Genomic DNA, 82,646 nt, shown 5'->3' with positions numbered 1-82,646 from the left:
AGGCGCCGTGCAGGGCGATGAAGCTCCACAACCCACCTAGCTGACACCAGCGGGTGAAGTTCCATTGGGCTTCGGGTCCCCAGAGGAACAACAGCGAATGTCCCATGCTGTCTGGGGGGCTGGAGACGGCAACGGTGAGGAAGTTGCAGCCTTCTAGGTAGGAGGATGCTAGTCCGTGGGTGTACCAGGAGGTGACAAAGGTGGTGCCGGTGAGCCAGCCACCCAGTGCCAGGAAGGCGCAGGGGAATAGCAGGATGCCGGACCAGCCGACGAAAACGAAGCGATCGCGCTTTAACCAGTCGTCGAGGACGTCGAACCATCCGCGACTTGCTGGGGCGCGTCCGACTGCAATAGTCATTTCAAACCCTCTTGCTTTGTTAAATCTGCAAGCTTTCTCAGTAAGTTAACATAAATATATATTACCGAGTTACCAAAATTAGTAAAGTATCCTAAATCAAGTTATCAGTCGCGGCATCTTGCCAAAGCTGGGTCTAGTTTTTGGTGTATCGTAGTCTTCTAAGGTAACAGAACAACTGAGAGTTATGACCGCAGAAACAATTTCTAGTAGCGATCGTGTACTCCGCCAACAGGTTTTAGGTTCTCGCCGCTTGAGCAACTACTTTTGGGCAACCGTTGTCTCCTTAGGCGCTACCGGCTTTGTACTCGCTGGACTTTCCAGCTACTTGCACAAAAATCTGTTGCCGTTTGCCGATCCCACCCAACTGATTTTTGTCCCCCAAGGCTTGGTGATGGGGCTTTATGGCACGGCTGGTATCCTCTTGGCACTGTACCTCTGGATGATGATCTTTCTGGATGTGGGTGGTGGTTACAACGAATTCAACAAGGAAACCGGCTTTGTGAAAATCTTCCGCTGGGGCTTTCCAGGGAAAAACCGCCAGATTGAAATCAGCAGCCGGACTGAAGATGTCCAATCTGTCCGGGTGGAAATCCAAGAAGGTTTAAATCCAAAACGCGCCCTCTATCTGCGGATCAAAGGTCGCAGAGACATTCCCCTGACGCGAGTTGGGCAACCCCTGTCTTTGTCAGAACTGGAAAATCAAGGCGCTGCATTAGCCCGCTTTTTGGCAGTTCCTCTGGAAGGGCTTTAAATTGTCAGTGTAATTATGAGATGATGGGAAACTCGCACTTGAGAGTCAAACTCTAAATGCAGATCAAGTTAAGATACTGGTTCGTGTCTGTAATAGCCATCGGTGCATTGCTAATCGGGGGATGCACCACAACTCCACAGGCTACCTCTTCCCAAGCATCTCCAACCTCGCCAGCAAATGAAGCTACTGCTTTCGTTACCACTCAAGCAAGCAATCCTCAAATCGCTAATTTACCTCGGCTGGAAGGCAAGGCAACGGTAGTAATGACGGTCAAAGGATCGCCGATTACGATTGAAGTCGATGGAACCGATGCCCCCATCACAGCGGGTAATTTTGTCGATTTGGTTCAACGGGGCGTTTACGATGGATTGGTATTTCATCGTGTGGTCAGAGAACCGCAACCGTTTGTGGTTCAAGGTGGCGATCCCCAAGGGAAAGACCCGAATTTCCCGGTAGGAGAACTGGGAACTGGTAGTTTTATCGATGCAACAGGTCAGCCTCGTTACATCCCCCTGGAAATTAAGCCCCAAGGTGCAGAAAGTCCGGTCTACAGCAAAACCCTCAAAACCGCTGGCGTTTCTGCGCCGCCGGTTTTGCAGCACAAGCGGGGTGCGGTAGCGATGGCGCGATCGCAATTCCCAGACTCGGCTTCTGCCCAATTTTACTTTGCCTTGGCAGATCTACAGTTCCTAGATGGCAACTATGCCGTGTTTGGCTACGTTACCCAAGGCATGGATGTAGTTGATAAAATTCAGCAAGGCGATCGGATCGAATCCGCTAAAGTTACCTCTGGCGCAGATAATCTCAAAAAAAGCTAATGGCTAATGGCTAATGGCTAATGGCTGGGGAAAAATTAGCCATTAGCTATTAATAACTAGCTAATTACCGTGGAAGTTTTTGTTACTGGAATTGGTATGATTTCAGCTTTGGGTAGGTTGGACTCAAGCTGGAAAAATTTATTAGCATCTAAGTCGGCGATTAAAGTGCATCAACCTTTTCCAGAATTAGAAGCACTTCCCCTGGCGTTAATTGATCGGAAACCCACAAATTTAAAAATCCTCGTCGATCTAGTAGTAAAAGATGCGCTGCAAGATGCTGGTTTAGTTCCACCTTTACCAGATTGTGGAGTAGCAATTGGGTCGAGTCGCAGTCAGCAGGCATCTTGGGAAAAGCTCGCCATAGCCTCATATTTAGAGGATGCAGAGTATCCCCATACTCGTTCCCAGGCTCAGCCTGGGAACCAGTCTATAGCCTCATATTTACAGGATGCTCTGCATCCCGATTCTCGTTCCCAGGCTGATCCTGGGAACCAGTCTATAGCCTCATATTTAGAGGATGCAGAGCATCCCCATACTCGTTCCCAGGCTGAGCCTGGGAACGAGTCTAACAAGGCTCTGCCTTGGTTGCTACAAGATTGGTTAGAAACGCTACCCCATATGGGAGCGATCGCCGCCGCCCGTCAAATTGGTTCCACAGCACCCGTATTAGCCCCAATGGCAGCTTGTGCCACCGGAATTTGGGCGCTGGCGCAAGGTTTTGAACTGATCCAAACTGGGCAATGTCAGCGGGTAATTGCCGGTGCGGTAGAAGCACCGATTACACCCCTAACCTTAGCTGGATTCGAGCAAATGGGTGCATTAGCCAAAACAGGCTGTTATCCGTTTGACCGATATCGGGAAGGATTGGTATTGGGCGAAGGGGCGGCAGTATTCGTACTCGAATCCGCCGAATTAGCGAACCGACGCGGCGCATCTATCTATGGAGAGATTTTGGGATTTGGTTTAACGGCGGATGCCTATCATATCAGCGCGCCGGAACCAGGGGGGAGGAGTGCGATCGCCGCCGTCAAACAATGTCTAGAACGCAGCCATCTTTCTTTTGGTGATATTGATTACATCCATACCCACGGCACCAGCACCCAACTCAACGACCAAAACGAAGCCAATCTGATTCGGTATTTATTTCCCCAAGGCGTTCCTGTGAGTTCTACCAAAGGCTCTACAGGTCATACTTTAGGAGCATCTGGAGCCTTGGGAGTCGCTTTTTGTTTGATGGGCTTGAAGTATCAAATATTACCACCTTGTGTGGGATTAAACGAACCAGAATTTGATTTAGATTTGGTCAAAGTACCGCGTCGAGGAAACATTAGACAGATACTTTGTTTTAGTTTTGGATTCGGGGGTCAAAATGCAGTAATAGCATTGGGTTAATCGTTTGATGGGGGCGGGTTTATAACAATTGTCGATTATGGCATAGATAGTCGGTAAAACCCGCCCCTACATAACTGATATCGTTGGGTCAATTAGCAATTAGCAATTAGCAATTAGCAAGAAAGGCCGATCATTCCGATGCAACCGGATTTGATATGATTCACTGACGTGGAAACTGCTGGACTCTGACAATTTCAAAGGTTGAAAATACGGAACCATAAGAGCGAATTTGATTATTAGAAACTGAAGAGCGACTGGGAATTCTGCTAATAGATTGCCTGGTGAGATTTAACACCTCAAAATATACTTCTCCAGCAGCAGAACAATCAAAAATAATTTCAAAAGGGGATGTAAAGCCTTTGTATTCTCCGCCAAAGTCGGTATCTTTACAAGGATCTAGAGATAAAAGCTGATAGTCTTTTTGAGAATCTAATACCGCATAGCCAGTCCAAGCATCTAAACCGTTAGAAGAAACATCTACTCTAGCAATTAAGTACCGACTATCGGGAGAAAAAGCTACTGGATTAACGATATAAAAACCATTGAATCGCCGCTCAAATCCCAGGTCAGAGAGATTTTTTGTTAAAATAGTCTCACTTTCGATGACTAATTCACCAGCGGGGGTTTCTAGTTTATAGGGGTCGCATTTTATAGAACCGACACCGCCTCTACGACTGGTATTTTGACCAACTCTTCTGATAACTCCATTAAAATAAATAGAAGTTTTGCCATCTGGGGATCTGAGTCTTTGAGAGCGATAGTTAACTTCAGTAGAACCTCGGCATTCACCGTTCAATCTGCTGAGAGTTTCTATGCTGAAATTCTTGAACGACAATTGATCTTGCGCTAAAACTGCAACCGCAGAAACAGCGCCTAAAATGGCAAAAATTGCTGGGATCTTAAGAAGCGATCGCACCCCAATTAACCCTTTCCTCATTCCTTGCACCCATCTAGCGAATCGTCAATTTAAACGTATATCCGGGACTGCTTAACCTGTAAGGCTGTGCAATAATAACTCGATAGTCGCCCGTGGATGCGGCATTAAAATAACCATCTTGCGGGTCTGCAAAAATTTTCCCATCTGGCTGTACGAAAGAGAACCCAGAAAGCCCTTGCTCTTCGTTCTCATCAACAGGCGTACCTTCCCAAACTACATCCATAATAATTTCTTGACCTTGGCGGGCGCGAAAAATATACGTATCTTTATTACCAGGCGTCACCGTACCTTTAATAATTGTTGAGAAACGCCCTTGTTCAAACTGTACCCGCTGAGTCACTCCAGTTTGTAACTGCGCTGAAACTGGCAGGAAGGAACTAGCAGCGAAGACTGCTAAACTGATACCGAAATAAATAAGCGATCGCCTTTTCATCACTTTTCCTTTGCTCGTCCCAGAAACCGGGTTTCTTGGAAGAAACCCGGTTTTTCTCCCGAATTATAAGGCTACAGCACGACGTTCTAATGGTAATTCAAACCGCGATCCTGGAGTTGGTTCAATCACCCGCGTCTTCAGATTATTCTGTTCCAAGGTTGATTGAAATTCCGCCGCACTTCCCACAGCGCGAAGGATTTTGATCAGCAATCCCTCAAACTCCACATCTCCCCCAGCAGCAGTGGGTAACATAACTTGGGGTTGCAACCATTGTGCCACTTCTAAAGCACTCTTCGTTCCTTTAATAAAAGGTCCTACAATCGGCAGCACCAAGTCAATAATAGGTGTAATCACCACATCGACTGGTGCAAATTGTTTCAGCGATGGAGAATGATACCCGTGAGGTTCGTAATACAGAGTCAAACCGCTTTCCAATTCTTTGAGCAGATAACCATTTTCCAACACAGTCGGGCCAATAGGAGAGCCGGGAACAGCTTTAATTTCCAAACTTTGACTAAAGGTGAAACTCTCCCCGTGAGCCAGTGAGGTTATGCTGGTATAACCCAACTCCTGCACAACTTTTGCCGCATTGGGAGAACCCACGACGGGGATATTGCGGTCAAGTTGCTTCAGCGTCGGCGGGTGTGCGTGGTCTTCCAAACCTTGAGACAGCAGAATCAGGTCAATATTATCCGGGATGGGACGTTCTGTGCGTCGCGAACCTTTGAACAACCAGTCAATATTACCAAAAACTAACGGCCCCACCAGCCAGGGGTCAAGCAGGATGCGTTTCCCACCCATTTCAATCAGCCAGCTATTGCTGTCCAAGTAAGTCAGGTACATAGTGGTTATGAATATGACGCCTGCCTTTATTGTAGGCATTTGTTACGATATGTTAACGGTTTATGAAACTCGCCGCACTGCTCAAACATCGTCGCACCATTCGGGTCATCGGCTTCGACGATGCGCCGTTTAAGCGCAAAAAAGGCAGCCAAGTCCATATTACAGGAATTGTTTGTGCGGGGACGAGGTTTGAGGGGATGGTGTGGGGAAAAATCCGTCAAGATGGTTGGAATGGGACGGATACAATTTGCAAATTGCTGATCGGCGGTAAATTTTTGCCGCAATTACATTTAGTTTTGCTCGATGGTATTGGTTTTGGTGGTTTAAATATTATCGACTTACCAAAGCTTTCAGAAAGACTTGAATTACCCTGCGTTGCAGTTATGCGTCGTCCCCCTGCTTTAAAAGATATGGAAGAAGCGATGCGCCGTCTACCAAATCCGGAAAAGCGTTTAAAGCTGTTGCAAAGGGCGGGGGAAATACATGCCTTCCCGCCGTTTTATTTTCAAGTCTGCGGTGAAAGTCCAGAGGTAATTGCAGAAGTGTTAAAAAAGCTGACCGACTGCGGGAATGTTCCCGAAGCGCTACGACTTGCACATTTAATTGGTGCGGCGGTAATGAAGGGGGAAAGCGGACGATCTGCTTGACTTATTAGTAGGGTGCTCTCTTCCAGCAGAGTACGGCACCATCTCACTAAGTTTCTAACCCTCTTGTACCATCCAACCGGGATCGAGAAACCCGGTTTTTTAGAAAAACCGGGTTTCTTGGGGTAAGTTTCTAACCCTCTTGTACCATCCACACCAGGAATGCCAAAATTTGTTCAACTGGGGGAAGGGGGTAATCCCTCAAGTCAATTGTAACTGTCGTGCCTTCTAGCTTGAGAAAACGCCATTGAGTGCCGCTGCTGATGCAGCCATAAATTGCAGCAATGGGTTGATTTTTTGCCTGATTAAATCGTTGTGCTGCCACCATTTCAGCAACGCAATGACCATACCCCATTTTTAGCTCGGCTTTTTTCGCTTCTACGATTACCGCAACCGGAGTTTGAATTGCAATGATTTGTGGAGAACGGCTAATCAAAAAATCAACAACCCCATTCAGTCCCACAGTTTCATCAACGTTAAAATCTTCCCCAGAAAACACAGAAATTTGCTGATTGAGTATGCGCCTGACTTCTACTAATACTGGGTAAATAATACCTTCAGAACGAGCTTTTTCACTCCCAGCAGCTACTAGAGGCAAGGTGTCTTCCAAGTATCCTGCCAAAATAGCAGAAGGGGAGATAGGAGCAACCTCTGGAAAAAATCGGTTTTCTATAATGCTGAGACTGAAAGCTTCAAGCGCCTTACTAATCGTTGTGAATTCGCTGTAAGACATAGGCAGCCTCGGAATCAATCAACAATCCCTATTCAAATTATATCTGATTTGGTTATGTCAGAGCGCCATAAGTTTGTAGTAAGCACTTAAGTGCTTACTACAAGCGAGGCACTATTTGTAGCAATTTGTTAGATAAATGGTATAAACCTGCTCTCTAATACCCTATTGGCTATTGGTTCTAACTGTCAGCACTTGCGGCGGCGTTGAATCGGGTGGATAAATAAAATCTAACTGTACAGAACGGCGAGTTTGTGGTAAAATTACTATGGTTTCCAACGGTTCTAAAACTTGTCCCGTGCGATGCCATAAATGTACGTAGCGAGTGTTTATCTGTCCCTTGTCTCTAGTGTAGCGCAACCGCACACTCCCTCGAAAAAATGGGAAATCTAGCGATGGTTTTCGGAAGCGCAAACCCCCTTGACTTAATTTATCTTCTTTCACAGGCGTTTCCAAAGTTAAAGTAACAGTTTGGGGTTGATTTGTGGGGTTATAAAGTGGCAAAATAATGTTATATTCAACAGCATAATTCCCGTGGGCTTCGTAGGCTGTATCCGGATAGCGTACTAGCATGGGTGCAGTTTGAATTTGACTTGTACCTAAGCGCCCACCCCGCAGGGTATTAATGGCATAAGAAATGGCTTTTCCGGGTTGAGGAATTGTCAGATTGTTCGAGTTAGTAGAATCGCTTAATACTGCCTTCCAAACCGAACCTTGCGCCACCCCAGCAACGCGACCATAAATTAATTGTCCCCCAATTTGTTGGGGAGGGGTAGGAGTTTTATCGCGGGGGAGGGCTAAACTTGCGGTATTGAGTAAAGATATCCATTCTTCTAGTGTAGGTGCGCGTTCAGTTCCAGCGGTATTTTTCTTAGCAAATGCGGCTAAATTGGCTGCATAAATTTTACCATTACTTTGCAACCGCATCAAAGTAGACCGACCATTTAAATACCTGGCTGCATTCCGCACGGGCATGGGATGATTTAATAACATCCGGTATTGTCCAGGTGGGATAATTAAGCGGGAGGGAAACTCAGTTTGTCGCTTGTTTTGGAGGATGTCTAGGGATATGCGATCGCCAGGTCCAGCATAAACCGTATTATCTGGATTTTCCACATAATTTGGCAACAGAATATAAGGTGCATCTTGTGTGAGAGAAGTCGCCGCTTGTAAAACTTCTACCGTTACAGATTGAGAACCGGGATTATGCAAAATAATTCCCAGATAAAACGTCTGCAAATCCTTGGGATTAATCGTTTGGTGGTGGGCGAATATATCAAAGCGTCCAGAAAAAGGAAAGTTGAGATGTGCTTGAGGAACTGCTTTTCCAGATGGGGGAAAGGTAGAGAGTAAAATTCCTTCTGCTTTCAACCATTCTGGACTGTTGCTGTTAAACATTGGAATTGCATCCAGTTTACCCGGTAAAGCGCGAACTTCCCCCTGTTGGACGATGATTTCGGGGGATGAGTTGTTTTGATATTTTGCTAGGTTGAAAGTGCCGATAATTAAGATAATGGGGAGGAGGAATAGAAATAAGATAGTCGGTTGTTTGCTTGATAACATATTTATTGTTTATGTAACAAACTAAATATAGCCGAACGAGTGAACTCGCGACTACACAAACTAAGCCGAACGAGTCAACTCGCGGCTAGACAAAATCAGCCGAACGAGTCAACTCGCGGCTATACAAAATCAGCCGAACGAGTGAACTCGCGGCTACACAAACGAAGCCTGCCTTCGCAGGCTAAGAAAAGTCCGCGTAGGCGGACTTTGTTTGTGTAGCCGCGCCTTTAGGCGTTAGGCTGCGGGGTGGCGGCGTTAACCATCAATCAGCTGATTTCCCAGTCGGAGATGAGGGATTTTTGTTGATGATGAGTTGCTTGGTTTCGGATATAATTAGCTATCTGATCGATATTCCGGTGACTGACTGTAAATGCACCGTAACCACCTTGCCATTTGAAAAATTGTCCGGGTTTAATTTCATGGGTAATTAGGTGAGATGAACTGCCTTTGGCTTTGCCGATTAGTTCAGATACGGTTAAGGTGGGCGGAAAATCGGTGAGTAAGTGAACGTGATCTGCGACGCCGCCAATGGCAATTACCGTGCATCCTAATTGACGGCATTGACTAATAATTGCGGCATAAATGACTTCTTGAATGTCTGGCGTGACTAGGGGCAATCTATCCCAAGTTCCCCAGACAAAATGCAGGTACAATTGTGTAAAATTTCTGTGCATTTTGTCCTCTTGTTAAAATACCCTCACCCTGAAGGGTGGGGCTACACAAACTAAGCCCGCCTTCGCGGGCTGTGAGTGTTTTAGCCTGCGAAGGCAGGCTTTGTTTGTGTAGCCGCGAGTTTACTCGTTCGGGCTATTTTGCGTTGGTGAGAAAACCCAAAGCGGAAAGCCCTTTATTGTATTTTGCGAAAGTTTTGCTCGCGATAGCACCCGCAATCTTACTGATCTAAACACCCAGCCCGCGAAGGCGTTGCTCTGTTTGTGTAGCCGCGCCTTCAGGCGGAAGGCGCTCATTCGGCACAACAAAGAGCGATCGCATATTTATAATTAAAAACAACTGTGGGTTGGGTTTCGCTGTTGCAATAACCCAACCTAGTAGGAATTAGCGTTGGCTTTATTCACCTTAACCCAACCTACTTATTTTTCTTAAAGCTACTTAAGGCTGCCTCAGTCATAATCAGCTTCAATTAGAGATACCAAAAGGTTGCCCGTCTTCTTGTTCCCATTTTCTAGAACGATCCAAATCAAGCCATTGTAAAAAGGCATTGCTACCTTGTACAATAGTTTCTGCGGCTGTCACCCAAAAACTTAATTTTTTTCCTAAAACTAACTGCTCAACTACCGTGCGTTACACTCCATATTTCAACAACTCTTGTGCAAGAACCTTAGATCCTATTTCCATTAGCTTGGATAAGTTCTGCTCCTCAATCCAACTTTGGTTGGCAAAAGCTCTTCGGCTATCCTGCGCTGTTAGCAACATCCCATCTCGGAGCAAGCTACCAACTCGTTCTTTTTGAAGTTCGATAAAAAGAGATGACAGAATATTTGTTTTAAGAGTAGCATTATCACCGCTAGGAAATTTCGATAATACTGAATCAGCTAAAACTGCCATTACGAAAGTTGCTTGGTTATATCTCATGGATCCTTCGCTATTTTTAGTGAAAATCAAGCGTCCTCCACGTGGAATAGCTATGTTTCTAATTTCAGTCTTTTTCGCTCTACCGAATGCATTTCTCAAATCCAAAATACCATATCCTTCAGTAGCTAGTCTGAAAAGCCTGTTCACTCCTTCTACTGGGAAAGCGTATAAGTTAGTAGCAGGATTTCTAAATCCTTCAATTCCTCTAACTTCAATCAATTTATTGCGTGAATCATATACCTCAATTACACCATCAGCATAACCCAAGTTATACACATCAAAGCTGTATACTAATGTTCCATCATCTAGTGTTATAGCATTGGGTTTATCAAGAAAGAAGCCATAGCCATCTGCTAGCCGACTAGGACTTTTTTCAGCGGGTGGAACAGTAACCCCACGAATTGATTGTGCATTAGCAGCTACCAGAAGCGATCGCCCCGCCGCCGTCTGTTGTCCAGAATTAGGCGATCTTTCTGCCGTACTCTGTTCATTTCGAGAAGGCGATCGCTCCGTCGCTACATACTGGTTATACCTTTCCAAACATCCTATCACGCCTATTGGTGAACCCTGGTAGCATTCTAAGCCAGCATTCGGCCCGCAGCCGCGCCTTGTAGCTTGACAAAGACGCAGTAAAGTATCTGGGCCAACGATACCATCTACTGCCAGCACTGACATCGCTTCAATATAACGATAATCCTGTTGAAACCTTTTTACAGCTTGCTCTACTTTTGAGTCAAAACGATTGGTAGTTCTACCTTCGTAATAGCCAGCCACTCGTAAGTCTTCAACCAAATTCTCAATTAGAGTCCCAGAGTCCCCTAGCCTGAAACAATACCGACTTATATCTCTATTACTGCTAGACTGGCATGTTGAATAGCTCCCAGATGAACTTGGTCGCCGCGTCGCCGTCTGTTGTCCAGAATTAGGCGATCGCGCTATGGTATTCCGAGAAGTGGCAGTAGCAATATCATAAATTGGAGACTCATTTGCCATTGAACGAGCAACTTGAATCAACTCATTTGGAGATCAGATCCAAGAGGGAGATGAAATCATAAAAAATGTTCTGTCTTGAACCCACTGTATTGTATACCAGCCATCTCCCAATGTAGAATGGTAAGCTTGCACATTTCTTTGTAAATTGACAGATGTAGCATATTGTCTAAACCGTTGATTAAACTCCTGATAGCCTTGTGATGAAAGGGTACTTGAATAGATTGAAAGTGGTACGCAGTTTATTGCATATCCTCTACCACCAGGTTGAAAATCCCGCTCACATCCAACATATTTAATTGTCAGGGAAAAGCTTTCACGATCTGCTCTAAATTCGGGTTCTACACCTGCCAACCTATTAGACCTATGTAATGATGTAGGCAGATTACTTGGCAAACGAAACACCAAATTTCTAGGAAGTTGATTTTGAATATCCCTAATAATTGGTCTAAAGATGGGTGCTGGAGCCGCAGTTGCAGATTGCGGTCTAGTGGATAACCCAGTAACTAAAGCACTCAGGCTCACCATGAAACTAAGTAGCGATCGCGCCTTCATTTCCGTCTCCGCATTTTCGCTAACCCAATTTTTACCCAACTAAGTAGTCATCCGAAACCGTAAATCTCCGTATCTTCAGGCTATTCAGTATTGTCGAATCGAGATAAAACCGCGATCGCACCCGTAATAACACGCAGACAACCGCAAAGCCTGCGAAGGCAGGCTTCGTTTGTGTAGCCGCGAGTTCACTCGTTCGGCTCATTCGGTACAACAACAAGCGATCGCACTCATCCACACTCCCCCAATCCCGAAGTGCAAAAGCGATCCCACTGTCACAGTTGCTCACAATTCTGTTAGTTTCAGGCATTCTCTAAATCGGATAAAAGTTCATCTTCTGTTAAATCGATCATCGCAACTCCATAACGATGTAAATTCAACAAGAAAGTTACTCGATCTGTCCCTACCAATGCAGCAGCCATACCCGAAGATAAGCGTTTCATTTCAAACAATTTGACCGCCATCGCCCATTTAGCTTCTTGCTCAAATTGTTCTCTTGTCTGTTGCAAAGCATCGGGAAATGTCTCTGGGTATTCGATTTTGAGTTAGTTTTTAGCATTTAACGGTTTCCAGCAGTCTGCTAGGTTGCGCTCTGACTAGATTCTATCCTCTGCTGCCTGCGATCGCACTACCATAACAATTAGTAATTCCTGTCTAACCCACTCCCATCATGACTCTCACCGAACAAATTCTTTCCCAACTCCCCGGCAATGTCTTAGCACAACTGCGCCGCGTCGATACTTTGTGGAAAACCCTCAAAGAAAACACCGCACCCATCCCCAACGTAGTCAAAAAAAATCCCACACCCTTGGGAGAAGTAGATTTTGATGTTGTCATCTGCGGCGGCACTTTAGGAATATTAATCGGCGCAGCATTAGCGAAACGAGGTTGGCGAGTTGCTTTAGTTGAACGAGGAATCTTGCGCGGGAGAGATCAAGAATGGAATATCTCGCGCCAAGAATTAGAAACATTTGTCGAATTGGGACTGCTTTCAGCAGCAGAATTGGAAAAAGCGATCGCCACCGAATACAACCCCGCCCGCATCGGCTTTTTTGGCAGTTCCGAGATGTGGGTAAGAGACGTTCTCAACATCGGCGTCGATCCAGTTTATCTTCTAGAAAACCTCAAAACAAAATTCCTCGAAGCGGGGGGCAAGCTATTGGAAAAAACCCCCTTTGACAGCGCCATTATCCACCCGGATGGCATATCCATAGAAGTCTTAGAGAAACCGGGTTTCTGTATAAACCGCGTTACAATCCCAGGATAACACCATATCGCCACTAAGTTTTAGATTTATTAGCGAGTAGTATTGGATAATCTAACTAACAGTTCTTCATCAGATAATTGAGGTAACTGTTGCAACAACAGTGTAAATTCGGCAGAAGGTAAAGCGGATATTGGCTCTAAAAAAGCCGTTAAAATTGCGTCTAATTCACCAAAGCGCACTCCCAGGAAGTTTTCTATTATCGAGCGCTGTCCTTCTTGTCTGTTTTCTTGTCTACCTTGTTGAATTCCTTGCTGAATCTTTAGGCTAAACGAATCCCACTTGATACAATAACCGGGTTTCTATGAAGGCTGCTCGTGTCGCCCACCCCACAAAACCCCAAAAAATCTTGTGGGGTGGGACGTATTGCCCGCCCCAAATATTTTTGGCAACAGCTCTAATAAAAAAAGGGGAGATAACCTTTTTTTATCTCCCCATCTTTCTATTTATTTCTCACAACAATTGGCAAATTTTCTTACTTGCCAAGTTCAACTTTGGGTGGAGAAGTACGCGCACGTTTGATAATCGGTTTGGGCTTGGAATTCGCCACTTCTTCTTCTGGCATGTAGTCTTCTGACCGCATCCAGGCGGGACGGGTTTGATCGTAAGCCATTTGCAATGCAGCAGCTGCGATCGCATGTACCTCATACTCCTCTGCTAATTGAGCCACTAGCGGTAGGAAAGATGCCATGCGTTCCCCAACTAAAGCTTCCCGCACTTGTTGTTGCAGTTTCTCTAATTGGCGCGCTTCAATTTGCGATCGTGTCGGTATCGACCGCACGATCAAGTTTTGCCGCACGTGGCGTTCAATTAACCGCAACTTGCGCCGATCGAATGGTTCAATGATCGAAATTGCCGTTCCTGTGCGTCCGGCGCGTCCTGTCCGTCCGATGCGGTGGACGTAGTTTTCTACGCTATCGGGTAAGTCGTAGTTTATCACGTGGCTGAGATGATCCACATCCAACCCCCGCGCGGCGATATCGGTAGCAACTATCATCCGTACTTGCTTGTTGCGGAACCGCATTAACAAACGTTCCCGCGCTTGTTGGTTGAGGTCGCCGTGGTATTCATCTACACCCCAGCCAGCTGCTTGCAATTGGTTGGTCAGTTCGGCGGCGGCGCGGCGCGTGCGGACGAAAATAATCGCCGATTCTGGGTCTTCCAGTTCTAAAATAGGCTGCAAGGCACGGGCTTTCGTCCAGCCACGGGGAATTGTGTAAGCCACCTGATTGATTTGTTTGGGTGCAGCTTTCGGCTGTTCTACCGAAACTGTAATCGGCGAGCGCAAGAATTTCGCCACTAATTCCCGAATCACTGGCGGCATTGTCGCCGAGAAAAACGCGGTTTGCCGTTCGGTGGGAACTTGCTTGAGGATTTTTTCCACATCGTCGATAAAGCCCATGCTCAGCATTTCATCGGCTTCATCTAATACCAACCAGCTTACCGCGTTTAGTTTAAGCTCTCCCCGTTCCATCAGGTCGATGATTCGTCCCGGCGTTCCCACAACGATGTGAACGCCTTGTTTGAGGCGACGGGTTTGGCGCTCGATTGCTTGACCGCCGTATACTGGCAGAATCCACAAGTTACGATCGATATTAAAATCGCGAATCGCCTGACAAACTTGCACCGCTAATTCGCGGGTTGGTGTTAGAATCAAGGCTTGGACTTCAGTCCGATTTACATCAATCCGTTCCAAAATCGGCAACGAAAACGCTGCCGTTTTCCCTGTTCCTGTTTGCGACTGACCGACCACATCCCGACCTGCCAGCAATTGAGGGATTGCTTGCGCTTGGATTTGTGTGGGCGTTGTCAGTCCATTTTTTTCGAGATGCTCAGCACGTGCTTCCGAGATCCCTAAGTTCTTGAAGGTTAGAGTCATTGAATCCTTTTTAGTTGTTAGTTGTAAGTTGTCAGTTGTGTAGGGGCGGGTTTTACCAATTATTTATGCAATAATCGACAATTTATCTAAACCTGCCCCAGTCAGTTGCGATCTAGCGATGGGCGAACAGCAATCGGCGATTAAGCGATCGCCCATCACCGATTACCCATTACCAATCACCGCTAACCCATGACTGTTCCGTAGAGGTCGTAAAAATCGGCGTCTGTGATTTCCACTCGCGCCATTGACCCCAAACGGGCGTCACCCCGAACGTAAACAAGGCCATCCACTTCTGGAGAAAATCGGGCGCTTCGACCGATTAATTCCCCAGTTTCTGGATTTTCCTGTTCGATCAGAACATCCACGTACTTGCCCACTTCGGCTTGATTTTTCTTTAATGAAATGGGCTGCTGAACGCGCATCAGTCTATCCCGACGCTCATCCATTACTGATTGGGATAATTGATTCGGCAAATTATAGGCTGGGGTTCCTTCTTCCGGGGAGAAGGTGAAAACACCTACATGGTCGAACTCGTGGCGCTCGACAAACTCTACCAGGTGTTCAAAGTGTTCGTCCGTCTCCCCTGGAAACCCGACGATAAATGTTGTTCGCAGAGTCGCCTGTGGTAGCGCTGTTTTTATCCTTTCTATAATTCTATCATTTACTTGCCCTTGCCAGGGACGATTCATCCCACGCAATATTTCTGGATGGGCGTGCTGCAAGGGTAAATCCAGGTAAGGTAAAACGTTAGGTACTTCCTGAATTGCCCGGATTACGTCGGGTGTGAGGCCAGTTGGATAGGCGTAGTGCATCCGTATCCAAGGTATATCGACTTTACCCAAGGCGCGCAACAGTTCGGCTAGTTGCGGTTTTCCGTACAAGTCCAAGCCGTAGTTAGTCGTAATTTGAGAAATTAAGATAATTTCTTTAACGCCTTCGGATGCTAGTTGCTCCGCTTCTGCGACGATGGATTCGATTGAGCGCGAGCGCTGATTCCCCCGTAAATGCGGAATAATACAGAACGCGCAGCGGTAATCGCACCCTTCGGCAATTCGCAGGTAAGCGACTGCCTCCGGGGTAGTACGATAGCGCGGCGTGGTTTCATCCGCTATATACCTAGGTTCCGCAGAAACTTCTTGGACTCGTTCTCCCGTTTCGGCTCGTTGAATTACTTCTACGATTTTGTTATAATCAGCACTTCCAACCACCGCAACCGCTTCGGGTATTTCTTCCAGCAGTTGCGCTTGGAAGTGTTGTGCCATGCAGCCTGCGATCACGATCTTTTTGTTGGCTTCTGCCAGTTCTACCAGTGTTCGGACGGATTCTTCCCGCGCCGCCTGGATAAAGCTGCAAGTGTTTACAATAACGTAGTCGGCTAATTCTTCATTAGAATCTACCTGGTATCCTGCTTCAACAAGCAGACCCAGCATATGTTCGGTATCGATGCGGTTCTTTTCGCAACCTAAATGGGATATAGCAATTGTTGGCTTCGAGGTTTTGGTATCGGGCATTAGCAAATCAAAACTAGGCAGTCAGGTCGTGTGGGATACATGACACCAGCGCCTGAATACAGCTTTTGCCAACCACTTCGCAGAGCCTGCGGTTCGGGATCGGCAACTGAAAAGCTAGTTGCTTGCGGCAACGCGCCCTCTCTAAATTGCACCGATGTCATTATTACTGAATCGTAGCGCAAAATTAACAATCTAAACATATCTAAACAATTTTTTTTGTCATTGGTGATGGGGAGATGAGGAGGCGGGGACGCTCCCGACGCGGTGACTCTCCTGACGCGGTGACGCTCCTGACGCGAGGACGTGGGGACGCGGGACAATCTTCAATCAACCTCGACCCGTCCCCGCGTCTCTCCGTCGCCGCGTCTTCTTTCCCTGCCCCTCTCAGTTAAGATAGGTAAAGAAAATTTCTGCGGATATGGGAATAAAGCCGCGCACGATTGGATAATTTATGATATAATAGTAAATTTGGCAGATAAAGTTGGAGAAGTTTTTAGTGAATAGCTCCAACCTGACCTGTATTCTAAATAGTTGATTTTGTTATAGGGTCCGAATTGAAAACCCGTGGATTTGAACCAGATATTCAAAACACCGAACCCGATTATTGGTGTCGTACATTTATTGCCGCTACCCACGTCGTGCCGTTGGGGAGGTAGTCTCAAAGCAGCGATCGCGCGCGCGGAACAGGAGGCGACGGCCTTGGCATCTGGCGGCGTAGACGGCATTATGGTAGAAAATTTTTTCGACGCGCCGTTTGCGAAAAGTCAGGTAGACCCAGCAGTCGTCAGCGCCATGACGCTGATCGTCCAGCGGATCGCGAATTTGGTAACCCTGCCATTGGGGGTCAACGTACTGCGAAACGACGCACGCAGCGCGATGGCGATCGCCAGCTGCGTCGATGCCCAATTTATCCGCGTTAATGTCCTGACGGGCGTCATGGCAACGGATCAAGGGTTAATTGAAGGCGAAGCGGATAAACTGCTGCGGTATCGCCGCGAATTGGGCAGCGATGTCAAAATACTGGCAGATGTGCTGGTAAAACACGCTAGACCCTTGAGCGCCCCCAATCTGACAGTAGCAGTCACTGATACGATCGAGCGGGGTTTAGCCGATGGGATTATTTTATCCGGCTGGGCAACGGGCAGCCCGCCCAGTTTGGAAGATCTCGAACTCGCAAGTGCAGCAGCAAACGGTGTGCCAGTATTTATCGGCAGCGGCGCTAGCTGGGAAAATATTGCTACCCTAATGCAAGCAGCAGATGGCGCTATTGTTTCCAGTTCGCTAAAACGCCACGGAAAGCGAGATCAACCAATAGATCCAATTCGCGTCAGCCAATTTGTAGAAGCCGCACGCCGGTGTATCGCCGCCAAAGAAAAGCCGGAGTCGGTAAGCGGGGTTAAACTACATTCCTGAAGAGATTTCTTTGCTGTAAACTACCCGACGCTGACCGCAATGGCGGTACAGCGCGGGCTTTCAGCAGCCCTCAAAACAACATCCTGCAAAAAACAGGACATTATTTCGGAACCTCCGGGATGGTTTACGAGCATCCCCAAAGCAGCAATATTTTTTGCCCCGTTCACATCAGCATCGCCCATCCAGCCACAAGCTAAATTCAGGCACTCAAATTTTTTACCGTGACGGTTGCCAATCACTTTGCAGCCATGACAAGTTTTCGAGGTATGGTTCAGCCAAGCTTGGAACCTTCGTTCACTTCCACTCAACCGTTTCAGGACTTGCCGACATCTACGCCGACTAGACCTTGTGCCTTTGGACGCTTGGCGCTGCAACGAAGCCCGAACCCGACTATATCTATCTCGAACCTGGGTTATCTCCTTGCCACTAAACTTCTCTCCCTCACTAGTAACAGCAATATCGGTACGTCCCAAGTCTACCCCAAGCACATCCTCAGTCTCAGGAATGGCAGGTGGCGCAGACTCCAACTGAATTTGCAGATAGAAACTACCGTCAAAGCGCTTTGCCAGTGTTGCCGATTTGGGATTTTGCCCCGCCAGCAAGTGTTTCTGGTAATTACCGATATGCAGTTTAAATTTCTCTCTGCCCTTTAGCATCGTCAGGCTAACTACCCAATCAGATTCCCGAAAAGTGAAAGTGCGGCTGTCGTAAGTTGCGCTGGTTGGAGCAAATCCTTTAACAGGCTTACCCTTCTGTTTTGCGGTCTTACGATTGGCACAAACCCGACGAATCGCGTGAATCGTCATCTGAGCAGACAAGCCAGAATGCGCTCTTGCTTCCTTGTAAATCAAGGACTGAACCGCAATCTGATTAGTCAGCTTTTCTGGTGTGTGAGAGTTCACATACTCACAGCATTTTGCAAAAGCAGAAAGTACCGCATCAAGCTTTTCAACCTGTTGCGGCAACACTTCCAACTTGCAAGAAACCGTGAGGACTTGGGACATTTTCAATATTTGAATATTCTTGCTTCGATTATAGCGTATTTGGCAGCTTTCGGGGCATCGAACCCCTCCTGGTGCGCTGCCCATTCCTCCCGGCACTCACGTTTCAGGTAGAGTGCGGGACTCCTGCTGTTCTAGTTGAGTCGCCGATTTGAGAAACCCGGTTTTTTGGAAAAACCGGGTTTCTTATGCTAGAACTAGACACCAGGCTGCATAGGTCAAAATGGGATAGTCACCCAGAATCTAAAATCTGAAATCTGAAATCTAAAATCTAAAATTCCATTATGATTCGCAGACGTCCTACTCCCTGGATTCATCGCTGGTCGCGGCCTATAATTGGAGCGCTCGCAGGCTTAGGTGCCCTCAACACGTTTTATCTGACTCTGATCGAGTTGGGGATACTAAAAGAAGCGGCATTTTGCCCCACCAGCGGCATTATCAACTGTAACGCCGTTCTGCTGTCGAATTATGCCAAACTGTTTGGCGTGCCGCTATCGCTGTTTGGGTTCTTGGCTTACATAACGATGATGGTAGCGGCTTTAGTGCCGTTGCGGATCGATCCGCAAGAAAATAAACAGTTACGCTCCCAGCTGGAAAATTGGACTTGGCTGCTGTTGTTTGCGGGTGCGATCGCAATGGTCGTTTTCAGCGGCTATCTTCTCTATCTCATGGCGTTTCAGATCAAGGCATTTTGTATTTATTGCCTTGCTTCTGTCGTTTTTTCCATCAGCCTTTTAATCCTCACATTAGTCGGTCGCAGTTGGGAAGACATTGGACAGCTATTTTTTATCGGCATAATTGTCGGTTTGGTGGCGCTGATCGGTTCCTTGGGTGCCTATGCTACCGCTAGTACCCCCCATACTGGAACTGGTGCAAGTGCCGGACTAACTAGCCCACCCATTACTACCACATCCGGCCCCGCAGAACTTGCCCTAGCGCGTCATCTAAAACAAATAGGTGCTAAAGAATACGGCGCTTATTGGTGTCCCCACTGCTTCGAGCAAAAAGTACTGTTTGGCAAACAAGCCGCAGAAGAACTAAATTACATCGAATGCGACCCCAAAGGCAAAAATGGTCGCCCAGATCTGTGCCAAGCTGCTAATATCACCGGCTATCCAACTTGGGAAATTAACGGTCAGTTGTATTCTGGGGTGCAAACTTTAGAAAAACTCGCCGAAATATCTGGATATACAGGCGCGCGCAACTTCCAAAATTCACTGCCAGGACGTTAATTTTTTGTATCTAGGGGCGGGTTTTACCAACCATTTTGCCATCAGCGACAGTTAATTTAAACCCGCCCCCATTGCGTGTAGGGGCGGGTTTTACCAGTTACAGCGGGAACCGCTGTAATGCGGTACAATTTAATCAATCCTCAACAATTAAAAAATTGCTGTGTAATTTGCTGCTACTGTACCTCATAACAGCGTGAACCTCTGTAAGTAGGCCAGATCGAGTAAGTTGTAAGTTTCTCCCCAAGTCCGCAATACTCGGTCGGCGTCTGGTAACGACAATTCAACTGTTTGATCTGGCTGTAAATTTAGCAGCGTTTATGATTCCAACTGTTGATTGAGCATCTCTTGCCAAATGCTTCAGTATTTGTAATTCTACATCGATTGCTCTACCTATTTTGTATAGTTTTATCTTTTGATTCTTTTATTCATAATACTTCGCCTCTTACAGAAGAGGGTTAATTAAGTTTATCTGTAAAAATTCCCACTACAACTACAGTAGTGGGAATTTTGAGGATTTAGCTTTTTACTATCTAGCTGGACTTAAGCCAGAAGAACCTAGAAACCGGGTTTCCAGCTGCGATCTCTAGTTCTAAAGCGACGATTTTTCATAGAAACCCGGTTTCTTTGCCATAGTCCCGATCTAGCTGGAAGTGCGACGGGCAAGCGGCGGGTGGATAATTTTTTCCATTACCCATTACCCTCGTGACCCAGGCGGTCGCCTGGGAATGCCATTACCCATTACCGATAGACACCGTTATTAATCCGATCGTCTCCTTCGACCAAGGATGTCTCGACATCAGTGACGGTAAATTCATCCAAGTTGGCTTGCAGCAGTTGTTTTTGGCGATCGCTGAGTCCGGGAATGTCCAGCACGTCTTCTACCTTTTCGTAGGGAGCATTTTCGACAATTTTCTTCGCCAGGTTGGGGAACATCCCTGGCAGCTTCCTAAAGGCTCGCACGTTCGTGTTGTTCAAGTCGATTTTGTAGCCCATCTCGCCTAACTTTTCGTCCACCTTGTTCCGCAGTACCTCGGCTGCTAAAACCGGGTTTGGGCGAAATGCGATATCGGTCAAAGACGCTGCCATTGCCGCTTGGGTTTGACCCAGCCATCCCAGGCATCCTACGACCAAAGCTGCTATTGTTAACAAACGTAACAATCCTTTCATAAATCAGTACCTCCCTCAAAGATGGGTTTTTTGCCCACACACAGCATGTATCAAAGATTATTATGCGGTTTTTGCAGCTCCTATTATTAAAGCTCCGTTTGCGAACTTTTGCACCGTACATCCCGGTTTTACGGGTTCGTTCTCAGTCAGCTGCAGGAGCGGCAGCAAAACTGGGTCAGGACAGGGGCACGCGAGGCCAGAAACCCGGTTTTTTCGCCGATTTATCCCTGTCAAACCCAGGATTTTTGCTAAAAACCGGGTTTCTTGGCCTAAATCCTATGGGTGTGTTCAGCGGATTACCGCTTTGCCCATGCTCGATTATTCCAGACAGAGGGTTTGGGATCAAGCCTGTGGCCTGGCTCAAGAAGCCCATTTTACTGAAGTTGCCTTTGCCATAGAGCCTCCAGATCCACAAAAGTTCCGGCATAGGTGACGGTCGGGCTATCGTAGCCTTTCAGATGCACCGTGTGTTGCTGGAAACCAGCTTGCTCTATCCCCAAAGGCAAGAGATATTCGTAAGTTGCTTCGCCGAAAGCGACATCGAGGCGCAGTTCTTTGGTAGAGGATTCTAAGCGAAAGGCAGCATTCACCGTATCGCCCAGAGCGGTGTAATCTGGGCGATCCCCACTGCCGGTATTGCCTACCATGGCATACCCTGTATTGATCCCCGCTCCTATTCGCAACGGGAAGGGTAAGGGGTATTGCATATTAAGCTCGCGAGTCATTTTATACAGATCGTTCAACGCCCCACACACCTGAGCGATCTCGCTGGTAGTGACTTTTTGGCTGCCATGAAACCAAACTGCCATCACCGCATCGCCGATATATTTGTCCACCCAGCTGCCGTATTTGCGAATAATGCTGCCGGAATGACGAAACCAGGTGCCGATGACTTCTGAGAGGATCTTTTCATCGAGTTGCCTGGTTAAAACGGTAAAGTCGCGAATGTCAACCACCATGACCGAGATTAGACGGCGCACGTGTAACGCAGAAGTCGCCGTTAAATCGTCTGAGATCAAGTTACCAGTCGAGAAAGGCTGGTGCATCCCGCCAGGGCAGAAAAACTCCAGTTCGGTCTGACCGAACGTGAGGCGATCGCCGTGTCGTAACGTTACGGGTACGCTGACTCGTCGTCCGTTGACAAACGAGCCGTTACGACTGCCGAGATCGATTAAATAAAATTCTCCCGTTTCCATACACTGCAACATGGCATGGTTCCGAGAAATCCAGCGGTCTGTGATTACGAAGTTGTTGTCATCACTCCGACCAATAGTCCAGCAATGACTACCCACTAATGGCAGGTAGCGATTTCCGGATTCGGTCCGCAGTAACAGATAAGGAGTGGAAGTGGGTTGCAATGTCACCACCGACTGAAAAGCCACCTAGAGCCAGCCAGAGTTTTTAACCTTGTTTGACAATCTCGGCTACAGCCGAGGGATTTTTGGGGTTGCGCGTCACCTTTTGGCCAACAGATAACGAGTCTTCGACCAGATTGGTAATGCTCGCCCATTCCTTTTAGATTCCCGCGTGCCCTCAAGTACTCGTTCGAGTCTAACCTGCAAAAGGGATGCCTGCTTAGCCAAGATCGCTTACCACAGTTCCCGAGCGCTGTCTTTTCCAGAAAATAGCACTTCAGGCACTCGAGCTGCTGGGAATACAGGCAAGGTGAACTGCTCGCTTAGGCGGCTCTTGCAGCCAGCCAAAACAGGCTATCCACCATAATTGTACTCAAGACTGCTCCACTGAACGCCCACCAGTGTAACTGCCCGCAGCGCAACGGTAAAGTCCCCACAATTAGGAGAATTACAGCCAGTGCTGCTGCTGATGCGATCCCCCAGGGTGTCTGGACTTGTGCCAGCGCTTGTTGCAATATCGGTGTCGCTAATTCCGGTTCTACCCGCATCAACTGCCGCCAAAAAGGAATCAAATCCACTATGTAAAAATACAGATCCGTCACCGCCGTGCCAAACAAGGAACCGATATAAAACCAATTTCCCATCTGCCCCCAACGACGACTCAAGCATACTAAAGCAAAGGGTAATCCGATCGCCTCCACCGGCAAGTGAATTAAAGGTTCCCAGCGCCACCAACCCCAATAAATCGACCCAGCTAACCAACTCCAAGTGAAACCCACCAGTAAATCTCCCCAGAGATGGGTTTCCTTGCGCCTCCACAGCGCCACAGCCAGACCTAACCAGCCAATTGTTAAAACCAAACTCAACCACGGCAGCAGCCGTACTAAGGGCGCTTGGATAAATACCGGCACTGAAACTAGAAAAGACGCCGCCGCGAAGGTTAACCAGGCTTTCTTCGAGCCAATCCGCCACCGGGTGGTAGATTTGCTCGCCTTTGGCGGCGTTGAAGCAATCGCGGTTGGAACGGGGGTGTAGGCAGACAAGGTATTGTTTAACAACGTATTTTTAATTTTTGTTACTTTAGTTAATTTTATGTAATATATCACTAAAATTATCCCCCAGGGGGGCATTGTTAATCTTATCGTAGTTGGACGAGACTGTCATGGGGCAGGTGAGCGGGTGAGCGGGTGAGCAGGGGAGATGGGGAGAATCTACATTCAAATGCCCCTAGACCTCTGCTCCATCTGCCCATCTGCCCCCCTGCCCCCCTGCCCACCTGCCCACCTGCCCGATTGGCAAAAACACTATGGCTTTATCAAGAAATCAACTACTGACATTCACAAGTATGGGAGTGACTAGCGCCATTCTGGCGTTGCCCATAAAAGCTATTAGCACGCAACTGGCACAGGCGACTGCACCGGCGTCAGTCGCGGGTGATGTGGCTCAGGTAAATATATTTCAGGCAATTATTTTAGGGGCAGTGCAGGGATTGACCGAGTTTTTGCCCATCAGCAGCACGGCGCATTTAAAAGTCGTGCCGGTAGCATTGGGGTGGGGAGATCCGGGAGTTGCTTTTACAGCAGTAATTCAGCTGGGGAGCATCGCCGCCGTGCTGTGGTACTTCTGGCGGGATATCACGAATATTACCGTGGGAGCGATCGCGGCAATTTCCCGCCAGGATTATCAAGATAACGACTTCCGCATGGCAGTGGGAATTGCTCTGGGAACCATACCCATTGTCTTTTTTGGACTGCTGATTAAGAAATTTATTCCCGATTTTGATAACTCGCCCCTCCGGAGTATGGGAGCGATCGCAACTGCTTCGATTGTCATGTCCCTGTTGCTGGGAGTAGCAGAAAAAGTCGGAACTCGCAAGCGCGATTTTAACAAGTTAGGCGTCAAAGATGGCGTTTTAATGGGGTTAGCCCAGGCAATGGCGTTAATTCCCGGCGTTTCTCGTTCCGGTTCAACCCTCACCGCTGGATTATTTATGAGTTTGAAGCGAGAAACAGCGGCGAGGTTCTCATTTTTACTCGGAATTCCAGCAATAACACTAGCTGGGTTGGTAGAGTTTAAAGGTGTGCTAGAAACAGGATTTGCGGGTATCGGACCCATTCCCCTGCTATTCGGGGTAATTTCAGCGGCAGTATTTTCCTATCTTTCCATCGCGTGGTTGTTACGTTTTTTACAAACCAAGAGTACGTTTGTGTTTATCGCGTACCGATTGGTGTTTGGGGTGGTAATTTTGGCAGCGCTCGCCGCTGGATTGTTGCAAAATATCTGATAGGCGGTTAATTGTTCATCGCTACAGGTAATAGCAATGAACAATTAACAATTAGCAATGAGCAATTAGCAATGAGCGAGACTGCAATTCGTCCAGCTTTAATTACCAGGGTGCTGCCCAATTCTATCGGTGCTGAGATTGGGTTTGAAGTCGGCGATCGCTTAGTTGCCATCAACGGCAAAAAACCCCGCGATCTGATCGATTATAAATTCCTATGTTCCGATGAAATACTGGAATTGGAAGTATTAGACGCTGCTGGCAAAACCCATAAAATTGAAATCGAAAAAGACTGGGACGACGATTTAGGGATAGAATTTGAAACCGCCCTCTTCGACGGTTTAATTCAGTGTAATAACCGCTGTCCGTTTTGCTTCATCGATCAACAACCACCAGGGAAACGAGAATCTCTCTATCTTAAGGATGATGACTATCGCCTCAGTTTCCTTTATGGGTCTTACTTAACCTTAACTAATCTTACCCAAAGAGAATGGGAACGCATCGCACAAATGCGCCTATCCCCCCTCTACGTATCCGTTCACGCAACGGAACCAGAAATACGCATTCGCCTGCTAAAAAATCCCCGCGCTGGACAAATTTTAGAGCAGATAAAGTGGTTTCAAGAAAAGCGTTTGCAAATTCACGCCCAAGTAGTTGTTTGTCCCGGCATTAACGACGGCATACATCTAGAAAGAACCTTACTAGATTTAGCCAAATTTCACACAGGTGATGTACCGGCAATAGCATCTGTAGCAGTAGTTCCAGTAGGGTTAACTCGCTTTCGCCCGTCAGAAGACGAATTAAAGCCAGTAACTCCCGAAAAAGCCCAAGAAGTTATTGCCCAAGTACAACAAATTCAAGCCTTATTGCAACAAGAAAGAAATATACCAACTGCAAAACCTAGACATAAAAGTAAACTGCTGAATCCAAACCCAAAAACTCAAAATCAAACATCCCAGTGTATTTGGTTAGCAGACGAATGGTTTTTAATCGCCAAACAGGAATTGCCCCCCGAATCTCACTACGAAACTTATCCCCAAATAGACAACGGCGTCGGTTCAATTCGCCTATTTTTGAGACAGTTTGAAGAGGCTGCAAAACGCCTGCCAAACCAAGTTTCCCCGCCGCGAAGATTGACATGGGTAGTCGGTAATGCGGTTGAATTGGCATTTCAACCGATTCTGCAACGACTTAATGGAGTAGAAGGATTAGAAGTAAATATGGTCGCCCTTTGTAGCGACTATTGGGGACAGCAAATAACCGTCACTGGTTTGTTGACAGGAAAGGATTTGTTAGCTGGTTTACAAGGGCAAGAATTAGGGGATGCAATTTTGTTACCTTCCCTGATGCTGAAGCATGGAGATTCTCGCTTTTTAGATGATATGACGGTTGAAGAACTTGCCGATAAATTGGGGATAAAAATTGTGCCGGTAAGTGGGGTTAAAGGGTTGATTGATGCGTGTAGAAACCTCTCCCCCTAGCCCCCTCTCCTGCAAGGAGAGGGGGGACAAGAGCAATTAATTGCTTGTTTGCTTGTTTCCAGGCTCAGCCTGGAAACAAAGTAACCGGAGGCTCTGCCTCCCTAAGAAAAAAGGCAATTAGCAATTAGCAATTAGCCAATTTAAACGATTTCTAATTCTAAGTTTTGGTTTTGTAAGATGTTATAAGTGTCGTGGTCGATGATATTTGTATCGCTGAGTTCTAGGTTGTAGAAATCCACAAATTCACCATCGAAATAAGGGCCAGCGTGCCAGGTTCCTACTTCTAATTTAATAAAACAATTGCCAGGAATCCTAAAAGCGGATATTTCTTCTAATTTAGGTGCGGGTGCTTCACTTGGTGGGGCAACTGCCATTAACCATTCTTTGCCTTCGAGGGAACCTAAACATTGAGTGCATTTGACGTGGCGAGTAATTTTGTGAAATTTACGCCCTCTTTCGGTAAGACGCATGATGTAGAAGCGCGGAATACCGTTGTTGAGTACCAATTGAGCATCAGTTGAATCGTAGTGTTTTCCGTCGGATGAGGCGTATATAACTTGACCGTAAGGTTGAAAGTTTTCTGGCGAGATTAACTGGGCGGGCAATTGTTTGAGTAATTTGGTTTCGCTCATGGGGTGACTCCTGTTTTGTGTTTAATTTTCTAAGATTGCTTTCAAACTGGTGAGCCATTGATGGCAAGGTTCATCAATCGGCGCAATCTCTCTACGTCTTTGCGCCAGCGATTCGGTATAAGCCGTAATCCATGCGCTTGCTAGTTCTTTCTCTGTTATTAAGCTATCTCCTATACCTCGCTCAAATTGCTTTTTAACCCAATTTATAAAAGTTAATATTTCTATATAAATCCCCAACTCATCTTCTATTTCTTGACATCTCGCTAAAATTTCTTCTAGTCGATCTGGTTCCACACTCGTAACAAAGCCAGCAATCGCAACAGTTGGGTTTGCTATAAGTTTATCTGCTAGTTCTTCCAGTTCATCTCGTAAGTAAGATTTGCCATATTTTGCGTCCCATGATTCAACAATTTGTTGTGCTGACAATAACTCAATATCGCCTACATTGCCATGTTTTTTATTTGCCGATCTCATCTGAGAAAGAGGCTTTAAGACTCCCTCAGCCAGAATTTGACAGTCTTGCATGGCTTGCATCAGACTATGCATAGCGATTTCCATAATTCTGGCAGCATAATCAGATTCATTTATATGTCTCTCTATGAGCGCGGTGATGCGTTCCTGATTAACAGGTTGATTTGAATTTAAAAATTGCTGTAAGTTTGCTATTGTTTGTGCAGCTAATGCTTTAAATTCATTGGCTCGATTCCAAAGTTGTGACAGCAAGTAATTCAAGGCTGATTCAGGCAATATCTCATTATTTTCAATCGACTCTACAATCCTTAGCCATTCTTGACGAGCGCCTCTAATATTAGCTTTATAGACGGGTGTATAAGGATAATTTTCTGCTAAACTGCGCGTCATCATAAATCCATCTGCGTTCAGTCTCAGCAAATCATATTTACGCAAAACAGGCGTTATATACTGTTTATCCAAAGAGCGCATTGATATACCATCTTGCCATGAAAAGTCTCTTCTACCTACGCTGCCTTTATGTAACCTTATGCTTTGGGTGGGTTCGATTGCTTTTACACATAATTGCAGAACTGTTAAACCTATCAACGCCCTTCCCACTTCGCTGGTTACTGACTCCACAAGTTTATTGAGAGTATCTAGATTAATTTGACTAAGGCGTGAGAAGTCAAGTTCTGCTAAATTGTCTCTACATCTAATAATTTGTTGTTCGAGATAACCCTTAGAGAGTTCTCCAGCTATTTTTTGATATTTAAGTTTAGCAGACTGACTCATGCCACCTTCTAAGAAAACCTGTATAGTTCCATCAGGCAGCACCAGTTCACTCCTAGTTCTGAATACTCGTAGATGCAACTCACTCATCACCTTCTCCTAAATGTTTACGGAGTTGAACACTTCTGGGTGTTAGGGTTGGAAATGCATAGGGTATTAAATACTCACCTTTGGAAATTTGAGGATTTGTATTGTGGTTTCTGACTTCGTAACCCATGCTGCGTAAATATTTTAGGTGAGCAAATACCTGATCTACCTTAATTCCCCATAACTGCGATATTTCTTGAGCTTGTAGTTGCTTGGCAACTCCTATACCTCTAACCACACATTGCACTATGCGCCAGATTGGGGAAACTTTTAATGTGGGCTGAAAAGTTAGTATTCCGCTAATCCGAGGATTGTACTGATAATAACCAGAAAGCTGAACTAAGTCAGCTTTCCCTGTAAGATTGATCAGTTTTTCTTCAAAGGCTTTCCACAATGCTGTAAAGATTAGCAAATCTAGATCGCTAGCGCACAACCTGACCTTATTAGTTCCTAAACCCCAATCTTCATGACCCCAAGATGGGATGATGTCAATAACATATTGATTTTCGCTGTTAGATAAACCTTTGTGAGCTTCTATTATCCAGCAAGACTGCTTCAGAATGTACTTAAGATTAACTTTCAGACTATGAGGAACTTCTTGTTCATTCCAAGCAAAGTCTGTAGATAAAAACCTTACAGACTCTTCTTGGATGGTATAGTTAGCTGATGACTTTGAAGTGAATTTTTCTGTCTTTTGTAAGTGCGCGATCGCATCGAGTGCCTTTTGAGCATATACCTCTGTCAACTTGCGTTTGCGCTGTCTAAATCCTAGTTGCTTATTTGGTTGCAAGTAATACATCGGAAAGGGTAGCGCCATACCCAGGATCTGATCCAAAATACTGAGAGCTAAAATTCGACCCAACTGTGGGGGTACGGAATTGCCAATCTGTTCAATACAAACTTGGTGATTCCCCACAATCTCATAAGTATCGGGAATCGTTTGCAACCGTTTGAGTTCTGCAATCGTAAATCGCCGGTTCTCCCAGCTAAAAGGCCCTGTGTATTGCCCTCCCTGTGCTTTAATAGTCCTTACTGGCGTTTCGGGATCGGCTTTGTAGAGAAAATCAGAAAACTTCGATCGCCAGCTAAATACTGGGTTGGGGTGACCCATTTCTTTTGTGTAAAAACTGTAATTTAATCCGGGCGGTATTTGTTTAAGTAAGTGTCCGTATCTGCCACCAATCCCTTCCTCGATATCTGATGTATCAATACCTTCAACAGCCTCTCCTGCTGAATAAAAAGGTTCGCAATCGGGAGAATCAGGGCCATGAGTGGGAGAGGGAAATAAATAACTTCCTTCTCGAATTCCCACAATAAATAACCGTTCTCTATGCTGCGGTACTCCATAATCTGCTGCATCAAGAATGCGAGAATAAATTGTGTATCCTGCTTGTTTAAAAGCATTTTGAATTTGTTGCCAAGCTTCCCCTTTTTGCGCTCCAGTGATTCCGTAAACGTTCTCAAACAAAAATCCTTTTGGTTGCAGCGTTTTGATTAAGCGGACATACTCTTGAAACAGAGTACCGCGAGAATCGCTAATTCCAGCCACGCCAGATGCTCTACGACCAGCGGCAGAAAAGGTTTGGCAAGGAGGGCCACCGATAATAAAATCTATTGCTAAATCCGGACTCGGAAAAAATTCTCGAATATCGATGCAAGTTGGTTGGGAATTTTCTAGCCATTTTCCTGGTATTGAGTTTCTTTCTAGTGTCTGCACGTACTTGGCTTCAATCTCAACCATCTGAACAATATCAAAGCCAGCATTATGAAAAGCGATATCTAGTCCTCCACCACCAGAGAACAAACTCAAGGTTCTAATTGGAGAATGACCTTTTTCGGCGAGCCATCTGCGGAGAGATAAGCCAAATTGATCGGGCCAAGCTGGACAAGGTTTGACACCAAGAGACTGTAACATTTCCTGAAACCAAACAACTTTATTTGGCTCGGTATCAGGTAGCTTCAAAGGTAGAGACAATTGTATTCCGGTCATGCTTAATTGCAACTAGCGAAGAAGAAACATTTTTTCATTTTGGATAATTTTATCAGATGCGTTAGCGAACCTATCCGTTGGCGAAGCCTTTCCGAAGGAAATAGGAATCGCACCCTCTCCACCCCATTCTACCAATAAAGCGCGATCGCTCACCTTCGCCATTGATTCAGCCAGCGTACTTGTCCCACCCAGTCAGCAGCTTGCGTCTCTGATAACAAACGATCCAAAGCAGAAATTAACTCAGAAAGTGTCCAACTATTTTGGGCAGCCAGGATAATACCGCCATGTTTGGAATAAAGTTCAGCTAATACTAAAAAATCGCGAATATTGAAAGTAAAAATACACCGTCCTTGAGCTGTTGCCCCTAACAACTGCATCTCATCGCTGGCATCCAAGGGCATCCAATCAGTTGGCGTGCGAGTGACATCGTGACCGCGAGAAACTAAAGCTTGATGCAGCGCTTTAATAGATGTATCGGCATCCAGGTGCAACTTTGGACTAGACATTCGCTGCTTCCAAAGTTTGCTCAGATGCGATCGCTTCGTCTATTTCCACTTTATGCTCGGCATAAAATGCCAGCGCTTCATTCACTTGTTTCTCATTAATGCCATATTCAAGAGCAATTTGATTGGGCGATAAACCCCATTTTTGGGCAGCAACTGCAACAACTTGCACCCGCAAACGAGTTCCCCGCAACACTGGTACTAACTGACCGCTAGCACCGCGATAATATGTAATCTCAGGAAACCTCGCTTGATCGAGTTGCTGGCTTAATTGACCTACTTTTTCCGCTACAGCCCACAGAATAAACTCATCTATAGAAATGCCTTGCTGCGTGGCATATTCTTGTACTTTTTGCTTTAACTGAATCGGTAAATTTAAGGAATAGCCTGCCATTTCTGTTTAACCTGCCAATATCCAGGTACACAAACCTAGAAACCGGGTTTCTTACTGCTATCTCTGGTGACAAAGCGACTATTTTTCATAGAAACCCGGTTTCTTTGCGTCAGTCCTGATCTTATGGTATATCGTCTCCCATTTAAAAAGCCCGCGCAGGCGGGCTTCGTTTGTGTAGCCCCAGGTTTCAACCTGGGGGATTGGGGAATTGGGTAATTGATGTATTGATGCGGGCGATTATGGGTGACCAGGGGCTCGAACCCTGAACCAATAGATTAAGAGTCTACTGCTCTACCATTGAGCTAGTCACCCGCTGCGGATCGCTATCATAACAGATTTCGCTTGAGCTAAGATACAATCCAACATATTTTCTTAAACTCTCCAACTCACAGGCTGATGGTTCGACGCCCAAACCCTGTCCCCACAAGCTAAAAACTTCCGCTCCTTGATGATTTCGTACAGGTTAACATCCCTCTCCAATAGACAAGCATGACCGCTATGGGGCAGCACCACCATTTCAGCATTGGGTAAAACCTTGACAAGATGCTCAGCTTCTGATATTGAAGGCAACAACCGATCCGCAGCACCCGCAAGCACCAGCACGGGTTGGTTGATGCGACGCAATTGGCGATCGCTAACATCGAATTCCTTCAATAAAGATAACCGCCAGACGGCGGTTTTCTGGGGAACCATTTGTACGGCGTCCATCAGCGCTTGGCGATCGCGCGGTGCTATCCTTTCCAAATTGGCTAATACCGGCAACCCGATCAACGAACCGAAGTGATAAAAGCATTCCGGGACAATACGAGTCAGGGGGATGCCAAAATACATCCAAGGGCGACGACTGATAGAAGACGCTGGATTAACCAGAATCACCCGTTCAAACAGCTGAGGCGCGCGGATTGCCACCTTGATTGCCAAGCAAGCCCCAAACGACTCGCCGCATAGATAAACTGACCTTTGGGGGTCTTTTCCGACTTCGGTTTGAATCAAGGCAATTACTTGGTCTGCCAGTACATCCCAGCTTGTCAAGTCATCCGGCGGAATTGCCAAACAGCGGATATCAAAACCTTTTTCTAAACCGGCGGTTTGCGATCGCAGCAACTGACCCGTACCATCCATTCCTGGTAAAAAAACGAACAGGGGATAATCTGGTTTGAGGGATTTGGGCGTCAGGAAGCAGGGATGACTTTTAATCTCTGGCATCGTTCAATTTTGGATTTTGGATGAAAGGATTTTCGCTTAATAGCATCCTTGATCAAGCAGTTGACCAATTTCAGTCTGACAATGTTGGGTGATTTGTGCAACGACTGCTTTCGCCTGTTTGCCCTGGTATTTTTCTCGCTCTTGCTGAGTTATCCAACAAGGGCGACCAATCAGCACGTTGACGCGCCGATATATTACCAGAGGATGCCATCCGGGTTGGTCGAATAAGGGTTCTGAGGGGTCAAACAAACTCAACAGCTTCAGGGGAAATGCGGAATTGACGGTTTCTTCCATTGAAGCGATCGCTACCGGCAAAATCGCCAAATTCCGTACAGGCGATCGCAACGCTAAATGAGCAAATCCCTTGTGGAACTTCTGCATTTGGTTTGCTTGAGTTAATTTCACCATCGGTTTTCCACCCTCCGGAAACACCCCGACCATTTGCTGCGCCTGCAACAGTTGAGTCGCCTGGGTAAAAAACCGCTGCTGTCCTTGTCCCGGTTCATCTAAGGGAAAGCACCCCAAGCGCGCCACAAATTCCCGCAAAATCGGCACCTGACTCATGTAGTGATGGCAAGCAAAACGAATCGGTTGCCCTACAGATGCCATCAGTACCGGCGCATCCATAAAGCTGCGGTGATTGCTCACCACCAGCACCGCAGAAGCTTCCGGGATGCGATCCTGATGGTGGAGAAACAACCGCGTGCCGGTAGCAGCGAGAAACGATTGAGAAATCAGCAGTGGACTATAAGAATACATGGGTTGACAACATCAACAGCAAAAGTTTTTGCAAACATACCTAAACTTTTGTTAACTTTAACCGACTTCACTTGACAAATACCCCTAGATAGAGACACTTTTCCTTTTTGGATCCACCGAAGGTGCAACCAGGGTTATATTGTAGCGATCGCAGCGGATGTAAATTCCAGGCCGCGATTTATTTTCAATTTTTTCAACGGTTGGGCAGCCGTCGCCGGGAGTTTAAATAGTATATTTTTATACCTAAATTTCATAGCATGAGATGCAGCAAATTAAAAGAATAAGCAATAAAATAAGGGAATGATGACACTCATGTATGATTAAAAACAGTTTCGCCTGTTCGATTTTCATTTGTCCATGAATTATACAGATAACAATAAAAACGCATTTGCTCTGACAACGCCTCTATACTACGTAAACGATTTACCCCATATTGGCAGCGCTTATACAACGATCGCAGCGGATGTAGTGGCGCGGTTTCAAAGACTGCAAGGGCGCGATGTGCTGTTAATTACCGGAACTGACGAACACGGGTTAAAAATTCAACAGGCGGCGCAAGGGCGGGGACTCACACCCCAGCAACACTGCGATGAAATTGCCGCCGGGTTTGAGGCTTTGTGGCCTAAGCTCAATATTCAGTATGACCGTTTTAGCCGCACCACGGCTGCTCGCCATCACAATATTGTGAAAGAATTTTTTGGGCGCGTATGGGATCGGGAGGATATTTACTTAGGGCAGCAAAAAGGCTTCTACTGCGTCGCCTGCGAAGAGTTTAAAGAAGAACGGGAACTTTTGCCAGAAGGATTTTGCCCCCTCCACCCAAATAAAAAAACTGAATGGCGGGACGAGCAAAATTACTTCTTCCGACTTTCTAAGTACCAAACCCAACTGGAAAAACTATATCAAGAGCGTCCCGACTTTCTGCAACCAGAAAGCCGCCGCAATGAAGTATTGAACTTTATTAGCCAAGGGCTGCAAGATTTTTCCATTTCGCGGGTAAACTTTGATTGGGGTTTCCCCGTGCCGGTTGACCCCAACCATATCCTTTATGTCTGGTTTGACGCTTTATTGGGTTACGTGACTGCTTTACTCGATCCGGAGGATGAACCAACTCTGGAAAATGCTTTATCTAAATGGTGGCCGATCAATTTACACCTGATCGGTAAAGATATTTTACGCTTCCATGCCCTCTACTGGCCTGCCATGCTCATGTCTGCGGGTTTGCCATTGCCCGGTGGAGTCTTTGTTCATGGCTTTTTGACCAAAGATGGACGCAAGATGAGCAAAAGTTTGGGTAACACCATCGATCCGGTGGCGTTGGTTAACCGCTATGGTGCTGATGCGGTGCGTTATTACTTCATCAAAGAAATTGAATTTGGTCGGGACGGAGATTTTAACGAAACTCGGTTTGTTGATATACTCAATGCCGACTTAGCCGACAATTTGGGAAATTTGCTCAATCGGACTTTATCAATGACCCACAAATATTGCGGCGGAAAGGTTCCCAACCTCTCTGGTGATGATATTCCGGCAGAAAATGGGTTAAAAGCGATGGGAATAACGTTGGGAGAGCAAGTGGCGCAAGCATACGAAGCACTTGCGTTCAGCGACGCCACAGCAGCCATTTTAGCCCTACTTCGTGCCGGGAACAAGTATATCGACGAGCAAGCGCCCTGGACGCTTTACAAGCAAAAACAGCAAGCAGCAGTCGAGCAAGTATTGTACTCGGTTCTAGAATCGGTGCGGCTGGCAGCATATCTCCTGTCGCCCATCGTACCCAATATCGCCCATGACATTTATCAACAATTAAGTTTCGATATCAACTTTAATGACAAAACGCAAATAGCTGTTGCAGCCAGCTTCGCTACCCATGCTAAATGGGGTATATTAACTGGCGGTCAGATATTAAACAAACCCCGCCCCGTGTTTGGGCGTCTGGAACTAGCACCAACAGGTGAGTAATCTGATTCAAGTCCCTACCATCGGCAGATGCTGAAAATGCACCAATCGATAGGATTAATTGATTGATTTGATAAAAAACGAGGAATAACAACTATGTTGAATAATTTGGAAAGAGACTCGGTATTCACGCCAGAACAGGTGTTGGAAAATCGAGGGCGCGTCGCCATTTTTATCGATGGCTCGAATTTATTTTATGCCGCCCTGCAACTTGGCATAGAAATCGATTATACAAAGTTGCTGGTTCGCTTAACTGCCGGATCGCGACTGCTGCGTTCGTTTTTCTATACGGGTGTTGACCGCACTAATGAAAAGCAACAGGGTTTTTTATTGTGGATGCGGCGCAACGGGTATAGAGTAATTGCCAAAGATTTGGTGCAATTACCCGATGGTTCCAAAAAAGCCAATTTGGATGTAGAAATTGCCGTGGATATGATGGCTTTGGTCGGGTCATACGATACGGCTGTTTTGGTTAGCGGCGATGGCGATCTTGCCTATGCAGTCGATGCGGTTAGCTATCGCGGCGTCCGCGTCGAAGTGGTAAGTTTGCGCTCGATGACCAGCGATAGTTTGATCAACGTATCAGACCGCTATATTGACCTGGAACAGATTAAGGATGATATCCAAAAAACTCCCCGTCATGGCGGCTATACCTATCGCCCCCTGTCTGGAATTGGCTTGATGGATGACCACAAAGATAGCGACTATAAAGAATGAAAAATCGAGGTTAAAAAATGAAGGATGAAGCAGGAAAGTTAAATTTATACTTTCTTCTTCATGCTTCAAACTGTCGGTTTTTTATCATAAAAATACTCTCAGCGGCTATCAAATAAATTTATTTTTTATTGGGAATTGGGAATTGGTAATTGCCCCTACAGGTCGTCGCTTGTAGGTTGGGTTGAGGTACGAAACCCAATGTATTAGTCTTGGGTTGTTGGGTTTCTACAAACTAAATTAGGACTGACGCAAAGAAACCGGGTTTCGCTCAAAAATCGTCGCTTTGGAATTAGAAATCTACGCATAAACCCTGTAAAAAAACCGGGTTTCTATCAAAAATCGTCGCTTTTGAACTACAAATCTACGCAGAAACCCCGTTTCTAGGTGAAGTCCTGTAAATGTAAACTTTTATCACAAATTTACTAAATAAATCCCAAAATTATCCTTCTTGCGGTGAGGAAAATAAGGGTATAGTGTCGGTCACGGCATCTATCCCAGAGGCGCTGTTATCCGCTTATTGGAGTGTAAGCATGAAAACCTTACTGCACGTCGCATTCGACGGGATTTTTTGGTTGTGGAATCTCACGTTTCTTTTAGTTGTCTATGTAGGGATATTGCCTTTTATTGGCATTCCCTTGGCACAAGCAACTTTTGCGGGGGAGATCGAACGGGAATTTTTAATTACGCTAGTTGGGTTAATTGCAGTACCAACAATTTGCACTTTGATCGGTTGGATGCAATTTCGCAAACGTCCTTTAGAGTTAATGCGTCTATTTTATGGCGTAGAGGCTCCTTTTTTTCTCCTTTGTATTGTCCGTTTATTCGTGCTGCGGGAACTTACCCCAGCAAGTAATCTGATTGTAGGCACGGTAATTATTTGCATTTTTGCCTTTGTTGTAGAACTACTTTGGGGATATTTGGGAAAAGAAAACAATCTGTCTTTGGGTTTTTACCGCTGGCGGAGCGCAATTCTTCTGCTACCTTGGGTGCAATTAGCAGCACATAGCTTGATGCTTTTTGTGGGGTTATATGTGGGAGTGCTGCTGCTGTTTTATGCAGTACCTGCGGCAAGTGTTTTGCTGGCGGCGTTCTTTTCTTTTCGATGGGTAGAAGAGTTTTGGTGGGCATTGACTCATTATTTCTGGTCAGCACTTTGGACGATACCCACTCTCACAATTCTTTTTGCTGGAAGCGCTACCTTGTTTTTGGCAATGCCTTCTGGTTTGGCAGCATTATACGTTCATTCAGGACAGCGAATTTTACGCGCTTTTGCTGCTCAAAACGGACGCAATAAAACAGCAAAGATTTCTTTAGGTGTAGTAGCGGGTTGGATGCTACTGTTTATGGTGTTGCAACAACAGCCTCAAATTCAAGCGTTTAAGCTGTTAGAAAATCCGCCAAAAACAGATAACCAACGACAAGAACTGCTTGCCAAGTCGGAAGATATCCGTCAGGGATTGGTGAATGCTTACTTATCTTCCTATCGCTATCTCGGTACTTGGAAGGAAAGTAACCAAATTCACGGGATGTATCGCGATGTTTTTAACTTGCCAGAACCGATTTTAGAGGGGTTGCAGAACAGTTATAATCAACTGATTTCGCCCTTTTTATATCAAGGCGATCGCACCGACGACCAAAAAGCAGAAAAACTCTACGCCCAGTTCTTCGATACACCCCTCCAAAAAGGAGAACGGGAAGCAGTTCAACGCGCTTTGAAATCCACTGCAATTTTGGATGATGCCAAAGCTGGGTTGTTAAATATTAACCAGAAAAAGGTCTGGTTGAAAAAACAAGCCGTGACAATTAAAGAACAGGGAAATTGGGCAGATGTAGAAGTTTACGAGGTTTACAACAACCAAACCTTTGATGTTGAGGAAATCTTCTATTCTTTCTCTTTGCCAGAAAGTGCAGTAATTACAGGCATTTGGTTAGGAGATACCGATAAACTTTCCTCGCGCTTTCCTTTCACCGTTTCGCCGCGCGGTGCTGCTCAAAAAGTTTATAATTCCCAAGTACGGCGCCAACGTCCAGTCGATCCGGCATTGTTAGAACAAGTTGGTTCAAGACACTATCGTTTGCGTGCATTTCCCATTCCGCCAAAATTAGAATCTTGGGAAAGAAATAACTCCAATAACCGACCTACAGAAATGCATCTGTGGTTGACTTATAAAGTGATGCGTTCTGAAAATGGGTGGCAACTTCCTAAATTAGGCGAAAAACGCAATATTTTCTGGACAAAAGACACCCAACGCTTCCGCAATGGCAAAGTAATTAAGGGGTTTGAAAAAGATTGGTTAGAAGCATCTTTGCCAGCATCTTCGCAATCGCATAGCTGGCATCAGGTTGATATTAATGGCTACCGAATTACTGCCAAACCCCTAAGCGATCGCGATTATGTTTTACCACAAGGTAAGCGGTTTGCAGTCATTCTCGATAGTTCTCGCAGTATGGGCAACCAAAAGCAAGAATTAGCCAAAACATTCGACTGGTTAAACCAAAAAGTTTTAGCTAATAACTCAGCGGATTTGTACCTAACCGCTGCGGGTGGCGGAGAACCTGAATTTATCGAGGATATTCGCAAGTTTAATCTCAGCAAAAAGACGTTTTACGGCACGCTACAAATTAAGGAAATGTTGCGCCAGTTTGTACAGTTGCAGGGAAATAAAACCTACGACGATATTTTACTGGTGACGGATGAGGGCAGTTATGAATTGTCCGATAATAGCAAGGATGTGCCAAAAATGTCTGCTCCTTTGTGGTTGGTGCATTTGGGTTCTTTACCGCCTGCTTATGATGATGCTACCTTAAAAGCAATTCAAGATAGTGGCGGTGGGGTATCGACTTCCTTGCCGGAAGTATTGCAGCGTTTAGCGACAACGGCAGCGTTGGCGAAACAAATTCAGCCTACAGTTCAACCTGTTGTAAATGCAGAAACAAAGGAAAAAGTTGAAATTAAACCTACGGTGGTAAGTGTAGTAGATGGCTATGCTTGGTATTGGGAAAAAGCCACCGATGCCGCAACAACATCGCCGGGTTTTGAACCATTTGCGGCGCGAATGCTGGTGCAGGGATTGAGTAAGCAAATTGATGGGAAACAACTAGGGCAACTTGATGGGATACATGCGATCGCAAAAACCTATAAAATAGTCACGCCCTATTCTTCCATGATTGTCCTCGTCAACGACGAACAACGGGAAGCACTCAAAAAAGCAGAAGCAGCTGCCGACCGCTTCGACCGTAAGGTAGAAAATGGTAAAGAGCGGTTGAATAAACCTAATAATCCTCTCAATACCAGCATTCCAGAACCGGGAATGGCGATCGGGTTGAGCGCGCTCGCGCTGTTCCTAGCGGCAAACAGAAAACGATACAATCGTTGCTAATGGCTAATGGCTAATGGCTAATTGTTTTTCCACCATTAGCGATTAGCCATTAGCTATTCCCAACAAAGAATGGAAATGAGTAAATTTCTCACCCTGAAGTTTTTATTGATGTTTCTGCTGTTAGGTGTTGGTGCTTGCAGTAGCGAGGGACACACCCGAAAAAAGTTGGAGAAAGATAGCGCTGCAATCCAAAGTTCTGAAACTAACCTGACTTTCAATAATATTACTTTGGAACAAACCGACGCACAGGGGCGACCTTTGTGGAAAGTGAAGACTAAGCAAGCAATTTACAGCAAGGATAAGAAAACTGCTCAAGTTCAAAGTCCCTTCGGTGACTTGTTTCAAGATGGAAAGTTAGTCTATCAAATCACCGCCCAACAGGGGGAAGTTTATGAAGAGGGAAATAAGATTATTTTAAGGGGTCAAATTGTTGCCGTAGATACTCAAGATGGGGCAGTTTTGCGCGGTAATGAAATGGAATGGCGACCAAAGGAAGATGTTTTAATTGTCCGCAACCAAGTCAATGGTACGCATAAACAAATGCAAGTCGCGGCGCAAGAAGCGAGGTCGTTTAGTCGCGCCAGGCGAATGGAATTGGTCGGTCAGGTGGTGGCGACAGCAAAAGAACCGCCTTTACATCTAAAAGGAGAATATTTGGTTTGGCAGATGGAACAGCAAAAAGTAATAAGCGATCGCTTCATCCAAATCGACCGCTACGATAAAAAAAATACCATCACCGACCGCGCATTGGGGCAGCAAGGAGAAGTTGACCTCAAAGCTAAAACTGCTACCCTCAAACAAAACGCCCAAGTCATTGTATCCAACCCTCCCGTCCAAGTTAGCAGTAACTTAATGGTTTGGAACCTCAACGCCGAAACTATTACTTCGGATCAACCCGTTCAAATGTTCCATAGCGAACATCAAATGACAGTAAATGCCATGAAAGGACGACTAGATTTAAAACCAAAAATTGCTTATTTAAATGGCAGCGTCCAAGGCGTAGAAATGCGGCGACAATCGAAACTATTTGCCGACCAAATGACTTGGTTTCTTCCCACCCAAGTTGTAGAAGCGACGGGAAATGTCAACTATCAACAAGTTAATCCACCGATGAATTTAACCGGACCAAAAGCTGTGGGAAAACTTCAGGATCAAACTGTAGCAGTCAGCGGCGGCGGGAGTGGTAACAATGACGGTCAAGTCTCGATTGAAATTATTCCGGAACAATTGAAGAAGCGGTAATGGGTAATGGGTAATTGCTAATTGCTAATTGCTAATTGCTAATTGCTAATTGCTAATTGCTAATTGGTGAAATGTATTCCTATTACCTATTACCCATTACCTATTACCTATTACCTATTACCCACCGAAGACAATTTCAATGCGCTTGGCATCTCCCAAATGCGATCGCACGTTTACACTACTAGGATGGGGAACAATCGTCGTCGGGGGGGGCGTTGCACCCCACTGTTGCACTAATTTTTGCAAAAATCGGTCTTGTTCGGCGCGTAACCCGATGATATCGCCGCCGCGATTGATAATAGTAAACCAAACTAACCCGCGATCGCGCGTTGGCATTACCCCCGCTAACGCACTCACATCCCGCAGGGTGCCAGTTTTAATCGCCGTCGCGGTGGGAATCTGCCGGTGAACCATTGTACCCGTGAGATCGCTCCCCGAAACTGGAAATACATCCCCAATATTCAGTCCGTAGGGTTGCAATTTGCGTTGAATTGCTACTAACATCGCACAAGCGGCGCGGGGAGAAATGCGATTTTCTACCCCCAGTCCGGAACCGTTAATCAATTGTATTTCCCCTCTGGGGAATCCGGCGATCGCTGCTGCGTTATTCGCCACCACTTGATGACCCCCCACTAAATCCGCAATCTTTTGCGATAGCTTATTATCGCTGTATACATTGACAATTTTGAGTATTTGTGATAAAGGCAGCGAGCGATGACGTAACAGCAATTGAGTTCGAGTTGGCTCGGGCGCAACGATGACGTTACCGGCAATTTGTAACAGGGGTTTGGGGGTTCCGGGAGCCATGGAACGGTGGGCTAAACTGGCACTGCGAGGCCAAGTTTTAGCATGGAGTCCAAGTTTGAGCAATTGACCAGATTCGGCGAGGGTAGGGGCGTAATTGATCGCGAAATTGCCGGAAACGATGAGATTGCCAGTAACGCGGCGGATGCCCATGCGATTGAGGGCATTGCCGAGAGCGATCGCTTCTTCCCACAGAAACACCGGATTGCCCCGCCCAGACACCACCAAATCCCCCTGCAACACCCCATTTTTAATCGGCCCGGTAGTGCTAACAAGCGTTTCAAACTGGTGCGAAGGATGCCAAATTGCCAACGCCGCCAACGTTGTAGCAATCTTCGTCAGGGACGCCGCAGGTTTTGGCGTCGTCCCCTGCTTATTTGCCAACAATACCGGGCCAGACTGCATCCACACCGCCTGTCCCCCGCTGGGGCCTTTACTGGCTAAATCTTTGAAATATTGCCCTAAGGTCGCCGTCGTAGCTGGCTCTGGCTGCGCTGGAACGACAAATCCCGGCGTATCCAGCCAAGATAGTCGCTGATCAGCATCCAGTTTAGAGCGATGCAGTCCTGCCATATCCAGCCATACAGACATTACCCCAGAGCTAAATAATTCCAGCATGTTTCCGTTCTCTCCTATTCACGCATCGGTCAGTTGTGCAGGTGGGCAGGTGTGCAGGTGTGCAGGTGAGATTTTCAGAGAGATTTTCCGACAGATTTTGGTTTCTACCGGAAAAGCCAGTTAAATAGACTTAAATTTCCTCACTCGCACACTTAGCTGGGGAAAGCCACATAACCCACGAGCTATTGACCCAAGATCGAATCCCAGACAGTAATCATACCGATCCTTTGCCTCTTAAAACTGTTGCAATAGTGTTTTTCTCCCACCTCGCCCACCCAAAAGGGTCGGTTGCGCGTTCAATTGTCTGAAACTGCCAAAGATTACTATAGGAAAAATCTGCGACAAGGAACCAGAGATCCCAGCTGTGAAACCCGGTTTCTAGGTCGCCCAAGCGTAAGTCCTCGATTATTGGTAAAACCAGCCCGGTAGGGGCACGGCATTACATACGTTGTTAAACTATCCGAGAGATCTAGATTGCCGTGCCCCTACAGCTTGGTGGCTCAAGAGCCCCCCTGCCCCCCTGCCCCCCTGCCCCCCTGCTCACCTGCTCAAGCATCTGGCGGATCGGTTCCCAATAGATATATCTTGGGATCACAGCCATATGGCACGCGCGAAGGTCGCGGGTGGGGAAAGCTGTTGCACGTTATTGAAGATACTACTTCCACATCTGCCAAATCTCCCTGATCTGGGTGAGATTAGGGTGAGAGCCATCTGGTAGAATTTTTGAGGTTTCTATAACTTTGATCAATGGGATCAACTCGCGCACGAATTGCAATTGACGCTATGGGCGGCGATTTCGCACCCTCCGAAATCGTCGTAGGGGCGCTCAGAGCCAAGGAAGAATTGGATGTCGAGGTGTTGCTGGTGGGGGATGTCCCTCAGATCGAAGCGATTCTGAACCAACACACCAGTTCTCATAACATTGAAATTGTGCCTTCAGAAGGCACAATCGAAATGCACGAGGAGCCACTTAGCGGCTTAAAACGCAAGCCCAAAGCTTCGATCAACGTCGCGATGGACTTGGTGAAGCAAAAGCGGGCGGATGCGGTCGTCTCAGCCGGACACTCCGGGGCGGCTATGGCAGCCGCTTTGCTGCGTTTGGGAAGATTGCCGGGAATCGATCGCCCAGCGATTGGTGCGGTTTTTCCGACGATGATTGCGGGCAAACCCGTACTGATCTTGGATGTGGGAGCGAATGTGGATTCGCGTCCTAAGTTTTTGGATCAGTTCGCCGTCATGGGGTCGGTTTACAGCAGATACGTGCTGGATGTGGAAAATCCCAAGGTGGGGTTACTCAACATCGGCGAGGAAGAGTGCAAAGGCAACGATTTGGCTATTCGCGCTCATCAACTGCTGAAGGAAAATCCCAGCATTAATTTTGTGGGCAACGCTGAGGGGCGAGATGTCCTTTCGGGCAATTTTGACGTGATCGTTTGCGATGGCTTTGTCGGCAATGTGTTGTTAAAATTTGCCGAAGCCGTAGGCGAAGTGATGCTCAACATCGTCAAAGAAGAGTTACCCCAAGGATTGAATGGGATGTTGGGGACAGCAATCCTCAAACCGAACCTGAAGCGAATCAAACAACGGATGGATCACGCCGAACACGGTGGCGGTTTGCTGTTGGGAGTAGCGGGAATTTGCATTATCAGTCACGGATCTTCCCAAGCACCTTCGATATTTAATGCAATTCGCTTGGCAAAAGAAGCCGTCGATCACCAGGTACTGGAACGCATTAGTTCCCAGTATCAGAAAACCGCTGCTCAGGCGGCTGATGGAGAATAATGTTGGAACAATTTCAGGCAGGCATTGCCATTACAGGGTGTGGGGCTTGCACTCCGCAAGCTAGTGTAGATAATTTCGGACTCTCTCAGATTGTGGAAACATCTGATGAGTGGATCGCCACCAGAACCGGAATAAAACAGCGGCGTTTGGCGTCGCCAGATGATTCCCTGAGCGAGATCGCAACATATGCCGCCAAAAATGCACTGGCAATGGCTGCGATCGCGCCAGAAGATCTCGATCTGATTATCCTGGCAACATCTACCCCTGACGACCTGTTTGGCAGTGCCAGTCTTATTCAAGCGCAACTAGGGGCATCTCGCGCCGTCGCTTTTGACCTGACCGCCGCTTGTTCGGGGTTTGTCTTCGGAATGGTCACGGCGGCGCAGTTCATTCGCACGGGCGTTTATCGTAACGTACTGTTAATCGGAGCCGATGTCCTCTCCCGCTGGGTAGATTGGACAGATCGCAGCACCTGCGTATTATTTGGAGATGGAGCAGGGGCGGTGGTGTTACAGGCATTGGAAGGAAGCGATCGCCTACTCGGATTTGAACTCAAAAGCGACGGCACTCAGAATCACTTCCTCAGCCTAGCTTACCAAGCCCAGCCCCAAGAACTCATTCCAGGGGTTAGCGTCGCTAAAGGCATCTACCAACCCATTACCATGAACGGTCAAGAAGTATATCGCTTCGCCGTTAAAAGAGTGCCAGAAGTTATAGAAAAAGCCCTTTTTCGCGCCAATCTCAGCGTTGACCAAATAGACTGGTTGCTATTACATCAAGCCAATCAAAGAATACTCGACGCCGTCGCCTCTCGCCTCAAAATTCCCGATAGCAAAGTGATCGGCAATCTCGCCAACTACGGCAATACCTCCGCCGCCTCAATTCCCATCGCCCTCGATGAAGCCGTCCGTCAAGGCAAAATTAAAACAGGAGATACTATCGCCGCCTCTGGTTTCGGTGCAGGATTAACCTGGGGTGCTGCTATCTTCCAATGGGGTTAGTTATTTGCCAGCTTGCTAATTGCTAATTGCTAATCGTAAGGGTAAGCAATTACCTATTAGCAATTAGCAATTACCATCTGAAGGAAAAATTGAGGACAATTGCTATGAATTTAACCATACAGGATTTTGAGAAAATCCAAGAATTATTGCAAGATGCTTCTCTAGATTATCAGATGGAATTGCCAGATGGGAATATTGTAATTATGGAGCCATCGGGGAAAGGTTCAAGTGAGATTAGCGCGCGTTTAATCGCCTTTTTGTTCTTTTGGATTGAACCGCGAAAACTAGGACGATTATTTGATTCTAGCGGTGGCTTTATTCTGTCTGATACCAACTTACGCGCTCCCGATGTATCCTTCGTTACAGCAGAACGATTGCGGCAAAGTCCCCGTGCCTTTGGTCAATTAATTCCTGACATGGTTGTAGAGATTAAATCTAAAACCGATCGGTTTAAGAAAATTGAAGAAAAAATAGAAATGTATCTCGCACTAGCAGCGAGGGTAGGAATAATAATCGATCCAGAGCAACAGAAAGTAACAATTTATCGCCCCCATAGCGAACCAACCGTCCTGAATAACGAAGATACCCTGACTATTCCAGAATTATTCCCTGGTTGGGAGTTGCCTGTCGCCGAACTATGGCCTCCTGTATTCGAGTAAGACTTTTTTCCCTATAATATTCATCACTAACAACTGACTACTGACAACTGACTAATGACAAAAACTGCATGGGTATTTCCAGGACAAGGTTCGCAAGCAATAGGCATGGGATTAGATTTATTAGAACTGCCAAATGCTAAAACTAAATTTGAACAAGCAGAGCAAATTTTAGGGTGGTCGGTTCCCGAAATATGTAAAAGCGAGGAAGACAAACTATCGCGCACGCTTTATACTCAGCCTTGTTTGTATGTAGTAGAAAGCATTCTCGCCGATCTAATCAAAGAAAAGGGAAATCAACCCGACTTAGTTGCGGGTCACAGTTTAGGAGAATATGTCGCGCTTTATGCGGCTTCTGTTTTTGACTTTGAATCTGGTTTAAAATTAGTCAAACGCCGTTCTGAATTGATGGATAGTGCCGCAGGTGGGATGATGGCGGCTCTCATGGGATTTAAACGCGAAGAATTAGAACAAAAAATCGCACAAAATCCTGATGTTGTCCTGGCAAATGATAACAGTTCGTCTCAAGTTGTTATTTCCGGCACGCCAGAAGGAGTAGAAGCCATCCTATCTCAAGTTAAAGCAAAACGTGCCGTTCGTTTAAATGTATCCGGTGCTTTTCACTCGCCTTTGATGGCAAATGCCGCGACGGAATTTAAAGAAGTTCTTGAGTCTGTCTCGTTTTCAGATGCTGCGGTGCCAGTATTATCAAATGTCGCTCCAGTACCGTCAGTAGATGGTAACGTTCTTAAGCAGCGTCTTACCCAACAAATGACCGGCTCGGTGCGGTGGCGGGAAATTCAAGCAGAATTACCAAAACAAGGGATTGAACAAGTAATAGAAATTGGCCCCGGTAAGGTACTAACGGGTTTAATTAAACGCGCTTGTCCGGATTTAACTTTGGTCAATATTGGTAGTGCAGCAGATTGTTTGTAGCATCTGTAGGGTGGGGAGCATGTCAACTTTGTAGCGACACCCTAAAGCGTGTCGCTACACGAGACTTTGCATGCCTACCCTTCGGATTCCGCGTCAGCGGTACCCAGGCTTTAAAATTAGCGCTCGCTACTAACCCAAGTTGCTAGTTATAAACTTCGAAGTTGCTAATTGCTAATTGCTAATTGCTAATTGCTAATATAGGATTTTTACTGACATTAGCCATTAGCCATTAGCGACAGCGTGCTGACGTTGCTGAAGAACGTGCTAATGTTGCCCAGCAACAAGCAGAACAAGAACAGCAAAAGCGATCGCAACTAACAGAACGCCTGAAATCCCTGTCTCCAGAACAGTTGCAGGCTTTGGGAATTAGCTTAGAACTTTTGGATTGACAGGATTTTGGTTTCTAGGATCGTCGTGGGTAAGTCCTGTTAACATAACCTTAACCAAAGGCAGCTAAAATCTAAATCAATAGCTAGTATTGTGACTGCTGATTTAGATGGGGCGCTCGCTGAAAAATATTGTTAATTTCCCAGACAGCGTTGCAGGCTGGAGCTTAAAATAAACTCCCAAAACAGGGCAACGGGATTTTATGAAGAAATTTATATATTGGTTAATGGGTGAGAAGGCTGGACGGATTACCATATCAGCTTGGAATTGGCTGTGGGGAAAGCCAGCAGAGCCAGAAACAAAGGCTTTGCAGCCTGTAGCAGCAGCAGAACAGTATCTACAATCAATCCAGGAATCAGTGCAAAAGCTGGCTGCGGCAGTAAATGCTCAAGAAACTTCGTACAAAGGTGCTAAAACAAGATATCAAGCAAAAGTCAAAGAATTGCAAAACTTAGAGCAGCAAGCGGTAATGGCGCAAAACAGCGGCGATGAAGCAGCAGCGCGGATGGCAATGACAAAAGTGATTCAAACCGAGCAACTTTTGGCACAGTTAGAGGAAATGCTGAAACAAGCAGAAGCCGCCGTGAATGCGTCTCAGATGACGCTGCATCGAGAGCAGATGAAATTGGAAAAATATAAGCTCGACATGCAAAACATGAAAGACTTGGCAGATATGAACGAAGCACTCGAAGCAATCGCAAAGATTAACAACGAATTTAACATCGATTCGGCTAAGGCTCAGTTTGAAGCCACTAAAAGCGAAATGGAACGCCAAAATCTAGAACAACAAGCCTTAGCAGAACTGGAAAACCCAGATGCTAAACTCCTAGCTGATATCGATAATCACGAGGTAGAACGTCGTCTCAAGCAAATATCAAACAAAACAAGCAACAGCAATTAACCTTAAAAAATCAAGTCAAGAACGGAATAACCAATTGGCAAACTGTAGCTTTAGGTAAGTAATTACTTACAAAGCAAGCAACAAAAAACTATGGCTCAGAAAAGCGGCCCGCCTCCAATCGTTTATATTCTGGTATTTCTGCTGCTAGCAGGTGGCGGTTACTGGTTCTTTTTCAGGCGTCAACCACAACAAGGCGAACTACCTCAACCAGGAACAGCACTTCCCAACGCGCCTATCCCAACAGCACCCACAACGACAGGTGGTTCGTTTCCTTTCCCGACTTCAGTACCGGCTGGCACAACCGTGAGAATTGATGGTTCTACCAGCATGGTAACTATTAATCAAAGCCTTAAAACAGGCTTTCAAGGACAGTTCCCAGGGACTAATGTTATTACCAATGCCAGTGGTTCGGATAAAGGAATTCAGGCTCTCATAGCGGGGAATATCGATGTGGCGGCAATATCGCGTCCACTGACGCCCCAAGAACAAGGGCAAGGCTTAGTCGCAGTACCCGTAGCCGTAGATGCGATCGCTCTAGTCGTCGGCGTTAATAACCCCTTCCAAGGCAGCTTAACTTCAGGCCAAGTTGAAGATATCTTTGAAGGAGATATTACCAACTGGTCGAACTTGGGAGGCGGTGCGGGGACAATTCGAGTTATCAACCGACCCGCAGGTAGCGGTACCCAACAATTTTTCCAAGAACTGGTGCTGGGAGGCGGTAATTTTGGCACCGGGCCTAATATTACGACATGGCCTAGAGATGAGACAACCGCCTTATTTAGAGAACTTAAAACCGATGGGATTAGTTACGCTACCTTTACTCAAGTAACCGCCAATAAAGGCACGGTACGCCCCTTAGCCGTGAACGGTGCCTTGCCAGATTCCCCGACTTATCCCTATAAACGTCAACTATTTTACGTTTATAAAAATCCTCCCAGTCCAGTGGTGCAAGCATTCTTAGGCTATGCAACTTCATCTCAAGGACAGAGTGCGATTACTCAGGGGGTACCCTAAGCGATCGCAATCGACTTCGGGGGCGAGAGCGATCGCAATGATATCTAGATCAAAATCCGACAGTCCGAATGTCTGGATTATAGCTATTTTCAGTCAGATCGATGGAGAGTAGGGACACGGCATCAGTAAGTTTTGCCACCAGCGCAAAGGTTTTCTCCTGCCGTGTCCCGACAATGTTGTATTGTAAAACATTGCACTATGAAAAGATTTCTAGTAGTGAGGAAGTAAAAGGAATCGATCTGGATTTGTTGTTACGTTCCATCAATATGGTGAGTCATGTTGATGCGATTAAGATGTTTCAGCAGGCACTCCAAAAATAGTTGGGGATCGGATCTGTAGCATCAAGAAGGGAAAACGATATAAGTCCTGAATTATCAACGCTATTTCCGTAAATATCCCAGGACTTACGCACGCGGAGCCAAAAACAAAGGTGATGCGTCCATCTCGCTCCTCCAAACCCACGATTAATCGATTTCACCTTTGTTTTTTTGCGTAAGTCCTGGTATTTTTACAAAATAGTAGGCGAAAGCCCTGAGTCTTGAAATCGGCGAGTGTCAATGAGAACTGGCAGACTTTATTCGCTTTCAACAGCCCTTGCCAGTATTATTGATCTGGAGAGGGAGTAATTATGGGTCGAAATCGCGAACCATTTGCCAGTTTATTGCTATACCACGCCTTTAAGTGGTCGGTAGTTAGCCCCATGTTTAATTGTTACTTTCGGGGGCAGGTTTATGGGACAGAAAATGTGCCGCCAGAAGGCCCTGTGGTGGTCGTCAGCAACCATGCCAGTTACTTTGACCCGCCGATTTTATCCTGTTGCGTGCGGCGTCCGGTAGCTTACATGGCAAAGGAAGAACTGTTTAAAGTGCCTGTTCTAAAGCAAGCGATTGAATTGTATGGTGCTTATCCAGTCAAGCGTCAAGCCGCAGATCGCAGTACAATTCGGGCAGCGCTCAACTATTTGGCAGCTGGGTGGGCGACTGGTGTGTTTTTGCAGGGGACTCGCACGCCAGATGAACGAATTACAGAACCTAAGCTGGGTGCTGCACTGATTGCAGCTAAAGCCAAAGCACCTTTATTGCCGGTGAGTTTGTGGGGGACGAGTAAAATTTTGCTGGAAGGTTCTGCAATGCCTCGTCTGGTGCCGGTGACGGTGCGGATTGGTGAGTTAATCGAGCCCCCTAATTCTACAGATCGTTCAGAATTAGAGTCCATAACCCAGCGCTGTGCGGCCCAAATTAACGCGCTGTACGATTTAGGACGTTGAGTCAGAGCCAGTCTTTAGCGCGATAGACGCTGTGGGGCGCGATCGCAAGTTAAAATGAGCCATAATCGGTAACAGTTCTTTACTAATGCAAGACTTAAGAGCAGAATTAGCGGCAACGCTAGATGAAGCAGAATGGACTTGGCTGTGTCCCCACGCGAAGCGCGATTCATTGATTGTAGTGGCTACTGGACTCGATTTGGTGGATGTGGGGGTTGCCATCGCCAACGATAACGTACCATCGGTGCAGCGCTGGATCGGCGAACAACTGATCTATAAACCCTCAGATAGCCAAAAAGAAGCCTGGAATAGCAACCCAACCCAGCGGTTTCACGCCCTGATCGTACAACCTTACGTACTGATTCAAGAACTGCCAGCTGCTTAAAATCGGCGTACCGGGTTTAAGACTTCCCTATCTCGTAAGTCATGGAACCAGATTATCTTAACTCAATTCTCGGGCATCTACCTGGAGAGAAGATGAGTGAACCAACTGCAAAAAATTTTTGGAATCGACTGAGTAATTTGGCGCTGGTTCGCTTTCTGCTTTTCTTTGCGTCGGGATGGGCGCTAGTACAGCTGTTAGCTTACTTTGAAGGCGTAGTCGTCATTTTCAGCTTTGCTGCGATTATCGCCTTTTTACTCAGCTATCCGGTGAAATGGCTGCGCCGTTTTTTACCCCACGGCGTAGCAGCTAGCTTTGTTTTCTTGCTCAGCCTTGTAATTATTGTCGGTTTTACTGCCACAGTTGGATTGACAATATTATCCCAGGGACAACAACTGGTTGACAAGAGTTTGCCCGATTTTCTCAGTTACCTAAACAATTTAGTAGAACAACTTGAGAAATATCTCAATGCTCGTCATGTCAAGGTAGATTTTCGAGCGTTTGAAGTCCGGTTGCAGAACCAAGATATCGCATTTATCGGGACTAGCATTGGGACTATCCTCGCTAGTTCCCCAATTTTGTTGGATTACTTCATCAAGTTTATCTTGATTGAAGTTGTGGCTTTTTTCATGCTCCTCGATGGAGAACATCTTTGGAATTTTATCCTGAGATTTGTTCCCAAGCAACAACGTCATAAGTTTACCCTCATCGTTCAGCACAATTTTTTAGAGTTTTTTCGCGGGCAGTTAATTTTAAGTTTGTTTTTTAGCTTTTCGGCGTTCGTTATTTTCTTAGTTTTACAAGTTCCTTTTGCGCTTGTTTTGGCAGCGATCGCCGGAATTTTTCAGATGATACCAGGAATTGGAGCGGCATTAGGAATTAGTTTAATTTGTCTAATTTTATTACCCCAAAACAGTTGGATAGCTCTGAATGTCCTGATTGCTTGCATCGTGATTCAGCAATTCAAAGATAACTTGCTAGCCCCTAGAATTATGCAAGACACGCTCAACGTTCATCCCGTCGTTGGCTTTTTTGCTTTATTAGTCGGGTATAGATTAGCAGGATTGTTGGGAGTTTTTCTGGCAATTCCCATTGCCGGAGTCATTATTAGTTTATTAGAAATTGATGATATCAAAGCGTTAGATATAAAAAAGATTAATGGTTCTGAAAAAAACGGCTGAGAGTCGATCCCGTGCGCCCAGTCACCACCCAAAGGATAGCTCTTGCCCCATCGCGGACGGATTTTTCAACAGGTTCGGGCGGTTTTTCAGAAGGCACTGAAACTGGTTTCAAAACAATTCCTCTACTACCTAAAACAATCTCGCCAATAACACTGGCGCGACGCATGTGGTAATCAGAAGTAATCAAATAAACGCTCTTAATTCCTCTAGCTTTTAAGTCATCTGCCAGGGTAGTAAAATTGGTCACCGTATCCACCGCTCGATTATCTAAGTGCAAGCGACTCGGTGAAATACCCTCTTTAGCAAAAAACCGTTCTATATACCTTTTATTTGGACTACCACCAGAAACCCAGATCGGTAAATCTGGATGCTGACGCGCAAATTCTACTGTAAATCTTTCTCGCTCTAAATATTTCGTCGATCCTCCCAAGACTAATACAGCTTGGGGTTCGTCAAAACTTCTGAGATATCGATATCCTATCCCTGCCAGGAGGGGTAGCAGCAGCGCCGAAACAAACAACCTGCCTTTAAAGCGAGCAGTTTTCTTCTGCTGCTTGTAATCTTGCTTGCTGGAATAGATCCTCAACACCATGAATCAAAGGGATCGCATACAATTACACATTGCCGGAACGTCATTGCCAAGGCTAACGACTCCCCTGTTACAGAATACCCTTAACCGGAGCGGGAAACAGTTGGAAAAACGACACGATTTAACCATTTTCCCTGTAATGCTACACAGGTAGCGCGAGTAGGGGAAAAAGTTAATTATATTACCACAAACACGGGACTGGCGCGATTTGAACGCGCGGCCTAGCGCTTAGGAGGCGCTCGCTCTATCCAGCTGAGCTACAGCCCCAGGTACAAAAGCCATGATAGCAGATCGATGAGTTTCAACTCGACCGCCAAGTTTGATTCCAAGGACTGCCGCCTACTTCTAAACCACACAGCGAACTGCTAGCTTTCAGGATAAGTTTAGAGCGGCTGCCGCTCAATTCTCGCAATTTAATGGTTAAATTACCGTGCATGGTATCGCGGCAGGCGAAAGCTAAGCCTTTTTCTGTAGGTGCGCGCAAGGGAGTGCCGGGAAGATTGGTAGTCGCCGTGAGTTCTACCTCATAGTGAGCATTTCTTGCCTGCATCTGCCAACTACCCCAAGGCTGAATATTCCAGCTAACCTGGGAATTCCAAGGCACGAATTCGTAGAATTTGCCTTGATAATGCAAGCCAATCATCGCCACCTCTTCCATCCACCACAATACCCCCCGCCTGCCGCCACCAGCAGTTAAGGCAATGTCTCCCCCCTTGTGGGTGCGATCAAAAGTAGTTGGTTGAGATTGAGGCGGTGACAAGGGAGAGGGGTGACCCGGAGAAATTTTTTCGATATCACCAACGGGTTTTGACCACACCCCCCCCTTGTTAAGGGGAGGCAGGGGGGGATCGGATTTTGGATTTTGGACCCCCCCCTTGTTAAGGGGGGGCAGGGGGGGATCGGATTCAAAGCAGTTGCAATTTACCCAAAACCATTTTTGGGGAAAGGCACCGCCCCAATTTTTTTCGCCGTAAGCTGGGGCGTCAGTGAATTCATAGCGTTTGCCGTTCCACTCAATCCACCCAGTTGCGAGGCCCTGTGCCATTAAGATCTGCCATCCTGGTTCAAAAATCTGTAAAAAAGATAACCATCCGGCGGTTGATTGCTGGATTTGTCCAGAGTTTCCCCAGCCGTATATTGGCTTAATTGAATATTGCCAGCGGGCAAAGTTACCAGTACCGGGGTCTTTAAGGTAACCTTGATGCCAAGTAGCGGTGGCTTGATAGCCTTCTTGAACCTGTTGGTCAAAGATTTCTGGGTCGAGGTATCCGGGTTGGCTAGATAAATCTGTTTTACCCCAATGACCCAAGGCTAATTCGTCTCGAATTGCCCAAAATTTGTTTACATCCGGGAAAGTGCGGCAGAGATATTCATCATTGGGACCGAGAATTTGTGCGCCGCCGCCGCTGTAGGGTTTGCCGCCGATGGGGTCTTCAATCGAGTACATGAACGCGAAGGTTTGGCGGTCTTGGGGTAGGGTGACGCGGTAATACCAACCTTCAAAAAAGCGGCGATCGCTTCCATCCCAATGGTAGCCGCTGTGAGGCGTTTGATAGTCTGTCAGATTTAATACCATAGATAGAGGACATTTGTTGCGGCTACACAAACATAGCCTGCTGATGCAGGTAAAGAATCAATCTTTATTATCAGCTATTGCCTTAATCCCCAGTGCCAGAAGCCTCGAAATCCAGATGGGACAAAGTTTTGCCAAAGTTGCCGGTCAAGGTTATTGCTGAGAATGGACTACTCTCCAAGCGTTTACCCATTTGCTGGGTACTACCCTTAGTGCCCCACGCTACGCGGATTACTCCAAGTTTTCAGGACTTACGCAAAGAAACAAAGGTGATACGCAAAATCGTTGGTTTGTTTTCGAGAGATCAAGGTCGAAACCGGGTTTCTGGCCTCCTCGTGCGTAAGTCCTAGTTTTTTCTTTTTATCATTCACTCTTGTTGAAGACTTACTGCACTATTTTACGAGTTATCTTTGTTCGTGGTCTTTTCTATTTCCCCAGCTGTCGTGTGGCACTGTTTGGGTCATATTTGTCGGGCACTTCTTGGCGGATTTTCTACCTGAAGCCAACTACATTTTAGCATTTAAAGTCCCCCTGGAAGGGGGAGGCTAACAACCTATTTTTTTGGTAAAGGCGAAGACTACGGGACAATAATCGCCTCCTGTTCTACATACATTTTGGCGAATTTGGGGTTTGAGCATTTTATGGCTTACTAAGTCTACTCGCCTTCCCAGTTGGTCTTTGAGGTAAAATTTTAATTCCAGGACTTACGCACGAAGATCGTAGAAACCGGGTTTCAAGCTGCGAACGCGAGTGCGGAAGGCAGGCATATCTCTAGTTCCAAAGTGACGATTTTTCATAGAAACTTTGGTGTTTGCGTAAGTCCTAAAGTCCATATAGCGGTCAAAGGTTACTGTTCCCTCGAATTCGACTAATATATCTACGTCGCTGTCTGGTTTTGCTTCATCTCGCGCTACTGAGCCAAAGATAGCAAGGGATTTGATTCGATAGTTTTTGATTGCTTCTTGGTGTTTGGTGAGAATGGCTAGTACTTCATGTCGCTGCATAATGTATCTGGTTGCGATATCTTTATTTTATCGGGCGATCGCGCCGGTTGGTTTTTGGGGGAGAATGCGATCGCACCTTTCCTAGTCAGTTCGTAGTAAGCGCTTGGGCGCCGCAGCAGTTACACTCCGATCAATCTTCGTGTTGGAATTCTTTGGCTAAGCGATCGAGTCTGTCGTTATTTTCTTTATTAAGCATGACCAGTAAGCTGACAATATTTGTTGTTAATCCGCTGGCGGTGGTAATTGTCCCTTCTGGTACTTTGCCACAAAACAACAATCCGATGCCTAATATATTGATAACAGCGCTGGCGATTATGAATCCAAGAGTTGCGTTAGCACTGAAACGAGCTTGACGCCAAGAGTCTTGAATAATATCTCGCTCCATTTCTGGAGAATCATCGGAGGGCGATGGTTGGTTTGTATTTAACTGGTTGTTATACATTGCTATTGTTTGAACTCTACAACTCTATTGAAATTTGAGTCTGGTTGAGTTCCAGGTGGAGAAAGAAGGTTGAGAAAAATTGAGGGAGTTGACTTGTTGGTTGACTTGTAGTTGAAATTGGAGCCATAATCGCATCAGTAATTTTCTTTCGAGGCATCATGGGTCGATCGCTTAGGGTTTCTCCAAGGTGCATAGAACAAGTCAAATCGGCTGTCGGGCGCAAAGGCTTTCCGAGTCAGAGGGCTTTGGCTGAAGATGGGGCATTTGCTCTATCGACTGTCAAGAACTTTCTGAATGGAAAACCTGTTTATTACTCAACTTTTGTTGCAATAAGTTATATGTTGGGGTTAGACTGGCGGGAAATCGCAAATTTGGAAGAAACAGACTCCCAATCGGTTCAACCCAACTTAAAACCAATCTTTGCGGAACCTTCACCATTTATCACTGGCTCTGCCATCACCCAACCTCGCTACTTTTTCGGGCGACAGAAGGAACTCAAGCGCCTATTCGATTTACTGAAACGCCATCCCCTGCAAAATGCTGCCATTATCGGCAAAAAGCGCAGTGGAAAAACTTCTTTGCTGCAATACTTGAAAAATATTACCACTACGCCAAAAGAACAGTTACGACCCGGGCAAAAATCTGATTGGTTACCCCATCCAGAAAATTATCGTTGGATTTTCGTAGACTTTCAAGATCCAAGACGCCAGAATCGGGAAGGGCTGCTGCGCTACATTTTAGAATGCCTAAAAATGCCAGTGCCTAACCCTTGCGATTTGGATAGATTTATGGATGAGGTGAGCAGTAATTTACATCAGCCTACAGTCATCTTACTCGACGAGATTGGTGTAGGTTTACAACGCTGTCCGGAATTAGATGATGGATTTTGGGAGAGTTTGCGCTCTTTGGCAACTAACCAAACAAATGGGAATCTTGGGTTTGTTTTAGCAACTCCGGAATCACCGATTGAATTAGCGCATAACACGGGGCATAGTTCACCTTTTTTCAATATCTTTGGATATACCACAACTCTGGGAGCTATGACTGAAGCCGAAGCGCGGGAGTTGATAGCCAGTTCGCCCATTCCTTTTCCTGATGACGATGTTGAGTGGATTTTGAATCAAAGTCAATGCTGGCCTCTGCTACTGCAAATCCTTTGTCGAGAACGATTATTTAGTCTGGAAGATGGGGAAAAGGGAGATAATTGGCGGGAAGAAGGGTTACAACAGATGCAGCCATTTATAGATTTATTAGAGACAGGTTAAAGATGAATAGGAAAGCAGACAAATTCCCCGTAGGCAGACTGAGAGGTTGCACCGAACCGAGAGCTTGCCCGGAAATCAATTTCCCGATTGTAGAGACGTTACATGTAACGTCTCTACAATCTTGATAAATAATTCTTCAGTCCACTTAAGTGGACTTGCGCTATTAGCCTGCGATTTGAATCGCAGGCGGGCTGGAATTCAAACGCAGAGATTTTCAAATCAATCCCAGATGAAAGATGAAAGCAGACAAATTCCCCGTAGGTAGACTGAGAGCTTGCACCGAACCGAAAACCCGCCCGGAAATCAATTTCCGGGCTAATAGCGAAAGTCGGTTCAAACCGACTAAAGAGGTTGATCAATAATTCTTCAGTCCACTTAAGTGGACTTCAGCTATTAGCCTGCGATTTGAATCGCAGGCGGGCTTGAACTCAACGCCGACATTATAAAAATCATTGACGAGTCTTTAATACTCGACGACGAGATTCCAAACCTCGCTCGCGAGTCTCTAAGACTCAACGACGAAATTCTAAAACTCGCTCGCAAGTTTCCCATACTCAACAACGAGATTCCGCACTTCGCGAGCGAGTCTCCAAAACTCAACAACGAGATTCCGAACCTCTCTCGCGAGTCTCCCATACTTGAAGATGAAGTTCTGATACTCTCTCGCGAGTCTCCAAGACTCGACGACGAGATTCTCAACCTCACTCGCGAATCTCCCATACTCGTTAGAGAAGTGCAATATCCACCACTCGGTAAGACAATTCAGAATAGAGAAGAATAGATTCTCAGCATTTTTGCTCACACCCTGCCCAGAAGACAAAAAACCCCGTCCGAAATGACCTCGCCAAATGTGCCGCGCAACGCCTACACCGATGCACCCGAACAGCACCCCAACCTAATTATCGGTAGTCTGCAACTGCTGTTGTGGGTATTCTTTCGTCCCTCGGCTGGGCGAAACCACCTCAGCCGCATTGACCCTTCGCGGGACCCAGCTTTTTGGAAGCTACTAATACAAGCATTATTGGTCTTGCCTGTTCTAACTAATTCAATAGTTGTTGCCTTAGTGCTTGGGTTATTACGTAAGCCAGTACAAGAGATTTTATTGGGCGTGGTGTCGGGCGTGGTCTTGGGCGTGATGTCGGGTGTGGTGTGGACTGTGGCGTTGAGCTTGGTGGGACTGATGTTTAACTCGGTGTCGGGCGTGGTATGGGCCGTGGCATCTGGACTGACATTGGGTGTGGTGTGGGGGGTGGCGTCGGGCGTGAGGCCAGACATGACGTCGGGCTTGGCGTCGGGCTGGGGGTCGGGCTTGGAGTTGGGCTTGGGGTTGGGCGTGCTGTGGGGCGTGCTGTGGGGCATGGTGTGGGCTGTGATGCGGTTTGTGAAATCACACTCCCTGTCAAACCTGCTACACACCGTGGTGTTGGGTATGCTGTCGGGCGTGGTTTTGGGCGCGGCGTTGGGCGCAGCATTCGGCTTGCTATCGGGCGTAGCGCCGGAGATGATCGGCTTATGGATCTTGGGAATAATCTTGGGAATAACTATAAACTTATGGCTGCCTGTAATGCTTTATCCTTTCCTCAGCTTAGGAAATTTTCTGCTTTATCGACTAGAGCAACTACGCACCACCAGTAAACCCAGTCTCTTGCATCGGCATTCTGCTTTTTGGAATGAGTCACAGCGCCTTCGTTTGTATGGTTTAGACAAGCACGTTCTCCTAATTATGGAGCGTAACCCAGATGAAGGAAAAGCCGCTCTTAACTACCTGAGTACCAGTCGTCAGCGTTGGGCAGCACGAGCGGTACAAATAGAACTAGATGCCAGGGAATTAGAACGCTGTACAGACGTAAAAGCCATCAGTAACGCTCACCGCAGTCTAGCAGTTGGCGAACTAAACAGCCCAGTTAGTTCTCTCCTGAGTAGCTTTAGTCGGATCAGCGAAGACGTAGATGCCGCCCTGAACAAAAGAAGTGCTTACTACCGGCGTTTAGACCTTCTTACTGTGGCAGAGAAATTAAACGGTTTAATTCGAGAGTTGACCCGCAGCAGTGGTAGCGATCAATATGCTGTGCGCTTTCTTCCCATTGCTAACAATTGGTATGAGGTTGTTAGAGACCATGTACGACAACTAGCAGAAACAGTCGAACTCCGCCAAGAAGTTGACAACCCCTACATTGTCGGCAACCCTCTCACCGAACAGCAGGAAATCTTCACCGGACGCACCGACATCGGTAAACGCATGGAACAATTTATCTTCGACCGCCGCCGCCCACCTTTGTTACTCTACGGTCAGCGACGCATGGGCAAAACATCTTTGCTCAACAACCTGGGACGCTTGTTACCCAGCACTATCATTCCCATGTTTGTAGACTTACAAGGGCCAGTTTCATCAGCAAGAGATTATGCTGGTTTTCTCTACAATATCGCCAGAAGTATGGCAGCTTCAGCCAAGCGCCAAAGTGGGTTAACTCTCCCATCTCTTAACCGCGAAACTCTGCAAGATGACCCTTTCACCCGCTTTGATGAATGGCTGGATAAAGTAGAGGAAGCGCTACAACAAAATATTGCCCTGCTTGCCTTGGATGAATTCGAGGCGCTAGATAAAGCCTTCACAAAAGGACGCTTTGATGAGCAAGATGTTCTGGGAATGTTGCGTCACCTGATTCAACATCGTCCCCGCTTCAAAGTGCTGCTAGCTGGTAGCCATACAATCGAAGAATTTCAGCGTTGGGCTAGCTATTTAATCAATGTCCAAGTTCTTCATATCAGCTATTTGAAAGAAGCGGAAGCGTGTAAGCTAATTGAGCAACCCGTCCAAGATTTTACCCTGCGCTACGAACCCAAAGCGGTTGAGCGAGTCTTGCAACTCACCCGCTGTCACCCTTTCCTCATACAACTCCTCTGTCGTGAAATTATCACCCTAAAAAACGAGCAAGATCCATCTATCCGCCGACTCGCAACTTTAGCAGATGTGGAAGCAGCAATACCAAAAGCTTTAAGTGTTGGCAGTTTGTTCTTTGCCGATATTCAAAACAATCAAATAGATGCAGCAGGACTAGCCATTCTGCGCTTTTTATCAGCCCAAGGCGAAGGGGCAATAGTCAGTCGAAAAACTATATTGCAACAGTTTCCCGATGAATACAACGCACTCGATTTACTTCGGCAACGGGAATTGATTGAGGAAGTTGGTGATGGTTACCGTTTCCAAGTAGAATTAATCCGGCGCTGGTTTGCACAGCAGCTTACCAGCTAAAGAACAAGTTTATACTGAAATTTATCGGGATGAGTTGGCAGCGATTTGCTGATGCGATCGCTTCACCCTTACCCTACCGCAGGCATTTGCACTTGATACACCCGCAACGATCGACAAACTATGCATATTGAACCTCTATCCCATCAAACCCTTGATGAAGCCATTAATCTGGTCAATAAGGTTTTTCCACACCAAAGACTTTTTGAAAGAGCCAGTATCGGATTTCGTGGCAGTCTGGCAAAAAATAGCTGGTTATATATAATCTTGTTTTATCTAGCAGTAATTGGAGAAGCAAATTACTGGATTGCCATCGATAATGATTGCAAGAAAGTCATAGGAACCACAGGATTATATTCGACTCGGAAAGATGAACGTGAAGCTTATTGGTTAGGCTGGACTTGTGTAGAACCAGCTTGTCGCGGTCAAGGAATTGGCAGTAAATTAGTTGATTTTGCTATTGAAAAAGCACGAGGGGCAGGTAAGCAATTTTTGCGATTATACACATCAACCAATCCAAGCCAAGCCACTGCACAGATCCTCTACGAAAAACGGGGTTTCCGGATTACAGGTGAAGAAAAGCTGCGAGGAACTGAATTCAAAATTATATACCGCGAACTTAAGTTATAAAGAAATACTCAAACAATTCTGTAGAAACCTTTTGGGAATCTCCGGACGCGCACCAAAGTGAAGATGGACATAAGACGCATGAACCTGATGCAGTCGCCATCCTTCTTCTGTCACCGGACTGTGATATCCTCTTACCTGAAATAAGGGTTTTGTTGGCTTTTCAGATAGATGAGAACGATGAAACTCATGTCCCCAAACTGTCGCACCCGCACCTAATATCGGACTATCTTGCAAAACCGTCGCTTCTCGATATCCTAATGTTAAACGCCCACCCATTACCGCTGTTGTCGGTAATATTCCCACCATCGACCCAGATTTATTATCAAAATCGATAATTTTTTCGCATAAATACATCAATCCGCCGCACTCAGCATAAGTTGGCATTCCTGTCAAGATAGCATGGCGAACTGATTCGCGAGCGAGTTTATTTTCTGCTAGTTGTTCGGCGAATACTTCGGGAAAACCACCGCCGAAATATAATCCTTGGATGCCTTCTGGTAATTCCTCTGTAAGCGGACTCCAAAATACTAATTCTGCACCCAATTGTTGTAGCAAGTCTAGATTATCAGCGTAGTAGAAATTGAACGCGCGATCGCGTGCCACACCAATTCGGCAGGGCGCGTTGATTAACGTTGCCTCTCCCTGCGATAAACTATTACCAAAACCTGCCCCGACAGTATTACTTTTCAGCAATGGTAATAGTTGTTCCCAATCAAAACAACTTTCTCCCAGGTGGGCAAGTTGGTCGATAATACCATCGAGTTGGGATAGTTCTCCTGTGGGGACTAACCCTAGATGTCGGTCGGGGATGCTAATATTATCCTGTCTTCGCAATACGCCCAAGATGGGGATTTGTAGGGGTTCTAGGGCATCTTTGAGCAATTGTAGGTGGCGATCGCTTCCCACTCGATTCAACACCACCCCAGCTAACTTAATTTTAGGGTCAAACGAGCGGTAGCCGTGGGCGATCGCAGCCACCGAACCCGATAACCGACTGCAATCTATGACTAACAATACCGGCAAATCCAACAACCGGGCAATATGAGCAGTACTGGCAAAGGGAATGGGTAATTGGTAATTGGTAATTGGTAATGGGTTATTACCTACTCCGTCAAATAACCCCATCACGCCTTCTACTAAAGCGAATTTCACCCCTTGACTGTGACGGATAAAACATTGCTGTACGTAAGCTTCCGAAGTGAGTACCGGGTCTAAATTGCGACAAGGGCGACCCGTGACGTACTGGTGAAACATCGGGTCAATATAATCTGGGCCAACCTTAAACGATTGAACCTGTATACCCCGATACTTCAAACACGCCAGCAGGGCGAGCGTTACCGTTGTTTTGCCCACCCCGCTGCTTGTGCCTGCGATCGCGATAGTCATTGGTAATTGCTCATTGCTAATGGCTAATTGCTAATTGTAATTTTCATTACCCATTACCAATTAGCCATTAGCCATTAGCCATTAGCCAATTTTAAAACTTGCGTTGCCACAGCCATACTTTCTTCGTAAAGTACCTCGCGTCCCATGCGCTGTAGCTGTTGAGAAAGCAAGAATTCGGCTTTTTGGTCGAATAATGCCGTAACTTGGCGAGTTTCGCAGGTTTGTGCCACACCACCTGCTTCCATCCGCATACAGCCGCCTGTTTCAGAACACAAGACGGTGCAACAGTTTGCTGCTGTATTGCTGGAATAAAGGCGCAGGTTGATTAAATCTCCCGATATTTCGCCTGTATCGACCACGGGAATCGCGGCTAACTCGGCTTCAATTTCGCGTCCATCCCCACCCACTAACTTGACGCGCTTGATGTCGTATTCGCCACCTTCGTGTACGTAGGAAACCGGAGTCCACTGCAACCGACTGGCGATCCAACCCAAGTACATCAGTGCTTGGGCGGGATTGCCTTTTTCGTAGTCGAGGGTGATGCGGTCGATTTCCATGATGTGGGCGCGACGTTCTGGCGGATCGAAGGTTTCGGCGGTGAGTTCTTGCCAGGAGGCGAGACGACGCCAATTGAGGTCTGCGATCGCCATCCCCGATTCGGTCAAGCCGTACACTTGCAACAAGTCGGTTTCGGGAGTGAGGAACCCGGAAGAATCGAAAATCACAGAACTGCTAATGGCAGACAGTCGCTTGAATAACTCGTTTTCTGGATCCGGCGTTGTTTTCCACCAGAGGAATTTGGGCAAGTCGGAAATAGTGAGAGCGGGAATCATCCCGGCAATGCGTTCTAAAGCTTCTTCCGTGCCTTTGAGGGTAATGTATTCGCAGCAGATCAGGGTACTGCGACTTTGTTTTTGAATCGGACAGTAGGCGGAGACTTGAGCCGTCACGCCTTCATCTTCGCCGACGATGGGACAAAGAGCAATGACGCGACACGGGTTAGTTTGCGCGATCGCATCGGCAAAACCCGCACCCGCCGCATCCGGATCGTACTGAGGAACGCTGCTGCCGTTCCCATCGGAATTCCCTGCCCCATTGCGTTTTTGGGCGTATTCGACTCGCAGTCTCTCCACCAATTCCGGACTCGACTTACCCGTGACTGGCAGGTTATACGCTTTCTGCGCTGCCGCGATCGCTGCGTTGGTGCGCGGCCCAGAAATTCCATCCACCGGACCCTTATAGAAACCCAGAATCGCTAGCAGTTGTTGAGTTGCCTCTGGTTCGTAAACCACCAAAGTAAACGTTGCCGCCCTAGACGCCATCGGCAACCCGTTTTCGCTCGATACACCGTAACTTTGCCAGATTTTACCGAGTTCAGTTTCTATATCGCTGATAGAGACATCTTTCGGTGCCTGGAGGGAAACAATCGGAGCAGATTGTGTAACCATAGTTAGGAGTTTGGATGAAAGGATTTGAGATTTGAGATTTCAGATTGCCGATTTGAGATTTATTCAATCTGATATCTGCCATCTGAAATCTGCAATTGACAGCTACTTTTTAGCTAACTGGATTCTAGAAAGGTTAACTCGTTACCTCCGAAGTATTCTGTATTCTGACGAGCTAACCTGAATCCACTCAAGAGGACGCGGAGAGTGGGAGACAAGGGAGAGCGGCGATTTGTGTAGAAACCTTCCCCCCATCCCCTTGTCCCCGCGTCCCCGAGTCTTCTTTCGTCAGGGTCTACGCCAACGACGCCCGTCGCGGTTGATTAGCAGTTCTGCTTCTGCTGGTTCCCAAGTTCCTGCTTCGTATTGGGGAACCGAGGCCGGATCGGTGGGCGCTTCCCAAGCCATCAGTGCTGGCGTGACTACCCGCCAAGCTTCTTCCACTTCATCTGCCCTGGTAAACAACGTTTGGTCGCCCAACATGCAATCTAGTAACAAGCGATCGTAAGCATCACCCGACGACTTGCCAAACGCCGAACCATATTGGAAATCCATATCCACCGGCCTGGTGCGGAGTTGTAAACCGGGCATTTTGACATCAAACCGCATGGAAATTCCTTCATTCGGCTGAATCCGCAGCGTCAGGATGTTGGAACTTGCCTGTTGGGCGGCGGATTGGAAAATCATATGCGGCACTTCGCGGAATTGGATCGCAATTTCCGATACTTTTTTCGGCAGCCGCTTGCCGGTTCGCATGTAAAACGGCACCCCGTGCCACCGCCAGTTATCCACCATCAGCTTCATCGCTACGTACGTGGGTGTGATGGTATTAGGATTCACCCCTGGTTCTTCTCGATACCCAGGCACGCGCTTTCCTTTCATCCACCCTGCGGCGTATTGACCCCGTACCGCTGAAAGCTCTAGATTGCGGGTATCTGCCAAGCGGGTTGCTTGAAGCACTTTCGTTTTTTCATTGCGGATGCTGTCGGCATCGAGGGAGTTGGGCGCTTCCATTGCCGTCAGACAAAACAGTTGCATCAGGTGGTTCTGCATCATATCCCGCAGCGCCCCGGATGTTTCGTAATAGCCTGCCCGGTCTTCCAATCCTACGGTTTCTGCAACGGTAATCTGGACGTGATCGACAAATTGGCGATTCCACAAGGGTTCAAAGATGGCGTTGGCAAAGCGAAACACCAGTAGGTTTTGTACCGTTTCCTTACCTAAATAGTGGTCGATGCGGTAAACCTGCTGTTCCTTGCAAACCTTGGTCACCACTTGGTTGAGAACTTGAGCCGATGCCAAGTCTCGACCAAACGGCTTTTCAATCACCAGACGGTTTTTAATCGGGTTGTCCAGCATTCCTGCTGTCCCTAACTGCCGAATCGCTTCCGGGAAAAAGTTGGGCGAAACCGACAGATAAAAGACTCGATTGCCTCTAGTACCTCGTTTACCATCCAGTTCGCTCAGCAATTGCTTCAGTTTCTGGTAACTTTCTGGGTTGTCGATGTCGCCGGAACAGTAATACAATCCTTGAGCAAAGTCTTGCCAAAATTCTTCGCTGCCAATTCCCTCAGAAAACTGCTCGATGCCCTCGCGCATTTGTTCGCGAAAATAATCGTCGCTCCAAGGCCGTCGCGCCACGCCTACAATCGTAATTTCTGGGGGCAGCCTTCTTTGTCGCTTCAGTTGATAAATCGCTGGCACCAGTTTGCGTTGCGTCAGGTCGCCCGATGCACCGAAGATGACCAAAATTTGCGCTTCGGGTACTCGTTCCTGTTGTAAACCAACGCGCAGGGGATTTTCTAGCAGTGTGACCATTTACTTGTTTCCTCGTTCAATAGCTTCCAGCCTTGCTAGTACGCCTTCGTACTTGGCTGTCAAGTCGTCTATGATGTGCTGGTATTCAGCTTTGATTTCTGCTCGGATTTTTTCTTGTTCTTGAGCAATGCGAACATCCCAATCCCTTTCCCATTGCCGAAGTTCAGCCCGAAGCTGCCTGTTTTCCTCACGCAAGCGTTCCAGTTCTGTCGCTACTTCAGCCGCACGGCGTTCTCTTTCGAGATCCTTTTGCCTGATATGTTCCTTGAGGCGTTTATTCTCTAGGCGCAACTGCTCTAATTCAGAAACACCACCCTTGCTATCTTGCTTTGCCTTTCCAGAGGATATCTTTTCCTCTACCAAACGCTGAACCTCTGCGGCAGTGGGAATGCCAGCGGGTGATAAATCTACCGCTTGCTGCCATATTTCAAGTTGTAGCGCTGGCGGTAGTTGGGCGAGGGGGCGGACTTGACTTTCCTTTTTGGGAAATTTATCCCCAATTGGGGACAAATTTTCCATAACCTGGGCAGCATTAATATATCGATATGCTGTGGACTTTCCCATTTCCCACCTGTTTCGACAATAGACGGCGAAGGTTTTGTGGGTTTCTCGGTAAAGCTTCTTTTCCTGAATCTCCATCAGAGCCTTGCCGACTTCGTAAAATGTCTGAAGTCCTTGCTCTACAATAGCTTCGAGTTCTTTGAGCCGCGCTCTTTCCCCATCATCCAAGGGAGACTTCGCCTCCGATTTACTCTCTACCAGACCGTTTGAATTCACCATAACGGCTTTTTGGCAATTTGGGATTGGATATCGCTAATAGCTAATGGCTATTCTTTCTATTAGCCATTAGCTATTACCACATAACTACGCAGGTGTCAACATTTTTACCTTGTCTTCCAGCGAGTTCATCAAGGATTGGAACGGCTGGACGAATTTGTCAATCCCATCGGTCAACAGTTCGTCCATAACTTGGTTAATATCGATGTCGATGTCCGGGTCTTTCAGACTTTCGATCAAGTTGTAAGCTTCTTCGATGTTCGATTCAATCCGATTTGCCGCGTTGCAGTGGTCCGCACAAGCTTCAATCGTAGCAGGCGGTAACGTATTAACTGTATCGGGGCCTACCAATTCATCCACGTACATCACGTCGCTGTATTCAGGGTTTTTGGTGCTTGTACTTGCCCACAATAGACGCTGCACTTTTGCACCTTTTTCTGCTAACGCTTTCCAGCGAGCGCTCTGAATTATCTCTTTATATTTCTGATACGCGATTTTGGCGTTAGCGATCGCAACTTTCCCCTTCACTGCGCGCAGTTTTGCTTCGAAGTTGATACTTTCAACGCCTGCTTTTAGCTTGCTGTCAATCCGACCATCGATGTTGCTATCAATGCGGCTGAGGAAGAAACTAGCAACTGAAGCAATGTTACTAATATCTTTCCCTTCAGCAGCTCGTTTTTCCAAGCCCTTAATATAAGCCCAGAAGCAATTGACGTAACTTTCTACCGAGAACAGCAGGGTAACGTTAACGTTAATGCCATCGGCAATAACTTGCTCAACAGCTGGCAATCCTGCTGTTGTGCCGGGAATTTTAATCATCACATTTTCCCGACCGATTTCTTGATAGTAGCGCCGCGCTTCTTCTATTGTGGCTTGTGTATCGTGGGCGATTGTTGGCGGTACTTCAATGCTGATGTAACCATCTAGCCCCTTGGATTCTTCGTAAATCGGGCGGAACATATCGCCAGCGTTGCGGATATCTTCAAATACGAGATATTCGTAAATTTTGTATGTGGGTAATCCGGCGCGCGCTCCTTTTTCGATATCGGCGTCGTAGATTTTGTTGCCAGCGATCGCTTTTTCAAAAATAGCCGGGTTCGAGGTAATCCCTCGCAGTCCCCGCGTCTCGATCAGGCGCTGCAGTTCGCCAGTTTGGATTAAATCGCGGGTCAAGTTATCCATCCAGATACTTTGACCCAATTGCTCAATTTCTAAGATATGGTTGGTTGTCATCCTTGTGTCCTTCTAATTGGTAATTGGTAATTTGTAATTGGTAATTGGTTAGATTTTAACTATTACCTATTACCCATTACCCCTATTTACGAATGAGCCATTACTTTGTCGCCTTGCTCCTTTGAGCTTTCGTTCACGAAAGATTCCACTAGAGCAACATCATCTTTACTGCCAACAATTAAAGGCGTGCGGGCATGAATTTTATCCGCCACTACATCCAAAATTGGCACTACTCCCGTACTCGCACGACCCCCGGCTTGTTCTGCTAAAAACGCGATGGGTGCAGCTTCGTAAAGCAAGCGCAACTTCCCTTCAGGTCGCTTTACCGTTCCTGGGTATAAAAACACCCCTCCTTGGAACAAAATGCGGTGGAAGTCTCCCACTAATGCCCCGCCGTAACGAGCGGTATAGCCCTCGTGACGGTGGACGTAGCGGATGTAGTCCCGAAACGATTCCTCCCACTGCCAGAAGTTACCTTCGTTGACGCTGTAAATCGCCCCGTGGTCGGGGATAATAATGTTCTCCGCCGAAAGAATAAACTCGCCTAAGCTGGGATCGAGGGTAAAGGCGTGAACGCCCTTGCCGATGGAATAAACCAGCATCGTGCTGGGGCCGTATAACACGTAACCTGCTGCAATTTGCTTGCGTCCGTTTTGCAGCAAGTCGCGCGCCAAACCGTCTTCGTCGTTTCCTTCTTGCTGGCGAATTGAGAAGATGGAACCGACGTTCAAATTGCTGTCTATGTTGGAAGAGCCATCCAGCGGGTCATATAGCAGGGTGTAGCGACCAATTGGGCAGTTTTCTGGAATGTAATAGGGTTTTTCCATTTCCTCGGATGCCAAGCGACAAACAAGGCCGCTTTGCTCTAATACCGAGATAAAAGCTTCATTGGCGTACACGTCCATGTTTTTGACGGACTCTCCCTGTACGTTGATTTCCCCCGTCACTCCCAGCACATTTTCCATTAATCCGGCACGGCTGAGGTGGCGAGCAATCAATTTGCCTGCCAGAGCAATACGACCCATGATGGCACTGAGATCCTGTGCCTCTGTAGAAAAGCTCCCCAGTTGCTGCAAGACGTGACGCGACAGCGTCATGCAATCCCGTTTGAGGTTACGTTCTTGAGCGATTGGCGGATGCGTGTCTGCCATTGTTTTGTTCAAAATTCCCCGCTGGCTGCCGATGCTAAAAAGGCAAAATGGAAAAGATTTTTTTTCTGCTTGGACGGGTAAATTTAATTCCAGCATCTGTCTGGCGACAGATGATTGTGGTAAACTTACTTACCCATACAAATTTTTGCCTTGTTTTGAGTGGAGAGAAAAGCGGGGCGGGGTTTACCGCTTTCCTGTAAACCGATGTGGGTTTAATTGGTATGGGCGCTGTTGAAGAGATGGCTAATCGACTGGGCAAAAAAATAGTCGCAGCCCTTGGTCTTCCTCGCTGGTTGGGTTTGGCAAGATTGTTAACGTTTCTAGCGCGGAGGACGAGTTTTGGGTTAGACAATGCCCAGGGCGATCGCTCTACTATTTCAACGCCCTAGCTCCTTTAGTTTTATTTTAGGAAAGCTTTGCTAAATCGTTCTCTAACTTTAGATGAACTATAGAATTGGTTTTTCCTGACAAGGGTGTTTGGCACGGCTTGCCACAAGTCAAGAGTATTTTTTACGGCATTTGGCAAATTTTAGATTTTTTTAATCATGAAGGTCAAAGCTAGGAACAGAAAGCATTTAGGTTTTCGCCGACCTTCATGAATAAAGAGGTTGTGAAATACCAAAATCTAAGATCGGTCTTCAGTCTATGGAAATAGATTGGGGGCCTGTTTTACCATTTTGGTCAAGAGGTGCATGGGCAGTTTGAGTATTAATACCGGCTTCTCGCTCGAGCCAAGATTTGATCGGTTCATCGGTTAACTTCAGTCGCAACATCCCGGCAAAAAAGCCGCCCAAAAAGGCAACTGGTTGCTGGGTGAGTTCTCGGAAGATGGGTGTCAGTTCATCCAAAAACATTGAGCGTCTCCTTAGAGGGCAACTAGGTTGAACGAGCCATGTCGAATTTTAGCGCGCCCAAAGCCCAGCTTGTCCTGTGGACAATCCGGCGCGCCATCCTATATTGCCGATTCAGTGGTCGCTGGTAGAACTATCTTTCGAGATCACAAAGCGGTTAGCAACGGTTTCCGGTTGGATCGCCGACAGAATCACGTGGCTGGAATCGGTTATAATCACTGCTCTAGTGCGACGACCGTAGGTGGCGTCAATTAGTTGCCCGCGATCGCGGGCATCCGTGATGATACGCTTGATCGGAGCAGATTCTGGACTAACTATGGCAACCACCCGGTTTGCAGACACAATGTTGCCAAAACCAATATTGATTAGCTGAATTTCCATGTCTCATTTACGGTCTAGCTGTGTGAGGGGCAATATTTAAGTCTATTTTCAATGTTAAAGCCAAAAAATTGGACTTACAAGCCAAAAATCCGGCTAAATTCTTGTTTTAAGCTTATATTTCCGTTAGCATCGCTCCAGGGGTATACTTTCACCCACTTGACTTCGCCAACAATCTGCAAAAATAGAAACAGAACCGAGCATCAAAGTCATCACTCACCAAAAGATTTAGTTTTGCAACTTGTTGATTTGACCACGCTTGCGGCTGCTTGTTGGGAGGTGCGTGCAGACTGGCTACCAGCGCGCACCGAACAGGTTTATCAGCGCGATCGCTACACTATCGCCTTGGCATTACGCACCCTCAAACAACGAGGTTGGCTGACTATATCCTGGCACCCCGTCGCCGCACGCCTCCATATCGGCACACCGCCACCCAAAACCCCCGATACATTTACTTTTAGCCAGCAGTTACGCCACGCTTTGGGTGGTTTAGCATTGATAGATATTGTGGCGATCGCTCCTTGGGAGCGGGTTTTAGACCTCCAATTCGGCAGGCGTCCGGGGGAACCCCCCCTGTGGCATCTTTATGTCGAAATTATGAGCAAATACAGTAACGTCATCCTCACCGATCGAGATCGCCTCATCGTTACTGTCGCCCATCAAGTCGATCGACAACAATCGAGCGTCCGCCCGATTCTAACCGGACAACCCTACGAATTCCCACCCGCCCTCACCGATGCAATTCCCAGTTTGAGCGAATCTATGGAACGCTGGCAACAACGAGTTAGCCTAGTTCCAGGCGCTATCTCTCGCTGTTTGCTCAAAAGCTATCGCGGCTTAAGTACGCCCCTGATACAGTCAATGATACAAGCTGCCGGATTGGATAGCGATCGCAACACCGATAGCCTAAACTCCGAAGAATGGCAGCAATTGTTTCATCGCTGGCAACAATGGCTGCAAGTTTTGGCAGGATGTGGTGTAGAAACGGGTTTTACCAACAATCTTGGGTCGACACCGGGTGGGAAATTCCAACCCGGTTTTACGGCAAAGGGCTACACAGTAATGGGTTGGGGCATTATAGAACCAGCACAAGACGTGCAAACTTTACTCGACCAATACTATACCGCCCAACTAAACCAACAAGAATTTACCGCCCTACGCCATCAACTGAGCCAAAAACTTAACAGCGTTTTGCATAAATTGCGGCTCAAGGCGAATACATTTGAAGAACGCTTGCAACAATCAGATCGCGCCGAACAATATCGCCAACAAGCAGATCTGTTAATGGCACACCTGCAAAACTGGGAACCAGGGATGAAGTCAATCGCCCTCCCCGACTTTGAAACCGGCAATCCCGTTACAATTCCCTTAGAACCAGAAAAAAATGCCATCCAAAATGCCCAAAGACTATATAAGCAGCACCAAAAATTAAAACGCGCTCGCAGTGCGGTTGAGCCGCTTTTAGCGGAAGTTAAGGCAGAAATCCAGTATTTGGAACAGGTAGAGGCATCCCTAACCCAATTTCCCGCCTACAGCACAGGGGAAGATTTGCTGGCATTAAAAGAAATTCGGGAAGAATTAATTGCACAAGGATATCTAGAAGATCCAGAATATCGCAGTCCCGCTAAAGGGGAAGCAGCGAGCAAACCTTATCAATACCGCACGCCGAGTGGGTTTGAATTGTTAATAGGTCGTAACAACCAACAAAACGATCGCTTGACTTTTCGCCTTGCTTCTGATTATGACCTGTGGTTCCACACCCAAGAAATACCCGGTAGTCACGTGCTGCTGCGTCTGGAACCAGGATCGGTTCCGGAACAAGCCGATCTCGAATTCGCTGCCGATCTAGCAGCTTACTACAGTCGCGCCCGACAAAGCGACCAAGTGCCCGTCGTTTATACCAAACCCGCACAAGTCTACAAACCCAAGGGCGCTAAACCAGGCGTAGCAATATACAAGCAAGAGCGGGTGATTTGGGGGCGTCCCCAACGCGGAAGCGACTATGTGAAGTACCTACACTGATACTTCGTATACAGTGTAGGCTTCCCGTCTCACTCGCCGTCGCCACGTTGGGGATATCACAAGGATATTCGGGACACGAGCCCGATGATGGTCTTACACAGCGTCTCTGATCTTGCGACCTTTATCTCCTCAAAGGGAGAACCCAGGCAGCCGCCCGTCTTCCACAGGCAGTTTAAATTTTGTTTTGGTACGCTCACCTTGGATTTACGACAATGGTCAACCAGCCACCATCCTCACGTTTTCCCGATCTCTGATGTTTCTGCGGCAAGTCTGACTACTTTGAAGTTAGCCTTTCTGTTCCATACAGTCGGGTGGGTCATCAACCATTTATATAATATCATAGATGTATCCATCTTGGCGATACATTATGAAGGAGAAATCCATTAGGATTAGGCTATCTCAGAAACGATACGATAAACTCAAAGCCTATGCACAGAGCAAAGAAAAAGCGGTTACGCAGTTGGTTGAAGATTGGATTGACCGCCTACCAACAAAGGATATTGGGGATTCCTCATCGACCCCACTCCCTAACCAACCTAACTGCTGATATCGGTCGGGGGTCAATTCCTCATCCCCCAACAATTCATCAAGGGCACTGACCCTAGCGGGTGAGCGTGTGAGCCTTCTTGTTGAAATAGGTAAAGAATACCGAACCAAACTCAGAGTAAGCACCGATCGCAAAGGTACACATACCCTGATACTATAGTGTTAAGAAACTTAACCCGCTGACGACTTGGGAACGCGCAGTCCGGGTTTCCTCAGTTTCAAACGACAACAAAACATCTGTATTTTTTCAGACCAGCCTTTGATCCGGCTGGTCTTTACACAATACAGGAACTTGTTAGCTAGGCAGTCTAGAAACTAAAAGTCGTGCGGATGGTACCGATGATAACATCATCGTTATTTTTGTTGTGGTCGGGGGCGGTGAGCCAAATAACTCCAGGAGTAATAGAGATATTATCTGTCACCTGGATTTGATACAACGCTTCGATGTGGAAGGAAACATCATCATCGTCGCCACCTAGATCGCGGTTATTCAAATCATTCGATAAACGAGAACTCGCATCGGCGATTGGTTCGACACCCACGATAATACCTGCTAGATTACCTTTTTTACCCAAATCGGGAAAGGCTAAGCTAACGGCGGCGTTGTAGATTTGAATCTCGCCTCGGTTAATTTGTCCGCCCAGGGTGGAAAGAGTGCGAGTGTTGGTGTAACCCGCCCAACCACCAATGGCAAATCCTTTGCTAATTTGCCAAGATAAGCCAAATCCGTAAGAATTGCTAGAAATTGGCAGATCAGATCCTTGTAACCCACTTGCTTCCAATCGCGCATCAGTACCATCGGCTAAATATGATCGCAAGTTAGCAATGCGACTACCCGTTCCCAGGTCGGTGTTGTAGGAGTTAACGTAGGTTAAACCGAACTTGAAGTTTTTGCTGGGTTTGAAGGTGAGTTGAGCGATCGCACCATATGGCCCATTAAACAACCCATTCCCATCTAAGGGAATATTAGCTGTTTCCGAATTGGCGCGATACCCCAAGCTGAGTTCTACACTATCGCTAAACTCGTGTCTCAGACCGATCCCGGTGCCATCGGCGAGGTAATATATGGCATGGCGCGTACCAAAACGGGATAGGGAACCGCTAGCACCATCCCCGTCAAAGAAGGGGTTAAGCGTATCGGTAAAACTATCCGATCCCGCTGCATTCGCAGAAAGTACGACTTGAGTGCGATCGCCCACGGGAAACCTGTAGGACAATTCATCAAGTACGATATCGCTATCTCCGGTGCCAAACGCCCCCGCACCATAGATTAAATCGCCTTCCGGTGTCAATGTATTATTGGCAGAAAAGGCATTTAAGTTCCCCGCCTGAAGTCGCGTCCTGAGTAAATCTTTCCCGCTGAAGCTGGTTTCAAAATTCAGACGTGTCCGGTGTGCCAAAACGGGTACGCGGTCTATCTCCTCGCCAAAGGCATTTTCTCCTGCTATAATACCCGCCGCTGCAAAGATTACTTCTCCAGCTAGCTTGGTCGTAGTAGAAAATTGCTGTGCTTCTAACCTAGCGAGGCGAGGTTCTAGCGCATCTACCCTTCCCCGCAACGAAGCTAGTTCGGATCTAAATTCTTCTTGCAACCGCCGGATAGTGGCGATATCTTCTTTACTCGGTAAGTCAGATACTGCTGCTGCTATTAGTTCCTGAATCCGGTCTAAGCAAGCATTTAACCCGGCGGCGAATTCATAGCGCGTTAAGGCGCGGTTTCCCCTGTAGGTGCGGTCTGGGTAACCTTCTATACAACCGTAGCGTTCAACCAGGGATTGCAGCGCTTGAAATGCCCAGTGGGTAGGGTCTACGTCGGTTAGCTGAGAAACCGATGTAACTTGGGCGAGAGGGTCTGGTGACTGGGTACTGGTGTTGCTGTATAGGTCGATTTGTTGTAAAATCTTTCCCTCTTGGGAGGTAGGTGAGATTTCTCCTGGGTGAGATAGAGTCGGGGTTGCAGGGATGGTGGCTGTCGCCATCGCTAGCACCGCACCCACTAGGGCTGGACTGACTGGGAGCTTGTTGCAGTTTATTCTCAATTTATTCAATCTCTTAATCCTCACACCAATTTCAGCTTAACAGCAATTTATCATTACACCACTTAAGCTCCAGACGCTACCCCTTCCAGAAAACTTAGTTTTTTGCCCGACATAAGTGCTATTAACTTGCAATAATTCTGCCCCGTGCCACCCTTTCCAAACCTTGCGTCTTGGGAAGATAGGGATTTGTCAGCAGAACGATCTTAATTCTGGCATCTATATTTAGAATAAGATCTATTCTCAAATGGTTCTACGGCAGTATCGCCAGCCGTGGAGTCAAAGGAGGGAAACCGTGAATCGGCCTAATTTGCCAAAATTTATACTAGGTTTGTTCTTGACTTGCTTGCTAGTAGCAGGCTGCACGCAAACCGAATCAAAGCCTACAGCCCCCGTAGCAAAGCCTACACCTGAAAAGCCGAAACTAAGGGTAATAACAACGTTCTTGCCTATGTATTGGTTTACACAGGCAGTGGCGGGAGAGTTGGCGCAGGTGGATGTGTTGGTACCTCCGGGTGTGGAAGTGCATGACTACCAAGCAACGCCGAAAGACGTGAGTGCGATCGCGCAGGCCGATATTCTGGTAAAAAATGGCTTGGGTTTAGAAGAATTTCTCGAAAATACGATCAAAAACGCCCAGAATACCAAGCTCAAACAAATAGATGCCAGCAGCGGTATTAAACCCGTGGAAGAAATTTCTCCCGTTGTTAAACCAATTAAATCAGACCACGACGACGAACATGGTGCTGGAAACCCGCATGTATGGCTAGATCCAGTTTTAGCAATTAAACAGGTAGAAAATATTCGAGATGGATTAATTGCCGCCGATCCAAATAATAAAGCAACTTACGAAGCCAACGCCGCTGCCTATATCCAAAAACTGAAAGAATTAGACCAACAATATCAGCAAAAATTGCAGCCGTATCGCAATACTTGCACGTTTATTACCTTCCACGATGCATTTCCCTATCTGGCACAGCGATATCAGCTTAAGCAAGTAGCAGTGGTAGAGATTCCGGAAGATCAACTTTCGCCGGAGGATGTACAAAAAACAATAGCAGCCGTTAAAAAGTACAATGTGAAAGCGCTATTCGACGAACCGGGAACGGATAATAAATTGCTGACCAGTCTTTCTCGTGACTTAAACTTGACCCTGCGAAATTTGGATTCCCTGGAAAGCGGCCGCACCGATCCCCAGCATTATTTTACTGCTATGGGTAGCAATTTGCAAGCACTTCAAGCTGCTTGTCAGTAAATTGAAATTGTTTTGAGTCGTGAAGAAAGAGAGTTAAATGGGAGAGAATGAATTATAATGCAGCCTTGGTTGTAAAAGTAGAAGGGTTAACGGTATACCGGGGCAATTATCCAGCAGTTAGGGATGTTTCATTTGAACTATTGCCGGGAACGGATACGGCAATAATAGGCCCAAATGGATCGGGTAAAAGTACGTTGGTACAAGCAATTTTAGATTTAATTCCGCGCAGTGGAGGAAAGATTGAAATCTTCGGTTACCCGATCCAAAATTTGGGGAGAATGCGGCGTTTAATTGGATATATTCCCCAAAATTTTATTTTCGACCGCAGCTTTCCGATTTCTGTGGGTGAATTGGTAGCTTTGGGATGGAGGGAGGGGAGACGCGGCGAAGCGGGGACGCGGGGACGGGGTGAAGGGAAGCAGAACTCAAGACCAGATAGAGGATACTGGTTTTGGCACAAAGATAGGGAAAAAGACGAAGCGATCGCATCTTCTCTAAAACGAGTAGGTGCGTATCACCTACGTACTCAAGCGATTGGAACTTTAAGTGGAGGAGAACTCAAGCGGGTGTTATTAGCGTACTGTTTAGTAAGTCCCCGCAGATTGTTAGTATTAGACGAAGCATTTGCCGGATTGGATGTTTCCGGAGAAGCAGATTTTTACAGTTTGCTGCACACACTCAAAAGCGAACAAGGTTGGACGGTATTGCAGGTTTCTCACGATATCGATATGGTAGATAGACATTGCGATCGCGTCCTTTGTCTCAACCAAACTCTGTTATGTTCGGGAGAACCCCAGACTATCCTTTCGCCCCAAAATCTATTAGCAACCTATGGCCCTGCTTTCAGTCGCTATCAACACCACCATTGATTTTATCTCAAGTTGCTAGTTATAGACATGGGGGTTGCTAATAGCTAATTGCTAATTGTGAGCTTACTCATATCATTCGATTAGCCATTAGCCATTAGCCGCAGATTTGAGATTGAAAGTTTAAATCTGCAATTAACCTGTTTCATCTAAATGTTCGGCAACGGCATGGTAAAGGTCGAGGACGTGGCGATCTTGAAGACGATAGAAAACATGGCGTCCTTGTTTGCGGTAGCTTACCAGTCGCATGGCACGCAAGACGCGCATTTGATGGGAAACTGCCGATTCGCTCATTTCCAGTGCTGCTGCTAAATCGCCGACGCAGCGTTCTTTGACTGCCAAAATTGAAAGAATCCGCAGACGATTGGCATCTCCCAAAAGGCTAAAAAATTCTGCCATGCGTTGAGCTTTTTCGGTGCTTAACAGTTGACCTTTGAGGTGATGAACTTGTGAAAGCTCAACTGGGTGTGGCGGATTGCAGGTCAGCTGTTCTGATTCTTCAACGGAATTGGTTATATTTGCTTCAACAGCCGGGTTTGCTGACATATTAAACTTACAAGTGACAATAATTCTTGAGATGGATTTGTATAAGTGGTGTAAAAATGATTTTACTTGACTTACTGAATAATTTTAGCTTGTTTGCGATCGCAGCGGAAAATGACTTGATAACGCTGCTACAGTTTCCGTTTATGCAGCGGGCGATCGCGGGTGGTATATTAATGGGAGTGTGGGGAGGCTTACTCGGCAGCTTTGTCACTCTCAGGCAATTATCCTTTTTTAGCCACGCCGTAGGTCACTCGGCTTTAGTGGGAATTGTTTTAGGGGTTTTGCTACAGTTAAACCCCACCTGGATGCTGCTACCCTTTACTCTCGCGTTTGGTTTAGTTGTACTTTATCTCATCGACCAAACCAACTTAGCCAGCGATAACATCCTCAACGTTGTTTTATCGGGAACTTTAGCAATTGGAATTATCCTCAGCAGCTTGGTGAGAGGTTATCGAGGCGGTTTGATGAATGTGCTGTTTGGGGATATTCTCGCCATCGACGTAACAGACTTAATACTCACCTGCGTTTTAATCCTGGGTGGTAGCATTTATCTGTTCTCCACCCTACAGCAGCAAATCCTACTCACACTTAATCCAGCAGTGGCGAAAGTTCAAGGCATCCCAGTTCAGCTTCACCGCTACTGGTTTGTCGTACTGCTGTCTTTAACCGTTGCCTTAGCAACTAAAGCGATAGGAATTTTATTAGTAAATGCTTTCTTGGTTATCCCAGCTTCCGCCGCCAAATTGTTGAGTCACCAATTTAGCCGCTTTCTGGCACTATCCGTAATAATTGGCGCTACCAGTAGCATTGTCGGCATTCTTTTGTCTGGACTACCCCTGCTAAACTGGCCTTCTGGTCCCAGCATCGTGTTAGTCCAGTTTTTGATATTTCTAGCCGTTATCGGCGTCACCAAGCTAAAAATTCCAGCCACTTGAAACTTAACCCCACCCGAAAACACCTTTGCGGGTGGGATTTTGAGTACTTTAGCCGCAGCTGCAACCGTGATGTTCGCAGCCTTTGCCATTTGGGTGACCGTCGGCACAGGCATCGCTGCAATAGTACTTGCCGTTTTTTTCAATCGCGTCGCTGAGAGAAACAACGCAGACGCAGGACTCACAAGCACATTTCATTGAAGTTACGGTGGTCATGGCCATCTCCTAATCTATGCTTCTCTACTATAACGTATGAACAACTATTCACATATTAGTCGAGGCAAATCTTTACAAAACCGTCTGGGAGAGGGTTGGCCGTCAAGTGTAACGGGAGTTGGAAGCCTGGTTAAAATATTTTTAGCGCTGATCTCGATAGGGGCTTGCCAAAACCGCCAAAGGTTTGTTAAATTAATAAAGGACTGAAAAAAGCGCCGGGATAGCTCAGTTGGTAGAGCAGAGGACTGAAAATCCTCGTGTCACCAGTTCAAGTCTGGTTCCTGGCATTAACCACAACCCGTAAAAATACTAAATTTCAGGGTTTGAGGATCAAATTTGAAATTAGAGTCGATGCAATGAGGGCTAACCCTCTATTATATCCCAATTTACGGAACCTATCTATTATTTACTGCGCTAGACAGATGTTTTAGGCTAAGGATAACTATTTATTCGTGCATCAAGGAAGCCCTATCGTGATGATTCGCTCACTGGTAGAGTCTGCTTTTCAAACGGGGTGCCTCAGTGTCGCTTCAGAAGGTCTTATCGGTCAAGTTCTAGCGACGAAAGGCTACCAGTCAGCTGACTTAGAAGCTCTCGTTACGCTTTACAATGCGCTTAACTCAGGTCAGATTCACCGAGAGGCGCGCTCTGACGCGATCCAAAGATTAGCAGAGTCTTGTCAACAGCGTCAGGTATCTGTTTCATCAAGTTACTGCCTATTGATTTGATACTCGTGAAGGCGCTTTCCCGGCAGGGAAGCGCCTTGTGGGTCGCCAAACAATCGCCACTCCCAGGAAGGGGGGGTATTGATGCGCCGTCAGATATCCGTTTTTTTGACCCAGGACTGAGGTAAAGAAACCGGGTTGCTATGAAAAATCGTCGTTGGGAAAATAGAGATGGCAGCAAGAAACTTTGGTGATAGGAACGCCCTGGCGTAAGTCGGGTGACCAAATCCTGATGTGAGAATAATCAAGCGTAACGGTTTTGCAGCCGCTTGAGAGACAACAATGTCAGGAAAAAGCGATGAACGGGTAAAGTTTGTGCTAGGATACCGGCAGGTAGGTTCCAAATAATCGATTCCGACGCGAGTCGGCATGAAGCTTTAGCAGAAGTAATGCTGCTTTTAAAGAGAGCGAGCCTCCAATCACCTGTGGGAAGCGCTCTCAAAAGCTAGTTTGGTGGAACATACCTGAAATGAACGATGGGGAGGCGATCGCTTCTGACACGTTGGTGATAACCTGATATGTTAAGTGAAATTTATGAATTAAGCATTCGATTTTCGAGTGGAATCCTATAAAGTTGCTTACCGACCTGTGAGACAAAGACAATTGTTTATAGAATAATAAGTAGAGCAACGCGATCGCCCTCAGGTAATGCTCGTCTTCCTGAATGCACCGAACCCTAAATGACAAATGCTCAGGCTGCTTTTAAGCTCCAAAGAAATTTTGCACCAACTATCTGCGGCTCAATTCGCGCGAAACCTTGTATCAATAAATCATCAGCCACGGCAAAAGAGTGCTGTATGCAAAAGGGGATGATTTACAAAGAGACGGTTACAGCTACAGATTTGCCTATATCATGGGTAAGAGGCAAAAAAGTATCTATTTTTAAGGCAGAAAAATTGCTACACTCACCTGCAATTCTGGTGAAAAATTTGATTCATCATTTAAAGAGTTCCCTGGTTAGGAGAAGGAACACATGCTACACCGCAAGATATATCAACTCTGTTGCGATGGTCGTGAAGTCTGTGTTTTCTTGCGGGACCAGCAACGCTGGATAGAACGCGCTCGCATCATTGACATAGAAGGAGATTTAGTGACGCTGCGCTATGAAACCGATGAAGAAGACGAAATTTCTTCTTGGGAAGAGATGGTGCGCCTAGAAAGCATAGGTGCTGTGAGTCAGAAGTTGGCTTCAGTCCCGAGAGGGAATGTCGAACCCCTGGTTTCGGACGATTGTCCGGAAGCAGAACAAATCCGCAACCGCTACTCAGACTCTTCAGAAGGGTAAGGCATCGAATAAAACAATAGCAGATTGAAGATTTCAGATTGGCATAAAATCTGAAATCTGCAATTGTTGTATCTCAGGACTTACGCAAGGGCGTTCCTATCACCAAAGTTTCAAGCTGCTTCCGCGAGTGCTAGGGGTGTGCATATCTCTAGTTCCAAAGCGACGATTTTTCAGAGAAACTTTGGTGTTTGCTCGAGTTCTGTATCTGAAATCGGCCTTGCCCAATGCCATACTATTTTTTGGCTTCATCAATCCCTGCAGCTGGCTCAAATACGGGACAGTAACCATCGGGGGTCACCTTGAAGCCAAATAGTGGCGACGCTTGATTCCAACAGCGTTGACCGCGCTGATGGCGGCAATTACCGCAGCAGGCGAGGTCAGTGGGTAGGGAGCGATCGCTGCGGTCAGCGAGGAGTTCCCGTTGGGATAGCCCGCGCAATACCAATTCTTCACCCTGCCAGCGGGCTTCTACTAAACCAGTATCGGCAAAAGCTTGCCAGCGAGGATCGGCGGCGATCGCATCGGGTAGGGTAATCGTCACCACCGTGCCTAACTCGGTCAACTCGCCCTCGTAGTTGGTTTCCGGTGCGGCGGGTTGCAGAAAAGTTTCGCCAATCGGCAGTTCGACTAAAGTGCCAGCAGCAGGACAGTGGACGTGGTAGCGATTTTGTAACTCATCTAACCCGGTTAAATCCGCCAAATAGGTGGAATTACCGTGGATAAACACCACGTGCTGGGGACGCAGATTGTGAATTAGCTGGGTTGTTCCCGGACCATCGCAATGCTGGGCGAGTAAATAGGTTTCCACCGTCAAACGCCCGGTTTTGATGTCGGTTTTGAATTGTTTGGCAGCATCGGGAAACCAATCGCGAGTTAATTCGACCCAACTCGCTGATTCGGGGGTACTGGCAAAACGACTGGGTCGTTGGGGGAGTAGGATTAACCAAGAACTGAGGTCTGCATCCAGATATTCCCTTAAATCGGCAGTTTCATCAGTGATAACGATGCAGGGAGATTGACCGATACTGTGACGCAGTTCGGGTGGTAGCCGCCGCACGCGGGGACGGATTTTTTCATCCCAGAATAAAGGTTGATGGCGGGAAAAATTCTGTACCGATGTGGGTAGGTGGGGCAGTAGATTCAAGTACGCATCGCACCCAGCCGCCACGTTGCCATCTACCCAAATATCGATATTTCGACCTGTAAATTGGTGATGACTCCGCAGCAGCATGAGTATTTCTTGCCCCAGTCCCAAAGCTGGTACTGGTAGCAAAACAGATTGCTCTGTGGCTAAAGCGCGACTAATGCGTTCGGCTAGCTGGTTTTCCTGCTGACGGCGGTGCGGATGGCGCGCCGTGCCGTAAGTCCCCTCAATAATCAGTACTTCAGGCTCTAATCCCCGCAACGCTTCTAGGGGCAACCCATCTACCAGCCGCGAGTTCGACAAGAAAAAGTCTCCCGTATAAAGTAGGGTATAACTGCGGCGGTTTGTGGTGTAGGTGAGTCGGATTGCTGTCGCTCCCGGCAGGTGTCCGGCTGGATATAATTCGCACGACAGTCCATCGGCAAACTCTACCGGACTTCGCAACGGTAAAGCTTGGCAAAAATTGGGGATTTTGTTGGGGTCTATACTCGTCCAATTCAGCGGCAACAGGTAGGTAGTCGCCTCGCTGGCGTATATTGGCAATTGGGGAAAAGCCTGATGCAGCGCCAATAAACCCCTAGCATGATCCGGGTGGGCGTGACTACACAGCACTAAATCCGCTGGCAGTTCCTGGTCTAAACCTGCTGCCAGCGGCGATATGTCTGCCATGCCACAGTCTAACAGAATGCGGTATGGCCCCATCCGCACGAGTAGACAAACCCCTTCATCCTCGTGATTAACACTATAAGGAAAGCATTCCAGCTCGATCACAATCAACCTTTGCCTGTAAACGCCTTATCGCTGTTTACAGAAATATAGTATTTTTGCGCGTAACAAAAAAGCGCGGTAAACCCCCGCTCCTGCCATATTTTAATTGAGTGATAGGCAAATTATTGCACTTTTATGTGCCGTATCACTAGAAAAATAAAAATCGGAGTTAAATCGAGCCAATGTAGGCATATTGATACCCGGGGTTTGGATATAATTCATCTAGGCGTTAATGCGCCCCGATTGAAATTAGAGTACCAGATCTAGGCTTGCTTATTAGTCGAACGGGTATATATTAAAACACTATAAAACGCAAATCCGGCATCCTGAAACATCGATTTAAAAAAAATTGCTGGCAGAGGGAAATTTGGATTTATGCTGGGTAAGGCTTGCTGGCAATCGGCGAGCCTTACCCGGTGAGGCAATAATCTCGCGACACCGAGCGCGGGAGAGTTGCCAGTTGCTTTAGTGAGCCGAGCCGTTACCGTGATAGTTGTCTGTGTCGTAAAACCCGTTTTTGGTGCCAAAAAACAGGCTTGAAAGGATAAACACAAAGGTTAATCCCACTAAAATCAGCTTAACGTCCATTGGTTTGATATGCTCCCGTTAAGGTGGATGAACTTTGACACTCCCTGACTTAAAAGTACAGGGATTCTTAAGACTTCACAGCCTTAATATCCTGATTTCTCAGGTTCCCAGGCTCACCACTGTTGCCACAAGGGCGTAGTGATATCTCCTGACATTTTTTTGGGCGTTTAGAACCAACAGGTTCAGGTTTCCCAGAGTCCCCACGTACCATACCCGACGAAATCGTCCTGGTGCTTGCACTGCATCCCTTGCATGAATGACGGGGGTGCAAGTGCTTCTGGTTAACCATGATAATAGTACATTTAACCAGAATTGGTCAGCCGATGTACGCAATTCTAGAGGCGAATCTCTCGTCCCAACTCGGTGAAGCGAACGGTTTTGACGCGCCATTGGGTATTTCTGGTTAGGGTTTGGCGCAGGCTGCCAAAAAGGATAAACTGTTCGCAACTGCTAAAAGAGACAAAACGCTTGGAGCCGGACGCCCGTCTAAAATCGACGGTGACTTCACCTCGATCGCGTTTGAACTTGACGCTGTATCCGGCTAGTCTAAACCCAGGGATACGCACCCGCATTTTGACACTCCCCGGCTTAAAAGACCGGGGATTCTAAGCTCATCGTCAGAACTTGCTCCACCAGGGTTTCCCCAAGCAGAGTAGCGGTTCCAACTCCCTTAGCGTTACTTTGGGGATGCCCTCCCCTA

76 protein-coding genes, 3 tRNA genes and 2 pseudogenes are annotated in these 82,646 nt (G+C 46.7%); 35 read left to right on the top strand and 46 right to left on the bottom strand.

Features of this window, described 5'->3' with window-relative positions; all coding sequences use genetic code 11:
- Positions 1–358: pseudogene (locus MiSe_RS05915) on the bottom strand (photosystem II D2 protein (photosystem q(a) protein)); the annotation flags it as partial.
- Between the two features lie 184 nt (positions 359–542).
- On the opposite strand from MiSe_RS05915, the gene MiSe_RS05910 reads away from it, so the two are divergent.
- The 3 genes from MiSe_RS05910 (at position 543) to MiSe_RS05900 (ending at position 3,319) form a co-directional block, all read left to right on the top strand.
- Positions 543–1,109: a photosystem I assembly protein Ycf4 gene (locus MiSe_RS05910; protein ID WP_226575955.1), complete on the top strand. Its 567-nt coding sequence runs from the start codon at positions 543–545 to the stop codon at positions 1,107–1,109.
- Between the two features lie 56 nt (positions 1,110–1,165).
- Positions 1,166–1,927 carry a peptidylprolyl isomerase gene (locus MiSe_RS05905; protein ID WP_226575953.1) on the top strand — a complete coding sequence of 254 codons (762 nt, stop codon included), beginning with the start codon at positions 1,166–1,168 and terminating at the stop codon, positions 1,925–1,927.
- A 96-nt stretch (positions 1,928–2,023) separates the two neighbouring features.
- Complete coding sequence (locus MiSe_RS05900) at positions 2,024–3,319, top strand: beta-ketoacyl-ACP synthase (protein ID WP_444980466.1); 1,296 nt, start codon at positions 2,024–2,026, stop codon at positions 3,317–3,319.
- Between the two features lie 160 nt (positions 3,320–3,479).
- On the opposite strand, the gene MiSe_RS05895 is transcribed toward MiSe_RS05900, so the two are convergent.
- The 3 genes from MiSe_RS05895 to MiSe_RS05885 all read right to left on the bottom strand — a co-directional run bounded on the left by MiSe_RS05895 (position 3,480) and on the right by MiSe_RS05885 (position 5,532).
- A complete protein-coding gene (locus tag MiSe_RS05895; RefSeq protein WP_226575949.1) occupies positions 3,480–4,256 on the bottom strand; it encodes a hypothetical protein in 777 nt (258 codons plus the stop codon).
- 13 nt (positions 4,257–4,269) lie between these two features.
- A complete protein-coding gene (locus MiSe_RS05890) occupies positions 4,270–4,689 on the bottom strand; it encodes a hypothetical protein (protein WP_226575947.1) in 420 nt (139 codons plus the stop codon).
- Between the two features lie 63 nt (positions 4,690–4,752).
- A complete protein-coding gene (locus MiSe_RS05885) occupies positions 4,753–5,532 on the bottom strand; it encodes an MBL fold metallo-hydrolase (RefSeq protein ID WP_226575946.1) in 780 nt (259 codons plus the stop codon).
- A gap of 62 nt (positions 5,533–5,594) precedes the next feature.
- On the opposite strand from MiSe_RS05885, the gene MiSe_RS05880 reads away from it, so the two are divergent.
- Positions 5,595–6,179 (top strand): endonuclease dU, encoded by a 585-nt coding sequence (locus MiSe_RS05880; protein WP_226575944.1) that lies wholly within the window; start codon positions 5,595–5,597, stop codon positions 6,177–6,179.
- A 130-nt stretch (positions 6,180–6,309) separates the two neighbouring features.
- On the opposite strand, the gene MiSe_RS05875 is transcribed toward MiSe_RS05880, so the two are convergent.
- From MiSe_RS05875 to MiSe_RS05845, 7 genes are all read right to left on the bottom strand, one after another.
- The gene (locus MiSe_RS05875) at positions 6,310–6,909 is read right to left on the bottom strand and encodes a hypothetical protein (RefSeq protein ID WP_226575942.1); all 600 of its coding nucleotides are present in this window, start codon (positions 6,907–6,909) and stop codon (positions 6,310–6,312) included.
- 162 nt (positions 6,910–7,071) lie between these two features.
- Positions 7,072–8,469, bottom strand: coding sequence for a DUF3370 domain-containing protein (locus MiSe_RS05870; RefSeq protein ID WP_226575940.1), 1,398 nt, complete (start codon positions 8,467–8,469; stop codon positions 7,072–7,074).
- A gap of 266 nt (positions 8,470–8,735) precedes the next feature.
- Positions 8,736–9,143: an IS200/IS605 family transposase gene (gene tnpA / locus MiSe_RS05865; RefSeq protein WP_226575932.1), complete on the bottom strand. Its 408-nt coding sequence runs from the start codon at positions 9,141–9,143 to the stop codon at positions 8,736–8,738.
- A 628-nt stretch (positions 9,144–9,771) separates the two neighbouring features.
- The gene (locus MiSe_RS05860) at positions 9,772–11,055 is read right to left on the bottom strand and encodes a peptidoglycan-binding domain-containing protein (RefSeq protein ID WP_226575930.1); all 1,284 of its coding nucleotides are present in this window, start codon (positions 11,053–11,055) and stop codon (positions 9,772–9,774) included.
- Positions 11,056–11,088: 33 nt separating this feature from the next.
- Positions 11,089–11,646, bottom strand: a complete 558-nt coding sequence (locus MiSe_RS05855; RefSeq protein WP_226575928.1) for a hypothetical protein — start codon at positions 11,644–11,646, stop codon at positions 11,089–11,091.
- A complete protein-coding gene (locus MiSe_RS05850) occupies positions 11,639–11,893 on the bottom strand; it encodes a hypothetical protein (RefSeq protein WP_226575926.1) in 255 nt (84 codons plus the stop codon). Before MiSe_RS05850 ends, MiSe_RS05855 begins: the two co-directional genes overlap by 8 nt.
- A gap of 13 nt (positions 11,894–11,906) precedes the next feature.
- Positions 11,907–12,143 carry a UPF0175 family protein gene (locus MiSe_RS05845; RefSeq protein ID WP_226575962.1) on the bottom strand — a complete coding sequence of 79 codons (237 nt, stop codon included), beginning with the start codon at positions 12,141–12,143 and terminating at the stop codon, positions 11,907–11,909.
- Between the two features lie 131 nt (positions 12,144–12,274).
- Between MiSe_RS05845 and MiSe_RS05840 the strand changes: the two are divergent.
- Positions 12,275–12,820: pseudogene (locus MiSe_RS05840) on the top strand (FAD-dependent monooxygenase family protein); the annotation flags it as partial.
- 80 nt (positions 12,821–12,900) lie between these two features.
- On the opposite strand, the gene MiSe_RS05835 reads toward MiSe_RS05840, so the two are convergent.
- The 3 genes from MiSe_RS05835 to rimO form a co-directional block, all read right to left on the bottom strand.
- Positions 12,901–13,050, bottom strand: a complete 150-nt coding sequence (locus tag MiSe_RS05835) for a hypothetical protein (RefSeq protein ID WP_226575924.1) — start codon at positions 13,048–13,050, stop codon at positions 12,901–12,903.
- 293 nt (positions 13,051–13,343) lie between these two features.
- Positions 13,344–14,747, bottom strand: a complete 1,404-nt coding sequence (locus tag MiSe_RS05830) for a DEAD/DEAH box helicase (protein WP_226575922.1) — start codon at positions 14,745–14,747, stop codon at positions 13,344–13,346.
- 182 nt (positions 14,748–14,929) lie between these two features.
- Complete coding sequence (gene rimO / locus MiSe_RS05825) at positions 14,930–16,258, bottom strand: 30S ribosomal protein S12 methylthiotransferase RimO (protein WP_226575921.1); 1,329 nt, start codon at positions 16,256–16,258, stop codon at positions 14,930–14,932.
- 236 nt (positions 16,259–16,494) lie between these two features.
- Here rimO and MiSe_RS05820 point away from each other — a divergent pair, with 236 nt between their 5' ends.
- Together MiSe_RS05820 and btpA are read left to right on the top strand one after the other, a co-directional pair.
- Positions 16,495–16,650 carry a hypothetical protein gene (locus MiSe_RS05820; protein ID WP_226575913.1) on the top strand — a complete coding sequence of 52 codons (156 nt, stop codon included), beginning with the start codon at positions 16,495–16,497 and terminating at the stop codon, positions 16,648–16,650.
- A 172-nt stretch (positions 16,651–16,822) separates the two neighbouring features.
- A complete protein-coding gene (gene btpA, locus MiSe_RS05815; RefSeq protein ID WP_226575911.1) occupies positions 16,823–17,671 on the top strand; it encodes a photosystem I biogenesis protein BtpA in 849 nt (282 codons plus the stop codon).
- A gap of 20 nt (positions 17,672–17,691) precedes the next feature.
- Here the strand turns inward: btpA and MiSe_RS05810 are convergent, their stop codons facing one another.
- On the bottom strand, positions 17,692–18,675 hold the full coding sequence (locus MiSe_RS05810; RefSeq protein ID WP_226575910.1) for an RNA-guided endonuclease InsQ/TnpB family protein: 984 nt from the start codon (positions 18,673–18,675) through the stop codon (positions 17,692–17,694).
- 281 nt (positions 18,676–18,956) lie between these two features.
- Between MiSe_RS05810 and MiSe_RS05805 the strand changes: the two genes are divergently transcribed.
- Positions 18,957–19,904 (top strand): vitamin K epoxide reductase family protein, encoded by a 948-nt coding sequence (locus MiSe_RS05805; RefSeq protein WP_226575908.1) that lies wholly within the window; start codon positions 18,957–18,959, stop codon positions 19,902–19,904.
- A 738-nt stretch (positions 19,905–20,642) separates the two neighbouring features.
- Here MiSe_RS05805 and psbU read toward each other — a convergent pair.
- From psbU to MiSe_RS05790, 3 genes are all read right to left on the bottom strand, one after another.
- Positions 20,643–21,071 (bottom strand): photosystem II complex extrinsic protein PsbU, encoded by a 429-nt coding sequence (gene psbU, locus MiSe_RS05800; RefSeq protein ID WP_226575906.1) that lies wholly within the window; start codon positions 21,069–21,071, stop codon positions 20,643–20,645.
- Positions 21,072–21,445: 374 nt separating this feature from the next.
- Positions 21,446–22,438 (bottom strand): adenylate/guanylate cyclase domain-containing protein, encoded by a 993-nt coding sequence (locus MiSe_RS05795; protein ID WP_373872760.1) that lies wholly within the window; start codon positions 22,436–22,438, stop codon positions 21,446–21,448.
- Between the two features lie 311 nt (positions 22,439–22,749).
- Positions 22,750–23,484 (bottom strand): DUF3120 domain-containing protein, encoded by a 735-nt coding sequence (locus MiSe_RS05790; protein WP_373872757.1) that lies wholly within the window; start codon positions 23,482–23,484, stop codon positions 22,750–22,752.
- 248 nt (positions 23,485–23,732) lie between these two features.
- On the opposite strand from MiSe_RS05790, the gene MiSe_RS05785 reads away from it, so the two are divergent.
- Both MiSe_RS05785 and MiSe_RS05780 read left to right on the top strand, forming a co-directional pair.
- Entirely contained in the window at positions 23,733–24,710 is a 978-nt protein-coding gene (locus MiSe_RS05785) for an undecaprenyl-diphosphate phosphatase (RefSeq protein WP_226575902.1), read from the top strand.
- A 71-nt stretch (positions 24,711–24,781) separates the two neighbouring features.
- On the top strand, positions 24,782–26,188 hold the full coding sequence (locus MiSe_RS05780) for a DUF512 domain-containing protein (RefSeq protein WP_226575900.1): 1,407 nt from the start codon (positions 24,782–24,784) through the stop codon (positions 26,186–26,188).
- Between the two features lie 140 nt (positions 26,189–26,328).
- Here the strand turns inward: MiSe_RS05780 and MiSe_RS05775 are convergent, their stop codons facing one another.
- The 8 genes from MiSe_RS05775 to MiSe_RS05740 form a co-directional block, all read right to left on the bottom strand.
- Positions 26,329–26,820, bottom strand: a complete 492-nt coding sequence (locus MiSe_RS05775) for an ureidoglycolate lyase (RefSeq protein ID WP_226575898.1) — start codon at positions 26,818–26,820, stop codon at positions 26,329–26,331.
- Positions 26,821–26,841: 21 nt separating this feature from the next.
- The gene (locus tag MiSe_RS05770; RefSeq protein WP_226575897.1) at positions 26,842–28,107 is read right to left on the bottom strand and encodes a hypothetical protein; all 1,266 of its coding nucleotides are present in this window, start codon (positions 28,105–28,107) and stop codon (positions 26,842–26,844) included.
- Between the two features lie 37 nt (positions 28,108–28,144).
- Positions 28,145–30,139: a DNA cytosine methyltransferase gene (locus tag MiSe_RS05765; protein WP_226575895.1), complete on the bottom strand. Its 1,995-nt coding sequence runs from the start codon at positions 30,137–30,139 to the stop codon at positions 28,145–28,147.
- A 149-nt stretch (positions 30,140–30,288) separates the two neighbouring features.
- Entirely contained in the window at positions 30,289–30,645 is a 357-nt protein-coding gene (locus tag MiSe_RS05760; protein ID WP_226575893.1) for a DUF5615 family PIN-like protein, read from the bottom strand.
- A complete protein-coding gene (locus tag MiSe_RS05755) occupies positions 30,638–31,036 on the bottom strand; it encodes a DUF433 domain-containing protein (RefSeq protein WP_226575886.1) in 399 nt (132 codons plus the stop codon). Before MiSe_RS05755 ends, MiSe_RS05760 begins: the two co-directional genes overlap by 8 nt.
- Positions 31,037–31,276: 240 nt before the next feature.
- Positions 31,277–31,348: transfer RNA gene (locus MiSe_RS05750), tRNA-Lys, on the bottom strand.
- Positions 31,349–31,408: 60 nt separating this feature from the next.
- Entirely contained in the window at positions 31,409–32,242 is an 834-nt protein-coding gene (locus tag MiSe_RS05745) for an alpha/beta fold hydrolase (RefSeq protein ID WP_226575884.1), read from the bottom strand.
- 36 nt (positions 32,243–32,278) lie between these two features.
- Entirely contained in the window at positions 32,279–33,001 is a 723-nt protein-coding gene (locus MiSe_RS05740) for a lysophospholipid acyltransferase family protein (RefSeq protein ID WP_226575882.1), read from the bottom strand.
- 357 nt (positions 33,002–33,358) lie between these two features.
- On the opposite strand from MiSe_RS05740, the gene metG reads away from it, so the two are divergent.
- The 4 genes from metG to lptC all read left to right on the top strand — a co-directional run bounded on the left by metG (position 33,359) and on the right by lptC (position 40,299).
- Positions 33,359–34,963, top strand: coding sequence for a methionine--tRNA ligase (gene metG / locus MiSe_RS05735; protein ID WP_226575880.1), 1,605 nt, complete (start codon positions 33,359–33,361; stop codon positions 34,961–34,963).
- 93 nt (positions 34,964–35,056) lie between these two features.
- Entirely contained in the window at positions 35,057–35,677 is a 621-nt protein-coding gene (locus MiSe_RS05730; RefSeq protein ID WP_226575878.1) for a LabA-like NYN domain-containing protein, read from the top strand.
- 530 nt (positions 35,678–36,207) lie between these two features.
- A complete protein-coding gene (locus tag MiSe_RS05725) occupies positions 36,208–39,057 on the top strand; it encodes a TIGR02921 family PEP-CTERM protein (RefSeq protein ID WP_226575877.1) in 2,850 nt (949 codons plus the stop codon).
- A gap of 75 nt (positions 39,058–39,132) precedes the next feature.
- Entirely contained in the window at positions 39,133–40,299 is a 1,167-nt protein-coding gene (gene lptC / locus MiSe_RS05720) for an LPS export ABC transporter periplasmic protein LptC (RefSeq protein ID WP_226575875.1), read from the top strand.
- Between the two features lie 117 nt (positions 40,300–40,416).
- Here the strand turns inward: lptC and MiSe_RS05715 are convergent, their stop codons facing one another.
- Complete coding sequence (locus MiSe_RS05715) at positions 40,417–41,721, bottom strand: D-alanyl-D-alanine carboxypeptidase (RefSeq protein ID WP_226575873.1); 1,305 nt, start codon at positions 41,719–41,721, stop codon at positions 40,417–40,419.
- 747 nt (positions 41,722–42,468) lie between these two features.
- On the opposite strand from MiSe_RS05715, the gene plsX reads away from it, so the two are divergent.
- From plsX to MiSe_RS05665, 10 genes are all read left to right on the top strand, one after another.
- Entirely contained in the window at positions 42,469–43,503 is a 1,035-nt protein-coding gene (gene plsX, locus MiSe_RS05710) for a phosphate acyltransferase PlsX (protein WP_226575871.1), read from the top strand.
- A complete protein-coding gene (locus tag MiSe_RS05705) occupies positions 43,503–44,504 on the top strand; it encodes a beta-ketoacyl-ACP synthase III (protein ID WP_226575863.1) in 1,002 nt (333 codons plus the stop codon). The genes plsX and MiSe_RS05705 overlap by 1 nt, the downstream gene beginning before the upstream one ends.
- A 104-nt stretch (positions 44,505–44,608) precedes the next feature.
- The gene (locus MiSe_RS05700; protein ID WP_226575861.1) at positions 44,609–45,163 is read left to right on the top strand and encodes a Uma2 family endonuclease; all 555 of its coding nucleotides are present in this window, start codon (positions 44,609–44,611) and stop codon (positions 45,161–45,163) included.
- Between the two features lie 54 nt (positions 45,164–45,217).
- The gene (gene fabD / locus MiSe_RS05695) at positions 45,218–46,096 is read left to right on the top strand and encodes an ACP S-malonyltransferase (protein ID WP_226575859.1); all 879 of its coding nucleotides are present in this window, start codon (positions 45,218–45,220) and stop codon (positions 46,094–46,096) included.
- Between the two features lie 589 nt (positions 46,097–46,685).
- The gene (locus MiSe_RS05690; protein WP_226575850.1) at positions 46,686–47,384 is read left to right on the top strand and encodes a PspA/IM30 family protein; all 699 of its coding nucleotides are present in this window, start codon (positions 46,686–46,688) and stop codon (positions 47,382–47,384) included.
- 90 nt (positions 47,385–47,474) lie between these two features.
- Positions 47,475–48,398, top strand: coding sequence for a phosphate ABC transporter substrate-binding protein (locus MiSe_RS05685; RefSeq protein ID WP_226575848.1), 924 nt, complete (start codon positions 47,475–47,477; stop codon positions 48,396–48,398).
- 173 nt (positions 48,399–48,571) lie between these two features.
- Positions 48,572–48,718, top strand: a complete 147-nt coding sequence (locus MiSe_RS05680) for a hypothetical protein (RefSeq protein ID WP_226575847.1) — start codon at positions 48,572–48,574, stop codon at positions 48,716–48,718.
- Between the two features lie 308 nt (positions 48,719–49,026).
- Complete coding sequence (locus MiSe_RS05675; RefSeq protein WP_226575845.1) at positions 49,027–49,665, top strand: lysophospholipid acyltransferase family protein; 639 nt, start codon at positions 49,027–49,029, stop codon at positions 49,663–49,665.
- Positions 49,666–49,750: 85 nt separating this feature from the next.
- Complete coding sequence (locus tag MiSe_RS05670) at positions 49,751–50,047, top strand: DUF2288 domain-containing protein (RefSeq protein WP_226575843.1); 297 nt, start codon at positions 49,751–49,753, stop codon at positions 50,045–50,047.
- Between the two features lie 92 nt (positions 50,048–50,139).
- A complete protein-coding gene (locus tag MiSe_RS05665) occupies positions 50,140–51,225 on the top strand; it encodes an AI-2E family transporter (protein WP_226575841.1) in 1,086 nt (361 codons plus the stop codon).
- Here MiSe_RS05665 and MiSe_RS05660 read toward each other — a convergent pair.
- The 3 genes from MiSe_RS05660 to MiSe_RS05650 form a co-directional block, all read right to left on the bottom strand.
- On the bottom strand, positions 51,200–51,817 hold the full coding sequence (locus tag MiSe_RS05660; protein WP_226575839.1) for a YdcF family protein: 618 nt from the start codon (positions 51,815–51,817) through the stop codon (positions 51,200–51,202). The genes MiSe_RS05665 and MiSe_RS05660 overlap by 26 nt on opposite strands.
- 190 nt (positions 51,818–52,007) lie before the next feature.
- Positions 52,008–52,081, bottom strand: a tRNA-Arg gene (locus MiSe_RS05655).
- Positions 52,082–52,115: 34 nt separating this feature from the next.
- Entirely contained in the window at positions 52,116–53,390 is a 1,275-nt protein-coding gene (locus tag MiSe_RS05650) for a tocopherol cyclase family protein (protein WP_226575838.1), read from the bottom strand.
- A gap of 60 nt (positions 53,391–53,450) precedes the next feature.
- Here MiSe_RS05650 and MiSe_RS05645 point away from each other — a divergent pair, with 60 nt between their 5' ends.
- Positions 53,451–53,600, top strand: a complete 150-nt coding sequence (locus MiSe_RS05645; RefSeq protein WP_373872758.1) for a 4-Cys prefix domain-containing protein — start codon at positions 53,451–53,453, stop codon at positions 53,598–53,600.
- Between the two features lie 491 nt (positions 53,601–54,091).
- On the opposite strand, the gene MiSe_RS05640 is transcribed toward MiSe_RS05645, so the two are convergent.
- Both MiSe_RS05640 and MiSe_RS05635 read right to left on the bottom strand, forming a co-directional pair.
- Positions 54,092–54,391, bottom strand: coding sequence for a nucleotidyltransferase family protein (locus MiSe_RS05640; protein WP_226575835.1), 300 nt, complete (start codon positions 54,389–54,391; stop codon positions 54,092–54,094).
- Between the two features lie 130 nt (positions 54,392–54,521).
- Positions 54,522–54,833 (bottom strand): TRADD-N-associated membrane domain-containing protein, encoded by a 312-nt coding sequence (locus tag MiSe_RS05635; RefSeq protein ID WP_226575833.1) that lies wholly within the window; start codon positions 54,831–54,833, stop codon positions 54,522–54,524.
- 158 nt (positions 54,834–54,991) lie between these two features.
- On the opposite strand from MiSe_RS05635, the gene MiSe_RS05630 reads away from it, so the two are divergent.
- From MiSe_RS05630 to MiSe_RS05620, 3 genes are all read left to right on the top strand, one after another.
- The gene (locus tag MiSe_RS05630) at positions 54,992–56,098 is read left to right on the top strand and encodes a TniB family NTP-binding protein (protein WP_226575831.1); all 1,107 of its coding nucleotides are present in this window, start codon (positions 54,992–54,994) and stop codon (positions 56,096–56,098) included.
- Positions 56,099–56,933: 835 nt separating this feature from the next.
- On the top strand, positions 56,934–59,351 hold the full coding sequence (locus tag MiSe_RS05625; protein ID WP_226575829.1) for an AAA family ATPase: 2,418 nt from the start codon (positions 56,934–56,936) through the stop codon (positions 59,349–59,351).
- A gap of 120 nt (positions 59,352–59,471) precedes the next feature.
- Entirely contained in the window at positions 59,472–59,978 is a 507-nt protein-coding gene (locus tag MiSe_RS05620) for a GNAT family N-acetyltransferase (RefSeq protein ID WP_226575827.1), read from the top strand.
- Here the strand turns inward: MiSe_RS05620 and MiSe_RS05615 are convergent.
- The 8 genes from MiSe_RS05615 to remA all read right to left on the bottom strand — a co-directional run bounded on the left by MiSe_RS05615 (position 59,973) and on the right by remA (position 69,020).
- Positions 59,973–61,364, bottom strand: a complete 1,392-nt coding sequence (locus MiSe_RS05615; protein ID WP_226575818.1) for a cobyrinic acid a,c-diamide synthase CobB — start codon at positions 61,362–61,364, stop codon at positions 59,973–59,975. The genes MiSe_RS05620 and MiSe_RS05615 overlap by 6 nt on opposite strands.
- A 74-nt stretch (positions 61,365–61,438) precedes the next feature.
- Positions 61,439–62,812: a glucose-6-phosphate dehydrogenase assembly protein OpcA gene (gene opcA, locus MiSe_RS05610; RefSeq protein WP_226575816.1), complete on the bottom strand. Its 1,374-nt coding sequence runs from the start codon at positions 62,810–62,812 to the stop codon at positions 61,439–61,441.
- Positions 62,813–63,097: 285 nt separating this feature from the next.
- A complete protein-coding gene (gene zwf / locus MiSe_RS05605; protein ID WP_226575814.1) occupies positions 63,098–64,627 on the bottom strand; it encodes a glucose-6-phosphate dehydrogenase in 1,530 nt (509 codons plus the stop codon).
- Positions 64,628–65,407 carry an MreC domain-containing protein gene (locus tag MiSe_RS05600; protein ID WP_226575813.1) on the bottom strand — a complete coding sequence of 260 codons (780 nt, stop codon included), beginning with the start codon at positions 65,405–65,407 and terminating at the stop codon, positions 64,628–64,630. It abuts the gene before it with no gap.
- An 84-nt stretch (positions 65,408–65,491) separates the two neighbouring features.
- Positions 65,492–66,637 (bottom strand): transaldolase, encoded by a 1,146-nt coding sequence (gene tal / locus MiSe_RS05595; RefSeq protein WP_226575811.1) that lies wholly within the window; start codon positions 66,635–66,637, stop codon positions 65,492–65,494.
- 86 nt (positions 66,638–66,723) lie between these two features.
- Positions 66,724–67,788, bottom strand: coding sequence for a class 1 fructose-bisphosphatase (fbp, locus tag MiSe_RS05590; RefSeq protein WP_226575959.1), 1,065 nt, complete (start codon positions 67,786–67,788; stop codon positions 66,724–66,726).
- A gap of 638 nt (positions 67,789–68,426) precedes the next feature.
- Positions 68,427–68,642, bottom strand: coding sequence for a ssl0294 family protein (locus MiSe_RS05585; protein ID WP_226575809.1), 216 nt, complete (start codon positions 68,640–68,642; stop codon positions 68,427–68,429).
- A gap of 111 nt (positions 68,643–68,753) precedes the next feature.
- Complete coding sequence (gene remA, locus MiSe_RS05580; protein ID WP_226575807.1) at positions 68,754–69,020, bottom strand: extracellular matrix/biofilm regulator RemA; 267 nt, start codon at positions 69,018–69,020, stop codon at positions 68,754–68,756.
- A gap of 231 nt (positions 69,021–69,251) precedes the next feature.
- On the opposite strand from remA, the gene MiSe_RS05575 reads away from it, so the two are divergent.
- Complete coding sequence (locus MiSe_RS05575; RefSeq protein WP_226575805.1) at positions 69,252–71,039, top strand: Rqc2 family fibronectin-binding protein; 1,788 nt, start codon at positions 69,252–69,254, stop codon at positions 71,037–71,039.
- An 854-nt stretch (positions 71,040–71,893) separates the two neighbouring features.
- Here MiSe_RS05575 and MiSe_RS05570 read toward each other — a convergent pair.
- Complete coding sequence (locus MiSe_RS05570) at positions 71,894–73,564, bottom strand: iron uptake porin (RefSeq protein ID WP_444980465.1); 1,671 nt, start codon at positions 73,562–73,564, stop codon at positions 71,894–71,896.
- A 304-nt stretch (positions 73,565–73,868) separates the two neighbouring features.
- Here MiSe_RS05570 and MiSe_RS05565 point away from each other — a divergent pair, with 304 nt between their 5' ends.
- Positions 73,869–74,876, top strand: a complete 1,008-nt coding sequence (locus MiSe_RS05565; protein WP_373872756.1) for a metal ABC transporter substrate-binding protein — start codon at positions 73,869–73,871, stop codon at positions 74,874–74,876.
- A 47-nt stretch (positions 74,877–74,923) separates the two neighbouring features.
- Positions 74,924–75,745 (top strand): metal ABC transporter ATP-binding protein, encoded by an 822-nt coding sequence (locus tag MiSe_RS05560; RefSeq protein WP_226575800.1) that lies wholly within the window; start codon positions 74,924–74,926, stop codon positions 75,743–75,745.
- Between the two features lie 132 nt (positions 75,746–75,877).
- Here MiSe_RS05560 and MiSe_RS05555 read toward each other — a convergent pair whose 3' ends face one another.
- The gene (locus MiSe_RS05555) at positions 75,878–76,288 is read right to left on the bottom strand and encodes an ArsR/SmtB family transcription factor (protein ID WP_226575798.1); all 411 of its coding nucleotides are present in this window, start codon (positions 76,286–76,288) and stop codon (positions 75,878–75,880) included.
- 56 nt (positions 76,289–76,344) lie between these two features.
- On the opposite strand from MiSe_RS05555, the gene MiSe_RS05550 reads away from it, so the two are divergent.
- Positions 76,345–77,223 carry a metal ABC transporter permease gene (locus MiSe_RS05550; protein ID WP_226575790.1) on the top strand — a complete coding sequence of 293 codons (879 nt, stop codon included), beginning with the start codon at positions 76,345–76,347 and terminating at the stop codon, positions 77,221–77,223.
- Positions 77,224–77,271: 48 nt separating this feature from the next.
- Here MiSe_RS05550 and MiSe_RS05545 read toward each other — a convergent pair whose 3' ends face one another.
- A complete protein-coding gene (locus MiSe_RS05545) occupies positions 77,272–77,436 on the bottom strand; it encodes a metallothionein (protein ID WP_226575788.1) in 165 nt (54 codons plus the stop codon).
- 214 nt (positions 77,437–77,650) lie between these two features.
- On the opposite strand from MiSe_RS05545, the gene MiSe_RS05540 reads away from it, so the two are divergent.
- From MiSe_RS05540 to MiSe_RS05530, 3 genes are all read left to right on the top strand, one after another.
- Positions 77,651–77,723, top strand: a tRNA-Phe gene (locus MiSe_RS05540).
- A gap of 189 nt (positions 77,724–77,912) precedes the next feature.
- Positions 77,913–78,164, top strand: a complete 252-nt coding sequence (locus tag MiSe_RS05535; protein ID WP_444980464.1) for a hypothetical protein — start codon at positions 77,913–77,915, stop codon at positions 78,162–78,164.
- Between the two features lie 970 nt (positions 78,165–79,134).
- Complete coding sequence (locus tag MiSe_RS05530; RefSeq protein WP_226575784.1) at positions 79,135–79,446, top strand: DUF6679 family protein; 312 nt, start codon at positions 79,135–79,137, stop codon at positions 79,444–79,446.
- Between the two features lie 232 nt (positions 79,447–79,678).
- On the opposite strand, the gene MiSe_RS05525 is transcribed toward MiSe_RS05530, so the two are convergent.
- The 3 genes from MiSe_RS05525 to MiSe_RS05520 all read right to left on the bottom strand — a co-directional run bounded on the left by MiSe_RS05525 (position 79,679) and on the right by MiSe_RS05520 (position 82,518).
- Positions 79,679–81,361 carry an MBL fold metallo-hydrolase gene (locus MiSe_RS05525; protein ID WP_444980463.1) on the bottom strand — a complete coding sequence of 561 codons (1,683 nt, stop codon included), beginning with the start codon at positions 81,359–81,361 and terminating at the stop codon, positions 79,679–79,681.
- A 462-nt stretch (positions 81,362–81,823) separates the two neighbouring features.
- The gene (locus MiSe_RS54435) at positions 81,824–81,946 is read right to left on the bottom strand and encodes a DUF8629 family protein (RefSeq protein WP_507770101.1); all 123 of its coding nucleotides are present in this window, start codon (positions 81,944–81,946) and stop codon (positions 81,824–81,826) included.
- A 335-nt stretch (positions 81,947–82,281) separates the two neighbouring features.
- On the bottom strand, positions 82,282–82,518 hold the full coding sequence (locus MiSe_RS05520; RefSeq protein ID WP_226575782.1) for a hypothetical protein: 237 nt from the start codon (positions 82,516–82,518) through the stop codon (positions 82,282–82,284).
- Positions 82,519–82,646: the final 128 nt, after the last annotated feature.

The organism is Microseira wollei NIES-4236 (assembly GCF_020521235.1).
GTDB classification, from domain to species: domain Bacteria; phylum Cyanobacteriota; class Cyanobacteriia; order Cyanobacteriales; family Aerosakkonemataceae; genus Microseira; species Microseira wollei.
Note: the sequence above shows the minus strand (reverse complement) of the source record. Positions and strands in the feature narration are given on the sequence as shown.

Bases quoted from the DNA above. Each gene is read 5' to 3' on its own strand.
- MiSe_RS05910 (WP_226575955.1), top strand. From the start codon at position 543: ATGACCGCAGAAACAATTTCTAGTAGCGATCGTGTACTCCGCCAACAG.
- MiSe_RS05905 (WP_226575953.1), top strand. From the start codon at position 1,166: ATGCAGATCAAGTTAAGATACTGGTTCGTGTCTGTAATAGCCATCGGT.
- MiSe_RS05900 (WP_444980466.1), top strand. From the start codon at position 2,024: ATGATTTCAGCTTTGGGTAGGTTGGACTCAAGCTGGAAAAATTTATTA.
- MiSe_RS05895 (WP_226575949.1), bottom strand. From the start codon at position 4,256: ATGAGGAAAGGGTTAATTGGGGTGCGATCGCTTCTTAAGATCCCAGCA.
- MiSe_RS05890 (WP_226575947.1), bottom strand. From the start codon at position 4,689: ATGAAAAGGCGATCGCTTATTTATTTCGGTATCAGTTTAGCAGTCTTC.
- MiSe_RS05885 (WP_226575946.1), bottom strand. From the start codon at position 5,532: ATGTACCTGACTTACTTGGACAGCAATAGCTGGCTGATTGAAATGGGT.
- MiSe_RS05880 (WP_226575944.1), top strand. From the start codon at position 5,595: ATGAAACTCGCCGCACTGCTCAAACATCGTCGCACCATTCGGGTCATC.
- MiSe_RS05875 (WP_226575942.1), bottom strand. From the start codon at position 6,909: ATGTCTTACAGCGAATTCACAACGATTAGTAAGGCGCTTGAAGCTTTC.
- MiSe_RS05870 (WP_226575940.1), bottom strand. From the start codon at position 8,469: ATGTTATCAAGCAAACAACCGACTATCTTATTTCTATTCCTCCTCCCC.
- tnpA (WP_226575932.1), bottom strand. From the start codon at position 9,143: ATGCACAGAAATTTTACACAATTGTACCTGCATTTTGTCTGGGGAACT.
- MiSe_RS05860 (WP_226575930.1), bottom strand. From the start codon at position 11,055: ATGGCAAATGAGTCTCCAATTTATGATATTGCTACTGCCACTTCTCGG.
- MiSe_RS05830 (WP_226575922.1), bottom strand. From the start codon at position 14,747: ATGACTCTAACCTTCAAGAACTTAGGGATCTCGGAAGCACGTGCTGAG.
- rimO (WP_226575921.1), bottom strand. From the start codon at position 16,258: ATGCCCGATACCAAAACCTCGAAGCCAACAATTGCTATATCCCATTTA.
- MiSe_RS05820 (WP_226575913.1), top strand. From the start codon at position 16,495: ATGAGGAGGCGGGGACGCTCCCGACGCGGTGACTCTCCTGACGCGGTG.
- MiSe_RS05810 (WP_226575910.1), bottom strand. From the start codon at position 18,675: ATGTCCCAAGTCCTCACGGTTTCTTGCAAGTTGGAAGTGTTGCCGCAA.
- MiSe_RS05805 (WP_226575908.1), top strand. From the start codon at position 18,957: ATGATTCGCAGACGTCCTACTCCCTGGATTCATCGCTGGTCGCGGCCT.
- psbU (WP_226575906.1), bottom strand. From the start codon at position 21,071: ATGAAAGGATTGTTACGTTTGTTAACAATAGCAGCTTTGGTCGTAGGA.
- MiSe_RS05785 (WP_226575902.1), top strand. From the start codon at position 23,733: ATGGCTTTATCAAGAAATCAACTACTGACATTCACAAGTATGGGAGTG.
- MiSe_RS05780 (WP_226575900.1), top strand. From the start codon at position 24,782: ATGAGCGAGACTGCAATTCGTCCAGCTTTAATTACCAGGGTGCTGCCC.
- MiSe_RS05775 (WP_226575898.1), bottom strand. From the start codon at position 26,820: ATGAGCGAAACCAAATTACTCAAACAATTGCCCGCCCAGTTAATCTCG.
- MiSe_RS05765 (WP_226575895.1), bottom strand. From the start codon at position 30,139: ATGACCGGAATACAATTGTCTCTACCTTTGAAGCTACCTGATACCGAG.
- MiSe_RS05760 (WP_226575893.1), bottom strand. From the start codon at position 30,645: ATGTCTAGTCCAAAGTTGCACCTGGATGCCGATACATCTATTAAAGCG.
- MiSe_RS05755 (WP_226575886.1), bottom strand. From the start codon at position 31,036: ATGGCAGGCTATTCCTTAAATTTACCGATTCAGTTAAAGCAAAAAGTA.
- MiSe_RS05745 (WP_226575884.1), bottom strand. From the start codon at position 32,242: ATGCCAGAGATTAAAAGTCATCCCTGCTTCCTGACGCCCAAATCCCTC.
- MiSe_RS05740 (WP_226575882.1), bottom strand. From the start codon at position 33,001: ATGTATTCTTATAGTCCACTGCTGATTTCTCAATCGTTTCTCGCTGCT.
- metG (WP_226575880.1), top strand. From the start codon at position 33,359: ATGAATTATACAGATAACAATAAAAACGCATTTGCTCTGACAACGCCT.
- MiSe_RS05730 (WP_226575878.1), top strand. From the start codon at position 35,057: ATGTTGAATAATTTGGAAAGAGACTCGGTATTCACGCCAGAACAGGTG.
- MiSe_RS05725 (WP_226575877.1), top strand. From the start codon at position 36,208: ATGAAAACCTTACTGCACGTCGCATTCGACGGGATTTTTTGGTTGTGG.
- lptC (WP_226575875.1), top strand. From the start codon at position 39,133: ATGAGTAAATTTCTCACCCTGAAGTTTTTATTGATGTTTCTGCTGTTA.
- MiSe_RS05715 (WP_226575873.1), bottom strand. From the start codon at position 41,721: ATGCTGGAATTATTTAGCTCTGGGGTAATGTCTGTATGGCTGGATATG.
- plsX (WP_226575871.1), top strand. From the start codon at position 42,469: ATGGGATCAACTCGCGCACGAATTGCAATTGACGCTATGGGCGGCGAT.
- MiSe_RS05705 (WP_226575863.1), top strand. From the start codon at position 43,503: ATGTTGGAACAATTTCAGGCAGGCATTGCCATTACAGGGTGTGGGGCT.
- MiSe_RS05700 (WP_226575861.1), top strand. From the start codon at position 44,609: ATGAATTTAACCATACAGGATTTTGAGAAAATCCAAGAATTATTGCAA.
- fabD (WP_226575859.1), top strand. From the start codon at position 45,218: ATGACAAAAACTGCATGGGTATTTCCAGGACAAGGTTCGCAAGCAATA.
- MiSe_RS05690 (WP_226575850.1), top strand. From the start codon at position 46,686: ATGAAGAAATTTATATATTGGTTAATGGGTGAGAAGGCTGGACGGATT.
- MiSe_RS05685 (WP_226575848.1), top strand. From the start codon at position 47,475: ATGGCTCAGAAAAGCGGCCCGCCTCCAATCGTTTATATTCTGGTATTT.
- MiSe_RS05680 (WP_226575847.1), top strand. From the start codon at position 48,572: ATGTTGTATTGTAAAACATTGCACTATGAAAAGATTTCTAGTAGTGAG.
- MiSe_RS05675 (WP_226575845.1), top strand. From the start codon at position 49,027: ATGGGTCGAAATCGCGAACCATTTGCCAGTTTATTGCTATACCACGCC.
- MiSe_RS05670 (WP_226575843.1), top strand. From the start codon at position 49,751: ATGCAAGACTTAAGAGCAGAATTAGCGGCAACGCTAGATGAAGCAGAA.
- MiSe_RS05665 (WP_226575841.1), top strand. From the start codon at position 50,140: ATGAGTGAACCAACTGCAAAAAATTTTTGGAATCGACTGAGTAATTTG.
- MiSe_RS05660 (WP_226575839.1), bottom strand. From the start codon at position 51,817: ATGGTGTTGAGGATCTATTCCAGCAAGCAAGATTACAAGCAGCAGAAG.
- MiSe_RS05650 (WP_226575838.1), bottom strand. From the start codon at position 53,390: ATGGTATTAAATCTGACAGACTATCAAACGCCTCACAGCGGCTACCAT.
- MiSe_RS05640 (WP_226575835.1), bottom strand. From the start codon at position 54,391: ATGCAGCGACATGAAGTACTAGCCATTCTCACCAAACACCAAGAAGCA.
- MiSe_RS05635 (WP_226575833.1), bottom strand. From the start codon at position 54,833: ATGTATAACAACCAGTTAAATACAAACCAACCATCGCCCTCCGATGAT.
- MiSe_RS05630 (WP_226575831.1), top strand. From the start codon at position 54,992: ATGGGTCGATCGCTTAGGGTTTCTCCAAGGTGCATAGAACAAGTCAAA.
- MiSe_RS05625 (WP_226575829.1), top strand. From the start codon at position 56,934: ATGACCTCGCCAAATGTGCCGCGCAACGCCTACACCGATGCACCCGAA.
- MiSe_RS05620 (WP_226575827.1), top strand. From the start codon at position 59,472: ATGCATATTGAACCTCTATCCCATCAAACCCTTGATGAAGCCATTAAT.
- MiSe_RS05615 (WP_226575818.1), bottom strand. From the start codon at position 61,364: ATGACTATCGCGATCGCAGGCACAAGCAGCGGGGTGGGCAAAACAACG.
- opcA (WP_226575816.1), bottom strand. From the start codon at position 62,812: ATGGTTACACAATCTGCTCCGATTGTTTCCCTCCAGGCACCGAAAGAT.
- zwf (WP_226575814.1), bottom strand. From the start codon at position 64,627: ATGGTCACACTGCTAGAAAATCCCCTGCGCGTTGGTTTACAACAGGAA.
- MiSe_RS05600 (WP_226575813.1), bottom strand. From the start codon at position 65,407: ATGGTGAATTCAAACGGTCTGGTAGAGAGTAAATCGGAGGCGAAGTCT.
- tal (WP_226575811.1), bottom strand. From the start codon at position 66,637: ATGACAACCAACCATATCTTAGAAATTGAGCAATTGGGTCAAAGTATC.
- fbp (WP_226575959.1), bottom strand. From the start codon at position 67,788: ATGGCAGACACGCATCCGCCAATCGCTCAAGAACGTAACCTCAAACGG.
- MiSe_RS05585 (WP_226575809.1), bottom strand. From the start codon at position 68,642: ATGTTTTTGGATGAACTGACACCCATCTTCCGAGAACTCACCCAGCAA.
- remA (WP_226575807.1), bottom strand. From the start codon at position 69,020: ATGGAAATTCAGCTAATCAATATTGGTTTTGGCAACATTGTGTCTGCA.
- MiSe_RS05570 (WP_444980465.1), bottom strand. From the start codon at position 73,564: ATGGCGACAGCCACCATCCCTGCAACCCCGACTCTATCTCACCCAGGA.
- MiSe_RS05565 (WP_373872756.1), top strand. From the start codon at position 73,869: ATGGTTCTACGGCAGTATCGCCAGCCGTGGAGTCAAAGGAGGGAAACC.
- MiSe_RS05560 (WP_226575800.1), top strand. From the start codon at position 74,924: ATGAATTATAATGCAGCCTTGGTTGTAAAAGTAGAAGGGTTAACGGTA.
- MiSe_RS05555 (WP_226575798.1), bottom strand. From the start codon at position 76,288: ATGTCAGCAAACCCGGCTGTTGAAGCAAATATAACCAATTCCGTTGAA.
- MiSe_RS05550 (WP_226575790.1), top strand. From the start codon at position 76,345: ATGATTTTACTTGACTTACTGAATAATTTTAGCTTGTTTGCGATCGCA.
- MiSe_RS05545 (WP_226575788.1), bottom strand. From the start codon at position 77,436: ATGACCACCGTAACTTCAATGAAATGTGCTTGTGAGTCCTGCGTCTGC.
- MiSe_RS05535 (WP_444980464.1), top strand. From the start codon at position 77,913: ATGATTCGCTCACTGGTAGAGTCTGCTTTTCAAACGGGGTGCCTCAGT.
- MiSe_RS05530 (WP_226575784.1), top strand. From the start codon at position 79,135: ATGCTACACCGCAAGATATATCAACTCTGTTGCGATGGTCGTGAAGTC.
- MiSe_RS54435 (WP_507770101.1), bottom strand. From the start codon at position 81,946: ATGGACGTTAAGCTGATTTTAGTGGGATTAACCTTTGTGTTTATCCTT.
- MiSe_RS05520 (WP_226575782.1), bottom strand. From the start codon at position 82,518: ATGCGGGTGCGTATCCCTGGGTTTAGACTAGCCGGATACAGCGTCAAG.